We start from the raw sequence: 110,612 nt of genomic DNA, 5'->3' as shown, positions 1-110,612 counted from the left end.
TGGAACGCGAACTCGCGGATCCCGCCGAAGCAGTGGAACGGGTGGACGAGCTCCTCAACCGTGTCCTGATGGAGGAGGCTTTGCTCCGCCTCAGCGCCGAACACCGCGACGTTCTCGTGGCATTGCATTACCGCCGGTTCACCGTCAACGAGGCGTCCGTGCAGCTGAATATCCCCAGCGGAACCGTCAAATCCCGGGCGTTCTACGCGGTCCGTGCCCTGCGGACCATCCTGGATGAAATGGGGGTGGAGCGATGAACGCCTCCGGTCCGCACCAGTTGCTGGGCGCCTACCTGCTCGGCGGCCTGGACGCCGCCGATTCGAAGCGCTTTGAGGACCATCTTGAGGGCTGCGCGGACTGCCGGGCTGAACTGTCCGAGCTGGAAAGCCTGCCGGCGTTGCTGGATGCGGTCCCTGTGCCGGACGCCGTGGCACTCGCCGCAGCCCACCGCATCCCTGTGCCGGCGGAACCGGCTGGATCCCCGCCCCGTGCCGTTCTTGACGAGCTGGTTTCCCGCCGTCGGACATCACGACGGCGGCGGGCGGGGCTGGTGGGCGCCGTGGCCGCTGCTGGCCTCGCCCTGGGCCTGGCCGCCGGGCCGGCCATCAACCGGCCGCCGCAGCCGGACGCCAGCTATTCGGTGCAGTCCGGCGACGGCCTGCGCTTCAGCGTGGACCTGGCCCGGAAGACCTGGGGAACCGAACTCGCCGTGAACGGCAGCAGCATGCCGCTGGACGGGACGCTCTCGCTGTGGATCAGGGACCGCGACGGCGGCGAGGACCGGGCGTGCGCCTGGACGGCCACCCCGAGCGGCAGGATCCGGGTCACCGGCGCCACCCCGGTCCAGCTTGCGAGCATCGCCAGCGTGGAACTGCGCGACGAAACGCAGCATACCGTCGCCGTGATCACGGTCCCGTAAGTGGCTGCCGCGCCGAAAGGGCCCTGAACTCGGCCACCAGCTCCGGGTCCTCGCAGGCACGGGCGAACGCTTCAATCCGCTTGTTGATCTCCTTGCCCAGCAGCCAGGTGCCGATCCGCTCGGCCGCCGGTCGCAGCCACGCCGGGCGGCACGAGAAGGTGTACTTCCAGACGGCCCGGGTGCCGCCGTCGTCCGGGGTGAAACGCCAGCCGCCGCCGAAATTTTCAAAGAACCACGGGCCGGACACCATGGTCATCCCCACGTTTTTGGGCGGGGCGAAGGAGACGTATTCGCTCACCATGACCAGGCCCATCCGGGAAACCGTGCGCGTCCGGACCCCTTTTCCGGCTGCGGAGGCGCCATCGAGCCATCCCTGGGCGGAGATGAATGGATCCCATTTGAGCCGGAAGTCGCCCGTGGTCTGGGAGAAGGCGAAGGCGGTCTCCGGATCGAGGCGGATGAGTCGTTCGGCGCGTACCTGGGGCATGCCCCCACCCTAGCCCGGCCGGACTGGGCCTTACAGGTTCATTTTGGCCAGCCGCGCCCGCACCACCATGTAGATTCCGTAACAGATCAGGCCGGCGCCCACCGCGGCGAGCAGGTAAACGCCGAAGGGCTGGTCCCGCAGCGCCTTGAGGCCGCCGTCGAGCCCCGTCGATTCCTCCGGGTGCGCACGCAGGGTGGCGATCGCGATCAGGAGGCCCGTCAGGAACAGGACAATGCCCTTGGCAACGTAGCCAGTCACGCCAAGCACGGTGACCGCGGTGCGGGCCCTGGGATCAGACGGCATCATGAGGTGCTTTTCGAAGGACTTTTTAATACCGCGGATGCCGTAGATCACCCCGGTGACCGCAATTCCAACCCCCACCAGGACGAGGAGGGCTACGCCTCCGGGTGCCTTCATCAGGCTGATGGTGAGGTCGCTCGCGGACTTCTGGTTGTCGGCTCCGGAGCCGGTTCCCATGGCAAAGGAGGCAAGCGTCAGTGCCAGGCCGGCGAAGACCAAAGCCTGTGCGGCCGCCTTGAGTTTTTTGCCCACCTTTTCCTTCGTGGGGAGGTGGCCGTAGTCGAAGATCGCGTCGCTGGCCTGCCAGATGGCCAAAGCCGCGCACGCCGCGAAGCTGCCCCACAACAGGAAGGGGCCGGCGGGCTGGCTGGCGAGCTCTGACACGGCGCCGCTGAAATCGGCACTTCCGCTGCCGCCCGTGGCCAGCCGGATGGCTATAAGCCCAACCAGGAAGTGCAGGACACCGCTGGCTGCGAACCCTGCCCTCGCAAACAGCTCCAACGCGCGTGAATTTGTGGCATCCTCCGCCGCATCCGCGGCCTGCCTGAGTTCTCTTTTGATGGTGGTTCCTTTGTGCAAGCGCCCAGGGAGCGCAAATGTGTGTGCCCCCCACCACAAGGCCAATCGTGCCACGGGAAGCCGTTCCCGAACAGCCCGCCGGCCGATGGGGAGTGATGCCCATCGCCGCATCAGGGATGCTGTGGAACGATATGGTCAAACGGCGGCCTCGGGCCGCAAACTTCTGCTGGGGAGACACCATGACCATGTACGGCGCTGACGTCAGCCAGTTGCGCGAGTTGGCTAAAGCCGTGGACAGGGCAGCCTCGCTTCTCAGCTCCAGGGCAACGTCGCTGCAGGGCCAGATCCAGGCTGCGCCGTGGAAAGGCCACGACGGCGAGCGTTTCCGCCAGGACTGGACCGGCAGCCACCGCCCCAGCCTGGAACGCGTTGTGTCCAGCCTGCGGGAGAACTCCAAAATCCTGCTGAAGCACGCCGACGAGCAGGAAAAAGCGTCACACGCCTCATCGGGCGGCGGCTCCGGCAGCAGCGTCTGGGACAAGCTCCAAACTTTGGCCGGCCAGGCCAAGGAATGGCTGCGGGAGCAGGCGGAGAAGGCCGCCGAAGCTGCTGCCCACCGTGAGGAACTCGAGCAGGGCATGGCCAGGATGCTGGACGCGAGCCCGGAGGAGCAGGCGAAATGGTGGGACAGCCTCTCCGCCAAGGACCGCCAGTACCTGATCGAAGGTGAAGGGGAAGACGGTCCCTTCGCCGAGGACCTCATGAGGATGGACGGCGGCATCCCGGAATCCGCCCAGGAGCAGGCCAAACAGCACCTCCAGGAGCTCGCCAAGTCAGACATCCCCGTCTACACCGAATCCGGCAAGGCCTCCATCGAAGCCAGGGTTGCGTGGGTCCACGGCGGTGCGGAGGTGGGCACTCAGGTGGTGGAGAACGCTGACGGTTCGGCCACCATGAAGGTCTACGGAAACATGGGCCTTGGCGTCAACGACACCAGCGGGACGGCCGGCGTAACACTCAGTGGAGAGGTATCCCGCGAGTACACCTTCGGCAGCGTCGAAGAGGCCAGGGCCGCCCGGGAACAGATGTACAGGGACCTCCCGCCGGACAGTGTGGGTGAAATCAAGGACGTGGCCGGTAACCCGCCGGGCTACATCCTGGACACCATCAATGAGGCAGCCGACGACAACGGATCAACCGGCCAGACTGATAAGGCCAAGGGAACCCTGTCGCTGGAAGCCGAGGCCGAGTCGGGCCCCGCGTCCGGTTCAGCCAAGCTGGACCTTGCCTACGAGCGGAACCTGACGGACGGGACGGCCACGGCCAGCGGTGAGGTGTCCGCGCAAGGCAAACTGGACCTGGACGGGCGGGTCTTTGAAGCCTCCGGAAAGGGCGGCCTGGAAGTGAACATGGACAAGGGCAACAACATTGAGTCGGTCTCCGTTTCCCTCGAAGGCACGGTGGCTGAAGGCGCCACCGCAGGCACCGATGTGAAGGCTGCCAAGGTGGAGTCCACCGTGACTGCCGGCACCCAGGGCACGGTGAAGATCAACGTTGACTACTCGCCGGAGAACAAGGCCGTGATCGACAGCTACATGCGGAATGTGGCGCTGGGCAATGACGCCGGGGCGGCTTCCGATGCCGCCAGACTCTACGAGGCAGGCTCCGCCACCGTGCAGGTCAACACCGTAGTGACGGCGTCCAACCAGGCCGGGTTCGACGTCAAGCTGGGCGAGGTGGAGGTCAAGACCGAGAACCAGGCCACCACCAACGTGTCCACGTACTATAAGGTCCCGAACGACACGAAGCTCGAAAGGCTCTGACGTGCACATCGAATCCCCGCTCGGCTTCATTGCCGACTTCCCCGAACACACCCAGGTCCTGGAAGATTCGTCGGCCGGACCCAACACCGAGCAGTACGGCCTGCTGGGCGATGTCCTGGTCACGGTCATCAAGGACGACACGTCCGTCCAGGGCGCTCCGCAGGCCAACGGCTGGGCACACCTGATGTCCGAGTTCTACCTCGAGGAGCGCAAGGGGACCCTGCTTACCGAAGGCGAACTGAACATTCCCGGCAGGTCCGCGTACGCCGTCCTGGTGGGCTATACGGACGCCGAGGGGGCGGCGATGGTGGCGGCGAGCGTGGGCGTCTGGGAAAGCGGCAGGTTTATCGGCGTTATGGTCATCTGGCCCTACGCCAACCCGGAGATCGAGCCGCGGGTGGACCTCCTGAAGGAGATCGTGTCCTCCATCAGGACCGCCTAGGCTGCCATCCGTCAGGCGGTACCTGCCGCCAGTCAGGCGTCTCGCGCTGAGTGCTGCCGGCTACAGGCGGCGGTAGCAGAGGTCGAAGATCAGTCGGCCGGCTTCGTGTGCCTTGGCTTCGAAGCTGGTGCGGATCCTGCCCTCGAAACGCGGGGCCCAGCCGCCGGTTTCATCGATGCCCTCGTTGGGCCCGGTGTGCGCGGTGCTCACCGGGGCACGGCCCTCACGGACCGGTGCGCCGCCCACCAGGGACTCGACGCCGGACTGCCACACCTGGGTCAGGGGACTCTCCGGGCCGCGGCGCTGGCCGGTGTGCAGGTTCTCGAAATCCGCCGAACCGGCCAGGACGTCGCGGACGTGGACGGCGTAGTTGGACCAGTCCGTGGCGATCCGCCAGAGCCCGTCCGGTTTGATGGCCCGCGCCGCGAGGTCGGCGAACTCAGGCTGGATGAGGCGGCGTTTGTGGTGCCGGGACTTGTGCCACGGGTCCGGGAAGAAGACCCACAGTTCCGTGACGGAACCGGCGGGAAGCATGGTGGCCAGGACTTCCGGGGCGTTGGCCTCGACCACGCGCACGTTCTTGAGTCCGCGGCTGTTGATCTTGATGATGGTGTTGGCCAGACCGGGTGTGTAGACCTCGACGGCCAGGAAATCCGTGTCCGGGCTCTGCTCGGCGGCGTGGCAGATGGCATCGCCCAGGCCGGACCCGATCTCCACGATCAGGGGCGCGGTGCGTCCGAACTCCGCTTCGGCGTCGAACGTGTAGTCCGGATGGACCGACGTGTTCGCGACGTGCCGGGGGACGTCCACTGCCCACCGTTCGGCGTGCTCTTCCCAGGCCGTCTGGCGGCGGCCCTGCAGCCGGGTTCCGCGGCGCACGAAGCTGACCGGCCTGCCGCCGTAGGTGCCGAAGGACGCCTGGGTACCGGGTGTGACCGGCCGCGGGACATGCGGAGGCTGGGGGGTTTCTGGGGTTTCGCTCATCCCTTCCAGAATAGAGGAATCAGCCCCGGCTGGTTTGGCTGGCCGCCAGGGCGCGAAGTTCGCGGAGGATTTCCAGTTGTTCGAAGTTGATGGTGGTGAGCCGTTCGATCTCGGGCTTGGCCTGCAGATTGGTGTCGTAGTCGTGCTGGGCCATGGCCGCGGCGATGGCATCCTGCCGTTTTGCTGCGATGAGCAGGATGGCTCCCTGGAGGCCGGCCAGCATGGACAGGAACAGGTTGAGGAGGATGTACGGATACGGGTCCCATGCCTGTGTCGCGAGGACCCAGGAGTTCAGTGCCGCCCACAACAGCATGAAGGCGATGAATCCCGCGACGAACCGCCAACTGCCCATGCTGTTGCGCATGACATCCGCGGCCCTTTCACCTGCGGTCAGCGTGGCTTTGTGTGCGTCATGCCAGGTTGTTTGCTGTTCGCTCATGCCTCAGCGTAATCCTGCGGGTTCCCACGGTCCGCCAGGCGCCGGGCGGGCGGACAGCCTGCGAGAATAGGCCCGTGACTGCCCCCAAGCCTGCCGACGGGCCGGACCTCCTGGTCGACGCCGAAATAGACGAGGTTCCCGCCGCTTCCCCCACCGCGCTTCCGGGCGGCCCGGGCAGCCGACGCGCGCTGGTGTACCTGGGCCTGTGCCTGGTGCTGATCGGCCTGAACCTGCGCACGGTGTTCTCCAGTTTCGCCGCGGTGCTGCCCGAGATCAGGTCCGACGCCGGCCTGCCGGGCTGGGCCGTCGTTGTCCTGACCACCGTGCCCGTCACGCTCCTGGGCGTCTTTGCTCCGCTCGCGCCGGTCCTGGCACGGCGGTTTGGGGCCGAACGGGTCCTGCTGGGCGCCATGGCGGTGCTCACGGCCGGGCTGCTGCTGCGGCCGCTGGATACCGGCGGCCTGATCCCGGGGACAGGCCACCTGCCCGCGCTCCTGGCCGGGACGGCCGCGTGCGGTGCCGCCATAGCGCTCTGCAACGTCCTGCTGCCAGGGCTGGTGAAACGCGATTTTCCGCACCGCCTAGGGCTCATGGGCGGGCTGTACACCACGGCTATCTGTGCTTCGGCCGCGCTGGGAGCCGGCTTTACCTACCCTGTCTTCGCGGCGACGGGGGAGTGGACGTCGGCGCTGTGGTCCTGGGCGGTGCCTGCCGCCGTCGTACTTTTGCTGTTCCTCCCCGTAGCGCTGCGGCAGCGCCCGGTCCGGCACCAGGCCGTCTCCGACGGCGTTAACGTGTGGCGCTCGGCGGTGGCCTGGCAGGTAACGGCCTTTATGGTGCTGCAGGCCATGATGTCCTTCAGCGTGTTCGCCTGGCTGGCGCCGATCCTGCGGGAGCGTGGTGTGGACGGCGGGACGGCCGGGCTGATGGTGTCCGTGTCGATCGGGCTGCAGATGCTCGGTTCCCTGTTCGCGCCCGCGCTAGCCGCGAGGTTCCGTGACCAGAGGGCCATCAACACGGTGGTGGCGCTCATGACCGGCGGCGGGTTCGCGCTGAGCATCTTCGGCCCGCTCGACGTCATCTGGGTGTGGACCGGGCTGCTGGGGCTGGGGCAGGGGAGCCTCACCGCCGTGGCGCTGACCATGATCATGCTGCGGACCCGGGACGGCCACACCGCCGCGCACCTGTCCGGGATGATGCAGGGCGTCGGCTACGGGCTGGGGTCCACGGGGACCCTGATGGTGGGCCAGTTGCACCAGGCCACCGGATCCTTCACGGCCGCGGGAGTGCTTTTCCTGGTGATCGGCGTGCTGGCTGCGGTGTTTGGCTACCGTGCGGGCCGGAGCCGTTTTATCGGCGGCTGAGCCGCCAGTTGGGCCCTAGTGCGTCAGGTCCTTGCCTTTCGTCTCGGGGAGTGTGAAGACGAACGCCGCGCTGATGGCCAGGAGCAGGACGGCATAGATGTTGAACAGGCCGGGCATCTGCAGTGACGTGCCCAGCCACTGCTGCAGATACGGAGCGGTACCGCCAAACACCGCGACGCAGATGGAGTACGGAACGCCCACGCCCACGGTCCGGATGCTGGTGGGGAACAGTTCGGCGTAGACGGCCGGCACAATCGCGGCGCTGGCGGCGATGAAGATGAGCATCACGGACATGGCCACCGCAAGCTGCCAGGCCGAATCCTTCAACAGCCAGGTCATGGGGAAGTGCATCACGGCGGATCCAATAGCCCCGGCCCACAGCACCTTCTTGCGGCCGATCCGGTCCGAGAGCTTGCCCCAGAACGGCAGCGCGGCGATGAACACAATGTTCCCGATGACGCCTGCCCACAGGGCTTCGCCGCGGTCGATTTTCAGCGCGGTGGTGGCGTAGCTGGGGGCCACCACGCCCCAGATGTAGTAGATCACCGTGAGCCCGACGGTCAGGCCGATGACCTGGAGGGCCTGCTTGCGGTGCCGGACAATCTGAGGCCAGATCGGGGCGCGCTTCTCGGCGGCAGCCTCGCCTTCAAAGGCTTCCGTCTCGTGCAGTCGGGACCGCATGATCAGGGCGTACAGCCCCAGGGCCGCGCCGATCAGGAACGGGATGCGCCAGCCCCAGGCGTTCATCACCTCGGTGCTGAGGACCATGTTCAGGACCGCGCCCAGCAGCGTGCCGAAGAGGATGCCCACAGTGCCGGAGGTGTAGATCAGGGTGGCCCAGAAGCCGCGCTTTTCCTTCGGTGCCATCTCGGAAAGGTACGTCTGCGACGACGGGAGTTCCCCGCCGTGGGCCAGGCCCTGGACCAGCCGTGCCACGAGCAGCATGAGTGAAGCCCAGGCGCCGACGCTGGCAAAAGTGGGCGCGATGCCGATCATGAGGCTGCCCAGCGATGCCAGCCCCACGGCCAGCGTCATGGAGGTCTTCCGGCCCACGCGGTCGCCGATCCAGCCGAACAGGAAGCCGCCGAACGGGCGGGCAACGAAGCCGACGGCGAAGATCGCCAGGGTGGACAGGACGGCCGACGCCGGATCCGCCTTGCTGAAGAGCTGGCTGGCGATGAAGGGCGTGAACGTTGCGTAGATGGCCCAGTCGTACCATTCCACGGCGTTGCCGATGCCGGTGCCGACAATGGTTTTCCGCATGGACCTGGAGTCTGCGCGGTGGAGGTTAGCTGTTGTGGTCATGGTTCTCTTCCTGGAAAGGGCGGGTCAGGAGGTGCGCTTGGGCAGTGCCGGTCAGGAGGCGGCCGACGGCGGTGCTGCCGCCAGCGCCGCGATGCGGGCTATGGCGAGTTCCGCGTAGAGGGCGGCCCCGTCAGCCAGCACGCCGTCGTCGAACGATGCGTACGGGGAGTGGTTGAACGGTGACGTGGCGTGGTCGGTGCCGCGGGGGACGGCGCTCAGCCCGACAAACGTTCCCGGGACCTCGGCCAGGACGCGGGAGAAGTCCTCCGAGCCGCTCAGCGGTGTGGCCCAGCGGGAGAGCCGAGATTCGCCGAACAGGCCGGCGATGACGTTTTCGGCGGTGTGGGTCTCGTCCTCGTCGGTGATGGTCAGCGGGTACTCCTCGAGGTATTCGACGTCGACCTCCAGCCCGTGCGCCGAGGCGATGCCGCGCAGCAACTGGGGGATGGCGGCCATCATTTTCTGCCGGGACGCTTCGGAGAAGGTACGGATGGTGGCTTCGATCCGGGCCGTCTCCGGGATGACGTTGCGCTTGGTGCCGGCCTGCAGGACGCCGACGGAGAGGACCACCGGATCGAACATGTTGAACTGGCGCGTGACCATCACCTGCAGCGCAGTGACCATCTCGGCGGCGGCGGTTACCGGGTCCTTGGCCGAATGCGGGGCCGAGCCGTGCCCGCCGGCGCCGAGGACGGTGACCACGAGGCCGTCGGAGGAACTGAGCATGACGCCGGGCTTGGTGCAGAAGGTGCCGTGGGGTTCGAGCGCGGAGAACACGTGCATCCCGTAGGCGGCGTCAACGCGGCGGCCCGGGGCATCCAGCACGCCTTCGCGGATCATGTAGCTGGCGCCGTCGAAGCCCTCTTCGCCGGGCTGGAACATCAGGACGACGTCCCCGGCCAACTGGTGCCGGCGTTCGGCCAGCAGGGTAGCAGCGCCGGTGAGCATGGCGGTGTGGAGGTCGTGGCCGCAGGCGTGCATGGCGCCGTCGATCCTGGAGGTGTAGTCGACGCCGGTCTTCTCCTGCACCGGAAGACCGTCCATGTCGGCGCGGAGCAGGACGGCGGGCCGGTCTGCCGAAGCGGGAGTGCGGGTGCCGCGGAGTACCGCCGTGACCGACGTGGTGTCCTTGCCCAGGGTGATTTCGTAGGGCAGGCCGTCCAGGGCCTGGAGCACCTTCTCCTGCGTACGGGGCAGGTCCAGCCCGATTTCGGGTTCCTGGTGCATGGAATGGCGGAAACGGGCAAGGTCAGGCTGGAGTTCGCGGGCGTCGGTGGCGATCGGCATCTGTTCTCCTTGTGCAGGGGTCGTGTTGCTGCCACCAGTCTGGCGTGACTTGCTTCACACCGAGGAAAACCGCTGGAAAAATGCATAACGAAGCTATATTTAGCTGGATTCGTGCATTCTAGGAGAGGGGCTGACGTGGAGCTGACTGAAGAGGATCTTGCCCTCATCAACGCGCTGCAGATTGCGCCGCGGCTGAGCTGGGCGGATGCCGCCGAGGTGCTGGGCGTCCACGCCACCACGCTCGCGGCCCGCTGGGAGCGGCTGCGGGCTGCCGGGGCCTCCTGGGTCACGGCGCACCTCATGGGCGATCCGCAGCAGATGTGCCTGGCGTTCGTGGACGTGGAATGCGAGATGCACCGCCGTGATGATGTGACGGAGGCGCTGGCGGCCGTCCCGGAAATCGTCACGGTGGACGAGGCGGCCAGCAACCGCGACCTGATGCTGACGGCGATTACGGCCTCCCTGGAGGAATTCGGCACCGCCGTCGCATCAAAGCTCAAGGACATCGACGGGCTGGTGAAATACCAGACAGCGCTGTGCACCCGGCTGCACACCGGGGCGTACTCCTGGCGGCTCAACGTGCTGGACCGCGGCCAGGTCGCCGCGCTGCGCGCCAAGGCCGGCCCGGAGGCGGCCGGCTCCGCACCGCCGTCGTCATCGCACGAGCCGCTGCCCGCCAGCCACCGTGACCTGTTGCCGTTCCTGGCCCGGGACGGCAGGGCGACGGCGGCGGACATCGCCCGCGCCCTGGGCCGGCACCCCGCCACCGTGCAGCGGCAGCTGAACCGGGTGCTGGCCAGCCACGTGCTGTCGTTCCGCTGCGAGGTGGCACAGAAGTTCTCCGGCTATCCGGTCACCTGCCAGTGGTTCGCCAATGTTCCGGCCGGCCAGCACGATGCCGCGGCCGCCGAGATCCGCGGGTTCCGCAACGTCCGCCTTGCCGCCTCCACCACCGGGCGGACCAACTTCGTGATCATCATGTGGCTGCAGTCCGTGGCCGACGTCCTCACCCAGGAGCTCGCGCTGCAGCAGCGTATCCCCGGGATCGAGCTGGTGGAGAGCGTGGTGATGCTCAGCAGCGTCAAGCGCGTGGGCTGGATGCTGAATCCGGACTCGACCACCACCGGCGCCGTTGTGCCTGCGGTGGGCCTGCAGCTCGGCGGTTAGCTGCCGCTTTGGTCGCCGGGGCCTGCCGCCCGGCTGCCTCCGGCTTCCCAGCGGCGGGCGCCAGTGCCGCCGTCGCCCAAGGCATCCTCCGGGTTCTGCAGCCGGCAGGCCTTCAGGCTCAGGCAGCCGCAGCCGATGCAGCCGTCGAGGTCGCGCCGGAGGTGCTCCAATGCCTCGATCCGGGCGTCCAGTTCGCTGCGCCACAGCCGGGACAGCCGCGACCAGTCCCGCTTGGTGGGGGTGCGCCCTTCCGGCAGGGACTCGAGGGCTGCGCGGATGTCCTTCAGCGGAATGCCCACACGCTGCGACACCCGGATGAACGCCACACGCCGCAGCGCATCCCGGCGGTAGCGTCGCTGGTTGCCGGAGGTGCGCCCGGAGGAGATGAGCCCGTTGCGTTCGTAGAAATGAAGGGCCGACGGCGCCACCCCACTGCGGTCGGATAACTCGCCGATGCTCAGGACATGGTGCGTCCCGCCTGCTACCTGTGGCATGCTTCCCCCTGTTGGATCAGCGGCGTTCCGGGCCGGGGGTCCTGTCCGCTCCGCCAGCCGGCCGCACGCCTTGACCTCAACCTTAGTTGAGGTCCTAGGTTAGCGTCCATGACATCTGACCAGGCCGTTACCGTGCGCGATTCAACCCTCCCAGCCACCCACCCCGCCGCAGGGATCCTGCAGCGGCCCTACCTGTGGGTGACCATCGGCGCGTGCGCCCTGGTGTTCCTGGCAGCGTTCGAGTCGCTGGCGGTGACCACCATCATGCCGGTGGTCAGCCGGGACCTGGACGGGGCAAGCCTGTATGCGCTGGCCTTCGCCGGGCCGCTGGCCACTGGGGTGATCGGCATGGTGGCGGCGGGGAACTGGTCCGACCGGCGCGGCCCGGCCGCCCCGCTCTACGCTTCCGTTGCACTGTTCGTCCTGGGCCTGCTGATTGCCGGGACCGCGGCGTCGATGCCCGCGCTCGTGGCCGGGCGCCTGGTGCAGGGGCTCGGCGGCGGCGCCATGACTGTGGCGCTCTACGTGGTGGTCGCCCGGGTCTACCCGGGGGTCCTGCACCCCAAGATCTTCGCCGCGTTCGCCGCCGCCTGGGTGATCCCGTCCCTGGTGGGCCCGTTCGCGGCCGGCCTCGTGGCCCAGGTCCTGAGCTGGCACTGGGTGTTCCTGGGCGTCGTGGGCCTGGTGGTGCCCGCCCTGGTGATGATCGTTCCGGTACTCCGCGGCGTGGACCGGCAGCCCCAGGAGACGGCACTCCCTCCTTGGGCCGTGGGCCGCCTGGCCTGGGCCGCGCTCGCCGCCCTGGCTGTGCTGGCACTTAACCTGTCCGCGGAAGTCCGGATCGGCGGCATCCCGGCGGCCCCTGCCCTTCTAGCGGTCGCCGCCGTCGCGGTTGCTTTGCTGGCTGTCCGGCCGCTGGTGCCGCGGGGAACCCTGACCGCCAGGCGCGGCCTTCCCAGCGTGATCCTGACGCGCGGCCTGGCCTCGGCGGCGTTCTTCGGTGCCGAGGTGTACCTGCCCTACCTGCTGATCGAGCAGTACGCGTTCTCGCCCACCTTCGCCGGCCTCACCCTCACGGGCGGCGCGCTGGCGTGGGCCGGTGCATCGGCCATCCAGGGCCGGCTCGGCGCCCGGCTCGACCACCGTGCGGCGGTGCGCATCGGCTCGGTGCTGGTGTTTGCCGCCATCGCCCTCGCGTTGGCCACCACGGCACTGAACTGGCCTGCCGCCGTCGCCATTGCCGGCTGGATCTTCGCCGGCGGCGGCATGGGGCTGCTGTACCCGCGGCTCAGCGTCATGACGCTGGCGCTGTCCACCAAGGACAACGAGGGCTTCAACAGCTCCGCGATGTCCATCTCCGACTCGCTGGGCGGCGCGCTGGCGCTGGCCTCCACGGCCATCGTGTTCGCGGCATTTACGACGACGGCGGGATCCTTCAGCGGCGTCTTCGCCCTCGCCGCGGTGGTCGCGGCAGCCGCGGTCGCCGTGGCGCCGCGGGTTACGCGCTAACTCACGCCAGCCGGGTGGCCCGGAGAACGGTATCGCCGATCATGGCTTCCCGGCCGTCGGGTCCTGCGGTCACCCGCTCGCGCGTGGTTTTGACCTCCACCTGCCATTCCGGCGAGTCCAGGCCGAGTTCCTGTACCAGCTGCGCCGGGGTGTAGAACATCTCCGCCGCTGTGTGGTTGCCCCACGGCGGCAGCCGGTCAGGGTGATGGCCCACAATCAGCAGCGTTCCGCCCGGCTTGACGGCGCCGGCCGCAGCCCGCAGCGGCCCCTGCCACGCAAACTGCGGCGAATGCAGGAACTGGGAGGACACGAGGTCGTACGTTCCCTCCGGCTGCCATTCCGCCAGGTCGCACTGTTCCCAGTGGATGCGGCTGGGAATTTCGCCGGGTCCTTCGGCGTGCACGCTTTCGCGTTCCAGGGCGTCTTTTTCGTGCGTGGCGGCACGTTCGAGTGCGACGGCGGAAACGTCGACGGCGGTGACGGTCCAGCCCTGCTGGGCGAGCCAGATGGCGTCGGCACCTTCGCCGCAGCCCAGGTCCAGGGCCTTGCCCGGCCGAAGCCCGCCACCTTCGCGGACGAGTTGCTGGTTGGGTTTGCCGCTCCAGAGCTTGGGCTTGCTGCGGTACCTTTCGTCCCAGGCGTCAGCGGCACTTTGGCGGGGTCCGTCCGTGAGCCGGGTGCCGCCGTCGTCCGTTATGTGGTGGTGGTCCTCACCCTGTTGCGTCATGCCTCAAGCCTGCTCCTGGAGGGCACCCGCTGGCAACGTCTTCGCCGCACCGCCGGGGGCTCAAGGCGGGGCCCGACGCGCGGGGATGCTAGACTGGTGGAACTTGATGTGCAGTGATGCCCGCTTGTCCCTTTATTTGGGAAGCGGGTTTTTTCATGTGAGAGGCACATCCTGCGTCGATGAACGCGTTCCATTTGGTCCCAGCCGCCGCCCTGAATTGGGCAGCAGCACGGTTGATCACCTGACTTTTCTTCGGCGAAACCCTTGAGCCAACCGGCATCGGGGGCCGATATCCGCACGGATACCGCCTGAAAGACCTTTGACTACATGACTACTTTTGCTGCCCTCGGCACGCCCAAAGCACTTGCCGACACCCTCACCGCGCAGGGAATCGTTGAACCGTTCCCCATCCAGGTGAAGACCCTCCCGGACACCCTGGCCGGACGCGACGTCCTGGGCCGCGGCCGCACCGGCTCCGGCAAGACCATCGCCTTCGCCATCCCGCTTGTAGCACGACTCGCTGAGCGGGAAGCCAAGCACTTCCGCAAGCCGGGCCGCCCCATGGGCCTGGTCCTCGCACCGACCCGCGAGCTGGCCACTCAGATCAACGCCACCATCGAGCCGATGGCCAAGGCCATGGGCCTGAACACCACCGTGATCTACGGCGGCATCTCCCAGGCCCGCCAGGAAAAGGCCCTGCGCGCCGGCGTCGACATTGTCATCGCCTGCCCGGGCCGACTGGAGGACCTGATCCGCCAGCGCATCCTGACCCTCGAAGCCGTGGAGGTCACCGTCCTGGACGAGGCCGACCACATGGCCGACCTCGGCTTCCTGCCGGTGGTGAAGAAGCTCATGGACATGACCCCCAGCCAGGGCCAGCGCCTGCTCTTCTCCGCCACCCTGGACAACGGCGTGGACAAGATCGTCCAGCGCTACCTGTCCAACCCGCTGACCCACTCCGTGGACGACCCGCAGGCCGCGGTGACCACCATGGAGCACCACGTGCTGGTGGTCAACGACCAGACCGTCAAGAAGCAGCTGATCGTTGAGCTCGCCTCCGGCGCCGGCCGCCGCGTCCTCTTCATGCGGACCAAGCACCACGCCCGCAAGCTCGCCAAGACCCTGACCGACGCCGGGATCCCCGCCGTCGATCTCCACGGCAACCTTTCGCAGAATGCCCGTGACCGCAACCTCGCCGAGTTCTCCTCGGGTGAAGTCCGCGTCCTGGTGGCCACCGACGTCGCAGCCCGCGGCGTCCATGTGGACGACGTCGAACTGGTGATCCACGTGGATCCGCCCACCGAGCACAAGGCATACCTCCACCGCTCAGGCCGTACGGCACGTGCGGGTTCGGACGGCACCGTTGTCACGCTGACCCTTCCGGAGCAGCAGTCCGACGTCAAGAAGCTGATGAAGGCTGCCGGCGTCGAGGTCAACTTCGAGCGCGTTACTGCGAACTCCCCGCTGGTTGCTGAGCTCGTAGGCGAAATGGCCGACAAGATTGATCCGCGCACCCGCACCGCACTGCTGGCCGCCAAGGCCAAGCAGCAGGGCGGCGGCACCTCCACCGGTGCCAACGCCGAGCGTAAGCGCGCACGCCGCACCACCCAGGCGGCACCCACCGCCGGCGGCCGTGGCGGACGTGGCGGACGCGGACGGGTCTCGGCTGAGGCCCCCCGCACCGACCTGCCCCGTGCAGAGCGCCGCGCCGTGGCCTACGAAGGCCGCACTGAAGCCCGCGCCGCCGCAGACCGCGTCATCGAGCAGAACGAAGACCGCGCCATCGCCGCGGCGGCCGCACGCCGCAACGCCCGTGGCCGTGGCACCGCAGCTTCGACGCATCGTAACGACGTCCCCGCAGCAGGTGGCCGTGCATCGGCCGGCCGCGGTTCGGACGGACGTTCCGCTGAAGGCCGCACGGACTCACGCGTTACCCGCAGCGACGCTCCCCGCGGCGGTACCGGACGCCCGGCTACCACCGGCGGACAGCGTGGCGGACGCCCGGCAACGGGCCAGCGTGCAGCAGCCGGTGCAGGTGCCCGCACGGGTGGCGGACAGCGCTCCGCAGGTGCCGGTGCAGCCGGTGGCGGCAACGGCGGCAACAAGGCAGTCTGGTCCTCCAACACTGGTGGAACGTCCGGCGGATCCTACGCAGGCAACGGCGGCGGCAACGGCCGTCCGGCCCGCAGCGGCCCGCGCCGCGCGTCAGCTCCGGCGTCGAACGAACGCCGCAGCCGCTAATCCCCAACCGCTCCCTAACCTCGCAAGCTCGGTCAGGGAACCCGGCGGTCGTGGCCCCAGCTCGACCAGCGATGGTCGAGGTGGGGCCTCAACGGGGTTAAGCGCTACCAGCCGCGGGCGCGCCACTCCTCCAGATGGGGGCGTTCCGCGCCCAGGGTGGTGGGTTTGCCGTGGCCTGGATGCACCACGGTGTCGTCCGGATAGACGTCAAACAGCCGTTCGCTGACATCGCTGATCAGCTGGTTGAACCGCCCGGGATTCCTCTGGGTGTTGCCCACGCCGCCGGGAAAGAGCGAATCCCCGGAGAAGATGTGGGCAGGCCCTGCCGGGTCCTTGTACACCAAAGCCACCGACCCGGGAGTGTGCCCGCGCAGGTGCACTGCTGTCACATCGAAGCCGTCGAAGTTGCCGACGTCACCGTGGTCCAGCAGTACCTCCACTTTCACCGGGAGCTCCGGGGCGTCGTCCGTTCCGGCCGCCGTCCTGGCACCGGTCGCCTCCACCAGGGCGGGCAGTGCGCGGACATGGTCCCAGTGCTGGTGCGTGGTGGCGATCAGTTCCAGCTTGGGCGTTGCAGCGGTGTCCGCGGCGGCGTCCTGCAGCAATCCCTGGATGGCCGGAAGGTTGTCCGCGGCATCAATCAGCAGTTGCGCGCCGGACGCCTTGGCGGTCAGCAGATACACGTTGTTGTCCATCTCGCTGACCGAAATCCGGCGGATGGTGATGTCCTGTAAGTCGTGAATGAGCGTGTCCATGGGCTTCAGTTTATTCACGGCCCTGGGACACCCAGCTGGGGTCCGCCGAGCGGGAGCCGACGACGGCGTCCGCAGCCTGCTCCAGCGCGTCCAGTTGCGCCGGGGTCAGGTCCAGGGACAGGGCGCCCAGGTTTTCGTCGATCCGGTGCGTTTTGCGCGTGCCGGGGATGGGGGCCACCGCCAGTCCCAGCCGTTTGCCCTGCTCCAGCAGCCACGCGAGTGCCACCTGGGCAGGGGTCGCGGAAAGCTCGGCAGCCACTGCCCGCACTGCCTCCACGACTCCCTGGTTCGCGCCGGCCACATCCTCCGCGAAACGGGGGATCCGGCGTCGGAAGTCATTGGCTCCGAGGCTGGAGGCGTCCACGGTGCCGGTGAGGAATCCCCGGCCCAGCGGCGAATACGGCACAAAACCGACGCCCAGCCCGGCCGCGGCCGGAACTACGTTGCGTTCCACGTCGCGGCTCCAGATGGACCATTCGCTCTGGACTGCGGCGATCGGATGGACGGCGTGGGCTTCGGCCAGTTCCGTCGCGGTCACCTCTGACAGGCCAAGGTGTTTGACCTTGCCCTGCTGCACCAGCCCCGCCATGGCCTCCACGGTTTCCACAATCGGAACGCGGAGGTCACGGCGGTGCATGTAGTAGAGGTCGATCACGTCCGTGCCCAGGCGTTTCAGGCTGGCGTCGACGGCCTGCCGGACGTAGGCGGCGTCGCCCCGGATGTCCGTGTAGCCGTCCGCCGGGTTGCCCACCAGAGAAAACTTGGTGGCGAGCTGCACTTCACTGCGGCGGTCCTTCAGCAGTTGGGCGATGAGTTCCTCGTTGCTGCCTCCGCCGTAGATGTCCGCGGTGTCGATAAAGCTGACGCCGGCGTCCACGGCATGGTGCAGGGTTTTGAGGGCCTCGTGCGGGTCAACCTCGCCATACACCGGCGTGAGGGCCATTCCGCCGAAGCCCAGGGGACTGACCTTGAGGCCGTCACCGAGGTGAATCAGTGGTGCAGTCATGGGTGCGCGCTCCGTTCCTTGTGGACTTGTGTCCCAGCCAAGAACCCCGGCCGCGGGCGGAGTATTCCGGTGCGGTGTCCTAGCCCCAGGGGATGATCCGGTCCGCTCCCTGGCGCGTGGACTCGATCATCACGGCGTTTGTCTCGTCCGGGCCCATCGCCCAGGCTTCCGCCGCCGTCCGTTCCATGCCGAACTCCACGTGCCGGTCCACCAGCCGGCCCAGCCGAAGCGCGGGTGGGGTGTCCATGAACCAGACCTCATCCAGCTGCGCCCGGACGTTCTTCCACTCCGGCGTCTCCGCGAGCAGGTAGTTGCCTTCGGTGATCACCAGCGGCACGGACACCGGGACCGCGATGGACGCCGCCACCGGCTCGTCCAAGGTGCGCCGGAATTCCGGGGCGTACACCACTGCCTCATCGCGCCGCACCAGCCGCTGCAACAAGGAGAGGTACCCGCCGACGTCGAACGTGTCCGTGGCCCCTTTGCGCTGCCGCAGCGGGGTGCCGTCAATGATCGCGTTGCCCAGGTGGAAACCGTCCATGGGCACCACGACGGCGAGGTCCGCACCGAATTGCTGCTGGAGCCAGGATGCGAAGGTCGATTTTCCCGAGCCGGGCGCCCCGGCAATGCCCAGCAGCGTCCGCCGGCCGCCGTCGAGCCTGTGCCGAAGGGCGTCCAGCGCCTGCCGTATCTCGGGGGAGTCCATGGCAAAAGCCTAAACCGGCCGCTGGTGCCTCCTGGCGTCAAGTCACAGGATGCCACTTTTATCAATCGTTTTTAGTGATACCTTCAACGGGGCCATAGGGGATGCGCCCACGGATACTGAGGGGATTGTCCATTGGGGTTAGCGTCGGAGGCCGTTGCGGGGATTTCGTTCGCGGGAGTCACCAAGGCATATGCCGGGCGGAACGTGGTGGACTCCGTCAGCTTCGATTGCCCGCCAGGATCCATCACCGGTTTCCTCGGGCCGAACGGCGCGGGCAAGTCCACAACGCTGCGGATTGCCGCCGGCCTGACGCGTGCCGATGCCGGCGAAGTCCTTTTCGACGGACGCCGGCGGGAGGACCTTGAAAGCCCGGGGCGCACCATCGGCTTCGTCCTGGACCCGACGGCGCTGCACCCCGGCCGCTCGCTGCAGGAGACCCTGAAGCTGAACGCGATGCTGCTGGATCTGCCGCATTCCGCCGTCGCGGAGGCGCTCAGCCTTGCGGGCCTCGAAACGGTGCGGAAAAAGCGTGTGGGATCGCTGTCCCTGGGGATGCGGCAGCGATTGGTCCTGGGCATGGCACTCCTCGCCGGGCCGCAGTTCCTGGTCATGGATGAGCCAACCAATGGACTCGACGCCGACGGCGCACTCTGGGTCCGGAACTACCTAAAGCACTTCAGCGCCCAGGGCGGCACTGTGCTGCTTTCGAGCCACCTCCTCCGTGACATGCAGGCCGTGGCCGACAACATCGTGATGATCGACCGGGGGCGGATCGTCGCCGCGGGCACCGCCAGGGAGTTCAGCGTCAGCACCAGCACCAAGGCTGCCGCCGTCGAACCGGACCGCCTTGCGGACGTCTGCACCCGGCGGGGGTGGACCTTCCACCTGTCCGGCAGGGAGCTTTACATTGACGCCGCCCCCGAGGACATCAGCCGGGCCTGCCTTGAGCACATGGTCGTGCTGACGCACCTGTCCAACGTCACGGAATCAGCGCTGGAGGAGAAGTTCCTTGCTTTGACCTCCGGCGAATTCAGCAGCCGCAACAACACTCTGGAGCAGATCCGATGAGCCAGTCCACTCTCCGGTCAGCACCTGTCCGTGACGGCAACAGCCGGCAGGTCGGTTTTATGCGCCTGGTTGCCGTCGAAATCCGCAAGCTGGTGGACACGCGCAGCTCCCTGGCGATCTTCGCAGTGCTCGCGGTCATCGCTGTGGCGTTGGTGGTTGGGTTGGCGGTTTTCAGCACGGGACAAGGCACCCCCGTCACGTTCACCAGCCTGGCAGGGAGCATCGGTCTTTTTACGTCCCTGGCGATGCCGCTCATCGGCATATTAGGCATGACCTCCGACATGGCGCACCGCACCACGCTGGTCTACTACCCGCTGCTGCGGGGCCGGGCCGGACAGTTCTGGGCCAAGGTTCTGGCTGCTGCCCTCCTGGCAGTGGCCCTTCAGCTCTTCGTGTTTGTGTTGTCGGCTGTTGTGGCTGCCGCCCTGGGCGGCAGCGCGGCCGGACAGTTCGAGGGTGCAGGGCAGGAACTGTGGGACGGGCTGGCCGCGTGCCTCCTGAGCACCATGTTCGGCGTTGCCCTGGCCGCAGCGATCCGCCGGACTGCCTTGGCCATCATCACCGTCATCCTGGTCAGCCTCGTCGGAAATGGCCTCATCCTTACGCTCCTCCCGGATGCCAGCGGCTACCTCAGCACCATTACCGCGCTCGGTGCACTGATGGGCGGACCGGGAGCACCGACGGCCCTGGAAGTGGTTTCGTCCCTGACCCTCTGGTACCTGGTTCCCCTCGGCATCGGCTGGTGGATCACCGAGAAGAGCGAGGCGTAACCTTCGCAGATTTCCCGGCAGGCAGGGACTTCAGCCCCGCCGCGCAACCAACAATCCCGGCGATGAACAGCACCTTCAAAATGCTGAAAGGTTCGACGCCGGTGGCCATCGCCCAGCCGACCGTCAGGGCAGCCCCGATCCCCACCCAGACGGCGTAGGCCGTGCCGAGCGGGATACTGCGGATGGCGAGCCCCAGGCCAACCATGCTGAGCGTGGCCGTCACGGCGAAGACAACGGTGGGGAGCGGGCGGGTGAAGCCGTCGGACAGGCCAAGGGCCGTAGCCCAGACGGCTTCCAGCACGGCGGAGGCGAGCAGCAACAGCCACGCGGTGGAGCGCTTGTTCATCACGCCACCACCTTCAGGCCAACCACGCACGCGGCGATGCCGGTGAGCAGCAGCAGGCGCGCCGCCGTCGGACGTTCCGCCCGGGTGATGATCGCGTAGGCGGACGTCAGCACCACTCCCACGCCCACCCACACGGCGTACGCGGTGCCGGTGGGGATGGCCTGCATGGCGATGGCGAGGCCGGCCATACTTGCGAGGACGGCGAGCAGGAAGAGGAACGCGGGCGCAACGCGGCGGCGGCCGGAAGCCTGGAAGGTCCGGTGCAGCGCAGCGGCCCAGACGGCCTCCAGCGCCCCGGAAAGAATGAGGATTAACCACGACATGACAGATCCTTTGGCCAGTCTTGTCGCGTGCCGGGTACTGAACCGTCGTCCGGAGGATCCGTTGCGGAGCCTTGGTTCCAGCGTAGCAACGCCCGACGGCGGCTGGCCACGTTGGTGGCCAACCTCACCGAGGGCGGGGCAGCGCTTAGAGGGCGCCGCCTGCCACCTCGGGGCCGCCGCCGCCGCGGCCGCCGTCGCCGATGGTTTCGCGGGCGATGAAGTTCTCGATGTCGAACAGGTTATCCGCTCGCTCGGCGATGTTCAGCAGCGTGGTCATGGCGGCGACTTCCTCCACCTGCTCCTTGAGGAACCACAGCATAAACTGCTCGCCCAGGGCGTCGTCCTCCGCCCGGGCGGCCCGGAAGAGGGCCTCGATGCTGGCTGTCACTTCCTTCTCCTGCTGCAGCGCCAGGGCCAGCGGCTCCGTTACTTTGGAGAAATCGTTGCGCACGGCAGGGACGCCCGGGATGGTGAAGGCGATGTCGCGGTCCAGCATGTACTGCACCATCATCAGGGCGTGGTTCCGTTCCTCCACCGACTGCCGGAAGAAGTAACGGGCCAGCTGCGGGAGGTCCTGGTTGGCGAACCAGGTGGCCACGGCAATGTACTGCTGCGAGGCCGCAAACTCGTTGCCGATCTGGGTGGACAGAAGCGCATTAAAAGGTGTGGAGGTCATAGCCCGAGTCTAGGAGCGGCGCCCGAGCGTGACCAGTGTGGAAAGGCTCAGATAACGAAGGCGAGGCTAGCCTGCCACGCGTTGCCTAGGCCAGGACGCGGTCGATCGACACGACGGCCAGGAAGCCGCGGCCCAGGATCTCCGGGGAACGGGTCTCGGAGCCCACGACGGCGTCGTAGCGGCCCAGTGCCTCAGGCTCGGCTGCCGGGGCTGCTTCGGGTACGCCATCCGTTCCGTCGTCGGCCTCCGGCGCGGCGCCCGGGCTGACGGTGGCCTGGCCCTGGAGCAGCACGGCAAGCTGGCCTTCGAAGACAGGGTGCGCGCGCTTCTTGGACAGTTCGATGATGGACGTGAAGCCCTTGAAGGAGCCCGTCCGGGTGATGACGTTGAGGTTCCGGATATCTCCGGTGGGCAGTGCGCCGTTGGCAGCGGCCTCCCCGGAGAACCTGAATGGGCGGTACTTTTCGAGGGGATGCTCTTCGCCGTCCACGGTCAGCAGGAGCAGCTCGCCCTCGACCACCGTCAGGACGCGCTCCATACCGGGGAACGGCGAAAAGTCGCCGGCCTTGGTGAGCTCGGCAATGCTGACCCGCCAGTCCCACGCCCCGTCCTGTGCTGAGGCGGCCTGGGGATGGCTGGCCAGCTCACGGGTCACCCCGCCGCCGTTGCGCCACGGTTCGGACCTAAGTTCTGCAAAGCGGATGATCTCCATTCGTCCAGCCTAGTTTGTCGGGTCTGCCGGGCGGCGTAGTTCACCGGGCCGCGTTGCCACGCGTGGCATGCTGGATGGATGCGCCAGGGGATCACCGACGAACAGAACCGGCTTCTGGCGTCCTGGCTTGGTCGTTTCACGGTGGTCCGGGACTACTCCTGGCCCCTGCAGGACACCAATGTCCTCCACGTGGTCACGCCGTCGGGAGCGGACTTCATCATCAAGGCGAGCACCACCAGCCACCACATCCATCGCGAAATCGCAGCGCACGCCGCGGGCTTCGAAGGGCTCGACGGCCGGGTCCCAGCCTTACGGCATGCCTCAGCCCGGGCCGGAATCCTGGTGACGGAGTTCCTGCCGGGGACGCTGGTCGAGGGGACGCCCGCCGAGGACGAGCCTGAAACGTACCGCCAGGCGGGAGCGCTGCTGGGGAGCATCCACCGGCCAGCCGGGTCCTCACCCCACTACGCCAACGCCCTGGCCATCAAGACCAGCGCGTGGATGGACCGCGCACACGGGCTGCTGCCGGAAACCCAGCTGACCAGCCTTGCCCGGAACCTGGATGCCTTGAACCCGGGCACCGTGGAGCTGGTGGCCACGCACGGCGACTACCAACCGCGGAACTGGCTGCAGGACAACGGGCAGATCAAGGTCATCGACTTTGGCCGGGCGGAACGGCGTCCCTGGGTGCACGACCTCGTGCGGCTCAGCCACCAGCAATTCGTTCACAGGCCAGAACTTGCCGAGGCTTTCCATGCCGGCCTGGGCAGGACCGTCGGGCCGGCGGAAGCGGATCTGTGGCGGCTGGAGAACCTGAACCAGGCCATCGGCACGGTGGTGTGGGCCCACCAGATGGGGGACACTGCCTTTGAACAGGCCGGGCGGGACATGGTGGAGCGGGTGCTGGCCGCCCGCTGAAAGACCGGCGTCACATCGGCGCACGGGGCTCTTCCCTGCTAATGTCCTCCCGGGGGACGTCACGAAGACAGCCTGAAGGAGCCGGAAATGTTCGTCAAAGTCTGTGGTCTCAGTACGCCCGAATCAGTCCGTGAGGCCGTGCAGGCCGGGGCGGACGCCGTCGGCTTTGTCCTGACGGCCAGCCCGCGGGTGGTCACGCCGTCGCAGGTTTCCACTCTTCTGGCCGATGTGCCGGACGGCGTGGTCGCCGTCGGCGTTTTCCGGCACGAACCTGTCGCCGATGCCATTGCCATCGCCCGTGCCGCCGGACTCGAATGGGTCCAGCTCCACGCGGACCTCACCCCCGAAGACGTCACAACAGTGCACGACGCCGGCATGAAGCTGATCAGGGCGGTCACCATGGCAGCCACTGCGGACGCTTTCGCCGACTGGGGCGAGGAACTCCTGCTGATTGACGCCGCCGTGCCCGGGTCCGGCGAGGCCTGGGACTACGCCTCCATGGTGGACGTGACCGCACTCGAGGACCGCAAGTGGCTGCTGGCCGGCGGACTGGATCCGGACACCGTGGCGCACGCCGCCGCAGCCTCGGGCGCGTGGGGCGTGGACGTCTCCTCCGGCGTCGAAATCTCCCGCGGGGTGAAGGATTTGGCCAAGATCCGCGCGTTCGTCACTGCCGCCAAGGGCTGACCGCAGGTCCTTCGCGGGTCCGGGCCGCGGCCAGGACTCAGGGGTGACTCAGGGCAGTCCCGGAGGTTTTTGCCGGACCCGCCGGGGCACAATGGACAGATGAAGACACTGCTCAACATCATCTGGCTGGTTTTCGGCGGGTTCTGGCTTGCCCTGGGCTACTTCGTGGCCGGCATCATCTGCTGCCTGCTGATCGTCACGATTCCGTGGGGCATCGCGTCCTTCCGGATTGCCGCCTACACGCTGTGGCCGTTCGGGCGCATGGTGGTGGACAAGCCGGGCGGCACGGGCGTGTTTTCACTGCTCGGCAACGTGATCTGGCTGCTGGTCGCGGGCATCTGGATTGCGATCGGCCACGTGGCAACAGCCATTGCCATGGCCATCACCATCATCGGCATTCCGCTCGCCATCGCCAACCTGAAGCTCATCCCGGTGAGCCTGATGCCGCTCGGCAAGCAGATTGTGCCCACCGACCGCCCGTTCATCACCGCCTACCGCTAGGCCGTGCCGGTGACCAGGCCCTGGGCTTCCAGTTCGTCGGAGCGCAGCGCCCGCAGCACGCAGAATTCGTTGCCGTCCGGGTCCGCCATCACCACCCAGGTCACCTCCGGCCCCTGCCCGACGTCGACGCGGGTGGCGCCCAGGGCCTCCAGCCGCTTGACCTCCGCGGCCTGGTCTTCCGGACGGAGGTCCAGGTGCAGCCTGTTCTTGAGTTCCTTCCGCTCGGGCACCTTCAGGAACAGCAGGTCCGGGCAGACACCGTCGGCAGGGCTGCCTGCCGGCGGCTCCAGCACGATTTCGTCCTCCGCCTCATACGTGCGGCGCCACTCGAGGGCCTTCTCCCAAAAATCCGCGGGTACTTTCGGGTCGGTGGAGTCGATGCTGAGGGCTTGGATGCGCAGGTTCATCCGTGCAGTCTTCCACCGGCTGCCGGCGCCGTAAAGGCTCGTCCCGGTGCTGGGCGCGCGGGTGCGGGGTCAGGCCAGTTCGCCCCGGAGGTTCCGGCGTGCGGCATCGAGCCACAGTTCCCGCGCCCGCGCGCTGTGGAAGAGCGGGTCCAGTTCCAGCAGATGGCGTACGACGGCGGCACGCCCGGCCGCGAAGTCGGCGTCGCCGATGTGCGCGTAGTCTTCCCGGACGGCGGCCACATACCTCGCGTAGGGCTCCGGTTCGCCGCCGAGCACTGACAGGTCCGCGTCACAGAGGAGTGCGCCGTCGTCGTCCCCCGGCTCCGGGCGGTGCTCCGAGGTGAGCCGGACCAGCCGCGCCACTTCCTCGACGTCCGCGTCGGGGAGCCCGGCGTGGGCCAGACGTTCCTCGGCGAGCCGGGCGGAGTCCTCCTCGTCCTGGCCGGCGGCTCCGCGGTACACGGCGTCGTGGAACCAGGCGGCCAGCTGGACGATGCGGGGAGGGGCAGCGGGTTCGGCGAGCAGGTCCAGGGCCTCCAGCACCGCGAGGAGGTGCGTGCGTCCGTGGTACTTGCGGTGCTCCTCGCCCCACCGGTCCAACAGGTCCAGGAAGAGGGCGTCATGGCCGGGCATGATGCTTTCCCAGCGGTTCAGGAGCGGAACTTTCAGCGACTTGCTGCGCTGCCGTGCCGGGATCCGGAGCCCACTGGCGATGAGTTTGCGCACCAGGATCCGTGCCTCCACCGGGATGGCCCCGGCGGCCACCAGGTCCCCGAACCGGCGCTCCGGCACGTCGTAGTGGTCGCCGTCGAAGGCCCGCTCCGGGATCCCGGCCGCAGCGGCGAAGGCGTGGAGTTCCTCGAGCGAGGCGTCCGAAATGAGGTGCGAGAAGTGCGTGCCGTGCGCAGGCCAGAGGGGCGGATCAAGGTAGATGGCCATGCTGGAAGTCTAATCCCGGCTGCTCCTTAGCCTGGGCACGCGGAACCGGATCAGGAGCCGGCCGGCAGGATGTTCTGGTTGCCGCGGAAGACGTTCTGCGGATCGAAGTCGCGCTTGACCCTGGCCAGCCGCGCGTAGTTCCCGTTGCCGAAGGCGGCGCGGATCCGGTCCTGCCCTTCGTTACCAATGAAGTTCAGCCATACGCCGCCGTTGGCGTACGGCGCGATCTTGGCGCGGAAGTCCTTGACCCAGGCCTTGGCCAGTTGCCCTTCTTCGGGTGTGGGGGAGATGCCGTACGGGTGGCTGACCCAGGCCGCGTTCCGGTTAATCAGCGGGGTGGCCGATCCAGCGTTCCCTCCGACGGCGCCGCCCCAGCGCGCGATGAGCTGCTGGGACGTGGCATCGGGGAGGTTCCGGGCCGATTCCACAAAGATGTCCAGGGCTGCATCGGGAAGTTCGTCGTGGTAGTCGGCGCTCCAGTAGTTGTAGTGGTCCGGCGGATCGTCCAGGGAGCCGTTGAACTCTGCATAGCCTGTGTCGCCCACCAAGTCGACGGCGGGCCCGAGTTCGCGGAACGGCCTCGCATGTTCGGAGCCTTCCTCGGCGTCACCCGCGAAGACGTAGCCAACGGCGACTGCCAACTTTCCCACCAGATGCTCAGGCACGAACGGCTCCGGCGGCGCGGTCAGGTACAGCAGTCCCACCCCGACGCCATCGGGGGCCGCCAAGGCCAGGTCCCGGTACGCGCGGGAGACGTCCAGGGCCTCTTCGCCCGGCCACAGCCATAACCCGGCATGGACCACGGGGCCCAGCCGGTGCGCCTGGAACGTAAAGGAAGTGGCCACGCCGAAGTTCCCGCCTCCGCCATGGAGCGCCCAGAAGAGTTCGGGATTCTCGGTGGCGCTCGCGGTAACGCGCTCGCCGTCGACCGTCACCAGGTTCACCGAGACCAGGCTGTCGCACGCGAACCCGTAGGACCTTTCCAGCCAGCCGGACCCGCCGCCGAGGGTGAAGCCGGCGATGCCGGTAGTGGAGGCGCGGCCGCCGGTCACCGCCAGGGCATGCTCCTGGGTGGCGTGGTCGAACTCGCCCCAGGTGACGCCTGCCCCCGCGGTGACGATGCCGGATTCGGGGTCCACGTCGATCGACTTCATGGGCCGCACATCGATCACCAGGCCGCCGTCGTTCATGGACATTCCGGCCACTGAATGGCCGCCGGCGCGGACGGCGATGGCGAGGGAATTCTGACGCCCGTAGCGGAGGGCCTCGGCCACGTCCGCGTCGTTGGAGCACTGGGCGATGACGGCCGGACGCCGGTCAATCATGGCGTTGAAGACCTTGCGGGCCTGGTCGAAGTCGGGGCTGTCAGGTTTGATCCACTTCATCACAACGCTCCTCAACGGGTGCGGCTCTTCCCCTCCACATAGCGTAGGACTCCCGGCTCCGGCGTTCCATAGCCGGTTCGCAGCAGGAATCCGCGCGCGGCAGTCCACGACCAGGGTCATAATTCGCTTCAGCGGAGCAAAGTAGCAAAAAGAGCCGCAAATGCGGTCTAGAATGGCAAAATGCCCACGATCCGCGTTTCAGAAGCCGCCCGTTTCCTTGGTGTCAGTGACGACACCATCCGCCGCTGGACGGAGAACGGCAGCCTGACTCCGGTTAAGGACGACGCCGGCCGGCTGGCCGTTGACGGGCTGGAACTGGCCCGCCATGCGCAAAAGCTCGCTCAGCTGCCCGAGGACCCGCACCGGACCGGAAGCTCGGCCCGCAACCGGTTCGTTGGCCTGGTCACCGGCATCACCGCCGACAAAGTCATGGCGCAGGTGGAGCTCCAGTGTGGACCGTTCCGGGTGGTGTCGCTCATGAGCAGCGAAGCCGTCCGCGAGCTGGGGCTGGAACTCGGCTCCGTGGCGACCGCCGTGGTCAAAGCCACCACCGTCATCATCGAAACACCGCAGGGAAAGAGCGTCGTATGAGGAACATCCGTGGAAAATCGCGCACCGTGGCGGCTGTGGTCGCCCTTGGACTGGCCGGTGCCCTCAGCGCGTGTGGCTCGGCCGCCCCTGCGGGAAACTCCACATCAGCGGGCACTTCACAGCTGTCCGGAACTGTGACTGTCTTTGCCGCCGCATCCCTGAAAGCCACGTTCACCCAACTGGCCGCAGACTTCGAAGCCAGGAACCCCGGCACCAAGGTCACGCTGAGCTTCGCCGGCTCCTCGGACCTGGTCACGCAGATCACCCAGGGGGCGCCGGCTGACGTCTTTGCCTCCGCCGACACCAAGAACATGGCCAAACTGGCCGACGCCAAACTCCTCGACGGAACCGCGAGGAACTTCGCCACCAACGTCCTGGAGATTGCCGTCCCTCCGTCCAACCCGGCGTCGATCACCACCTTTGCCGACCTGGCCAAACCCGGAATCAAGGTGGTTGTCTGTGCCAGCCAGGTTCCGTGCGGCGCCGCCGCGGACACCGTGGAAAAGGCCGCCGGCGTCACGCTGTCCCCGGTCAGCGAGGAATCCTCCGTCACCGATGTCCTGGGCAAAGTAACCTCCGGCGAGGCCGACGCGGGCCTCGTCTACGTCACCGACGTCAAAGGCGCCGGCAGCAAGGTCAAGGGCATCCCGTTTGACCAGTCCGGCGAGGCCGTCAACACCTATCCCATCGCCACAGTAGGCTCGAGCCGGAACAAGGAACTGGCGGACGCCTTCATCACCATGGTCACCGGCGCCGAGGGCAGGAAAACCCTCAGCGAGGCCGGCTTCGGCGCACCGTAAGCAGTCCGTACCGTCAGGGCACCGCCCAGACCCAAGGAGACCATGAAGCAGGCCAGGAACGGCGGGTACGGCGGCATCCCGCGCTGGATCTACGCCATCGCCGCCGCCGGCGGCCTGTTCGTGCTGCTCCCGCTCGCCGCCATGGTGGCCAAGGTCAACTGGCCGCAGTTCATCCCGCTCATCACCTCGGAATCGTCGTTGACCGCCCTCGGCCTGAGCCTCCGCACCTCCGCGGCCAGCACTTTCCTGTGCCTGGTGCTGGGCGTTCCGCTGGCGCTGGTCCTGGCCCGCGGGCGCTTCCCCGGGCAGGGCCTGCTCCGTTCCTTCGTCCTGCTCCCGCTGGTCCTTCCGCCCGTGGTGGGCGGCATCGCCCTCCTGTACACCTTCGGCCGGCAGGGGCTCCTGGGCAGGACGCTGGAGGTGGCCGGACTCCAGATCGCGTTCTCGACGACGGCGGTGGTCCTCGCCCAGACGTTTGTAGCCCTGCCTTTCCTCGTAGTCAGCCTCGAGGGCGCCCTGCGCACGGCCGGGAACCGCTACGAGGCGGTGGCTGCAACCCTCGGCGCCAGGCCCACCACGGTGCTGCGCCGGGTCACGATTCCGCTGGTCCTGCCGGGCCTGGCCTCCGGGGCGGTGCTGTCGTTCGCCCGCAGCCTGGGCGAGTTCGGCGCCACCCTCACCTTCGCCGGAAGCCTGGAGGGGGTGACCCGGACGCTGCCACTGGAAATCTACCTGCAGCGGGAGACGGACGCCGATGCCGCCGTCGCGCTTTCCCTGGTCCTGGTGGCAGTGGCGGCGGCCGTGGTGGCGCTTGCCTACCGCAGGCCGCGCACCTCCGGCGGCCTCCAGGACAGCGCGCCGGGCCAACGGGAAAGCCCGACGCCGGCGCCCTCCGCGGGGAGCGCAGTCCGGTGACGTTTACGGTCCAGGCCGCCGTGGGCGCCCGGGATTTCGACGTGTCCCTGGCCGTGGGGCCGGGCGAAACCGTGGCCGTCATGGGCCCCAACGGCGCGGGCAAATCCACCCTCCTCAACGTTGTCGCCGGTCTGCTGCACCCGGATTCAGGCAAGGCCGAACTGGACGGCAGGATCTTGTTCAACCTCGTCGCCGGCCGCGGTGAATGGACTGCGCCGCACCGCCGCGGCACCGCGCTCCTGGCGCAGGAACCGCTACTTTTTCCGCACCTCAGCGTCCTGGAAAATGTTGCGTTCGGCCCCCGCAGCGCCGGCGTTTCGAAGCATGCGGCACGCGCGTCCGCCCTGCGCTGGCTGGCCGAGGTGGAGGCTGCGGAGCTGCAGGGCCGCCGGCCTGCGCAGCTGTCCGGCGGGCAGGCCCAGCGCGTGGCGGTGGCCCGGGCCCTCGCTGCTGACCCGGGCCTGCTGCTCCTGGACGAACCGATGGCAGCTCTGGACATCCACACCGCCCCGCTGCTCCGGCGGCTGCTCAAGCGGGTGCTCGCGGGCCGCCGCGCCATCATCATCACGCACGACGTCCTGGACGCCCTGATGCTCGCAGACCGGGTGGTCATCCTCGAAAACGGCCGGATCGCTGAGCAGGGTCCCACCCGCGAGGTCCTGCAGGTGCCGAGGAGCCGGTTCGCAGCAGGGCTCGCCGGCCTGAACCTCGTCACCGGCACCATCGCCGGCCATGGGCTGCTTGCCGGCGACCTGGCGATTTATGGCCAGCACGACGAACTGCCCGGGGACCTGCCGGCAGGCCAGCCCGGCGTAGCGGTCTTCCCGCCGTCGGCCGTTTCCGTTTTCCTCACCGAGGCGCACGGCAGCCCGCGGAACTCCTTCGCCGTCACGGTGACCGACCTCGAACCCTATGGCGACCGGATCAGGGTCCGCGCCGGAGCCGGCGGGCAGCTCAGCGCCGACGTCACGCCGGAGGCCGCTGCCGACCTGGGACTTGTCCCCGGCCTGCAGGTGTACTTCGTGGTCAAGGCCGCAGTGGTCTCCATCTATCCGGCCTGAGATCATCCCCTGGGCTGAACCCGCGCGCGGCGGCCTTGGCTAGGCTGGTCAGCGCCGGCCCAACCGCGCCGGCACTGATGTGGGGGAGTGCAGTGAAGCTACGGAACAGGAAAATTACGACGGCGGCCGCCGGGTTGGTGCTCGCGGCCGGACTGGCAGGGTGCAGCCTCTTCCCGTCACCCCGGCCGCCTGTTCCGTTGCCGGCCACACCCACCTCAATGCTTCCGGCCAGCTGCCCGTTCCTGGCGCCGGAGGAAGTCCGCCCGGTCCGGATTCCCCAGGGGACTCCCAAGGAAGCCATCGGCGGAGTGCTGAATTCCTACGGGGCCTGGCTCAACGCAGGGTCAGAGACCCTATCGACGTGGCAGGCCGGCGGCACGGTCCCGCGGGAATGTGTGGACAGCCTGGCCGCGGCAAACGCCGAGGCGTACTCCACCACCATTTTCACCAGCCACAGTGACGTGGCCTGGCAGCAGTACTTCAGCGCGGTCGAACGGATGAACGCCCAAACGCTGCAGGGCGTCCGCGATGCCACGGAAGGCCAGGGCAGCCGGGGCACCTTCGAGCTGCTGAAGGAGATCGACTCAAGCTCCACGGAGAACGGCACCTTCCTGAAGTTTGATGCCGTGTACAAGCCGTCAGCCGGAACGCCGGCAGGAGCCACCTGGGAGGAATGGGACAAGCCCACACGCTGGTACGTGGAGCTCATCCCTGACGGGGACTTCCTGGTCATCAACTACGTGGAGCAGACGCTGGCCGCCGGCTATCCCTGAGCTGGCGGGCCTGCTCCGGAAATGTAGTTGACTGACTTTGTCATTTTTCGTGACACGGTTCACGCCGGCGAGTAATATCTCTTGTGGATCGCCGAGTACCCATGGTTGATCCATCCACTCAGCTGCGCCGATCGGCGCACGCAGGCCCTCGGGCGGGTGGCTCCTTGGGGGAGTCACCCGCCCGGGATGTTTAAGCCGGGGATACAGTGCAGGGGTAACCACTTGTGGAACCCTGGGCGTCGCCTGGTGCGGGGTTCGCTGTGGGCAAAAAATCGCGGTGGAGCAGGTTCCGTCAAAGTTGAGCGTAGTAGACTCAACTTAGCGAAAATGCGCATCCCCGGAAGGAGCTCTCTTTGGACGTCAAATTCACCACCAAGAGCCAGGAGGCTCTTTCGGCAGCAGCCATGAACGCCTCCACGGCCGGAAACCCCCAGGTGGAACCGGCCCACCTGCTCAAGGCGCTGATGGATCAGCGGGAGGGCGTCGCCGTCGCGCTCCTCCGCGCCACCGGCGCTGATCCGGACGCCGTCAGCGTCCAGGCGAGCAGCGCCATCAAGGCGCTGCCGGCAACCTCCGGAGGCTCCACGCAGCAGGCGCAGCTGTCCCGGCCCGCGCTGCAGGCCATCCAGAACGCCAAGAACGAAGCCGACCGGCTGGGCGACTCGTTTGTCTCCACCGAAGTCCTGCTGCTGGGCCTCTCCGCGGGGAGTGACGCCGTCGGGCGGTTAATGCGCGACGCCGGTGCCTCCCACGAGGCACTGCTCGCCGCCCTGCCGGGTGTCCGCGGGGACCGGAAGGTGACCAGCCCGGACCCGGAGAACACTTTCCAGTCGCTGGAGAAGTTCGGCACAGACCTGACGGCGATGGCGCGCTCCGGGAAGCTGGACCCGGTCATCGGCCGCGATACCGAGATCCGGCGCATCATCCAGGTGCTGAGCCGCCGCACCAAGAACAACCCTGTCATCATCGGCGAACCCGGCGTGGGCAAGACCGCCGTCGTCGAAGGCCTGGCCCAGCGGATCGTGGCCGGTGACGTCCCGGAAAGCCTGCGCGGCAAGACGCTGATCGCGCTGGATCTCGCGTCCATGGTGGCCGGCGCCAAGTACCGCGGCGAGTTCGAGGAGCGGCTCAAGGCTGTGCTGGAGGAGATCAAGAACTCGGGCGGCCAGATCGTCACGTTCATCGACGAGATCCACACGGTGGTGGGCGCCGGTGCCACGGGGGAGTCCTCGATGGATGCCGGCAACATGCTCAAGCCCATGCTGGCCCGCGGCGAGCTGCGGCTGATCGGCGCCACAACGCTGGACGAGTACCGCGAGAACATCGAGAAGGACCCCGCCCTGGAACGCAGGTTCCAGCAGGTTTACGTGGGCGAACCCAGCGTGGAGGACACCATCGGCATCCTCCGCGGCCTGAAGGAACGCTACGAGGCACACCACAAGGTCACCATCGCAGACTCCGCGCTGGTGGCTGCGGCGACGCTGTCCAACCGCTACATTTCCGGCCGCCAGCTTCCGGACAAGGCCATCGACCTGGTGGATGAGGCCGCCTCCCGGCTCCGGATGGAGATCGACTCCGCGCCGGAGGAGATCGACCAGCTGCGGCGGTCCGTGGACCGGCTCACCATGGAGGAACTGGCCCTCGCCAACGAGAAGGATCCGGCGTCGGTGGAACGCCTGGCCGCGATCCGGGCTGACAAGGCCGACAAGAACGAGGAGCTGTCCGCGCTCAACGCCCGCTGGGAGGCCGAGAAGGCCGGGCTCAACCGTGTCGGTGACCTGAAGGCCAAGCTGGACGAGCTCCGCTCCACCGCGGACAAGGCGCAGCGCGAGGGCGACCTGGAGACGGCGTCGCGTGTTCTGTACGGTGAGATTCCGGCCCTGGAGCGTGAACTGAGCGCCGCCGCCGAGGCTGAGGCCGAGGTGAAGGACAAGCCTGCCCAGATGGTGGCGGAGCAGGTCACTGCGGACGACATTGCCGAGGTCATCTCGGCCTGGACCGGCATTCCCGCCGGGCGCATGCTGCAGGGCGAAAGCCAGAAGCTGCTGCATATGGAGGAGGAGCTCGGCAGGCGCCTGATCGGTCAGGCCAAGGCCGTGGCTGCGGTCTCCGACGCCGTCCGCCGTGCCCGCGCGGGCATCAGCGACCCCAACCGCCCGACCGGATCCTTCCTGTTCCTGGGTCCCACCGGCGTAGGCAAGACGGAGCTCGCCAAGGCACTGGCGGATTTCCTGTTCGACGACGAACGCGCCATGGTGCGGCTCGACATGTCCGAGTACGGCGAGAAGCACTCGGTGGCGCGGCTCGTGGGCGCGCCTCCGGGGTACGTGGGCTACGAGGAAGGCGGCCAGCTGACCGAGGCCGTCCGCCGCCGGCCGTACTCGGTGATCCTGCTGGACGAGGTGGAAAAGGCCCATCCGGAAGTCTTCGACATCCTGCTGCAGGTACTCGACGACGGCCGCCTCACCGACGGCCAGGGCCGCACCGTGGACTTCCGCAACGCCATCCTGGTCCTGACCTCGAACCTGGGCAGCCAGTTCCTGGTGGACCAGAACCTGGACGCCACGGCCAAACGGACCGCCGTGATGGCCACCGTCAATGCCTCCTTCAAGCCGGAGTTCCTGAACCGGCTGGACGAAGTGGTGCTGTTCGACGCCCTGACAGTGGATGAGCTGGCGGAGATCGTCGAGCTGCAGGTGGCAGAGCTTGGCAGGCGGCTGTACGAGCGCCGCCTGACCCTTGAGGTGACCGACGGCGCCCGGGCCTGGCTGGCCATGTCCGGCTTCGACTCCGCCTACGGCGCCAGGCCGCTGCGCCGGCTCGTGCAGAAGGAGATCGGCGACCGCCTGGCCAGGGCCATCCTGTCCGGCGACATCACGGACGGTGACACCGTGCTGGTGGACACGGCTGCCGACGTCGATGAACTCACCATTGAGGGCTTCGAGGCCCTCTCCGGGCCCGGCGGCGGCGCTCCCGCCGGCACGGGCCTGGTGGTCCGGCGGAAGGACTAGGCACCTGGGTTAGCCCGCGGTATGTGCCTGGGAGGGCACTGCGGTCAGTTGCTGCTTGATGTCCTCCCAGTTTGTCGCCACCCGGCGTTCCACGATGAGGCCGTCCACCACGCGCTCGAGAGTGAGGCTTTCGCTGGTGATGGGAGCGCCGGCCGGGGCGATTCCTTCGAATTCGCCGCCGCTGTGCACCGCGTGCATGGTCACCCGGCACGCCACCAGGTCACCTTCGGCGACCTGGTCCTCAAGGGTGAAGCTGGTGCCGCTGAACATGGCGTTCCAGCCTTTGATGGCCTGCAGCATGGTGCCGCGGTCCACCGGTTCCGTGTTCCCGTGCACGTACGCCTGGAGGTTGGGCGACAGGACGCTGATGAGCCCTGCTTCGTCCTGGTCTTCAAAGGCCCGGAAGAACCTGCGCACCACTTCTTTGTTCTGGTCAGTAGTCATTGGACTGTCCCTTTCGATTCCTATCCGGGATGCTCCGGATAAGCACAGACTAGGAGCCTGCAGGACGTTCCAACTCCGTGTATGTACCCAGTCGGCAGGGGGAATCAGCGGCGCAGGGGAGGGTTTTTGTGGGGGACTGCCAAGGTGTCCTGTTCTGGCCCCAGGCCGTGGCGGAACGCGTAATTGGCTGCAGCCGTTCGGGCCGCCGGGCCGTCCACTCCAATCTTCAGGTAGAGGTTGGAAATATGCCTTTCAACCGTCCGCACACTCAGTCCCAGACCGGCCGCGATGGATTGGTTGCTCTCGCCGCCGGCAATGAGGTGGAGCACCTGGGCCTCGCGTGGTGTGAGGCGCATGGCAGCTGAAACGGGGGATCCTGCGTCGGATGCCGGAGGCTGCGGTTCCCGAAGTTCCTTCACCAGGGCGTCGATCTCCTCCGGCGTCAGTGCCCGGCCGGCCGCCAGGCATTCGCGGAAGGCGTCCTCTCCGACGAGGGCGGTGGCGGCGGCGGCAGTGCGGTCGAATTCGGACCGGTCAAGCGCCCAGAGCACTGCTCCGTACTGGTCGAGCCGCCCTTGTGCTGCGCCCAGCAGCATCGCCGACGCCCTGGGCGACCCACCAGATACGGCCACCGAAGCCCAGGCGGCCAGGGCCATCGTGACGCCCCAGTCATCGTTGCCGTCCCGTGCCACGCGCAGTGATTCGCCAAGATGATGACGGGCTCCTTCGAGGTTCCCGCGGGTCCTGGCTACCTGGCCCAGCCTGACGCACCGCCGCGCAATGGCGAACGCGTGGCCGAGCCGGCGGGCGAGCACCTGGCTCTTCCCGTAGCATTCTGCCGCCTTGTCGACGTCGCCCTGCAGGAAGGAGGCGTCTCCCAACGCGAACAGGCAGGCAGAGGTCCACCACTGGTCCCCCGCCTCCTCTTCCAGCGCCAGCCCCCTGGCGGCAAGGGCCGCTGCCCCAAGAGCGTCTGTGCCCATGGTTGCATGGGCCAGAAAATGCAGTTGCCGTCCCACAGCGGCAGGATCCTGAAGCTCCGCGAAGATGGCGGCAGCTTCCTCCCAATGGCTTCGCGCCTCTGCCCCGAGCCCTGCGTGGACGGCGAGGAAACCCGTCGATTCGTGGAGATCCGCCTGGAGCCGGCGCGGAATGGCATGGCTGCTGGCAAGGTAGCGCCGGTGCCACAGCAGCCCTTCGGCGAATTCACCACGCAACTGCCACACCTGCGAAAGGGCGCCCGCGATCTCGGCTCCGGTCTCCAGCCCATCGGGCTCGTCGAGGCCCCAGGCCATGGCCGCCCTCAGGTTGCCCCTGTCCTGCTCCAGCCGCCGGGTCCAGGCGGGCTGCTTTGGACCGTTCAGTTCCCCGCGCGCCTCCATGGCAAGGGCAGCAAACCGGGCCGCATGGGAGCTGCGCAGCAAGGACCTTTCTTCCGCCGCCCTCAATTGCTCGTCGGCGTACTGGCGGACAACTTCGAGCAACCGGAATCGCCGGGTCCCGCCGCTTGGCCGTTCCACCACCACCAGGGACTGGTCCACCAGTCCGGAGAGCGCAGGGAGGATGTCCGCCGGCTCCAGAATTCCTCCGGGACAAACAGTCTCTGCGTCTTCGAGGGCCCAGCCGCCCGCAAAGACGGAAAGCCGCCTGAACAGTGCCTGCTCAGGCGGTGGGAGGAGCCCGTGGCTCCAGTCCAGGGCCGCGCGGAGTGTGGCATGTCGTTGTGCGCCGACTGGCCCGCCTCCAGCCAGGAGTCCCAAGGCGCCCTCCAGGCGCTCAGCAAGTTGCGCCGTGGTCAGTATCCTCACCCGGCTGGCCGCAAGTTCGATGGCAAGCGGCAGGCCGTCCAGCCGGCGGCAGACGCGTGCCACGGAGACGGCGTTTTGCCGTGTGACGGCAAATTCCGGAAGCACCATGGAGGCACGTTCGGTGAAGAGCCTTACGGACTCAGATGCGGCGATCTCCTCGGCCGGAACATCTTCGGCAGCCGGGACTGGCAGCGGGTCAAGCAGCCAGGTCCCTGATGCCTCTGCAGGCAATGGCACCCTGCTGGTGGCAAGGATGCGCAGACCCGCACAGCCAGCCAGCAGCTCCATGCTGGCTTTGGCGCAGTCCCGGGCGAGGTGCTCACAGTTGTCCAGCACCAGCAGTGCCGGCGTATCTCCTAAATGTTCAGCAATTGCCGGGATCTCGCCCTGGCCAGGCTTGATGAAGACGCCAAGGGATGATGCGATGGTTGATCCGATCAGCTGCGGGTTGGCAGTGGCAGTGAGATCGGTCCAGTAGACCTGCCGTTGCGAGGCTTGGCCGGCCCGTGCCGCCACAGTGAGCGCCAGCCGTGTCTTCCCGGATCCTGCGGCGCCGGTGATCGTGAGCAGGCCGCTCGTCCCCGAGTCCAGCCAGCTCAAGAGTGCGGCAGTCTCCCGTTCCCGACCGATAAAGCTGGTCACGGGCCGGGGAATGGCGCCGAGGGGACGGACCTCAGGCCCGGCAGCGGCGTTTACCGGGACCGACAGCGCCAACTGACGTGCCCGAAGCGCTGCATCCGCGCGCGTGTGGACGCCGAGCTTAAGGAAAACCTGCCGCAGATACCACTTCGCCGAACTTGGTGCGATGCTGAGCCGAGTCGCAATTTCGGCGCTGCCCAGGCCCTCGGCAAGGAGAAGTGCCACCTCGGTTTCCCTCGCGGTCAGAGGCTGAGGCGCCGCCGGAATCTGGGCATTGACTTGCGACATCTCCTCCACCGTTGAAAGAAGTATTCGGCGAGGCCCGGCATTGGATGTGCATTCCTGGCCAAGCCCACCAGTACCCTCATTCTCCTCCTGGCTGTCCATTTGTGGTGAGCCGTTTGGGGTATCGGCCCGTCCCGTGCGGCAGGCGGGCTTAGGGACCCGCCGGGAGAACGCTCGCGGTGATGACGTTCCCGCCGGGCGCGGTGACGTAGCAGTCCACACGGCGGTCACCGGATTCCCAGCTGGTGCTGCTGGGGTAGGCCCGCTGAAAGTTCAAGGTGAAGTCGTTGGCCGGGGGCGCAAGCTTCGCGGCCTGGCATGCCTCCAGGGCTTTGGCTTTGAGCGCTTCGCCGCCCGGGTAGGAATCATTGGCGGGGTAGCGGTAAGTGGCCACAAGCTGGGCCGAATGGCCGGCATCACAGGCTACAACGGTCGACTTCAGTGCCTCTGGATCAAAATCCTTGAAGCAATCCCCAAGTTTGAAGTCCGCCGGCGCCACCCCATCACGGGGCAACGGCAAGGCGCTGGCCGGTGCGGTCGGCGAAATTTCTATGATCCCCGAGCCGTCGGCGCCGGAATTTCCGTTGTTCTGTCCGTTGTCGCTGAGCCACAACGCCAACCAGATGAGGGACCCCACCACGCCGGCGAGCACCAGCACAAAGACCGTTATCAGGACGATTTGCCCGGTCCGCCGTGGATTGCGTGAAGGGGGCGCCGGCGGGAGTCCCGGAGCCTGCACAAGGGGCAGTCCCGCAGTGGGCGGCCCAGCGGGTTTGGGCGGGCGTTCCGTTCGGCCGGCAGCGAAATCCTGCCCTCCGCCCGAATGTCCTGTGGCGGTGTCCTCTTGGTTCACGGGAGTGTGCCCTCCTGCGTTGCCGTGGCTGATAACCCCGGTCCGTGGCCGGTGTTCAGCAGTTGATGAAGCGACTCTACCGAACAAAAAACCCGGGAACCCTGTTGTTCGGCGCTAGTGGGCTGCCCGACATGCCATCCGGGGGTGGCTGCTGGCAAGCAGGGGCCGCCGAAAGCATGTAATCTAGGTGTACGACAAATTGACCAAACATTCCGGGGCCTCACCGATAGCCAAGGTGACCACCTCCGGTCCGAGTACAAAAGGGGGTCACGCCATGGGGCGCGGCCGTCAAAAGGCAAAAGCTACCAAGCAGGCTCGGGATATTAAGTACTATTCCCCGAACACTGACTATTCGGCACTTCAGCGCGAGCTCAAGGGTCCAGAAGGTCGTGCCACGAACCACTTCGCGAATGAGCCGGTTGAGCCGGACTATTCGGCTTATGTGGATAAGTACGCGGACGATTTGGAAGAAGACGACGACGACGTAGACAGCCGTCGGATCGGCTAGTTGTCGCAAGCCGGTGTTTCCGCAAGGCACCGGCCTCGTGACGCCGCAGTACGATCGGATGCCGCATCTTATCCGTCAGTACAGCGCTTCTTTTGCAGCACCCGGAATCCGGGCGGACCCCGGTGCTGACTTTAGTCATACGCATTGACCTCAGCCACTTGTGCTGACCTTAGTTATTAAGCCCGTTGCCTTCACTGGATACCCGGTGCAGGCAGCGGGCTTTTTGGTGTTGACTGGTGGTGTTGAGGCGCGAACGTACACTTGGGGCCCTGTCCCAAGGGGCCCCAACTGTACGTTCGCGCGTTGTCACCGCGAAAGGACCTCCATTGCCCGGAAACTCCAGTTCACCCACGTACCGGCACGGCGAGCCTTGCTGGGCAGATGTCCAGACCCGCGATGTGGCGGCAGCCAAAGACTTCTACGGTGCGGTTTTCGGCTGGCGGTTCGAGGACCTGCCCACGTCGGACGGCCGGAGCTATGCCAAGGCGTTCCTGGGCGGGGACCTCGTGGCCACCATCGCGCCGCAGAACCCGCACCAGGAATCCCTCGGCACGCAGGCGAAGTGGAACATCTACCTGGCGGCCGAGGACGCGAAGGCGATAGCTGAGGAGGCCGCGCAGCTTGGCGGCACCGTCCAATTCGGCCCGGAGCAGGTGGAGGACACCGGCGTGATGGTCTTCCTTGACCCGCCGGGCGGCGGCACCACGGGCGTCTGGCAGCCCGGAACACACATCGGCTCCGGACGATACAACGAGGCCGGTGCGTTGTCGTGGGCGGAACTGCTCACGCCCGAGCCGCAGGCCGCCGTCGGATTCTTCCAGCAGCTTTTCGGCCACGAGGTCACCGAGTATCCCCAGGACGACGGCGGAACGTACACCACGCTGATGGTGGGCAGTGCGGAGGTGGCCGGGATAGCCGCAACTGAGGATGAGCCCGGCTGGCATATCTACTTCGGCGCCACGGACGTTGCCGAGACTGTACGGAAGGCGGTGGCAGCCGGGGCGGAAGTGCTGATCGAGCCTGATGTTTCAGACCCCGATGCTCCCGGCGCCACGGCAACCCTCAAGGATCCGCAGGGCGGCGTGTTCAGCCTGCTGGAGGTTTAAGCACGGATGCCCGCGCAGCCGCAGGTAGCGGCCGCGCGGGCATCCTGAGACTTGCCTAGGCGTAGGCGTTGACCAGGCGGACAGCGCCGCCGTCGACGCCCTTGGCGCCCTGGACGTAGTCGGGGCCGGACTTGAGGATGGAGTCCGAGTCGGCCGTGACGGTGCCCATGATCCAGGACGGCAGGCCGCGGTCGTTGAGGCGGGCCACGGCGGCGTCGGCAGCTTCGGCGGACACAATGGCCACCATGCCCACGCCCAGGTTGAGGGTGCGCTCGAGGTCAGCCAGCGGGACGTTGCCCAGCTCGGAGACCAGCTTGAAGATGGCGGGCAGTTCCCAGGTGGCGCGGTCCACCGTGGCCACGAGGCCCTGCGGCAGCACGCGGGCCAGGTTGGCTGCGAGGCCGCCGCCGGTGACGTGGCTGAAGCCGTGCACGGCGTTGGCCGTGTTCACCGGGAAGGCGCGGGCCAGGTCCAGGCAGTCGGCGGCGTAGACGCGGGTGGGCTCCAGCAGTTCCTCGCCCAGCGTGCGGCCGAGTTCGGAGACCTGGCGGTCCAGTGCCCAGCCGGCGTGGTTGATCACGCGGCGGACCAGGGAGTAGCCGTTGGAGTGCAGGCCGGAGGAAGCCATGCCGATCACCACGTCGCCGGCGCGGACGCGGTCCGGGCCCAGCAGTTCGGAGGCTTCGACGACGCCGGTGGCTGCACCTGCGACGTCGTATTCGTGCTCGCCCAGCAGGCCGGGGTGCTCGGCGGTTTCGCCGCCCACCAGGGCGGTGCCGGCCACGGAGCAGGCCGCGGCGATGCCGCGGACGATGTCCGCGATGCGCTCGGGGACAACCTTGCCGCAGGCGATGTAGTCGGTCATGTAGAGCGGTTCGGCGCCAACCACCACGATGTCGTCCACCACCATGCCCACCAGGTCAAAGCCGATGGTGTCGTGGATGTCCATGGCCTGGGCGATGGCAACCTTGGTGCCCACACCGTCCGTGGAGGTCGCCAGCAGCGGGCGCTTGTAGGTCAGCAGCCTGGAGACGTCGTACAGTCCGGCGAACCCGCCGACGCCGCCGATCACGGAGGAGTTGTGGGTGGCCTTGACGGCACCCTTCATCAGCTCGACGGCGCGGTCGCCGGCTTCGACGTCAACACCGGCGGAGGCATAGGTAATGCCCGCAGGACTGTTCGAAGCGTTGCCGGCGGCGGGGGTTGCGGAAGTCATACGGACTCTTTCTTGTCAGCGCCAGTGGTGGCGGCGTGCACGTCTGGCACAAGGTCGGCTTCGGTCAGCAGGTTCTCGAACTCGGCATCGGGTCCCGGGTCGCAGCCCGTGGCGCCGGCTTTCTCTGCCGGGTCCTCGTCGGCGTCGATCGCCAGGGCGGCCGTGGAGCCGGGGAGGGCGGAGGGCGACGGCGTGAGGCCGCCGAGGTCGGTGCGCTCCAGCAGGTTCTTGCCCAGTTTGTCCGCGCCCGGAAGCTCGATCGGGTACTTGCCCGTGAAGCAGGCCGTGCAGAGGCGTTCGCGGGGCTGGCGGGTGGCGTTGATCATGCCGTCTTCGGAGATGTAGGCAAGGGAGTCGGCGCCGATGGCCTGGGTGATTTCCTCGATGGTGGCGCCGTTGGCGATCAGCTCGGCCCGGGAGGCGAAGTCGATGCCGTAGAAGCAGGGCCATTTGACCGGCGGGGAGGAGATCTTGATGTGGACGCTCGCGGCGCCCGCTTCCCGGAGCATCCGCACGATGGCGCGCTGGGTGTTGCCGCGCACGATCGAGTCGTCGACGACCACCACGCGCTTGCCGCGGATCACGGACTCAAGGGCGTTCAGCTTGAGCCGGATGCCGAGCTGGCGGAGGGTCTGTGAGGGCTGGATGAACGTGCGGCCCACGTAGGAGTTCTTGACGAAGCCGTGCGCGAAGGGGATGCCGGATTCCTCGGCGTAACCCACGGCGGCGGGGGTGCCCGACTCGGGGACCGGGATGACGATGTCCGCTTCCTGGGTGTTTTCGCGGGCCAGCTGGCGGCCCATTTCCACCCGGGATTCGTATACGGAGCGGCCTGCGATGGCGGCGTCAGGGCGGGCGAGGTAGACGTATTCGAAAACGCAGCCGGCCGGCGTCGCCTCGGCGAAGCGCTGGGAGCGGACGCCATCCTCGTCGATGGCGATGAACTCGCCGGGCTCGATTTCGCGGATGAAACTGGCGCCCACGGTGGCCAGTGCGGACTGCTCGGAAGCGACCACCCAGCCGCGGTCCAGCCGGCCCAGCACCAGCGGACGGATGCCGTAGGTGTCGCGGGCGGCGTAGAGGGTGCCTTCGTCCATAAAGACGAAGCAGAAGCCGCCCTTGATCTTGGGCAGGAGCTCGATGGCGGTCTGTTCGAGGGTCTTGCCCTCTTCGCCTTCAAGGAGCGCCGTCACCAGCGCAGTGTCCGAGGTGTTGCCCTGCTTCATTTCGCCGCTGAGCTGGCCGCCGTTGCGCTCCAGGATCATGGCGTTGAGCTCGGCGGTGTTGGTCAGGTTGCCGTTGTGCGCCAGTGCCACGGTGCCGGTGCTGGTGGCACCGAGGGTGGGCTGGGCGTTGGCCCAGTGGCTGGCTCCGGTGGTGGAGTAGCGGCAGTGTCCCACCGCCAGGTGCCCGGTCAGGGTATTCAGCGTGGTCTCGTCGAAGACCTGGGAAACGAGGCCCATGTCCTTGTAGACGTTGATCCGCTTGCCGTCGCTGGTGGCTATACCAGCCGACTCCTGACCGCGGTGCTGTAGTGCATACAGCCCGTAATAGGTGAGTTTTGCTACTTCTTCACCTGGTGCCCAGACCCCGAAGACGCCACAAGCGTCCTGAGGGCCTTTTTCGCCAGGGAGAAGATCATGAGAAAGTTTTCCATCGCCGCGTGCCACTGGTCGATTATCTCACGACATGGGGTAAGACTTTTCCGCCGCGGCGTTTGTGACTGGCTACGCGCCTGTGCGTGTGCTTGTGCCGGCGTTGCGCTTAGGGCTGGGTGCCGTCGTCCGGTTCCGAGTCCGGAACGGCTTCGACGATGGCGCGCTGCTGGCGCTTGACGCTCCGCCGGTCCAGCAGGAGGGCCGCTATGGCGCCCAGAATCGCCCCGCCGGCGCCGAACATGACCAGGAAAAACCCGAACACCGATCCGCGGTCAAAGCTCTCGTCGCCGGGGAGTCCGTACGCCACGGCGGCAGCCACCGCGACGCCCACGAGGCCACCGAGGATGAGGAAGGGCACATATTTGGGTGCCCGGCGGACGGTGACCTCGCGGCGTTCGGCGGGGGTTTCTTCAAAAGCCATGCCATCAAGCCTACTGCCGGCGGGGCAACGAGGGTGTTTAGCTGCCGCGGTAGGTGGAGTACGCGAACGGGCTCAGCAGTAGCGGCACGTGGTAGTGCTCCGCGCCGGTCACTTCGAAGACCAGGTCAACCTCGGGGAAGAACGTGGCGGTGCCCAGGGCTGCGTAGTAGTCGCCGGTACCAAAGTTGAGACGGTACCGCCCGGGCGCCAGCTCCTCGGGGCCCAGGTCCTTCGCGCGGCCGTCGGCATCGGTGGTGGACGTGGCGAGCTGGTGCCAGGTGCCGCCGTGGTGCTGGAAGAGGACGACGGCGACTCCCGCAGCCGGGCGGCCGGCGCCGGTGTCCAGGATGTGGGTGGTGACATGGGAAACGCTCATTCGCTGATCACTCCTTCAAGCCGCAGCAGGGCGATTTCGCGCAGCTGCTGGGCGACGATGGCGTCTTCTTCCGCCGGCGAGTTGCTGAGCCGGGTGTTGAGCGCAGCCAGGATTTCCGGGGCCGTCCGTCCGGCGGCGCGGATGAGGAAAACCCGGCCGAACTTCTCCTCGTAGGCGAGGTTGCCGGCGGCCAGCGCTGCGGCGGTGCCGTTGTCCGACGGGTCCACGCCGGACTGTTCCGAGCGGGACATGGAGGCCTCGGCTGTGCTGGCCGTGGGCCGCTCGCCGATCCGGGGGTGGTGCGCCATAGCTGCTTCAACCTCGGCGGCTGTGAACGGCGACGCCGCTGCTGCGGCAAAGTCCAGGAGTGCTGCCCGGGAGGCGAAAGGCCGGGTGGCGGTGATGGCCTCCACCCAGCGCCGGACGTCGATGCAGGGTTTCAGCGCGTCGGCGGCCGCAGCCGTGTCCGCGGTGTTGAATTCGGCAAGCTTCATGCTGGCTGGTTCCTCGTTGCAGGTGCTGGCATCCATGGTGACGGCTATGCGGAGGGCCGGGTTTCGGCGGCTTCCTGTTCGAAGCTTCCGCATCATGGAACTGTTATTTCAGCATACGTAATAGTGAAGCCGATGACGCTGGCAAGTGTCAAGAGACTACAGCAGCGTTGCGATAGCCCGATATCATCAGCCGAGGGCTGGAATTCGCTGCTGGGGACATTGGGGGACATGACTGTATGAACGGCACCGTCACGCACGAGTCGGCAGTTGCGGAATCAGGGCGGACGGCTGGCCTGCGGGAGTATGGCCTGGTGCCCACGGACGCCGGCGGAGCCCCTTCACTTGCAGACGCGGAGGCCGCCGGTGCGTTGAACAACCTGGTTCGGTTGGCCGCCCGGCTGTGCGCCGTTCCCTACAGCGTGGTCAACATCATCACCGAGGACCAGCAACTTCAGATTGCGGCGTCGGGCGTGGATCCCGGAGTCTGCACGCGCGAGGACTCGATGTGCGCAAAAGTCTTCCTCAGTGGTGAGACCACGGTGGTGCACGATGCGTCGCTGGACCCCAGATTTGCCACGAATCCCTTTGTCACGGGCGAGATCGCCAAGGTCCGCTTTTATGCCTCCATTCCGCTACAGACCGCCGCGGGGTTCACACTGGGATCGCTCTGTGTTTTCTCCGACGGTCCGGACACCCTCGAAGCGGAGCAGATCGCAATGCTGGAGGTGCTGGCCCACCAGGTAGTGGAGCTGCTGGAGCTCCAGCACCGCAGCCTTCAGCTCAGCGACGCGCTGGCGGAACTGCGCCGCAGCAACACCGTGCTGGGGGAGTTTGCGGGGCGCGTCAGCCACGACCTTCGAATCCCGCTGACCACCATTTTGGGGTACGTGGAACTTGCCGAGGACGACCCGGACATCCCGCCGGGCAACCCGGCCGCCGAATATCTGGCGCTGATCGGCGGAAGCGGGCGCCGCATGCTGGGAACCCTTGAGGACGTCCTGGACTATTCAAAAGTGGGTGGAACGCTGCGCCGTGAGCGGCTCTCGCTGCTGGCTGTCACGGCCGAGGCCGCACGCGACCTTGGCCTGGACCTGGGGGACGCCAGCGGCATTTACTGCAACGACGCCGGCCTCGTGGCGGACCGGGCGCAGTTGCGGGCGCTGCTGCAGAATCTCCTGGCAAACTCGCTGAACTATCGGAGCCCCGAGCGGGCGCTGCAGGTCAGTGTCGGCGCGGTGGCCGGGGACAACGGAACCACGGTGACCGTCACGGACAACGGCAGGGGGATCGACGCCGGGGACAGACAGCGTGCGATGGAGCCGCTGGTCCGGCTGAACCGGGCCGGGGACGGTCCCGGGTCCGGGCTGGGCCTGGCCACGTGCCGGCGTATCGCGAAGGCCCACGGCGGCGAGCTGCAGATCACCGAAACGCCAGGCGGCGGCACCACGATTTCGGTGCTGATCGCCGCTTAAGGACATTTCCAGCCCAGGAGGTGCCCGGGCGCAACAACAGTATGGGGGTACTGGTACATGGCACAGGTTAAATCCGGCGGGTACCGCCGGTGGTGGATCGTCGGTGCCGTTCTCGCCGTTGCAGCGCTGGCTGCAGTTCCTGTTGGAGGCGTCGCCCATTACATGATCAGCAATGCGGTCGGGCGGACTACCACGGCAACAAATGCGGACGGTACTGAACGCACCGTCTACTGGCGGGACTACCCGGGTGTCGCCGGAGTGGATCCGCAGGAAATCATGGAGGGCCCAACGCCCGAAGAAGGGTCCACGGCCGGGCAGGCCATGGTTGCCGAGATCAAGGCGGCGCTGTCGGCGGAGTTCCAGCTCGCCTGGGCACCAGAGGACGCCCAGGCCCGCACCAGCCCGTTCCACGGGCCAGTCGAGAACGGCTACGGAGGCGAGTCGCTCCTGACCGTGGTCAACAGTCCCGAATCCCAGAGCACGTCGGTGCCCGAAGCATGGGCCGATAAGCAGCGGGCGATCAGCCTGATAGGCGGAATCGCCCGCAAGTATGGCTTCGGGGCCCCGACGATCGACACCTCGGAAACCTGGCCTGCAGAAGACCGGATCCGAAACTTGGGCGGGCTGACGCCGGACAAACAGGTCATTGTGTACGGGATGGCCTTCGGACCGGCAGGCCAGTGGCTTTCCTTCAGGTTCCAGGATCTTTCAAAGGACTCTGACGGCGCCTTCGAGGGAAGGCTTCACCCGCCGGAAGGATCGCAGTGGCAGATGAACACGCTGGCGCTCAGCTACGGGGCGAACGGTCTCCTGCCTGCTGAAAACCGCAAGGAATTCGAGGCCCGCTTCGAACCCTTCCACGGGCTCACTCCGCCGGAGCCACTGGAGAGCTAAGGAATTCGAAGCGGGGCGTCGTCAGTCCTGGGACGTCCTGGTGAGGACCCACGTATTGGTGCCGTCCTGCCGTTCGAACGTCACGGTGGTGACCAGCGCCTGGATGAGGGCCAGCCCGCGGCCTGACTCGGAGTCGTCGTCGGGCGTTCCCGGTTCCATCGTGCCGAATGGCGGCTTCGCGTAGAAAGCGCTGACCCTGGCACGCAGGAGGGTGGGCTGGACGCTGATGTCCACGCCCAGTTCCACGGGCTTCTGCGCCTTGGCCGGCTGCGCGTGCTGGACGATGTTGGATGCTGATTCGATGACTGCCGTAGTGAATGTCATCTGGTCCACGGCCTGGACCAGGGGGGCATCCTCCCAGAGGCCGTCCAGCTCGTTGTGGACGGAATCGATGGCCTCGGCGTCGGCCAACCCACGGAAGCTCCGCTGGGCCAGGACCTCAGTCATTGCTGAACGCCTCTTCGGCTGAGGCGTATGAGGTGAGCACCCGGTCCATGCTGGTCAGCTCCAGCACCATCTTCACCTGGGGCTGCACGGCCGCGATCCGGAGGTCGCCGCCCGCCTGCCGGGCCGCTTTGAGGCAGCCGATCAGGGCGCCGAGTCCGGAGGAATCCATAAAGGCTGTGTTCTCCAGGTTCACCACGATCCGGGAGGAACCGCCTGCGATCACGTCGGTGACGAATTCGCGGAGCTTGGGCGCGGACACCATGTTCAGCCGCCCGTCCGCTTTGACCTCCGCGTACGAATCCTTGACCTCGTAACTAAACTCCATCGGGTTTCCTCTCTCCAGCCTCTACGTCCACAGCGGGTTCGTAGCCCTTGTACAGCACGGCGCGAACCAGGATGCTCATGACCACCAGGTCAAAAATAACCCAGGCCACGTTCACCAGGGTGCCAAGCGGCTCGGCCAGTCCGGTGGCGAGCCGGATGATGCCCACGACGGCGGCAATCGCCAGCAGCGCTGCCACCACGATCTGCGGGCGGATCAGGCTCCAGCTGGGTCCGCCGGTCTGGCGGGACTTCGGGGTGACGGCGAACCCCAGGGGACGGCCGAACCAGACGTTCCGCGCCGCCGTCGAACACGCCTTGATCCAGGTGGGGAACAGCGCCAGGCTGTACTGCTGGCCGCGCCAGGTGGGGATGCCCCGGCCGGCCACGGCGAACAGCAACTGGTTGGCGATCATGAACGGAATGAACCGGATGAAGAAGTCCCAGCTGAGGCTGGTGACAGGCAGGATGCCCAGCAGCAGGTAGATGATGGGGGCGGCGAAGTAGATGACCGCCGCGTAGCCGCTCAGGTAGGTCCACATGGTGGCGAAGTACATCAGCCGCTGGCCGATCTTCAGGCCCTTCTGCACCAGCGGGTTTTCGCGGAGCAGTACCTGGATAGTCCCCTGCGCCCACCGGAGTCGCTGGGTGAGCATAGTCTTGATGTCTTCGGGCGCGAGGCCGTAGGCCAGGATTTCGTGGTGGTAGACACTTTCCCAGCCCATGGCGTGCATGCGCATGGCGGTGGCCATGTCCTCGGTGACGGAGATGGTGGCCAGCGGCATGACCGGCTGCGCCTCGTCGTTGCGCTCAACGTTCAGGGCATCCAGGACGGCCTGCACGGACTCCAGCGCGCCCAGCGGCGACCAGTCCCGGGCCGACATCCGCTGGACGGCGTCATCGGCAACGACCGGGACCCCGGCGTCGCCCACGTGCGCCAGTTCCATGGCGGCGATCTCCTCGAGGTCAGCCTGCAGCGCGGAGACGTCGGCCAGGACCAGGGTCTGCACGGCGGCGTCCACGCGGCGGCGGACCCGGTAGGTGATCTCGCTCAGCGGTTCCCCGGCCTCCAGCTGTTCCTGGGCGTGCCGGGTGGCGGCCTCCACCTCGTCGAGGACGTCGGCAACCAGGGGAGTGCCGACGTCGGCCGATTTCCGGGCCTTGCTGATGGCAGACCGTGAGGCGGCCAGCGCACGGCGGATGCTCTTTTCGGTTTCCTTGACGTAGCCCACCAGGCCCAGCTGCATGAGGGCCTCACGGCGCAGAATGGCGTTGGAGCCGCAGAAGAACGCGGCGTTCCAGCCGTCCTTGCCCTGCTGGATGGGGCCGTAGAACAGCGGCGCCTGGCTGCCCAGGGGATCGGATGGGGGCACGTTGGTGAAGTACTGCGGGGTCTGGACCAGGGCCACGCGGTCATTGGTGAAGTAGCCCAGGGTCTTTTCCAGGATGTCCGGTTCCGGGATCTGGTCCGCGTCCAGGATGAGGAGGAATTCGCCGTGCGTGACCATCAGGGCGTTGTTCAGGTTGCCGGCCTTCGCGTGCCGCGGCACGTTGGCTGTCCAGTCCTCGCTGCGCGTCACGTAACCCAGGCCGTGCTCCTCGGCGAGGGCCTTGAGCCCGGGCCGGGCGCCGTCGTCGAGGATCCACGTGCTGTGCGGGTGCCGGATCCTCTGGGCCGCCAGGGCCGTGGTCATGACCATGTCCAGGTCTTCGTTGTAGGTGGTGATGAAGACGTCAACGGTGGCGTCGGCGGGCGGTGCCGGGGCTGCCTCGCGGATCTTCAGCTTCCACACCGTCATGCCGAACAGCATCACGTCGATCAGGCTGTACGTCTCGGCCACCACCAGGGGAACGGCGATCCACCACGCGTCCCAGTTCAGCGACGCCGCCCAGCGCCAGGCCACGTAATTCAGGCCGAAGATGACGGTCAGGACCACCACCAGGCGGGTCCAGAAACGGGTCATGCTGCGGCTCCTTCCAGCAGGCGGCGCACCACCACTACAGTGACATCGTCCTCGGCGGACTCCGCCGGGGCGAGGGCCAGGATGGCGTCGGACGCGGACTGGGCGGAGTCCTGTCCATGTGCCGCCGTGAGTACGGCCTCGGTGAAGGCCTCGACGGAATCGAAAACGTCCAGCACGCCGTCGCTGACCACCACCAGGGAATCCCCCGGTGCCAGGTCCATGGAGGACTGCGGCCAGGAACTGCCGGCCCAGGCCCCTACGGGCGGTCCTCCGGAAGGGAGCCGGTGGACGTCGCCGCCTGCCGTGACGTGCAGCGCGAGCCCGTGGCCGGCGTCGACATAACTGACCGTGCCTGACGCGGCGTCCAGGCGGGCATGGAACAGGGTGACAAACGAGTTGGAGGAATCCAGGTCGGTGGCGATGGCCTGGCTGGCCGAGGCGAACGCCCCGTCCAGGTCCTGCCGGTGGCCCATGGACCGCATCACGGCGCGGACCGTGGCGGCGATGAGCGCCGCGCCCATGCCCTTGCCCATGGCATCGGCGAATGTCAGGTGCAGCCCGTCCGGGGTCCGGTACCAGTCGTAGAAGTCGCCGCCCACGCTGCGGGAGGGGCGGAAGACGCCGGCGAGGTCGTAGCCCTCCACCCGGACGTCCTCCTTGGGCAGGAGGCTTTGCTGGACTTCGGTGGCGCGCTCCAGCTCGCTGCGGGCGGCGGTGTCGACGGCGGGGGACTGGCGGCGGCGGAACAGGGCGTTGATCCTGGACTGGAGCTCGCGGGGGCTGAACGGCTTGCTGATGTAGTCATCGGCGCCGTTGTCCAGGCCCGTGAGCTTGTCCAGCTCGTCGGCGCGGGCGGTCAGCATCACGATGAAGGCATCAGAAAACTCGCGCAGGAGCTTGCAGACCTCGAGGCCGTCCAGGTCCGGGAGGTTCAGGTCCAGGGTGACCAGGTCCGGCTTGACGCTGCGGACCAGTTCCACGCCCGGAAGGCCGGAATCGGCTTCGGAGACCTCGAAGCCCTGTTTGACCAGGACCCGTACCAGCAGCCCACGGATGTCCGGGTCGTCCTCTATTACAACGGCGCGGCGAATATCGGGCGTGGAAGACATAGCTCTACTTCTACCGTATTAAGGCGCGCCAGGCATTGTCACGTGGGTCACAGCCGCAGTTATTCCGTGCTGGCTTCCTGTTGACCTGCCTTGCCCCGCCCCGCCCCGCCGATCTTGAGCAAATCTTGGCATTGGCTTGGGCAGACGTTGAGGAATGCCCGCGACACTCGAAACAGGCAGCAATATCCCGGCCGGGGCACCTCCCGGATCCGGCCCGGACCTTGGACGGCTTGCGGAAGGCGGGGAAGCCACATGGGACAGATCAACAGCGGGCGCGAACCGGCAGACCACCAGTCACGGACGCGTGAGCTGTTCCGCGCGGGCACGGATAAGAGCCGCGCACTTCTACGGCTGTACTTCCACTCGCTCAAGGTCAGGGCCGCAGCCAAGGCCCTGGCGGACGCTCTGGCCGACTCCAAGGAGTCCTCCAGCTGGCCCGGAGACCGCCTGCCGGTAGGCGCCGAACTCTCCGAGAGGGTCGAAAAGCTCACGCATCGGCTCTCCCTGGAAACCAAGGCACACGGCCGCCTGGCAGCACTTTTTAGGGCAGCCGGAAGCGGCGCACTGCGACCCGCCTGACTGCGCCGGGGGCGGCGCTCCCGGCTGCTCCGCGGCAGCCGTTCCATCCTGGCTCTTTCCGTGCCACACTTGAGCTCAATCGAGTGGCTGGGGCTAACCAGGTCAGGAGATTGCCGTGCATTGGTACACAGGGTGGGCTTACCTCTTATCGGGCCTCATCGTCATGGACACGCTGCTGGTGGTCTTGTGGCTAATGGACAAAGACTGGCCCAAATACTGGTGGAAGAAGCGCTGATCAGCGCAGGTCACCGGATCAACGCAGATCCAGGCGCATCAGGACGCGCGGGAATCCGTTGAGCACCGAGTCTGTATCGGCCACCTTGGTGAATCCAGCTTTCTCGAAGAGCTTGCGGGTGCCTACGTAGGCCATGGTGAGGTCCACTTTGCTACCGCGGTTGTCCACCGGATACCCCTCGATGGCCGGTGCCCCGTAGCTGCGCGCGAGGTCCACGGCGCCCTTGAGGAGATGGTGGGAGATTCCCCCGCCGCGGTGCCCGGGGCGGACCCGGATACACCACACGGACCACACCTCCAGGTCATCGACGTGCGGAATCCGGCGGTTGCGGGCGAAACTGGTGTCCGCGCGCGGGTGGACCGCTGCCCACCCCACCACATCGTCGCCGTCGTACGCGAGGACTCCCGGCGGGGGATCCTGCCCTACGAGTTTCTTGACCAGGTCGCCGCGCGCCGTCCCGCGCAGCTCAAGGTTCTGCTTTGACGGGATGCGGTAGCTCAGGCACCAGCACACGTTGGCGTCGGGCCGCTTCGGCCCCACCATCGTCCTGACGTCCTCGAACTGCGTTGCCGGCCGGACTTCGATGCCCATGCCGCCATCCTGTCACCGGCCGCGCGGAACCGGCAACGGCGTCGGGTGGGGGAAGGGCTAGACGCCCAGTGCTTCCTTGAGGGCTGCGACGTGGCCCTTGGCCTTGACCTGGTACTGGGCCAGCGTGACCTTGCCTTCGGTGTCCAGGACAACGGTGGAGCGGACGATGCCTTCGGTGATTTCGCCGTCCACCAGTTTTTCACCCCAGGCGCCGTAAGCGAGGGCCACATTGTGGTCCTCATCGGAAAGCAGCGGGAAGGTCAGTGCGAAGTCGCCCGTGAAGGCGGCCAGCTTTTCGGGGGCGTCGGGGGAGACGCCCAGGACGTCGTAGCCCTTGCCCTGCAGTGATTCCAGGCTGTCGCGGAAGTCGCAGGCCTCGGTGGTGCAGCCCGGGGTGGCAGCCTCCGGGTAGAAGTAGACAATGACATTCTTGCCGCGGTAGTCGGCCAGGGCTGTCTCGCGGCCGGCGGCGTCCTTGAGCGTGAAGTCAGGGGCCTGGGTTCCGGGCTGAAGCTTGGTGGTCAGGGTGTGGCTCATGGCATTCCTTTGGCAGACTCTGTCAGTTACAGGCAAACATCAAGTGAAGCGGCTTTCCCGCACTAGCAACAACTCCGGCGTCACATGCTGTATTCCGGCCGCCGCCGGTGTAGAGCCTAAACCTGGTCCTTGAGGGCTTCGCTCGGGAATGGTTTCATTCGACAGGTCCGGGCGTCACGCAGTGCACGCATTCGAGAAGCGAACGACTGCGGCGGCCCGGTTTGGCGGGGGAGCGGCACCTGCAGTGAGCCAAAAAGCTGTCTGGCGTGACGCCGTCGTACGTCCGGTCTGGATGCCCCGGCCGGCGCGGCATTAAGTGCGAGAGCGTCGGTCAAAAAGCTGCGTCAAGTAACGAGCGTCCGGGGTTGGGTCAGAGTCCCAGCTCCTGGCGGAGGGCGGCGACGTGGCCCTGCGCGTCCACCTGGTACCGGGCCAGCACGATCGCGCCGTCAGCGTCAATGACCACGGTGGAACGCAGGACGCCTTCAACAATTTCGCCGTTGATGACCTTTTCGCCCCAGGCGCCATAGGCCAGCGCGACGGCGTTGTCCTGGTCGGAGAGCAGCGGGAAGTTCAGCCCGAAATCCCCCGTAAAGCCGGCCAGGGCCGCGGGCCCGTCGGGGGAGATGCCGATGACCTCGTAGCCGGAGCCCTGCAGTGAGGCGAGGCTGTCGCGGAAGTCGCAGGCTTCGGTGGTGCAGCCTGGCGTGGCCGCTTTGGGATAGAAGTACACGATCACGTTCCTGCCGCGGTAGTCCGCGAGGGACACGGACTGCCCGGAGGCGTCGGGCAGGGTGAAGTCCGGTGCGGTGGCCCCGGCCTGCAGCCTGCCGGGAAGAGCGGTGATGATCTGGTTGGTGGCGGTCATGGTGCTCCTTGTAGTGGTATCAGATGGAGTATTCGGCAGGCCCGCGTACGGTGGCACAGGAGCCGGGGACGAACTGGTAGCCGCCGCCACGGACGGTGGCCACTGCGTGCCGGGCATTTCCCAGCTTCCGCCGCACGCGCCCCACATAAACGTCGATGGCCCTGGTGGAAGCCCCCGGACTCTCAAAGGAATCGAGGAAGTGCTGCAGCTCCTCGCGGCCGATGGCCCGCGAACAGTTCTCCACGAGATAGCGGAGGACCTTATATTCCACGCCGGTGAGGTTCACCCGGCTGCCGTCCAGCAGCACTTGGTTCGCGGCGAGGTCAACAGCCACATGGCTGACCGGTCCGGCAGCGGGTGGGAGCCCAGCGGGTGGGAGCCCAGCCGGCGGGAGGCCGGCCGGCCGCGGGAAGGGGGAGGCGCCGTCGTCATCCGTGTGCGGGGAGTCCTCCGCGGTGGACGACGACGGCGCGGGAGCGCCGCCGCCGGATCCGGCCGGTGCCCCCTCCCCAGGGGGCGTTCCGGCCGGGGAAGTCCCGACAGCGGACGTGGCAGCCCCGGCGGCAGGCCAGTGGACTTCCGCCTCCGGAGCAAACTTGAGTGCCCGTTCCAGCAGCAAACGCGCTGCGCGGACAAGGACGTCAGGGTCGATCTCGCTGCCCGGCTCCGGGGTGACCCAGACGGCCAGTCCCCTGGCGGCCAGCGCGGACGGGCCGCGCTCTTCCGACGGGCCGCGTTCTTGGGCCCGGCTCGCCGAAAGGGGCGGCCGCGCACATATGCCCCGCGGGGAATGTACCTGCACAGCCATGGCTGCGTGCCTCAGACCCCGCCGCGGCGGATGAGCTTGCCGGTGGGGGTTTGGCCGTCCACCACGCTGCCGCGCAGGAAGGTCTTCCGGACCACGCCGGAGAGCGCCTTGCCGTCGTAAGGGGTGATCGGATTCTTGTGCTTGAGCTTGGAGACGTCCACCACGAAGGCCTCGTCCTGGGCGAAGACGGCAAAGTCGGCGTCGTACCCGAGGGCGAGCTGGCCCTTGGTGGTCAGGCGCGCCAGGGCGGCGGGCTTCTCGGCCATCCAGGACACCACCTGTTCCAGCGGGATGCCGCGGTGCCGGGCTTCGGTCCAGATCAGCGACAAGCCCAGCTGCAGGGAGGAAACTCCGCCCCAAGCCACCGCGAAATCGCCGTTTTCCAGGTCCTTGAGGTCAAGGGTGGAGGGGGAGTGGTCCGAAACGATGCAGTCGATGGTGCCGTCCTGCAGGCCCTTCCACAGAAGCTCCCGGTTGGAGGCCTCGCGGATGGGCGGGCAGCACTTGTACGCGGTGGCGCCGTTGGGGATCTCCTCGGCCATCAGGGTCAGGTAGTGCGGGCAGGTTTCCACGGTGAGGTGGACGCCGTCGCGCTTTGCCGTGGCAATCATGGGCAGCGCGTCGGAGGAGGACAGGTGCAGGATGTGCGCGCGGGCGCCGGTCCAGCGGGCCCGCTCGATGACCTCGGCGATGGCCTTGTTCTCGGCGCCGCGTGGGCGGGACGCGAGGAACGTGGAGTACTGGTCCCCGCCCGGGTGCGGTGCGTGGTCGATCGCATGGGAGTCCTCGGCGTGCACGATCATCAGCGAGTCGAAGGACTTGAGCTCGGCCATGTCCTCCTCCATCTCGTCCGCTTCCAGGTGCGGGAACTCGTCCACGCCGGAATGCAGCAGGAAGCACTTGAAGCCGAACACACCCTCGTCGTGCAGCGGGCGGAGGTCTGCCTTGTTGCCGGGGATGGCGCCGCCCCAGAATCCGACGTCCACAAACGCCTGGTCCTCGGCGACTTCGCGCTTGAGCTTAAGGCCGTCCACGTTGGTGGTGGGCGGGATGGAGTTCAGCGGCATGTCGATGATGGTGGTGACGCCGCCGGCCGCGGCTGCGCGGGTGGCGGACGCGAAACCCTCCCACTCGGTGCGGCCGGGCTCGTTGACGTGGACGTGGGTGTCAACGAGTCCGGGGAGCAGGGTCTCGTCGTCGGCGAGTTCGATCACTTCGATGCCGGCGAGGCCGTTGCCGAGCGGTTCGATGGCAACGATCTTGCCGCCGCGCACACCTACTTCACGCGGTGCGATGCCGGCGGTGGTGAGGATGCGCTGGCCCCGGATCACCAGGTCAAAGTGTTCTTCAGACATTCAGGGGCTCCTTTGTGCCGGTGGCATCCGCCGCGGCCGGGTTGGCCAGCTCGTGGAGGATGTTCTTTCCCAATTGTTCAAGCAGGGAACCTGCTTCAGCTATACATATATCTACCTTGGGTTCCAGGGCGGTCAGTGCGTAGACCTGCCGGAAACCCGAATCCTGCTGCTGCTCCGGGCTCAGCGTGGTGCGCCCGCAGACGGCCACCACCGGAATCCCGGCCGCAGCGGCTGCCCGGGCCACGCCCATGGGCGTCTTGCCCAGCAGGCTTTGCTCGTCAAGGCTGCCTTCGCCGGTGATCACCAGGTCTGCGCCCGCCAGGCGGTGGGCCAGCTGGGTGAATTCAAGCACGACGTCGATGCCCGGCCGCCGCGTGGCGGCCAGGACCGCGATGGCCGCATAGCCCACCCCGCCGGCTGCCCCGGCTCCCGGTGCTTCCGCCGCGCGCTCGGCGCGGAATCCGATTTCCCTGGCCAGGACTTCGACAAACCTGGCCAGGGCGGTGTCGAGCAGATCGACATCCTGGGGTGTGGCGCCCTTTTGCGGGCCGAAAACCGCCGCGGCGCCCTGGGGGCCCAGCAGGCGGTTGTCGACGTCGGACGCCAGCACAAAGCGTGTTTCCACGAGACGGGGTTCAAAGTCTGTGAAGTCGATGCGGTGCAGGTTGGCCAGGGCGGCCCCTCCCGCGGGAAGTTCGTTGCCTGTGGCGTCCAGGAACCTGGCGCCGAGTCCCTGCAGCAGCCCGGCGCCGCCGTCGGTGTTCGCGCTGCCGCCCACGCCCAGCACGATGCGCCGGCAGCCGGCATCCAGCGCCGCCCGGATCAGCTGCCCGGTGCCCAGGCTGGTGGCCGTGGTGGCGGTGGCAGAATCCGGCTGGCCGCCGCTGAGTACCTGCGGGAGCAGGGCCAGGCCCGATGCCGCCGCCATCTCGATGACTGCCTCGTGGCCGCGGACGGCAAAGTCCGCCCGGACGGGTTCGCCGGTGGGGCCGCTGACCGTGGCGCTCCGGCGGGCGAAGCCGGAGCCGACGGCGGCATCGAGGGTGCCTTCGCCGCCGTCGGCCACGGGGATCCGGAGGATGTCCAGGTTCCCGCCGGCGGCCGCCTGCAGGCCCTTTTCGAGGTGCCTGCAGACGTCCGGGGCGGACAGCGATCCCTTGAACTTGTCCGGTGCGATCACGATCCGCATGTTAGGCCTGCAGGGCCAGGATGGCGGTGGGGGCGTCGGCGGCGGTCTCGGCCAGTTCCTCGAACTCGTTGATGGCGTTGATTTCCACACCCATGGAGATGTTGGTGATCTTTTCCAGGATCACTTCCACCACCACCGGCACCTGGAATTCGCCCATGAGGGCCTTGGCCTTGTCGAACGCGGCGGCGAGGTCGTTGGGGTCCTCCACCCGGACGGCCTTGCAGCCCAGGCCCTCGGCAACCTTGAGGTGGTCCACGCCGTAGCCGTTGGTTTCGGGGGAGTTGATGTTGTCGAACGCCAGGGACACGTTCTGTTCCATACTGAAGCCTCGCTGCGACTGCCGGATCAGGCCCAGGTAGGAGTTGTTCACCACCACGTGGATGTAGGGCAGGTTGAACTGCGCGCCCACGGCCAGTTCCTCGATCATGAACTGGAAGTCGTAGTCGCCGGACAGGGCAACCACGGTCTCGTCAGGCTTGCCGCGAACGACGCCGAGGGCGGCCGGTGCGGTCCAGCCCAGCGGACCTGCCTGGCCGGCGTTGATCCACTTGCGCGGGCCGAAAACGTGCAGCATCTGGGCGCCGGCGATCTGGGACAGGCCGATGGTGGACACGTAGATGGTGTCGCGGCCGAAGGCCCGGTTCATCTCCTCGTACACGCGCTGCGGCTTGATCGGGATGTTCTCGAAGTGCGTCTTGCGGTGCAGGCTGGCCTTGCGCTCGGCGCATTCGGCGACCCAGGCTGAGTAGTCCGGCAGGGACTTGGCTGCCCGGCGCTCACGGGCCAGCTCAATGAGCCCGGCCAGCGCCGCACCGGCGTCGGACGCGATGCCCAGGTCCGGGGAGAACACACGGCCGATCTGCGTGGGTTCGATGTCGATGTGCACGAACTTGCGTCCGGCCGTGTACGTGTCCAGCCCGCCCGTGTGGCGGTTGGCCCAGCGGTTGCCGATGCCGATCACGAAGTCGCTGCGCAGGTAGTTCTCGTTGCCGTAGCGGTGCGAGGTCTGCAGGCCCACCATGCCGGCCATCAGCGGGTGGTCATCCGCGATGGAGCCCCAGCCCATCAGGGTGGGGATCACGGGAACGCCCAGGATCTCGGCCAGTTCCACCAGCTGCTCGGACGCACCGGCGTTGATGATGCCGCCGCCGGCCACGATCAGCGGACGCTCGCCGGCGGTCAGCATGTCCAGGGCCTTTTCCAGCTGCTTGCGGCTGGCCTTGGGCTTCTCGACGGGCAGCGGCTCGTAGGTGTCGATGTCGAATTCGATCTCGGCCATCTGCACGTCGATGGGCAGGTCCAGCAGGACCGGGCCCGGACGGCCGGAGCGCATCAGCTGGAAGGCCTTCTGGAAGGCGCCCGGAACCTGGCCCGGCTCAAGCACGGTCATGGCCATCTTGGTGACCGGCTTGGCGATGGACTCGATGTCCACGGCCTGGAAGTCTTCCTTGTGCAGCTTGGCCACAGGGGCCTGGCCGGTGATGCAGAGCATCGGGATGGAATCGGCCCAGGCCGCGTACAGCCCCGTGATCATGTCGGTGCCGGCGGGGCCGGACGTGCCAATGCAGATGCCGATGTTGCCGTCCTTGGCGCGGGAGTACCCGTCGGCCATGTGGCTGGCGCCTTCAACGTGGCGGGCCAGCGTGTGGCGGATGCCGCCGTGGGCCCGCATGGCGGAGTAGAAGGGATTGATTGCCGCGCCTGGCAGGCCGAACGCCTCGATGGCGCCTTCCTTTTCCAGGATGGCAACCGCTGCATCAACGGTACGCATCTTGCTCATGGTGTGCTCCTTGAAAGTCTTTGGGGTGCCCGCTGGGGGCGGAATTTGGGTGTGCTGGGGGAGCCGCCGTCGTAGATGTACGACGGCGGATCGCCGGTTTGCTTGTTGTCCGGCTACTGCCGGAGGTGCCTACTCGCGGCCGCTGAGCTTGAGGACCTGCTTGAAGAGTCCCGAGTGGTCGAGGCCGCCGTCGCCCTGGTTGACGGTGGCGGCGACGAGCTGTGCGACGACGGCGCCGAGGGGGACGGCGACGTTGGCTTCGCGGGCGGCGGAGGTGACGATGCCGAGGTCCTTGTGGTGGAGGGCGAGGCGGAAGCCGGGGTCGAAGTTGCGGTCGAGCATCTTCTGGCCCTTCTGGTCCAGGACCTTGGAGCCGGCCAGGCCGCCGCCGAGGACCTTGAGGGCGGCGTCGGTGTCCACGCCGTAGGCCTCGAGGAAAGCGATGGCCTCGCCGAGGACCTGGATGTTGACGGCGACGATCAGCTGGTTGGCTGCCTTGACGGTCTGGCCGGAGCCGGACGGGCCGACGTGCACGATGGTCTTGCCAACGGCGTTCAGGACATCCTGTGCCGCCTCGAAGTCTGCCTTTTCGCCGCCGACCATGATGGACAGGACGGCGTCAATGGCGCCCTGCTCGCCGCCGGAAACCGGCGCATCCAGCGGGCGGATGCCCGCTGCGGTGGCTTCCTCGGAGAGGCGCTTGGCGACGTCCGGACGGATGCTGGAGGCGTCAATCCACAGGGTGCCCTTCGTGGCGTTGGCGAAGACCCCGTCCGGGCCGCTGACAACACCCTCCACATCGGGGGAGTCCGGCACCATGGTGATAACGACGTCGGCATCCTTCACGGCGTCAGCGATGCTCGAGGCACCCTTGCCGCCTTCGGAGACGAGCTTGTCGATCTTGTCCTGGCTGCGGTTGAAGCCGGTGACCGTGTGGCCGGCCTTGACGAGGTTGATGGCCATGGGCAGGCCCATGATTCCGAGTCCGATGACTGCAACGTTGCTCATGATGGTTCTCTTTTCTGAAGTCTTGGTGGTTAGCGCGAGACGCGCTGGCGGATGGCCCAGCTGAAGGCCGTTTCCTGCGGTTCCTTGTATTCGAGGCCGATGTAGCCCTCGTAGCCGAGTTCGCGGCTGCGGGCGATCCATTCGCCGAGGGGAAGCTCTCCGGTTCCGGGAGCCCCGCGGCCGGGGTTGTCGGCGATCTGGATGTGGCCGAAGTCCTTGGCGTGGTTTTCGATGACGGCGGCGACGTCGTCCCCGTTGACTGCCAGGTGGTAGAAGTCGGCGAGGAGCTTGACGTTGTCGACGCCGGACTCCGCCTTCACCCGGGCGATGACCTTGAGTGCGTCTTTGGCCGCGAGGAGCGGGTACCTGGGTGCGCCGCTGACCGGTTCGAGGAGGACGGTGCCGCCGATGCGCGCGACACCGGCAGCCGCCGTCGCGAGGTTTTCGGCGCCGATGGCGTCCTGCTTCTCAGCCGATTCGCCGTCGATGCGGTTTCCGTAGAGGGCATTGAAGGCCTTGCAGCCCAGGCGCTCGCCGATGCCGGCGACAACGTCGATGTTGTCCTGGAATTCGGTGGAGCGTGCGGGCCAGGACACCAGGCCGCGGTCACCGCCCGGCATGTTGCCGGCGTTGAAGTTCAGGCCGGTGAGCTGAACGCCGGCGTCCTTGATGGCGTTCTCGAATCCGGTGACCTGGGCGTCGGTGGGGACTGAAGTTTCGAAGGGCCACCAGAACTCGACGGCGTCAAAGCCGGCTGCCTTCGCGGCTGCGGGGCGCTCGAGCAACGGCAGCTCCGTCAGGAGGATGGAGCAGTTCACTGTGTACGTCATCGTAGGTCCTTCCGGGGAGGGGCTTTGATCTATCCTCCAGCCGCTTCACTCTGTGTTGAGTTTCCGCTTTGTGGAATTTAGATTCTGCTTTATGAAAAGTGTAGGGAAGGGAGGGTGGGTGAGTCAAGGGGGGTGCAGGGTCGTACAATAGGTGCATATACGCGCACGCATGCACTTGAGGGGCTTTGATGTTGTCGGTTCTGAAGAACGTGACGTACCGGCGGCTGTTCGCCGCCCAGGCCGTGGCCCTGGTCGGCACCGGCCTGCTGACGGTGGCGCTGGGACTGTTGGCCTACGATCTGGCCGGGAGTAGCGCCGGCGCGGTGCTCGGCACGGCGCTCACGATCAAGATGCTGGCCTATGTGGGACTGGCCCCGGTGATTAACGCGCTGGTGGTGCGGTGGCCTAAGAAGACGGTCCTGATCGGGGCGGACCTGATCAGGGCAGCCATGGCTTTGTCCCTGCCGTTCATCACCGACGTCTGGCAGATCTACGTCGTGATCTTCGTGCTTCAGTCAGCGTCAGCGACGTTCACCCCGGCGTTCCAGTCGCTGATCCCCACCATCGTGACCCGGGAGAAGGATTACACCCGGGCTTTGTCCCTGTCCCGGCTGGCCTATGACCTGGAAGCCCTCGTCAGCCCGGCGGTGGCCGCCCTGCTGCTGACGGTGTTCAGCTACAACAACCTCTTCCTCGGCACCGTAGGCGGGTTCCTGTTCTCGGCGTTGATGGTCGGGATCACCGTCCTGCCAAAGGTTCCGGTGGCGGCCGGCCCGCAGGCCCCGCTGTGGCACCGGACCACCCTGGGCACCCGGATTTTCTGGCGGAACCGGCGGCTGCGGTCCCTGCTGGCGCTGAATCTGGTGGTCGCGGCACCCACGGCCCTGGTGCTGGTCAACACGGTGGTCTACGTCCGTGACGTCCTGCACCGGCCGGACACAGACCTGGCCCTCGCGCTGGCATGCTTCGGCGTCGGTTCCATGGTCGTGGCGCTGTCGGCGCCGAGGGTCCTGGACCGGTTCGGGGAGCGGGCCGTGATGCTCACCGGCGCCGCCGTCATTCCGGTTGTCCTGGCTGGCGCGGCGGCGCTCACGCTGCTCAGTATCCCGGGCGGTGGCTGGTGGCCGCTGCTGGGGTTGTGGTTCCTGCTCGGCGCCGCGAACTCAACGATTCTCACGCCGTCGTCGCGGCTGTTGCGGAACGCATCAACGGAGGAGACGCGGCCGTACGTGTTTACGGCCCAGTTCTCCCTCTCGCATGCCTGCTACATCCTGACCTATCCGCTGGCCGGGTGGGTCGGGGCCGTGGCCGGTTTGGGCTGGGCGGCCGCGACGTTGACAATTATTGCGATGATAGGAAGCGCAGGCGCGTTCCTGTCCTGGCCGCGGCACCACGCCGGAGCAGCCTTGGAACCGTCGGAGAAGGAGCAGAGCCTTGAGCACCCAACCCGGCACGCCAGGGGTCTTCGCACCTGAGACGCCTTCGCTGGTCCATCCGGTCACGCCGGGTCCGGAGCTGCTGGAAACCGCTGCCGGAACGCTGCGGATGCTCGCCGAGCCGACCCGTCTGCATCTGCTCTGGCAGCTCGCCGAAGGTCCGAAGACCGTCACCGAACTCACCGTTGCGGCCGGCGTGCCCCGGACTGTGGCGAGCCAGCACTTGGCCAAGCTCCGGCTCAGCGGCCTGGTGGACACGCGCAAAGACGGCCGCCACGTCATCTACTCCCTCCGTGACGGACACCTTGTCCGGCTGATCCGCGAGACGTTCAACCACGCCGACCACCGGATCACCGGCGAACCCGCCCACGACTGATCAGGGCGGTGTCCGCCGGTTAGCGGAACCCATTGACTTCAGGTGCCACAGGGATACCTTTAGAGATACACCAGCAGGGGTCTGCTGGTTGAGTGTGCGCCGGGGCTAGAAGCGCACGCGACTCCTTGGTCTCCGTATAACTTCACCGCACGTCGGTATCCGAACCCATTGTCTGGTTCGCCGCCAGGCACCCCACAAATAGATCCGTAGGCAGTGTCCTCATGACCGCAAATTTCATCAGAGCTTTGGCAGTTAAGTCCTTTGATATTCCGGACAGGAAGCGGTGCCCGGACAAGGCGGAGTTCGACCTTGTCACCGTTGACGACTACTCCGTTGCCCGGCTGATCCTGGCGCCAGGCTGGCGCTGGTCCGAGTCCGCCAAACCCGCGGAGTTGACCGCTTTCTGCGAGCACAACCATCTCGGCTACTGCGTCTCCGGCTCGCTCCAGATTGAAACGGCCGACGGCGTCCGCTCCACGATCCACGCGAACGACACCTATGCGCTGCCGCCCGGGCATGACGAGTGGGTGGTAGGGGACGAGCCGTTCGTCGCCATCGAATTCCTGGGTGCCGCTTCGTTTGGCCGCCCCCGCAGCCATGGGATGCATGCGCTGACCTGAGGCCGGATTCAGGCCAGCCCGGCCAACGCCGCAGCGGCTGCCTCCTGGTCCACGATGCGGGCGAGCCGGGCCACCACTTCAGCCGGCTGGCAGTCGGCGTCGAGCAGGACGAAGCCCGGATACTCGGGCATGGCGCGGTAGGCGTCCCGCAGGGCCATCAGGTCTGCCAGCGTTTCGTCGTCGGTGCCGCGGGCCACGATGCGCTGATGCGCCAGCGCGGGTTCCACGTCCAGGTGCACGACGGCGTCGGCTGCGGGCAGGGCGGACAGGAGCCATGGGAGGAACCGGCCGCGCGGCAGGCCCTTGGCGGCGCGCAGTGCCAGCTGGCAGTGGAGGTGGCGGTCCATGACCACCAGGCCGTCGAACCGGCTGGCCTTGGCATGGGAGGCGAGCACGTTGATGACGCGGAGCGTGGTTTCCGCGGCGTCGGCAAGGCGGCGTGGCCACTGGATGCCGAGCCGCTGGGCCAGCACGGACATGCTGCGCCGGCCGGCGTGGTTGCTGAGCAGCAGGGCATTCCTGCCCTCGGCCCGGGCCTCGGACACCAAGGCGGCGGCGGCCGTGGATTTTCCCGAGCCGTCGATTCCGGTTAAGACAATAAGCACGTAGCCTCCTTTCGCCAATGGTTTAACGGTAGGGACCGCGTGATCGTCCCGCCATGCGTCGGAGGTCACACTAAGCTGAAGGCCGACGGTTGCCTGCAACGGTATGCCATTGACACCAGGAGCGTGCGTCCCGATGCCCATTGTCCAGGTTGCCGCCATTGCCGCGAGTGCCCTTCTGGCCGCCCTGGCCGTCTTCCAGGCGGCACTCATTGCCGGGGCGCCGCTGGGCAGGTTCGCCTGGGGCGGCCAGCATGACGTGCTTCCCGCCAAGCTGCGGATCGGCAGCGCCACGTCCATTGCCCTGTACGTCCTGATCGCCTACGTGGCGCTGGCCAAGGCCGGCGTGGCCCCGCCGCTTGTCAGTGAGGGTTTTACCGATGTCGCCTGCTGGGTCCTGACCGGCTACTTCGCGCTCGGCATCGTGCTGAACGGCATATCCCGCAGCAAACCCGAGCGCCTGGTCATGACACCCACAGTCGCGGTCCTCACGGCCCTCTACCTGGTCCTTTCCCTGAACTAGGACTGCCTGCTTTTCCATTTTGCGGTTAAACATTTCCGCAGTATGGATTTATCCTGCGCGAAACACTGCGTCCCTAGCGTTGCCTGTGACCCGAACGGCTCCAGCCGTTTCCTTCGTTGATAGGCAACGCCATGATCCTCCCCTCCGCCCCTGCGGCCTCCGCTTCCGGCGCCCCGGCTCCCGCGGCTCCGGCCCGGACGAAGAAGCCGTTCTACGCATCCCTGTTCTTCCAGATCCTCATCGCCGTGTGTTTGGGAATCGGGATAGGACACTTCTGGCCGGACATCGGTTCCGGCCTGCGTCCCCTGGGTGACGGTTTCATCCAGCTCATCAAGATGATCATCGCCCCCTTGATTTTCCTGGTAATCGTCACAGGCATCTCGGCGGTGGGCGACGTCAAGGCGGTCGGCAGGGTCGGGGTCAAGGCACTCGTCTACTTCACGGGAGCAACCCTGTTCGCCCTGGTGTTCGGGCTGATCGTCGGCAACATCATCCAGCCCGGCGCAGGACTCAACATCGACCCCAGCACGCTTTCGCAGGACGCCGTCAACGCCAAAACGGGCACAGCACCGCCCAAGGACGCCGGACAGTTCCTGCTGGGCGTCATCCCGACCAGCGTGGTGGGAGCCTTCGCCAACAACAGCCTGCTGCAGGTGCTCTGCTTCTCGGTGTTCTTCGGAGCAGCGATCGTGGTGGTGGGCCGTGAACGGTGCATGCCCGTGATCAGCCTGCTGGAGACCGTCCTGGAGCTCTTCTTCAAGATCATGGCGTGGGTCATGCGGGTGGCTCCCATCGGGGCCTTCGGTGCCATGGCGTTCATCATCGGCCAGTACGGACTGGGTTCCCTGAGCACCTACGCGCTCCTGATCGCCGCCTGCTACGGCGCCGCCATCGTCTTTATCGGCCTGCTGTTCGTGGTGGCCTGGGTTTATCCGCGCGTTCCCCTCTGGCAGTTCATCAAGTACTCCCGCGAGGAATTCCTGCTGGCACTGGGCACGGCCTCCACCGAATCGGTGCTGCCCCGCATCATGACCAAGCTGACCAACGCCGGCTGCTCCCGCGCCACCACCGGACTGGTGGTTCCCACGGGATACTCCTTCAACCTCGACGGCGCCGCGCTCTACCTTTCCATCTCCCTGCTCTTCCTGGCCCAGGCGTTCGGCCACCACCTGGACCTCGGCCAGCAGCTTGCCGCCCTGGGCATCCTGATGCTCACTTCCAAAGGCATGGCCGGTGTCCCCGGCTCCGCCTTCCTGGCCCTCTCCGCCACCGCCGCCGCCCTCGGCATCTTCCCGGTGGCCGGCGTCGCCCTGCTGCTCGGCGCGGACCGGCTCATGGATTCGATGCGGGTTTCCGTCAATCTCCTGGGGAACTGTGTGGCCACCTTCGTGGTGGCCAAATGGGAAGGCCAGTTCGACCGCGAAGCCATGCTCCGCGCCTTCCGCGGCGAGCTGGCGGAAGGGGAACCCGGGGCGGCGACGTCCGTCGATAGCTCCAACAACGCCCTTTTGGGAGCTCAAAACGGCGTTGCTGGAGCAGTCGATGGTGTTTCGACGGCGGCTGGTCCGACGGCGGGCACGGAACCGGGGAGCGGGGCGCCGGCCCTCCCCGAACCTGCCGCCGGGGTTCGTTAGGCTGGAGCGTCAGGGCGGCGGGCCAGCCTCCTGGCTTGCCGCCCCATCAGCCACACCCAGGAGCCCTTCATGATTACCCGCGCCGACGTCGACCAGGCCGCTGCCCGGATCAAAGGCCTCACCCGGCTGACGCCGGTCCTCGAAGCCGACCCGGGCACGTTCCCGGGGCCGGTCTGGTTCAAGTGCGAGTTCATGCAGCACACCGGAACCTTCAAGGCCCGCGGTGCCCTCAACCGGATCCTCGCCAGCAAGGAACGGGGCGAGCTGCGCCCCGAGGTGGGCGTGGTGGTGGCCTCCGGCGGAAACGCCGGGCTGGCCAACGCCTATGCCGCCGCCCAGCTGGGTGTTCCGGCAACCGTGTTTGTGCCGGATTCCGCCCCCGCCTTCAAGGTCCGGAAGCTCGAGGCTATCGGCGCCACGGTTGTCCAGGGCGGTGCCGAATACGCCGTGGCCTACGAGGCCGCCATTGCCCACGCAGCGCAGACCGGCGCCGTGTACTGCCACGCCTACGACCAGCCCGAGATCGCGGCAGGCGCCGGCACCGTAGGCTCTGAACTCCTGGACCAGCTGGGCGAGGTGGATACTGTGCTGGTGGCAGTGGGCGGCGGCGGGCTGATGGCCGGAATCGCGGCCGCCGTCGAAGGACACGCCAAGGTGGTGGCCGTCGAACCGGAGACCGCACCTACGCTCCACGCCGCCCTCGCGGCGGGGCATCCCGTTGATGTGTCGGTATCCGGCGTCGCCGCCGACTCGCTGGGAGCCCGCAGCATCGGCGGGATCGGCTTCGCAGTGGCGGTCAGGACCGGCGTCGAAAGTGTCCTGGTGTCCGACGCCGACATCGTCGCCGCGCGCAGCCGGCTCTGGGATGAGTACCGTCTGGTGGTGGAACACGGTGCCGCGGCGGCGTTTGCCGCCCTGCATGCCGGCGCCTATGTGCCGGCGGCGGGGGAGCGCGTAGCGGTCATCCTCTGCGGCGCCAATACCGATCCGGCCACGCTGTAGACGGCCCTGGTGGCGGGGCTGCAGCCCTGGAGCGAAGGCGGCAGGCTACCACCACTTCGTCAGCGCCCAGCCGTTATTGGCGCCGTCCCCGTCGTAGCCATCCTTACCGCAGCGCAGGCAACGCTTGTACAAGCCACCGTCTTCGGCATGTTCAACGTGCCACTCGTGGCGGACATTCAATTTGCACAACAATGCCTGGATCATGGCCAACTCCGATCTGAAGCGCAGCGCTCGATGACTCCAATGATGGCCTTCACACCATCACAATTGAAGAGGGAATCAGAGTTCGACGGCGCAGCCCGGACACCCGTTTGGTCAGGTCACCTTCAGCTCGCTCACCGTCAGCGGGCCGGCCAGGACAATCCGCACCGACTCCAGTCCGCCGCTCCCGCCGTCCAGCCCCGGGGCGTCCAGTTCCAGCAGCAGTTCGTCGTCGAACCCGGGACCAACTGCAGCCTCCGCGGCGTCAGTCCAGGTGCCGCCGCGTCCTGGCAGCTGCACCACAACCCTGCCGGCGCCGGCGCCTGCCGTGAGCCGGATCGCCACGCGCCCAGGCCTGCCGCCCTCCCAGCCGCGGTAGACCGCCGTCGCGCTTTGCTGCGCTGAAAAGGGCGCGACGGCGGTACCCGCCAACGGCGTTTCCGGCACCAGCGCGAGGTTGGAGCATTCGTCGAACAGCTCGGCGCGGATCCAGGCGCCGCGGGGGCGAGGGCCGCTTCCCTCACCAGTAACAGACAGCTCGACGCCCAGCGGCAGGCTGTTTGCCGAGGGACCCACCATCAGCTCGTACGTTCCCGGTTCCACCAGCATCCGTCCGGCCGTGACGCTGAACGTGGCCAGCCGGTCCAGCGGCACCGGAATGCGTACGGTCCTGCGCTCGCCGGGTGCCAGCTCGAGCCGGCGGTGCGCCACCAGGAGCCGCCGCGGGAACTCGAAACGGTGGCCGGGGGATGCCGCGTAGACCTGGACCAGCTCGTGCGCGGTCCTGGTGCCGGTGTTGCGCACCACTACGTCGATCCCGGTCTCCGCTGTCCCTTCGCCAGCCAGCGTCACGGATTCGTAGCTGACAGTGCTGTAGCCGAGGCCGTGCCCCAGTGCGTAGAGCGGCTCGGCGGTGCTGTACAGGTACGTGCCCCGCGAGGCGATGAGGTCGTAGTCCAGGATGTCGGGCAGGTCGGCGTCCCGCTGCCACCAGGTCTGGGCCAGCCGTCCGGTGGGTTCAAAGTCGCCGCTGAGGATGTCCGCCAGGCCGCTGCCCAGCGCCTGGCCGGCATGCGAAGTCCACACAATTGCGGGAGTGTCCGCCAGGGATCCCAGGGCGTAAGGGTAGGACGAAACAATCACCAGGACGGTCCGCGGGTTCGCTTCCCGGACCAGGCGAATCAGCTCCTGCTCGGGCTCGGGGAGGGCAAGGGTGGACCGGTCGATGGTTTCCCGGCCGCCCAGGTGCGGATCGTTTCCCACCACGACGACGGCGACATCGGCCGCGGCGGCGGCATCCCGGGCGGCCTGCTGGCCGGACCGGACGGTCCGTAAAACGAAGCGGTCCGCCGCTTCTTCGGTTGCTGCGGACAGCGCGGCGCTTCCGGTGTGCGCTTCAATCCGCACCCACTTCCCGGTGCCGATGTGCTGGAGGGACACCGTCCCGCCCACTGCGGGGTGCAGCCGGAACGTCTCCTGCACCACCCAGCCGCCCACCCTGTCCGCCGACGCTTTAAGGTAGTAGCCATCGGCGGCCACGAACTTGCCAGTGCCGGGGGACTGCAGCGTGCATTCGCCGCCGCCCCAGTCCTTGAGGATGAACGTCTCTGCCAGCCCGGGCGCGGCAGTACCGGCGGTAAGGGCCGTGTCAGGGTCCCCGGCGCCGAGGTACGTGCCGGTCCGGACACACCGGAGAGAGACCACGTCCACGCCGACCTCCGCCACCACGTCGCCGTAGCGTGCCGACAGGCCTTCGACAATGCTGACCTCGTCCTGCAGTGTGCCGCTGTACCAGTCGCTCAGTACCGTGGAGCCCAGGGCGCCGATCACCGCCACCTTTCCGGGCGCCGATCCCAGCGGAAGCACGGGAGCCGCCTCATCGGCCACCGGTCCGTTCCGAAGCAGCACCACCGACTTCCGGGCCGCTTCCCGGGCCAGCGCCACATGGGCCGGATCGCCCACGAGCTCAGGCCCGAGCGAGCCGTACGGGCCGCCGTCGGGCTCGAATTCGCCGGTCCGCTCGCGGAGAGTGAGCAGCCGGAGCACCGCGCGATCGATGTCCGCGTCCGTGATCAGCCCGCGGTCCAGGGCCTCGTGCAGATGCCTGAGCGACGGCTCGGGGTTGTCGCTGTCTTCGGTGAAACTGTCCACTCCGGCGCGGAGGGCAGCCGCGTAGGCGGACGGGCCGTCGTCGAAATACTTCTCCGCGGTGTACAGCGAAGACGGCGCGCCGGCGTCGGTGACGATGGTGATGTCCTCCCCGTTCCGCCACTGCCGCAGCTCGCGGGCCACGAGGTCCGAGACGTGGGCCGGCCGGCCGTTGACCAGGTTGTAGGACAGCATCACCGCGCCGGCAGCGCCGTCCTCGATGGGGCCGCGATAGGCCGGAAGCTCGTATTCGTGGAGCACACGGGCCCGCAGCTGGCTGCTGGACACGTTCCGGTCGGCCTCGTTGTTGTAGGCCAGGAAGTGCTTCAGCGTGGGCACCGTCAGCCAGAACATTTCGTGGTCGCCTTTGAGTCCGGCGCAATAGGCCCCGGCCAGGGCGGCGGTGAGGTGCGGATCCTCGGAGAAACCTTCCTCGTTGCGCCCCCACAGCGGATGCCGCAGCGGATTCACCACCGGTGCCCAGGCGTTGGTGCCCACGCTGGCGTCATCCGCCTTCTTGCCGCGGAGTTCACGGCCGACGGCGGTACCCACCCGGCGGATCAGGTCCTCATCCCAGCTGGCAGCCAGGCCCACCGGCTGCGGAAAGACGGTGGCCGGGCCCAGCCACGCCACACCGTGGGCAGCCTCCGCCCCGGTATGGAACGGTGCCAGGCCCAGGGATTCGACCGCGGGCGCGTGCTGGTGGAGCATGGCGATCTTCTGGTCGCGGGAGAGGCAGTCCAGGAGGCCTTGCGCCTTTGAGGGGGTGGCGATGGCTGGGGAGGCAGGGGGCACGGAGGGTCCAATCGGCTGTGATTGTACGGCGGGATTGTTTAAGCGCTTCTACAAATGTATCGAAGTCCAGTGTGGCATCGCTCTTTGTGACACGCAACACGTTGGAGTCTTGCGGGCGAAATGGTGATGCTCTACTCTGATCCTAATCGAAGCGGTTCGACAAACCTTCGAAATCACTGATGCAAGATCCACCACAAAGGAGTGCTGATTATGCTTGGTCACCATGCGGACCCGTCACGCGGCCGCCGTCCCCAGAAAACAGGTTCCACCCTGCTCGCCGAGGCCGGATCCGCCGGCGTCGGCCGGCGTTCCTTCCTGGGAATCCTCAGCGGCGCCGTGTTCCTGGCTGCCGCGCCGGCCGCCCTCACCGCCTGCGGCACCGGCGCCGCCGCCCCGCAGGCCACCACCTCCGGGGGCCTCGCCGAGACCGTGGCCAAACTGGTCCCGTCCTACCTCCCGCTGGACCTGGTCAAGCCGGACATCCCCTCCGTCAACGGTTCGACGCCGGGCTTCACCTCCATCCCGAAGTCCCTGGTCAAGTCAGTGGCCACCGCCCCCGGCTCCGGCGGAACATACACCGTGATGACCCCGGCATGGTGGGCTGTCCCGCCCGCCCTGCCGGACAACGGTTACTACAAGGCCGTCAACGAAAAGCTCGGCGCCACCATCAACTTCCAGGTCAACGACGGCAACACCTACGCCGACAAGGTCCAGACGGTCCTCGCTTCGCCGAAGGACGTTCCGGACTGGATGGTGATCCCCGCCTGGAACATGCCGCCACGCTTCGGCCAGGCCGCCACCAGCATCTTCACCGATCTCTCGCCGTTCCTGGCCGGCGACAAGGTCAAGAAGTACCCCAACCTGGCCAACATCCCCACGGCGGCCTGGAAGATGGGCTGTTTCGAGGGCGGACTGTATGGACTGCCCTACCCCGGCGCGCTGATCTCCGACGCCATCTTCTACCGCGCGGACCTCTTCGAGTCCCTTGGCGTCGAACCGCCCGCGTCCGCTGACGAATACCGCAGCGTGGCGAAGGAACTCACGGACGCTTCCAAGAACCGCTGGGGTTCCGAGGACGTCTGGACGGGTGCGCAGATCATGCACGGGGTGGTCCCCAAGTGGAAGAAGGTGGACGGCAAGCTCCAGAACAAGTTCGAAACCGACGAGTACCGCGCCGCCATGGAATGGACCGCCAAGCTGTTCGCCGACGGCTCCGTCCACCCGGACGCAGTTGCCGGAAACTCGCAGCAAGCCAAGCAGCGCTTCGAATCCGGCGCCACCCTGATGACCTCGGACGGCATGGGCGGCTGGCACGAGGCCTTGGCACGCGTCCTGCCGTCCAATCCCAAGTTCAACATGCAGCCCATGGACTACTTCGCCCCGGACGGCGGCAAACCCACCCTGTTCCGGGCCCAGCCTGCGGCGATCTTCAGCTTTATCAAGAAGACAGACCCGGCCAAGGTGGAGGAGATGCTCGCTTTGGCGAACTTCATGGCCGCCCCCTTCGGAACGGAGGAAAACGTCATGATCAACAGCGGGGTTGAAGGCGTGCACTTCACCCGCGACGGGCAGGGCATCCCCCAGGCCACCGAGAAGGGAACGCAGGAAGTCACCAGCACCTACGCGTTCCTGGTCAACGCCCCGATCGTGAACTCCATGGTCCAGTACCCCGGCCTGGTCCAGTCCCAGTCCGAGTGGGAAGCCCGACAGGCCCCCAACGTCAAGGAGGACATCTTCTTCGGCATGCAGATCCAGGAACCTGCCAAGTTCGGCTCCCTCGGCAAGCCGTTCGAGGACCTGGCCAAGGACATCATCCGCGGCCGCAAGGGCATGTCCGACCTGGACAGCGCCATCGCCACCTGGAAGAGCAAGGGCGGCGACGAACTCCGCGAGTTCTACGCCGGATTCCTGGCCTAGGGATGGCGGCGAACATGACCACCGGAACTGAGCGCAGGGACTCCGCCCCGGCGCCAACGAATCCCGACGCCGGGACCTCCTCACGGAGCGCAACACCGGCAACGCGTCCGGCGTCGAAAAATCATCAGGCGTCCGGCGGAGGCGGCAGCGTCCGCCAGCGGGCCAGCCTGAAGGTCCGGTTCAACCGCGACCGTTCGCTGGTATTCATGGCCCTTCCTGCGGTGATTCTGCTGGGCGTTTTCGCCTACCTGCCCATGCTGGGCAACATGGTGGCCTTCCAGGACTACTCGCCCTACGTGGGCATCCCGGACAGCCCCTGGGTGGGCATGGAGAACTTCAGCAGGGTGATCGCCGATCCGGAGTTCTGGCTCGCCGTCAAGAACACACTGGTGATCACCGCGTTCCAGCTGGTGTTCTTCTTCCCCATTCCCATCGCCCTGGCCATGCTGCTGAACTCGCTGGTCAACCCCCGGCTGCGGGCAGGAATCCAGGCCGTCGTCTACTTGCCGCACTTCTTTTCCTGGGTGCTGGTGGTGTCCGTCTTCCAGCAGATCTTTGGCGGCGCCGGCCTGCTCAACCAGTCGCTGCGCGCCAACGGCTGGCAGGCCGTGGACGTGATGACCAATCCGGACACCTTCCTGTTCCTCATCACGTCCCAGGCCATCTGGAAGGACGCCGGCTGGGGCATCATCGTTTTCCTTGCGGCACTGAGCGCAATCGACCCCGCCCAGTACGAGGCGGCGGCGGTGGACGGTGCCGGCCGCTGGAAGCGGATGTGGCACGTGACCCTCCCCGGGCTGCGCAGTGTCATTGTGCTGCTGCTGATCCTGCGCCTGGGCGACTCGCTGACAGTGGGTTTCGAGCAGATGATCCTGCAGCGTGACGCCGTGGGTGCGGACGCCTCCGAGGTCCTGGACACGTTTGTCTACTACACGGGCGTGCAGAACGGCGACTGGAGCTACGCGGCTGCGGCCGGACTGATTAAGGGCCTGGTCAGCCTGGCGCTGATCCTGGCGGCGAACAAGGTGGCCCACATATTCGGCGAAAGCGGAGTGTATTCCAAATGAGCGCAACAACAACCAAACCGCGGCTCCGGCCGGAACGGCCGGCCTGGTACGAAGAACCCGGGCGTATGGCGAAGACGGTCAAGGTGGTGGTGCTCGCCGCCGTCGTCCTTGCTGTCCTGGGGCCGCTGTACACGATCGTGCTGACCAGCATCTCCTCGCAGGCCACCATCACCCGTGCCGGCGGGCTGGTGCTGATTCCCGGCGAGATCACGCTGGCCGCGTACCAGCAGATCCTCAGTGGCGGCGTGGTCACTCGGGCCGTCCTGGTATCCGTGGGCGTGACCGCCACCGGCACGCTGCTGAGCATGGTGGTGTCCGTGCTCTGCGCGTACGGGCTGTCGCGGCCGGGCTCATTCGCCCACACGCCCATCCTCTTCACCCTGCTGATCACCATGTTCTTCAGCGCGGGCATCATTCCGGCCTACCTGCTGGTGTCCAGCCTGGGCCTGATCAACACCTACTGGGCGCTGATTTTGCCCAGCTGCATCTCGGTGTTCAACATCATCATCCTGCGCGGGTTCTTTATGGGGATTGACCGGGGCATCCTGGACAGCGCCCGGATCGACGGTGCCAGTGAATGGCGCACGCTGACCCAGATCGTGCTGCCCATGTCCAAGGCCGTGACGGCCGTGATCGCCCTGTTCTACGGCGTGGGCTACTGGAACGCGTTCTTCAACGCTGTCCTCTACATCAACGACAGCGCCATGAACCCGCTCCAGGTGGTGCTGCGGTCCTATGTGCTGCAGGGCGTGTCGGTGCCCGGGCAGATCGACGTCGGCGACGGCGCCGCGGCTTCCCCCGCGCTGCAGATGGCCGTGATCGTCCTGGCCATGGTGCCGATCCTGTTGGTGTACCCGTTTGTGCAGAAGCACTTCACCAAGGGCGTGATGATCGGAGCGGTGAAGGGATGACCGGCGTGCCGTTACCGCTTGGCGTGCTGCTACCCGTTGGCGGCGGGACGTCCGACGGCGGCGCGGGCAGGGGCGGTGGTCTCGCCGTCCGTCAGTGTGGGCGCGATGAGCCGCAGCTCGGCCGGCTTGTCCAGGCTAAGCCGGTCCATCACCATCTCCACGGCCGCCCGGCCGATGTCCATGGCGGGAATGGAGACGGCGGTCCAGGGGTGGGCGGTGGCCATGGCAACGTCCGCCGGGGCAATCACGGCCACCGAGACGTCCTCCGGGATGGCCAGGCCGCGGACGGCCAGGTTCTCCCGCAGCATCGGCAGCAGGCCTTCATTGTGGACCAGCAGCGCCGTGATGGGCTCCGGCCCGGAGAGCACCTTGTCCAGGGCCTTCGCCAGGTCCGGGGAGTTCGCCTCACAGGACACGGACACCTGGGCGATGCTGTCCGCGGCGCAGGCATCCTGGAATCCCTTCAGGGCCCGGTCCGCGTAGGTGGCGTGCCGGCGCAGGGACGCCGGCGGGGAGCCGATGAACGCGACGCCGCGATGGCCGAGCCCGGCCAGGTGCCGGACGGCGGTCCGGGACGCGGCGGCGAAGTCGAAGTCCACGCAGCTCAGGCCGCGCGGATCATCCGGCATCCCGATCAGCACCGCCGGTTTCTGCAGCTTCGCCAGCACAGGGATGCGGGGATCGCGGGCCTCGATGTCCATCATGAGCAGCCCGTCCACCATGGACTGGGACGTCACGCGTTCGATGCTGCCGGCGTCGTCCTGGGTCAGCAGCAGGACATCCTGGTTGAACGTCCGGGCCGTGGTGACAACTGCCGTGACGAACTGCATCACCACACCGACGTTCACGTCCGCGCGCAGGGGCACCACCAGCCCCAGCACGTTGGACCGGCTCGAGGCCAGCGCCCGGGCGCTGGATCGCGGGCTGTAGTTCAGCCGCCGCATGGCCGCTTCGACAATTTCGCGGGTTTCCTTCGATATGGTCCGCTTCCCGCTCATCACGTAGGACACGGTGCTGGTGGAAACTCCGGCCTCGCGGGCCACGTCATTGATGGTCGCCGCTGTTGAAGGCCTTCGATTGTCCATACCTCCCATTTAACCAAGGATTTCCATGTATTCCAGCAGCCACAGCCTGACCAGCCTGACGGATCGTTCCGGGCTCCTTTTCGGCGCCGACTACAACCCCGAGCAGTGGCCTGCCGAAACCTGGCCGGAGGACATCCGGCTCATGCAGGAAGCCGGCATCAACCTGGTCACCGTGGGCGTCTTCAGCTGGGCCCTGCTGGAGCCCCGGGAAGGTGCCCGGAACTTCGGCTGGCTGGACCAGGTCCTGGACCTCCTGCACCGGGGCGGGATCCGGGTGTGCCTGGCCACGCCCACCGCGTCGCCGCCGGCCTGGCTGGGGCACGAATACCCCGAAACGCTGCCGGTTGACGCGGACGGCCGCACGCTTTGGTACGGCTCCCGCAACCAGTTCAACCCGTCGTCGGCCAAGTACCGGCAGGCCGCCGCGGCCATCACGGAGTCGCTGGCCAGGCGGTACGCGGGCCACCCCGCCGTGGCGATGTGGCACGTGGGCAACGAGCTGGGACAGGTCAGCTACGACGACGAAACCGCGCTCGCCTTCCGCGGCTGGCTGACCCGGCGCTACACCACTCTGGACGGGCTCAACCGTGCCTGGGGCACGTCCTTCTGGAGCCAGCGGTATGGCAGCTGGGACGAGATCATGCCGCCGCGGAAGGCTCCTTATCTCATCAACCCGAGCCAGGCCCTGGACTTCCAGCGCTTCACCTCCGACCAGCTGCTTTCCCTCTACCGTGCGGAACGGGACATCATCCGCCGCTACGACACCGCCAGCCCGGTCACCACCAACCTGATGGGCTTCTTCCGCGGGGCCGACTACTTCGCCTTCGCTCGGGAAACGGACGTCGTGGCGAACGACTGGTACACCGACCCGGCCGACCCGGACTCGCACCGGTTCGGCTCGCTGACCCACGACCTCTGCCGCGGACTCTCCGGCGGCACCCCGTGGCTTCTCATCGAGTCCGCGACCTCGGGGGTGAACTGGCGGGAGCACAACGTGCCCAAGCAGCCCGGGGAACTCCGGATCGACGCCTTCTCGGCGATCGCGCGCGGCGCGGACGGCGTCTGCTTCTTCCAGTTCCGCCAGTCCCGTTTCGGCGCCGAACGCTTCCACTCCGCCGTGGTGCCGCTGGCCGGCGAACACACGCGGGTTTTCCGCGAGGTGGCGGACCTGGGCAAGGACCTGCAGACGCTTCGGGAACTGGCCGGCACCCCGTGCGCCGCCACTATCGCGGTCCTCTTCGACTGGGACAGCTGGTGGGCCGCCGAATCACCGGACACCCCCACCAACCGGCTTCAGGTCCTGGACCAGCTGCAGGCGTATTGCGCGCCGCTGCACAGGAGCGGCCTTGCCGTCGAAGTGGTCCACCCCTCCGCGGACCTGGGCCGGTTTGACCTGGTCCTGGCACCGGGCCTGTTCCTGCTGTCCAAGGAGCACGCGGACGGGCTGGGCGCGTACGTCCGCGGCGGCGGCCACCTGGTGGTGGGCCCCTTCAGCGCAGTGGCGGACAGCAACGGCCACCTCGCACCCGGCCGCTTCCCCGGGGTGCTCGCGGACCTGCTGGGGGTCGACGGCGAAGAGTGGGTTCCACTCGCCTCCCCGGTGGGCCTCGTCTTCGGGGAAGCACCGGCCGGGCAGGCGCGGATCTGGGCGGAAGACCTGGCACTGAACTCCGGCACGGCGGAGGTGGTGGCCCACTTTGTCGGGGGCAGGCTGGAAGGCCGTCCCGCCGTCGTACGCAACCGCTCCGGGGCTGGGCACTCCTGGTATGTGGGCGCAGACCTTCCCCCGGAGGCACTGGAACAGGTCGTGGCGGACGCGCTGGAGTCGGCGGGAATCCCTTATCCCCTTGCCGCGCCGCTGCCGGACCACGTGGAGGCGGCCAGCCGCGGCGGCCACCTGTTCCTGCTCAACCACTCCGGCGAACCGCAGCAGGTACAGCTGGGCTGGGCGTCGGTGGACCTGCTCACCGGCGAAGCCAATGGTGAACGGCTGACCCTGCCACCCTTCGGTGCGCTGGTGCTCAAGGAACCGGTGCCCACAGAACTTTCCAACTTGAAGAACGACCGAAACAGAGGAACGGCATGAAATTCACGGACGGCTACTGGCTCCACAAAAAGGGCCTCTCCGCCCTTCACCCGCGGGACGTTTCCGATGTGGAATCCACCGGGGACAGGCTCACGGTCTACGCGCCCACGCAGAAGATCAGGTCCCGCGGCGACGCGCTGAACTGCCCGCAGTTGACCATCAGTTTCGAGTCGCCGCTGCCGGATGTCATCGGCGTGACCATCGAGCATTTCCAAGGCGGAGTGCGGAAGGGCCCGCACTTCGGGCTGAAGGAGGGCAGCGCGGACGTCAGCATCACGGACGACGGCGGCACGGCCTCGTTCACGTCCGGCGGCCTCACCGCACGCATCAGCACAACGGGCGACTGGAACGTGGACTTTCTGGGGGACGGCAAACTGCTGACCAGCTCGGTGCCGCGGAGCATCGGCTTCATCACAGACGGGGACGGCCGGCATTTTGTCCACGAACAGCTGACGCTCGGCGTGGGGACCAACGTGTACGGACTGGGGGAGCGGTTTGGCCCGCTGGTGAAGAACGGGCAGTCCATCGACATCTGGAACGAGGACGGCGGCACCTCCAGCGACCTCGCCTACAAGAACGTGCCGTTCTTCATCACCAACGCGGGCTACGGCGTGTTTGTGAACCACCCGGAGCGGGTGTCGTATGAGATCGGCTCCGAGGCGGTGTCCCGCACGCAGTTCAGCGTGGAGGGCCAGCGGCTCCAGTACTTCGTGATCCACGGGCCCACCCCCAAGGACATCCTGCGCCGTTACACCGAACTGACGGGCCGGCCCGCCCGGGTTCCGGCGTGGTCGTACGGGTTGTGGCTGTCCACGTCCTTCACCACGGACTACGACGAGAAGACCGTGATGTCCTTCATCGACGGCATGGCCGAGCGCAAGCTTCCGCTGTCCGTGTTCCACTTCGACTGCCACTGGATGCGGGCGTTCCACTGGAGCGACTTCGTCTGGGATCCGGCCACGTTCCCGGACCCGGAGGGGATGCTTCGGCGCCTGCACGATCGCGGCCTGAAGGTGTGCGTCTGGATCAATCCGTACATCGCCCAGCGCTCGCACCTCTTCCGTGAAGGCGAAGAGCTGGGCTTCCTGGTCAAGCGGGCGGACGGTTCGGTGTGGCAGTGGGACATGTGGCAGGCCGGCATGGGGCTGGTGGACTTCACCAACCCCGACGCCGTGTCCTGGTACCAGGACAAGCTGCGCATCCTGCTGAACCAGGGCGTGGACTCCTTCAAGACAGACTTCGGCGAGCGGATCCCCACGGACGTGGCATGGCACGACGGGTCCGATCCGCAGAAGATGCACAACTACTACGCGCAGCTCTACAACCGGACAGTGTTCGACCTGCTCACCAAGGAGCTCGGCGAGGGCCAGGCCGTGCTGTTTGCCCGCTCCGCCACCGCCGGCGGGCAGCAGCTCCCGGTCCACTGGGGCGGGGACTGCGAGTCCACGTTCTCCGCGATGTCCGAATCCCTCCGCGGCGGCCTGTCCCTTGCATCCTCCGGCTTCGCCTTCTGGAGCCACGACATCGGCGGCTTCGAGGGGACGCCGGATCCGGAGCTGTTCAAACGGTGGATCGCGTTCGGGCTGCTGTCCTCGCACTCCCGGCTGCACGGCTCCAACTCCTACCGCGTGCCGTGGCTGGTGGACGACGAATCCACCGACGTGCTCCGGCACTTCACCGGGCTGAAGATGCGGCTCATGCCGTACCTGCTGGCCTCGGCCGAGGACGCGCACCAGACCGGTTCGCCCTTGATGCGGCCCATGTTCCTCGAGTTCCCGGAGGACCCCGCCTGCGCGTATCTGGACCGGCAGTACATGCTCGGACCGGAGCTGCTGGTGGCTCCGGTGATGGGCGCTGGCGGGTCGGTGGACTTCTACCTTCCGGCCGGAACCTGGACCCACCTGGAAAGCGGCGAGCAGCTGGCCGGACCGCGATGGCACCGCAAGGAATTCTCGGTGCTGGAAGCCGCCCTCTACGTCCGGCAGGGTGCGGTCCTGCCGTTGGGAACCGTGACGGACCGGCCCGAGTACGACTGGGCCACGGACATGGTGTTCCATGCCTTCGCCGCCGGGGAAGGGCAGCAGAGGACGGTTGCAGTTCCCACGCCCGACGGCGGTTTTGCCCGGTTCGAGGTGACGGTGTCAGGCGGGCAGGCGGTCGCCGTCGCGCTCTGAAAACGGGGTGCCCGGGCCGCCGTTTGCGCCGTGGCCCGGGCGCCGTTCTGCGTGTTTCAGGTGCCTCTGGTCAGCGCACCGGGCGGTGCTTAAACTGGCAGGACCATCGTGCGGAGCCTCCCGCCAGTAGCTGCCGCCTGTTGCCCCGCGCGGACCAGTCCAATTGAGGAAGCATCATGCGCCGAACCGTACAACGCCGTACCGCCATCGCGTTTTTCGCTCTCATGGCACTGCTCGTCCCGTGCCTTCCAGCGGCCGCCGTGCCGCCGTCGGGCACTGTTGTCCTCGACGGTGCCAACTCTGCCGAGGGGATCGCCGCCGGCAGGGGAACCACTTTCTACGCCGGTGAGCTGGCCACCGGCGACATCTTCCAGGGCGACATCCGCACGGGAACCGCGGCGCAGATTATTGAGGCTCCTGCTGGCAGGATGGCCGTGGGCATGAAGTTCGATCCCGGGACCAACCTGCTGTTCGTGGCAGGCGGCGGCACCGGGAAGGCCTATGTCTACAACACCGCGACGGGGCAGCCTGTCGCTGAGCGGACGTTGGCTCCTGGCTTCATCAACGACGTCGCGCTGACGCCGCAGGGTGCCTGGTTCACGAACTCCGCCGCGGGCGAGCTCTACTTCGTTCCGGTGACACTTGGCGGCGGGGTTGGTGCTGTGCAGACTCTTCCGCTAAGTGGGCCCGCGGCCGATACGAGCAGCCAATTCAACCTCAACGGCATTGCGTCGGCCAAGGGCGGACGGGTGCTCTTTGTCGCCCACTCCGGTAACGGCGAGATCTACACGGTCAACCCCGATACCGGCGCCAGTGCCCTTGTGGAGGGCGTGAGCGTTCCAAACGTTGACGGCATCGTGGTCCAGGGCCAGCGGCTCTGGGCTGTCCAAAACTTCTCCAACCAGATCAGCCGGATAGATCTCTCCAACAACTTCTCGTCGGGTGTCGTAGAGGATGTCATCACGAGTCCTCTGTTCAACATCCCGGCCACTGCCGCCCTTTTCGGCAACACCCTCGCAGCGGTCAACGCACAGTTCATGAATCCGGACACCGACTACGAGGTGGTCCTGGTCCCGGCCCGCCTGTAGGTCCTCAACCCCACTGACCGGCAGCAGACGTCGTCAAAAGCCGATTTCGGGACGTCTGCTGCCAGCCAGATTCGGGGTTAGATGGTGCGCTGCGCGTTGGCCAGGTTTTCCTTCAGCTCGGCCTCGTTCTGCCGGATCACGTAGGCCGGGCGGTCCCGCTCCACGCGCCAGCTCTCGTCCAGCAGCCCGATGTTGACGGTATCGAAGCCGAACTCGTCGTACAGCCGGGCCACCAGCTCCGCGGCTTCGGGGTAGTCGCTGGCCGTGGCGAGGGCGCGGCGGTTTTCGGTTCCGGTCGGGGTGCCGTCGGTGGTGATTTCGCTGGCCATGATGTGATTGAAGCCCTTGGCCACCTTGGACTCTGGCAGGTGTTCCTGCAGCAGGCCGGAGGTGGTGGCGTCGCCGTTATCCAGGGCGGGGATGCGCCCGTCCCGTTCCCAGTAGTAGTTGTTGGTGTCGATGACCACCTTGCCGGCAAGCGGCTTCACGGGAATGTCCCGGTAGTTCTTGAGCGGCACGGTGACGACGGCGAAATCGCCTGCCGCCGCTGCCTCGGCCGAGGTGGCGGCCCGGGCTCTCGGGCCCAGTTCCGTTACCAGCTCCGTGAGGGTCTCCGGTCCGCGTGAGTTGCTGATGACCACGTCATAGCCGAGCTCCACCGCCTTCCGTGCAACCTGGCTTCCAATGTGTCCTGCACCGATGATTCCAATTGTTGTCATGTCCGGGCCAACAGCCGTGCCACCGAAGATATTTCAGGCCTTCGGCGGGAATAATCCGGCGATATCCTGAAACCTCAGACGAGGTCCGGGGCGCTGGAAATGATGTAATCCGCGGCGGCAGGCCCGGTCATGTTCAGGTTGTTGTGCTCGGCAGCAATCCCATGCTTTTTCAGCGCCTTCCACAGGGACGCCGGCTCCTCAGGTTCCACGTTGTTGATCAGGCACCAGCTTGTGTAGAGGCCGTAGAGCCCATCTCGCCCCAGTCCCGTTCCCGAGTCCCGCTGCGGCGTCACGGATTCAGCCAGGAAACGGTCAAAATGGGTGGCAGGCACGGTTGCTCACTTTCAGCGTTTGCGCGGGCGCCGGACTGCTTCAGCGCTGGAGTCCGCCGGCGGGACGGGCCGTTCCTTGACGCTAGGGCAGCCCTGGCCGCGCTGTCCAGTCATGTCAGCCGGAATTGTGGAATGTATGTGGACCGCAGTCAGCCGGCCATGGGCTGGAGCACCCCGGCGGCGGCCAGCCGTGCAGCGAAACCCGGCGCGGCGGCGTCGAGCCCTGACACGACCAAAACTCGCCCGGATGCGCTGGACGCCCTAACGAAACGGAACAATTTCTCCCACTTTGAACCGTGGAGGCCTTGACCGATCTTGTCATGTCCTGATAAACCTAAGGGCGGAAAGCGCTTTCTAACCCCACGCCGGATGTCCGGAAATCCCGGAGGGCCCCGACCGGCATTGAAATGAAACGTTACAAAAACGCATTGTGCGGCAAACTCAGCTGCCGCCAGCATCAAAGGAGATGTTCTTTTGGCATACCCCGTGAAATGTTCCCCTCACACCAAACCCCGGAAGGCCGCGCCCTTGGCAGCCGCGGCAACCCTGGCGGCAGCGGCCCTGGCTTTCACCGGCCTCCCGCTGGCCCAGGCGGCCCCGACTCTCCCGCCCCTGCCCGAACAATCGGGCCTGAATGTGCAGAAACGCCAGGTCGAAAGCCTGGACCGTGCCCCGGTGGCAGTCCTCACGGACCAGGGCGTCACTCTCGGCTGGCGGATGCTGGGCCTGGACCCGGACAGTATCGGCTTCCACGTAATCCGCGACGGCGTCCAGCTCACTGTGGATCCTGTCCGCAACAGCACGACGTTCGTCGACCCCTCCGGAACGGCAAACTCGAAGTATGTCATCCGGGCAGTGGGCAACGGTGCTGGGCTGGACCAGGTCGTCACGGAGGAATTCACGCCACTGGCCCAGAACTACCTCGCCATCAAACTGGACAAGCCCGCGGACGGAGTCACCCCCGCGGGGCAGGCCTACACCTACACCGCGAACGACGCCAGCGTGGCGGACCTGGACGGTGACGGCAAATACGAGATCATCCAGCTGTGGAACCCCTCCAACGCCAAGGACAACTCGCAGTCCGGCTACACCGGCAACGTGTACGTGGACGCCTACAGGATGGACGGCACCAAGCTGTGGCGGATCGACCTCGGCCGCAACATCCGTGCCGGCGCGCACTACACGCAGGTGCTGGCCTACGACTTCGACGGCGACGGCAAGGCTGAAGTGTCGTTGAAGACGGCGGACGGCACCACAGATGCCGCCGGCACGGTCATCGGCGACCCGGCAGCGGATTACCGGAACAGTGCGGGCTACGTGCTCTCCGGACCCGAGTTCCTCACCGTCTTCAAAGGCGAGACCGGCACCATCATGGACACCGTCGCGTACGACCCGCCGCGCGGCTCGGTGGCCGCCTGGGGTGACAGCTACGGCAACCGCGTGGACCGTTTCCTCGCCGGCGTGGCCTACCTCGACGGCGAACACCCCTCCATGATGTTCAGCCGCGGCTACTACACCCGCACCGTCCTGGTCACCTATGACCTCGTGGGCGGCAAGCTGGTGCAGCGCTGGAAGTTCGATTCCGACGTCGCCGGCGCCGAATACAAGGGCCAGGGCAACCACAACCTGTCCGTGGCCGACGTCGACCAGGACGGCAAGGATGAGTTCGTCTTCGGCTCCATGACCATCGACGACAACGGCACGCCCCTGTACAACACCAAGCTCGGCCACGGCGATGCCATCCACACGTCCGACCTGGATCCGTCCCGGCCCGGACTGGAAACCTTCGCCGTGCACGAAAGCATGAGCCAGAGCGGCAACCGCGGAGCCACCTTCCGCGACGCCGCCACCGGCGAAGTCCTCTGGAGCATTCCGGCCATCAAGGACACGGGCCGCGGAGCGGCGGGCGACATCGATCCGCGGTACGCCGGGGCCGAAGGCTGGGCTGTGGGCGGCGACGCCTCCTGGAACTCCCCGCGCGGACAGCTGATGTCCGCCAAGGGCGAGCTGATCGCCGAGAAGATCCCGGCGGCCAACTTCCTGGCCTGGTGGGACGGCGACCTGCTGCGCGAGATCGTGGACCACGACTACGACGCCACCACGTCTGTGGGCGTTCCCACCGTCTCGAAATGGAACTGGGAGACGGAAGCCAGCGACAGGCTCCTGACCGCCACGGGGGCCAGGACCAACAACACCACCAAGGGCAACCCGTCCCTGCAGGCTGACCTGCTCGGTGACTGGCGCGAGGAGCTTGCCTTCCCGTCTTCGGACAGCACGGAACTGCGGATCTACACCACCACCTCACCCACCGAGGTGCGGCTCCGCACGCTGATGCATGACCCGATGTACCGGACCGGAGTGGCCCGCGAGAATGTGGCGTACAACCAGCCGCCGCACCCGAACTTCTTCATCGGCGAAGGCATGGAAACCCCGGCCATGCCCGCCGTCACGTACGTCGGCGCCGGCAACTAACGCCTAAGCCCGGCAGCAAGAACGGTCCTGCCCCGCACGAACGGTGCGGGGCAGGACCGTCTATGCGGGCCCGGGCCGTCGATGCAACGCCCGACGGCGGGTGGAGGCTTGCGCGCTAAGGCCTGGTCAGCGCGGGCCCAGGTTGCCGCCCATCGGCGGGATATAGCCCTCGTTGCGGCCCTCCTGGTTTTTACGTTCGGCTGCACTGTAGTTCTCGCCCTCGGCGGTTCCGCCCGACTCGCCCTCGCTGTCCACCAGGCCGTTGGTCTGGTCAAACGGGTGCTCGAACCTGTTGAATCCAGGTCCTTCCGCGCGGGCCTCACCTGTGACCGGTTCCTCAGCGGCAGGAGCTCCGGCCGCAGTTCCGGGGACCGACTTCCGCCAGGCGCCGGTGGCATGGCCTTCATGTTCAATGAACTCCTTGAACTTCTTCAGGTCATGCTCCGCCTGCCGGGCCACCACGTGCAGCAGGTCGCCGACCTTCTCCACCATGCCCTCTGGCTGGTATTCCAAGGTGAGCGCCAGCTCGGTCTTGTTCCCGCCGGCGTCAGAGAAGTCCACGGTGCCGGAGTTGGTGGCGCCTTCGGTGGACGCCCACGCCACTCTTTGGTCCGGGACCTGTTCGACGATCCTGGCTTCCCAGTGCCGGTGGACCCCGGCAATGCGCGCCACCCACTTCAGCCGGTCATCGCTCAGTTGGGTCACACTTTCCACGCCACCCATAAAATGCGGGAAGTCCTCGAACTGGGTCCACTGGTTGTACGCAGTACTCACCGGTACATCGACAACAATCCGTTTCTCCACTTTCGTGCTCACAACGTCTCCTTCGACTGGAACCGAATCTGATGAAGTGCCGTCCGTCCATCAGTAGGCTTACCATACCGCCGTCGGGAGGCGCCGAGCCAGAGTCAGGGATTGCCCCGTTAATGTTCCGTCAGTGCTGGCCGAGGCCTCCGCCGACCGGCGGAAGGCCGCCCGGGCGGTTGTCGTCTTCGCGGCGTTCGCCGGCGCTGTATTGCTCGCCTTCGGCGGTTTCGTCCGACTCGCCCTCGGTGTCCACCAGTCCGTTGTTCTGATCGAACGCATGTCCGATCCTGTCGTCACCGAGATCGGCCAGCGAGCCTCCTGACGCATCCGCCGCCGTCGTGCCCGTTGAAACCGGTTCTGCCGGTATGGGTGTCACAGTGACGGGCTCGACCGGGACAGCGTCCGGTGCGGTGACGTCGCGGGTCTCATCTTTGTTCGTGCCCGCGCCCATGGCCGCAGCTGCGCCTGCAGCCGCGGCGACGCCCGCCGCTGCCGCCATCTTGCCGGAGAAGCCCGCCTTGCCGGAATCGCCCCGGGACGCAGCGGCGTCCTCAACGCCCGGCGTGCCGACGGGCGCGTCTTCGTTGACAGACCCGCGCCAGGTGCCGCTTGCGTAGCCTTCGGCCTCAACGAATTCCTTGAACCTCTTCAGGTCGGCTTCTGCCTGGCGGTCTACGACGTGGAGCTTGTCGCCCACCTTCTCGATAAAACCTTCGGGATCGTACTCCAGGGTCAGCTGGAGCGAAGTCTGGCCGCCGCCCACGTCCTCGAATTCCACGGCGCCGGCGTTGGTGGCTCCCTCCGTGGCAGCCCACGCAACCCGGCGGTCCGGGACCTGTTCAAGGATTGTGGCAGTCCACTGCCGGCGGACGCCCGCAATCTCGGCCACCCATTCCAGACGGTCATCGCTGAGCTGCTTGACACTCTTGACGCCGCCCATGAAGTGGGGGAACTCTTCGAACTGGGTCCACTGGTTGTAGGCCGTGCTCACCGGTACGTTCACCAGAATGCGCTTTTCCACTTTCGTGCTCACAACGTCTCCTTCGATTGGAACCGATGCTGACGAACATCCACAATTCATCAGCATGCTTACCATACCGTCCGGGGCGGCCCACGGCCAGAGCCTTAACAGCTCGGGGTGCGTCGCTCAGCGGGGGAGGTGGTCGCCGATCAGCGCCAGGTTCTGGATCACCGCCAGGCCGAACTGGGACGCGTCGTTCGTGGACACGGTCGGGGCTTCATCCACCGGGAGCAGCACGTGCGGCGGCTCGATGGTGCGCAGCGTGAAGGCCGCCTCGTGGTTCAGATGCTCGCCGCCCTCGGCAAAGCTCTCCCAGGCGCGGGCCGCTAAGTCAGCGTCACCGAGCCGGGCGGCGGCATATGCGCTGAGCCTGCTGTGGGCCTGCGTGAGGTAGATCCCCGGCAGCGGCTGGCCCACGGCGTCGGTCTGTTCCTCCTCCGTGGCCAGGAACAGCCGGCAGTACTGCAGCCATGCGGCCTCGAAGCCCTTGTCCGGGACGAGATCCACCAGCTCGCTGCAGATTTCCACCAGGCCGAACACCGCCGAAAGGTGCGAGACCTGGATCCGTTCCCGCCCGGCGTCGAACCTTCCCTTGTCCAGGTCGTACAGAGCCTCGCCCGTGAGGAAGCCGTACTTCAGGGCGCCGATGTCCGCCATGGTGCCCAGCAGCCGGTCGCGGGAGCGCGGATTTCCGGTGCGTTCCCAGTCCGTCAGCCAGGTGGCCGCCAGCGAGCCCCAGTCAGTACCCAGCCCCACGCCCAGGGCGTTCCGGTCCGGCCGGTAGGTGTCGGCGTCGGGCCTGACTTTGCGGACCGGGTCCAGGCCCAGGAAGTTCTGGTCGCTGTCCACCAGTTCGGTCAGCAGGTCCCCGGTCCGCTCGTCCGCCGTCAGGTAGTAGTAGAACCGGCGGTAGGCGGGGGTGCTGATGCGCAGCTGCTTGGCGCTGCAGCCCCAGTGCTGGACGTTGTGGCGGGAACCCAGGCCCTTCCAGGGACCCACGTGGTAGACGTCCACCTCGCCGGTGTGCCGCGTCATGGCCTCGGCAAACCGGAAGATGTCCGCCCGGCCGGAGCGCAGGTACGAATACCAGAGCCACAGGTCGGGGGAAAGCTCGGAGTTGTCCCAGGCGTAACCGCCCACGTCATACCGCCACACATGCCGGTCGAAGTCGTAGGTGTGCATCACGTCGCCGTAGTTCCAGAAGCCATACCAGCGGCGCTGCTCCACCTGGCCGGCGTAGAAGTCGAAGAGGAAATCCAGCCGGTCCTCGAGTTCGGCCCGCGCCGGGGAGCTGCGGTCCACCGGAGCCCAGTCGCCGAACACCCGTGCCGAGTGGAGGTACTCCGGGCAAGCCTGCAGCAGGGCGGGTGTGGACGCCGAACGCGCATCGGCGGCGAGGCTTTCCGTGGCCGGCGTGGAACCGTAGGCGAACAGAGTTAACTCATGTGTGCGGGCAATGCCCGTAGGGTTGCCGAACCCGGGCTCGTAGTCCTCGTAGGTGATCTCCAGGCCTTCGAGCTGCTCCTCGAACGTGTCCTGGCCCAGGCCGTCGTGGTAGAACCGCAGGTCCATGGGCTGGGCTTCCGGCGAGTAGAGCCACGCCGTCAGGGAAGCCTCATCGGTGGCGGCATCCCGGATGTCCAGCTGCCCCGGGTGCGACTGCCAGAAGTCGCGGATGCCCACGCCCAGCCCGCCGCGGGTATCGCTCAGGGAACAGAATCCGGCCGCCCGGGTCCCGCCGGAGATGCCCACCCAGGCGTGGTCCGCCGCGGTGCGTTTGCGCAGTTCAAAGCCGTCGGCATTCAGCTGGCTCAGCGTGTAGTCGTTCCAGGCAGGGATGAGGTGCAGGCGGCGGGAAACCTCGTCATTCCATTCCGCCAGGGGAGGGGTGGGTTCGCCGGCCAGCTGCGCCCGGCGGACCTCCTCGCCCGGGTCCCGGCGGAGCCCGGTCAGCCCGCGCACGGCTTCGGCCAGGAAGCCGCCGTCCGCGCCCGCGATCCGAATGTGCCGGTCGTGCAGCCCGCTTTCGAGGGGCACGGTGAAGCGCACGCCCAGCCCGGCCAGGAAATCCTGTTCGGCGTCCCCGTCCCAGATAAAGGAGTGGACCATCCGCACGCTGCGCGCGCCCGCGTAGAAGTAGAACCGGACCACAAAGGGCAGCCAGTTCCGCTTACCGCTCGTCGGTGAGTCCGGCCGGTGGGCTCCTTCCAGCCGTACCACCGCGCGGACAGGTCCGCTTTGTTCAAGCACGACGGCGGCCACCTCGCCGGTGAAGGCCTCCCGGCGGACAGTGCCGGCGCCGTCCTCGATGCCGTCCTGGAGCAGGCTGACCAGGCGGCCGTCGCGGGCCACAGTGGTGCCGTTCCGGGAGAGGGTGGTGAACAGCGTGGAACCGCTGCGGCTGATGACCATCTCCAGCGCGCCCGTGGACACTTTGACGCTGTCGGCGTCCTCCGTGGCCGTCACCCCCGGCGGGATGTCCGCAGCGGGTGCCGCGCCGCCGTCGGACGTCACCTGGTACTCAAGGGAAGAGGCATCCGTGGCCGGCAGGGCGATGCCCGCCCATTTCAGTGAGCCGTCCGGCCAGGTGGCCAGTGGCCAGGCTTGGCTGGCCACCCGTCGCCCGGCGGAGTCACGGACGGCGAGGGCATCCGTGCCGGCCACCGTTCCGCGGGCGAACGGCATGCCCCAGGTGGTTCCGCCGCTGAGTTCCGAAGGTGCGTCGCCGTCGATCCACCTGACAGTGGTGTTTACAGTCATCGTGTCCAATTCCGCTGTGAACCGCTGCCGGGCACGCGCCTGTGGCCGGCGCGGGAAAGCGGTTTCTTGTATCGATTCAACCTAGCCGGGTTGAACACGCTACCGCAAGACCCGCCCCGGAGTTTTGTCCACGTATCGCGAAATGGGAGGGCCCGAACTTGCGATAAGCGGACAAAAACTCCGGCGGTGGGCGGAGTTGGTGATGGGGTCCCTACGCGCCGGCCTCGGGCTCGGTGTCCGCGCCCTCGGCGGGCTCCTGGGAATGCATCCGGATGTCCGTGGGGTCCGCCAATTCGTCCCCTTCGGCCGGTGCTTCACTGTGGATGCGCTGCGCCGCTACCAATTTGTCGTTCATGTCTGCTGCTCCTGTGCTGCCGTTTTCCTGCTGTGGATCCGCCCTTATTCATCATTCAGCGCCTGCCCGGACGGGCTGTCAAGAACCTTCCGGAGGCTCTGGCCGCGGTGGCTGTTCTGTGCTGGACTGGGGGACGCGCTGTGCTTTCAGAACGTGCTTGACCCACCGCAGCACCGTCGGCCAGCCGGTTCCCGCCGGCTGTTAGGAAGGATGTTTGTTATGGCAACCCACAAGATCGGCTACTTCGTTGGCAGCCTGGCCCGCGGCTCCATCAACCGCACGCTCGCAAAGGCACTGGTCAGCCTGGCGCCGGCGGACCTGGAGTTCACCGAAATCCCCATCAAGGACCTGCCTCTCTACAGCTACGATTACGACGCCGATTTCCCGCCGGCCGGATGGGCGCTGAAGGAAGCGGTGGAGGCCTCGGACGGCATCCTTTTTGTGTCCCCCGAATACAACCGTTCCATCCCCGGTGCCCTGAAGAACGCCATCGACTGGGGGTCGCGGCCGTGGGGGACCAACTCGTTCGCGCGCAAGCCCACCGGCATCATCGGCGCCTCGCCCGGCAGTATCGGGACGGCGGTGATGCAGTCCTCCATGCGTAGTGTGCTGAGCTTCCTTGATGCTCCGCAGCTCAACGCGCCGGAGGCCTACGTCAAGTACAACCCTGCGGCGTTCGGTGAGGACGGCGAGGTTACAGACGACGCCACGGCCAAGTTCCTGCGCCACTACATGGAGGAGTACTGCGCGTTCGTCCAGCGGGTCACGGCGGCCAACGCGCCCGGCCACATCGGCGATCTCGAACCTGACGCCGAGAAGCTGTCGCGGTAGTCCGCGGTTTCGCGGGTGCCCCGGCCGGGGCGCTGAGCCTGTGCCACACGGCACACCAGGCGGGAGCCGGTTCGACGCCGGGACGGGTACGGAAGTCCGCCGCCCCCCAAAGCGCGGCGGGCTTCCGTGCTAGTCCAGTGGCAGGGTGACCGTCACGCAGGTGCCGCGGCCCGGGCTTGAGCAGATGTCCACGGAGCCGCCGGCCTCGTGGACTGCCACCGACATCAGCCGCAGGCCATAGCCGTGGTGCCGGCCGCTGATGGCGAGTTGGCTGTCAAAGCCCGCGCCGTCGTCGGACACCACCAGGCGGATGCCATGGTCCACGGCGGCGAGCTGGACCGTGAGCGCGGACGCGTCCGAGTACTTGAGGGCGTTGCTCAGCGCTTCGCGGGCCGCCTGGTACAGCAGGGACGCGCAGTCCGCCGGGATCTCGATGCCCCAGTGCGGAGTATCCCAGCGGACTGCCGTCCCTTGCTGACGGAGGGGCGCGGTGAGCCGGTCGATGCAGCCGGCGAGCCCCAGGGTGTGGAAGTCGAGCGGATGCTGGTCTGTGATCACGCCTCCCACGGCCGTGACCTCATCCAGAGCTGATTCGTTCCCCATGACTCTTCCTGCTTCCCCTGCAGATGGTGGTCTGATGCTTATAGCGTGGACCGTCAACTGCAGGGGATCCGAAGGGATGCCTCAAGATAGGCTCAAATTTCGCGGAAGATTCGGGGCCTTTCCGCCGGGGTCAGAGGCCTTGGCGGCCCAGATCTTCTGCCACCAGCCGGGCCAGTTCGCCCGCGCCGGCACGGTTGGGATGCAGCGTGTCGCCCGTCATAAAGAGCGCCAGGGTGGCTTCCGGGCCTATTTCGGTGAAGTAGGCGGACGCCAGGACGTTCAGGTCCACCAGGGGCACGTTCTCCTCGCCGGCCAGGGCCACGGTGGAGTTCCGGTACCAGCGGTTCACCGAGATGTGCACGCCGTCCACGAAGTCCGTGGCACGGCCCTGCGGCGTGACGAGCACGGGCGTGGCGCCGGTGGCCGCGACCTGCCGGACCATGTCCCGCATGATCTCCTTGAACTCGGCCTCCGTGGTTGCGTTCTTGGCGGCGGTGTCGTTGATGCCCATCTCCAGCAGGAAGAGATCCCCGGGCTTGATGTACTGCAGGATGGCTTCCAGCTGGCCGTCGTTGCGGAAGCCGCGCGCGATCTGCCCGCCGGTGGCCATGTTACGGACGTCGAAGACTTCCGGATCCACGTACTGGGGCAGCATTTGGCCCCAGCCGCCCTGGACGCTGGACTCGAGCGGGTAGTAGCTGGCCACGGTGGAGTCCCCGCCCACCCAGATCGTGGGGTCCATCGCGGGATCGCGGTCCACCTTCTCGATCTCCAGGGCACTGAGGGTGAAGGCGGTGCCAACCTTCCCTTCGGTCACCAGCAGGTTCAGCTGCCCGTCGGTCACGGGAATCTCGAAGGAGTCCCTGGCACCGTTGCCGGTGAGGTTCATGGCCTGGAAGACGCCTTCGGCGGCGATGCTCGCCCGTGCGGTGTCGCCCAGGGTGACAGACACCTTGTACAGGCCCTCCTTCAGGTCCACGTTGAAGGTGTTGGGGCTCTTGGTGCCGAACTGCAGGAAGCGCACGGCGTCGCTGGCCACGCCGCTGCCGGAGGTGCCCACGTTGGCCATGTTCTCCGGCGTGTTGAAGCCGTACCGGGTTTCCGGGCTGTAAGCGTCGGCAGCACTCACGCCGATGAAGCCGTCCTCCACCGGCCCGCTGCCGAAATCGAAGCGGTAGCTGCTGGGCTCGGCGTTGGCGGCGGGTGCAGCCAGGCTCACCCCCGCGCAGCTCACCAGCACGGCGGCTGCCAGGCCGGCGGCCAGAGTCCTGGGGTGTTTGCGGGACGTCCTGGGTGACATGGGACTGCCGATCACGTTCATCTCCTTTGATGACGCGTGGAACTGTGGCCACGGCGTCGTGGTTTGTATCGTTTCAAAAACGCGGCGCAGTAAAGGTTGTGTTTTTGGCGGGGTGCGCGGCCCCGAGTGGGTAGGTCCGGCCGCGTTACAACATTTGTAACAGGGCGCAACTGGTGCGGTCAAGCACTTTTGGTAGTTTTCTGTGCGCTTTTGATGCGCAATGTTGTGGTTTGGGGTGGAGTGCGACGGCGGTGTGGCACCTCAGCGCGCCCTGCGGCATCTCAGCGGCAGGCTGATTGAGGCCGGGCTGAGTTGAGTTCATCTTTACGAAAGCTTGTGCCTTCGCTGCCAGTTCTCTGCCGATGGATTGAGTTGCCGCTGGAAGGCTCAAAGGAAATAAGAATTCGATGACTATTCCTGTGGGGACCATTTAGTTAATGCGCGCTGCGTCACAATTCCATGTAATTATTCACGCGTTGGGCCGGAATTTTCAGGCATCCGCTGCGGCTGCCTCCGCACCTGCGTTCCTGTGATCACGGTCCTAATTCCCGCGCATAATGAGGCCGCGGGCATTGGCGAAACCCTGATGTCGCTGAAATCGCAGAGCCGCCGGCCGGACCGGGTGATTGTGGTGGCCGACAATTGCACCGACACCACCGAAGAAATCGCCCGCTCGGAGGGCGCGGAAGTCCTCCGGACCGAGGGCAATTCCGACAAGAAGGCCGGCGCCCTGAACTTCGCCCTCAGCGGTCTCCTGCCTGACGCCGAGCCGGAGGACATGATCCTCATCCAGGACGCTGACTCCCAGCTGTCCCACGACTTCATCGAGCGGGCCGTTGCCCACCTCCAGCGCGATTCCCGGCTCGGCGCCGTCGGCGGTGTTTTCCGCGGCGGCCACGGCGGCGGGTTTGTGGGGCACCTGCAGCGCAACGAATACGCCAGATATGCCCGCGACGTGAAGCGGCTCAAGGGCAAGTGCCTGGTGGTGACGGGCACCGCGGCGCTGTTCCGGGCCCGGACGCTGCGCGACGTCATCGCGGCCAGGCTGGACGGGTCGCTGCCGCCCGGTAATGGCCGCGGCGGGGTCTATGACACCTCCGTCCTGACCGAGGACAACGAGCTGTCGTTTGCCCTGCTGACCTTGCGGTACCGGATCAAATCGCCGCCGGACTGCACGCTGGTGACGGAGGTGATGCCCACCTGGCGCGAACTGTGGGCGCAGCGGCTCCGTTGGAAGCGCGGGGCGGTGGAGAACTGCGTGCAGTATGGCTGGACCCGCGTCACCCGTCCGTACTGGGGCCGGCAGGTGCTGGCGATGGTGGGTGTCCTGGTGACGCTCGCCTACTTCGGCACGGTGGCGTTTGCACTGGGCACGGGGGCCGGGCTGAATATTCAGCCGTTCTGGCTGGCCGTGACCGGTGTCTTCGTGATCGAACGTGTGGTCACGGTGCGGTTGCGGGGATGGAGATACATGCTCGCCGCCGCCACCATGTACGAGCTGGTGATTGACCTGTTTCTGCAGGTGGTCCATGGCAAGGCGTACCTGGACGCAGCCCTCAACAAGAAGAAAGCCTGGTAACAACTATGTATGACAATCCAGCAGCTCCGGCCGCGGCCGGAATTGGTTCCGGAACCCTCGCCATGACCGGTGCGGGTGACCTGTTCTGGCTGGCCCTTGCCGCCTTCGCGCTCCTGGCGCTGGGCCTTGCCGTCAAGCGGATCGTTCCGGTCCGGGGCGACAAGTCCTAAGCGGCGCTGCCGCCAAAGCTGATCGGAGTACAGTGCAGGGCGCCGGGGGATCCGGACGCCCTGCACCTGTGTTCGGGTCCGCAGGCGTCAGGTGACCACGCTGAGGACGCTGGAGCATCCGGCGGTGTCGCACACCTTGTAGGCGGTGGCGGCACCGCCCTTTGATTTGTTCACGTACGCGCCGGTGTTGGGCACGGTCTTCTGGACCCCGTTGATCCATAGCGTCACGCTGGTGCCCGTGGCGCCGGACCATTTCAGGGTGGTGGTGTTCACGCCCTTGGCCTTGGTGGTGGTGGCGGACAGTTTGATGGCCGACACGGGTGCGGGCGGCGGTGCGGCGGCCGCGGGGACGAACGAGAAGTCCCGGACCACCACGGATTCAGGCTTTACATGGGCGGGGTCACCGCCTCCGCCGCCGGTGACCCACAGGTTGAAGTGGACCTGCTCTTTTGCCGGCACGGGAACGGTGGCTCCCTGCAGGACGGTCCGTTTCAGGAGGGTGCCGGCGAAGCCCTCGCCGGCGAAGGTTTCGAAGGTCAGCTTGCCTGGCTCCCACACCATCCGGTGTGTGGTGATGGGGCTGGCGGTGACATCGAAATTCACTGTGTTGTTGCCCTGGCCGGGCGGTTTGGTGGCGTCGAACCAGTACCCGTGGCCCTGGCTGACGGGCCAGGACTCACCGTACGCGGCGCCGCCGCCCCAGGCCGAAGCCTCGCAAAGGTCGATCTCGTTGTAGCCGGGCTCGGCCAGGGGGTCGTAGGTGAACAGGCAGCCCCAGACCACTTCCTTCTGCAGGATGCTGAGGTTCTTCGCCACGATGGTGCTGTAGGTTCCGTAGCCGAACCCGTGGCGGGTGGACTGGAATTCTGCGGCCACCGGGGCCTGGCCCGTGGGGTTGGTCAGCTTCAGGGTGACGTGGCCGTTCGCGTCGGGGTTACTGACGTTGGCTGAGTCAAACAGCCTGTTGTACTGCGGGGCCCCGCCCCAGAAGCGCTTCTCCCAGTTGAAGCCCTTCCAGGCGAAGCTCCCGGCCGGGCCGGGGTCCGGCGGTGTGGTTTCGGCGGCTTGTGCGGACGGCATGCAGGCCAGCATAGCCAGGCCCGCCGCCGCCAGCATGGCCAGCGGTCTTAGCGGGCGGGTGGAATGTGAGACAGGTAACCGAAAAGAAGCCATGCAACGCCCCTTATGTCTTGCTCCCCAGCGAGCATCTTTGCGCCCCCATTGAGCACACGATGATCATCAGTCACTTCAGTCACAGAACGCAATAGCCCAAATGCGATTAATTTGAGCGGAGCAAAACCTCAAGAAATACGCAATATTTTCCCAACCTCAAGAATTACTCAACTTACGGCCAATTTGGAATCGAGGGCAATATGGGTGTGTAGGCTAAATAATTAGAAGTTTCACCCCTGAGCCCTTGAAAAACCCATCCGCGTGGTTTATGTCACCGAATAAAAGATGAAATAGCTTGGATGGTGAGCTTGCGGCAGCAGGCAATAGAGACTTAATGGGGGCATGGATGGTGGAGCGGGGCGTTGCTGTTGTTGTCGAAGACGACGACGACATCAGGACATCTCTGAAGGAGGTGCTCCAGCAGTCCGGATTTGCCGTGTTTGAGACGGCCTCAGGCATGGAAGGCGTGCAGGCCGTGCGGGAACACAACCCCGTTATTGTCACCATGGACGTGGGCCTGCCGGACTTTGACGGCATCGAGGCCTCGCGCCGGATCCGCACGTTCAGCGATGCCTACCTGATCATCGTCACCGGCCGGGTGGAAGAAGCCGATGCTCTGATGGGCTTCGAAGCCGGCGCTGACGACTACATGACCAAGCCGTTCCGGCCCCGGGAACTGCGTGCCCGGATCGCCGCCATGCTGAGGCGTCCGCGGTCGCTGAACTCCGCTTCCGGGGAAAGAATGCAGGCGCCGCCCCAACCCCGGGCCGGGCAGCACCCTGCGCCTCCTGCTGCGCTGGCCCCCGCCGGCGACACTCCGCCGAGGAACGCCGGGACCGCCGTGCTGTGCGATTTTGAGCACAAAGGCCTGACGCTGCACGAAGGATCCCGCTCCGCCGCCATCCAAGGCGTCCCGCTGGACCTGACCCGCACCCAGTTTGACCTGCTCCTGGTCCTCATGGAGAACGGCCGGGTGGTGCAGACAAAAGCTGACCTGGTCCGCCGGCTGCGGAACGAGCCGTACAGCACCGGCTCGTTCGTCACCGCGGGCGAGGAGCGCGCCGTCGAGGTCCACTTGGGCAACCTGCGCAAGCGCCTGGGCGACAGCTCCCGGTCGCCGCATTGGATTGAAACGGTGCGCGGCGTGGGGTACCGGCTGGCACCCTAGCCGCGGCCGTACCGGTTGTCCGGGGCTTAGCCCAGCTCGCCGGTTCCGGCCGCCGCGAGCGGCAGGATCCGTGTCCAGAAGTCCTCCGGAATGTCCCATTCGGCGAGCCGGACGGTTTCCTCAACGCGGCCGGGTTCTGACATGCCCACGATGGTGGAGCTGACCCGCGGATCCCGGGTGGAGAACTGCAGCGCGGCGGCGGCCAGCGGCACGCCGTACTCGTTGCAGATGGCTTCCATTTCCTTGACCCGCGCGATGATGGCCTCGCTGGCCGGGCGGTAGCAGTAGTTGGGGGCCGCGTCCGGGCCCTTCACCAGCATGCCGCCGCCGAACGGCGCCGCGTTGACATACGCCACCCCGCGCTCCATCGCGTCCTGGATCAGCGGCTCGGCCGTCTGGTCCACCAGGGTGTACCGGTTGTGGCTGATGACGACGTCGAACACGTCCGTGGCCAGGTACTTCAGTTCCAGGTCGATCGGTCCGCCGGCCACACCCAGGTGCCCGATGACTCCTTGGTCGCGCAGTTCGATCAGGGCTTCAAGCGGGCCGCCCGCCGCGGTGCCCTCCTCGAAAGTGATCTTCTCCGGATCGTGGAGGTACACCAGCTGGAGCCGGTCCAGGCCGAGGCGTTCGAGGGATTCCTCCACGGAGCGGCGGACGCGGTCCCCGGAGAAGTCGCTGATGCCGCGGATGGGGTCCACCTTGGTGGCCACCACCACGTCTTCGGGCAGGCCGCCGGCCTCGGCCAGGGCCTGGCCAATGCGGCGCTCACTGTTCGTCTGTCCGTACTCGTTGGACGTGTCGATGAAGTTGAACGGGCCTTCGAAGACCCGGCGGATGGTGGCGACGGCGGTGTCGGTCCCGCGCGGTGCCGGGTGGCTGCCCAGGGAGCTGGTGCCGACGCAGACGGCAGAGACGGACAGGCCGGTGCGGCCAAGGGTGCGGTATTCCATGGTGGGTTCCTTCGGGTACGAGATCCAGAAAAGGCTTTCTCACATGTATTCTGCCTGCTTTGCTGGCTTGATCGTGTGATTGCCCCCACATCCGATGCCCGGGCCATCAACTCACCCCGAACATTGCCCGACGACGACTGGAGATGAGACGGTCCCCGCCAGATGGCGGTTTGGACACTCCGGTTTGCGTGTTGCTGGCGGTTAGAATCGCGGTAGGGAATACCTAGGCTGAATTCAGGTCACAACGCGGTGGCCAGCCACCCCAGGAGTACACGATGCCAACCCCCAAAGCCCCACCTTTTGATGCTGAACTTGGTGCAACACTTGCCGCGCTGGGGGATCTGCTCAACCCCACGTTGACACCTGACATGATCTCCGGGATGCGCAGCGCACCACTTACCTCGTCCATTGAAGAGCAGCTTGCCGGGCACGCCGTACGTCACGTAGAGCGGACGATCCCCGGCCCGGATGGCGCCCCCGACCTCATTGTTTCCATCTTCTCCAGGATCGACCATGTCCCCGGCGGCCCAGGGATTTATCACACCCACGGCGGCGGCATGGTCATTGGCGACCGCTTCCTTGGTGCGGACATGCTCATCGAATGGGTGGAACTGATGGACGCCGTCGCGGTATCTGTTGAGTACCGCCTCGCACCTGAAAACCCGGACCCGGCACCCGTGGAGGACTGCTATGCAGGCCTGGTCTGGACAGCCGCGCATGCCGAGGAGCTCGGCTTCGACCCGGAGCGCCTCATCATCGCCGGCACGAGTGCCGGCGGCGGGCTGGCCGCAGGCGTGGCCCTGATGGCGCGGGACCGGGGAGGTCCGGCCTTGGCCGCGCAGGTGCTGATCTGCCCCATGCTGGACGACCGCAACGAAACAGTTTCCAGCTACCAGATCGACGGCTTCGGGCTGTGGGACCGCACCAGCAACGACACCGGCTGGGATGCGTTGCTCGGTGACCGGCGCAGGACGGCGGAGGTCTCCATCTACGCCGCCCCGGCCCGGGCGACTGACCTGTCCAACCTGCCGCCCGCCTTCGTCGATGTAGCCACCGCCGAGGTGTTCCGGGACGAGGTTGTGGCCTATGCCTCGGCAATCTGGGCTGTAGGAGGCGTAGCCGAACTGCATGTCTGGGCGGGCGGATTCCATGGCTTTGACATGATCGTGCCCCAGGCCGCCTTGTCGGTCCAGGCCCGCGACGTTCGGACGAGGTGGGTACGCCGCATCCTCGGCGCCTGACGCGGTGCGAGGCGCCTGGCACATGCCGGCGGAGTAAAATTCGCACCAAAAGCTAACTCTACGAGCGGCAGATATGCAGGGACTGGTTTGGCGACTCAAGGCGCTCGACCCTGAGGCCTCCGAAAGCCTTAAGGTGATCGCGTACTTTGACGCGCTCGTCGACGGCCATGCCAGCGCCCAGGTCCTGCTGAGCGGGGCCGCCGTGCTGAGCGGTTGCGCAGCGGGATTCAGCGCGGACGGCAGTTCCGTGCGCGTCGACGCCTCCGGCATGAAAACCACTTCCGGCGAACCTGGCGCCTGGCCCGGCCACGATTTCGGTGACGGCGGACGGGTGTGGATTGAGCGCACGGGCCAGGCTTTCGCGAACGATGAGATGATCCTTGAGCGTGTGGCCATCGCGCTCGGCATCTCCTTCGACCGCACCAGCCCGGTGGCCGCTTCCCGCCGGGCTGTCGAGACTGTCATTGACGGCGCCGCCCCGCTCGACAGGCGGATGGATGCCGCCGCAATGCTGCATCTGGAACGGGAGTCAAGCTACAGGGTGGTTGCCGTTCCGGCCTCTGTGGCGCTGCCGGGGCCAAGCTCAGTGATCTACACCGGAGTCGGGCCGGTGCGGGCAGCAATCCGCCGGCCTTCGGACGCCCAACCGCCGGATGGCCAGCCCGGCGTCCGGTCGGGCGTTGGCCTGGCCATGGTTCCAAGCGCGCTCGATCAGTCATGGGCATCGGCCCTCCTCGCACTGCGGCTGACCAGTCCCCAGCATCCGCGGCACCTTGCCGATGACTTGGGCAGCCTGCTCGTCTTCGCTGAGTTGGCAGATTCCGCCCGCTTCGAACCCCCGGACCTTACGGCGCTGAAACTGCTTCTTCAGTCGCAGCCCAAGGCGCTGGTGCTCCTCGAGTCCCTTGCGACGGCCAGCAGCCTGCGGGCCGTCGCAGAGGAAGTGGGCCTGCACCACTCCAGTGTTCAAAGCCGGGCGGCGGACTACTCGACGGCGCTCGGGTTCGACATCCGCACGGCGCCGGGACGTGTGCGATTGTCACTCGTGCTCACGCTCTACAGGCTGGCCACGACGACGTTCGGCCAGTAGTCAGGCACGCCGTCCGGGGCTTGTTCGCGAAACCTTGCCTTCAAGGTTCGGTTTCGCGAACAAGCCCCGGATTTGCTGCCTGGTCCGGCTCAGCGGCTGCGGCGCCGCAGCAGCGGATCAAGCAGCGACGGCGGCTGGTAGCCGCTGTCCGCTGCGTTCAGCGTGGTGCCGGGCGGGACGATCTCGTCGATCCGGTCCAGGACATCCGCGGACAGGCTCACCTTGTCCGCGCCCAGCGCACCTTCCAGCTGCTCCAGCGTCCGCGGGCCGATGATCGCCGAGCTGATTGCCGGGTGTTCGAGGACGAACCCCAGCGCCAGATGGATCAGCGACAGCCCGGCCTGGTCCGCGAGCTCGGTCAGTTCCAGCACAGCCTGGGTCTTGCGGGCGTTCTCCGCCGTCGACGGATCATGCCGGGCAGGCTGGCGGGCAGCCCGGCTGGACGGGACATGGCCGCCGTCGGGCCTGATGCGGCCGGACAGCCAGCCGCCGGCCAGCGGGCTCCACGGCAGCACACCCAGCCTGTGCCGCTGGGCCAGCGGGAGGACTTCACGCTCCACGCCGCGCGCCAGGATGGAGTACGGCGGCTGCTCCGCCACCGGACGCTCCCGGTGGCGTTCGCGGGCCACATACTGGGCCTCCACAATCTGCCCCGGCTCGAACGTGGACGTTCCGATATAGCGGATCTTGCCCTGCCGGACGAGGTCGGACAATGCCCCGAGCGTCTCGTCAATGTCTGTGTCGGGCTCCGGCCGGTGCACCTGGTAGAGGTCGATCCAGTCCGTCTGCAGCCGGCGCAGGCTGTCCTCTACGGCGCGGATGATCCAGCGGCGCGAGTTGCCGGCCTGGTTCACGTCCTCGCCGAGCCGCCCGTGGACCTTGGTGGCCAGCACCACGTCGTCGCGGCGGCCTTTCAGGGCCTTGCCCACGATGGTTTCGGACTCGCCCTGGGAGTAGACATCGGCGGTGTCCACCACGTTGATGCCGGAATCGAGCGCCCGGTGGATGACGCGGATGGAGTCGTTGTGGTCCGGGTTGCCGATGGCCCCGAACATCATGGTGCCCAGGGTGAGCGGGCTGACCTTGAGGCCGGTGGCGCCGAGGCTGCGGTATTCGGTCATGCGTGTGCTCCTTGTAGTTGCCGGGTGTGCTGGAGTTGCGGGGTGTACTGGCTTTCGGGACGGTCCAGCCCGAAGTGTTCGCGGAGGGTCCGGCCCGAGTATTCGGTGCGGAACAGGCCGCGGGACTGCAGGATGGGGACCACCTCGTCGGCGAAGGCTTCGAACCCGCCGGGCAGCCATGGCGGCATGATGTTGAACCCGTCGGCGGCACCGTTTTCGAACCAGCGCTGGATCTCGTCCGCCACCTGAACGGGTGTCCCGGCCACGGCGTAGTGGCCGCGGGCCCCGGCGAAGCGGCGCAGTGTCTGGCGCACGGTGAGGCGTTCCCGGCGGATGACGTCCAGGAGGAGCTGGGTGCGGCTGCCCTCCCGGCCCTCGGCGGCCAGCAGCTCCTCCGGGAACGTCTCATCCAGCGTGAGCCCGTCGAGGTCCACACCCAGCAGCTTGCGGAGGATGCCGAGCCCGTACTCGGGCTGGGTCAGCTCGTCGAATTCCTGCCGCAACGCACGTGCCTCCGCCTCCGTGGAACCCAGGTAGGGGCTGATGCCCGGGAGCACGAGCAGCTGCTCCGGATCGCGTCCGGCCGCGGCCGCCCGGGCCTTGATGTCGGCATAGAAGCCCTGGGCGCTCTGCAGGGTCTGGTGGGCGGTGAACACGGCTTCCGCATGCTGCGCCGCAAAGGCTTTGCCGTCGGCGGAGGAGCCGGCCTGCACGTAGACCGGCCGGCCCTGCGGTGACCGCGGCGTGTTCAGCGGACCTTCCACCCGGAAGTGTTCGCCCTCGTGCCCGATCGCGTGGATCCGTGAGGTGTCGGCGAAAACCCCCGTGCCGGCGTCGGACACCACCGCCCCGTCCTCCCAGCTGTCCCAGAGCTTGCCCACCACGCGGACGAATTCGTCCGCCCGGGAGTAGCGCTCGGCGTGCGGCGGGTGCTCGTCCAGGCCGAAGTTCCGGGCTGCCCGTTCGGCGCCGGTGGTGACGATGTTCCAGCCGGCGCGGCCGCCGCTCAGGTGGTCCAGCGACGCGAACAGCCGGGCCGCGTTGTACGGCTCCAGGTACGTGGTGCTGGCCGTGCCGATCAGGCCGATCCGTTCGGTGGCGACGGCTATCGCGGACAGCCAGGTGAACGGCTCCAGCCGGAACCTGGTGGCGTACTGCACGTTACTCTCCAGCGCGGGCCCGTCCGCGAAAAAGACGGCGTCCAGCTTCGCCGCCTCCGCCCGCTGCGCCAGCTCCTGGTAGAACCGGATGTCCAGGACCCGGTCGGTCCGGGATGCAGGGTGCCGCCAGGCGGCTTCGTGGTGGCCGCCGGGGTAGATGAACAGGTTGAGCTTTAGCTGCCGGCCCACTAGAACGCCGATCCGATGGACGACAGTTCCGCCGCGGTCGCACCGGCAAAACGGTTGTCGGGACGCTCCAGGCCGTAGTGCTCGCGCAGCGTCCGGCCGGTGTATTCGGTGCGGAACAGGCCGCGCTCCTGCAGGATGGGCACCACCTGGTCTACGAAGGTCGCGAGCCCGGAGGGCAGCACCGGCGGCATGATGTTGAAGCCGTCCGCTGCACCGCCGTCGAACCATTCCTGGATGGCGTCCGCCACCTGGACCGGGGTGCCGGTGAAGGTCCGGTGGCCGCGGCCGCCGCCCAGGCGCCCGATCAGTTCCCGGACTGTGAGCTTCTCCCGGCGGGCGAGCTGGACGATCAGCGTGTAGCGGCTCTTGGCGCCCTCGATCTCGTCCTCGCTGGGCAGGTTGTCCGGCAGCTGGCGGTCCAGGGGCAGGTCCTCGGGGGCGACGCGCAGCGTCTTGGCCAGCTGGATCCGCGCGTATTCGGGCTTGATCAGCCGGTCCAGCTCACGCTCCAGCGCCTGGGCTTCCTCCTCGGTGGCCCCGATGACCGGGACAATGCCGGGCAGGATCTTGATGGTCTCCGGATCACGGCCGACGGCGGCGGTCCGGGCTTTGAGGTCCCGGTAGAACTCCTGCGCGTCCGCGAGGGTCTGGTGCGCGGTGAAGACGGCGTCCGCGTACCGGGCGGCGAGGTCCTTTCCGTCCTCCGAGGAACCGGCCTGGACAATCAGCGGGTGCCCTTGAGGGGAGCGGGGAACGTTGAGCGGGCCGCGGACCTTGAAGTGCTTGCCTTCGTGGTCGACGGTGCGGATCTTCTCCGAGTCGCCCCAGACGCCGTCGGCCTTGTCCGCGAGCACGGCGTCGTCCTCCCAGCTGTCCCACAGCTTCTGGGCGACCTCGATGAACTCGGCGGCACGTTCGTACCGGACGGCGTGGGCGGGCTGGTCGTCCACGCCGAAGTTGCGGGCGGCGTCGGGACCGGCGGTGGTAACCACGTTCCACCCGGCGCGGCCGCCGCTGACCCAGTCCACGGATGCAAAGCGGCGGGCCAGGTTGTACGGCTCGTTGTAGGTGGTGGACGCGGTGGCGATCAGCCCGATGCGTTCGGTGGCGCCGGCGATGGCGGTCAGCAGCACGGTGGGCTCAAGCTTCCCGGCCGGGCGGCGGCCCACCTCGCCGAAGAGCACGGGCGAATCGGCGAAGAAGATGGAGTCCAGCTTGCCGCGCTCGGCGGTGCGGGCCAGCTGCTTGTAGTGCTCCACATTGGTGCTGGAACGCGGATCGCTCTCGGGCAGCCGCCACGATGCCTCGTGGTGGCCGGTGCTCATCAGGAAGGCATTGAGGTGGAGTTTGCGCTGGGTGGAACCGGATGTCGTGGAATCAGGATTCTGGGAACTCATGGGGGTGCTCCTAAGGGATGAAGTGATTTAGTGGCTGGCGGCGTTGACGTCGACGCCGAGGGCTGTGAGGAGGTCGCGGCGCAGGGCTTCGTGCCCGGCGGCGTCCACGGCGGAGCCGATCTCCGGCGCCACGGTGCGGACGGTGGCCACGAGGCCGCTGTCCAGGACCACGATCCGGTCGGACAGGGCGATGGCCTCGTCCACGTCGTGGGTGACCAGCAGGACGGCTGGCCGGTGAGCGGACACAAGCTCGCGGAGCAGGCCATGCATCTTGATGCGGGTCAGCGCGTCGAGGGCGCCGAACGGTTCGTCGGCCAGCAGCAACTGCGGTTCGCGAACCAGGGAACGTGCCAGTGCAACCCGCTGCTGCTCACCGCCGGACAGCTCGTGCGGCCAGGACTTTTCCCGGCCGGCGAGCCCCACTTCGGCGAGGGCCCTGCGGGCCTTGGTGTCGGCGTCGTGATCCCGCAGCCCAAGGGTGACGTTGCCCAGGACGGTGTCCCAAGGCAGGAGCCGGGAGTCCTGGAAGACCACCGAGACCCGGTCCGGGACGTTGATGACGCCGCTGCCTTTGACATCGTGGTCCAGCCCGGCGAGCGCCCGCAGGAGGGTGCTTTTGCCGCAGCCGCTGGGACCCAGCAGCGCCACGAACTCGCCGGGGGCGATGTCCAGATCCACGCCGTTCAGGACGCCTTTCGGTCCGAAGCCGCGGATCAGGCCGCGAACGGACACAGTGGGTGCCCCCGGGCCGGTGCGGGCGCCCGTACGTGTACGGACGGAAGGTTCGACGGCGGTCAGCCCGCCAGGGTGCGCTGCCATGAGAGTGCCTTTCGTTCGATGAGACGGACAATGCCGTCGGAGAGCAGGCCGAGAATGCCGTAGACGGCGAGCCCCAGGACGATGATGTTGGTCTGGCCATAGGTGCGGGCGAGCTCCATCATGTAGCCGATGCCGCTGGTGGAGTTGATCTGTTCCACCACCACCAGCGACACCCAGGCACCGGTGACCGCGAACCGCAGGCCCAGGAAGAAGCCGGGCAGGGCGCCGGGGAGGACCACTTTGCGGATGAAGCCGGCCCGGCCCAGTCCCACGGTCTGCGCCAGTTCGACGTAGCGCAGGTCGATGCCCCGCAGCCCGGCGTGGGTCTGCAGGTAGATCGGGACGAAGACGCCGAGGGTGATGGTGAGGACCTTCATGGTCTCGTCGATCCCGAACCACAGGATCAGGAGCGGAATCAGGGCCAGGCCCGGGATGGCGCGTTTGATCTGCACGGGTCCGTCGATGAAAGCTTCGCCTGCCCGGCTAAGCCCGGACACCAGGGCCAGCAGCGCTCCGACGACAATGCCGAAGAACAGCCCCAGGCCGGCGCGCTGGGCGGAGATGGCGAGGTTTTCCTGGAGCCGGCCGTCGGCGATCAGCTCGCCGGCGGTGGCCACGACCGTCCAGGGCTCCGAGAGGATGCGGGGGTCCAGCAGCCCTGTCGCCGAGGCGGCTGTCCAGAGCAGCAGCAGTGCCGAGGGGCCCAGCAGCCAGGCGAGCCGCCGTCGTCGTCCGGGTCCCAGCCGGCGGCCGGTGGGCCGAACGTCGTCACGGCCGGCGAGTGCCGGGTCCTGGTGGGGTGCGACGGCGGGACGCTCCACGGTTGGGGCGCTCACGCAGCACCGGCCTTTCCGGCGGCGGCGAAGGCCGTGCCCGCGATGGTTTCGTAGCGGGTGTCGTAGAGGTCCGCCGCCACCAGCTCGGGCTTCTTCTGTTCCTTGGCCAGGAGGTCGATGGTTTTCTGGTGCCGTTCGATGGCTTCGGTCCAGGACAGCGGAAGGTCAGCCTTGCCCGCGGCGTCGATGAGGTACTGGCCATCCTCGCGGGAGAGGCCCTGGTCCTTGACGTAGTAGCCCTCGAGCCATTCCTCGGGGTGGTCCTCGATCCAGCGCTTGGCCTTGCCCCATACCTCGACGTACGCGGCGAGTGCCGCGGCCTTGGCGGGGTCGTCCAGGACCTTGGCGGGGGAGTACAGGTGGCCCGGATCGTCCCGCAGGCCGTGCCGGAGGGTCGATGCGCCGTCGGCCTTGTACTTGGAGAGGTAGCGCTTGATCTGGACGCCGCCGATGGGTGCGGCGTCCACCTGCTTGCTGGCGAGGGCGGTGGAGTAGACGTCGCCGGTGCTGGGCAGTTCCACCAGCTTCACGTCGTCCTGGCCGAGGCCGGCCTTTTCCAGGATCCGCAGCACCAGGGCGCCCTGGGCCTGGCCCGGGCTGTACGCGATTTTCTTGCCGCGCAGGTCCTGCAGGGAGGAGATTCCTGCCCCGGGGGCGATGCCCAGTTCGTAGAGCGGGTGGTTCACGGCGTCCTGCCGGAAGACGCTGGCGATGATCCGCACGTCCAATCCCGTCCAAGTGGCGTGGATCGGCGGGATATCGGCGACGGAGCCGACGTCCAGGGCGTTGGCCCGGAACGCTTCAGTAGTCTGCGGGCCGCCGGAGATGTTGGCGAACTCCACCTTGAAGTCCAGTTCCTTGATCAGGCCTGACAGTTCCAGGGCCACCTTCACGCTGGGATCGCCCACAGTGATGGTGGTGCCGGCGGGAACGGTGGTGGCCAGCGGGGAAGTTGCCTGGGTTGGCTGGGCGTTGCCGGCGGTGGCGCTCCCGCCGCAGGCAGTCAGGACGCCGAGGACGGGCAGCGCCAGCAGGGCACCCAGGGCACGGCGCCGGGAAAAAGTGGAAGGCCCTTTGGTGGAGGGAGGCGCGGACGATGCAGCGAAGGACATGATGGCCTTTCTTCGGTGTTGGGAGCGGCGTGGGGGAATAGAGGGCACGGCGGTGCTGGCCCCCGGGGTGTGCCCGGGAACGGAGTGAGGGGGGAAAGACGAGGCGCTGACGCCCGTCAGCGAAGGCGGATCAGTGCCGGCGGCAACAGCAGGAACATGAGGTGTGGGTGCCAGTAGTGCGGGTGGTTGTGTACGGCATCGGAGTCCTCCTGTTCGTGATGCGTTTGTTGCGGGACCGGCCAGGCCTGCGCCGTGGAACCACCTAAACACGGCCTCCACCGCCTTGGCCAGCACCCCGCAACGGAAGCTCAACGGGACGAAACGGGGCTACTTATGACGCCACGGAACACGCAGTAAAAGGCCAAACCGGGCAACCCGGCGCCATGTTTCGCAACGCGGCTTCATCGGAACTTCATCTGGCGGAAGGTCTGCCAGCGACGCACGAGCCTTTCGTTACCGCCGCAACAGTTCGGCGCCAATCGGGCCGCCGCTGGATCCTGCTGCGCCCTGCGGTTCCACAATTTAAGGACCAATCTCAGGCCCAAAGGAGGGTGTGATGCGCAGTCCCGCCGCGTCGGGCGCGGTCTTTTCTACAGCCATTCTGATGGCTTTACTGTTCACGGGCTGCGGCCCGCAGGCGGGTCCGACGACGACGTCGAGTCCCGGCCCCACCGTCACTTCCGCGACGGGAACAACCACGGCGACGCCGACGGGGAGCGGCTCGCCGAGTGCCACCGCAACGCCGTCGGCCGCCTGGACCAGCTTCACGACGGCGGACGGCCAACTGACGTTCGACCACCCGGCCGCCTGGAGCGTCAAGGACCCGGCGGGGGAGCTTCCCGAGGGCGGCGGTGCCTTCGCGGCGGTGACCAATGGGGCCGGCAAGCCGCTGGCGATGCTTCGGACCAACATGGCCGTCGGGTCCACGTGCCTGGACCGGTATCCGTACTCCGTGCTGGATTCTAAAGAGTTGCCGGTGCTGATGCAGGGTGAGGGGGCTCCGCGGTTCGTCTATGAGACCCGCGGGAATGTCGCCACACCTGGACCGGCGGACACACCGGCGGCGGCCTACGGCATCACCTCGGTCCCGGCACCGACCGGCGACTCTGCCTCGTGCATCTTCCACTTCTTCAACTGGCCGCCCACTGCTGCCATGTTCGGCGCGTTCTACAATCCGGAGAACAACGTGACACCGGGCGCCGCATCCCTGCCGTACCTGGAGCAGGCCAAGAAATACATGGAGTCTGCGGAGTACAGGGACATCCGGCGGATGATCACGTCACTGCGGCCGGCGTGATGCACGCTCGCGGCTTTGCGTGACGGCCGTCCGCTCAAGGTTCCGTCAAGATTTCGCGGATCCGGCCCGTATTGGTCAAGGCGGTTCCTGAGGGCCAGTACATTGAATTCGGCTTCGAAAGTTCCCCAAACCCGAAGCCTGGAAGCCCCCGCGCTGGAGTTCAACTCGCGCGGGGGCTTCCTATCAGGTCACTGCTGGACGACGGCGGGCCGGCCTCCTCCGGCGCCCGGCAGCCTGCCCGCCTAGAGGTTGGTCATCCGTTCCCCGGCTTCGTTGTACCGGCCGCCCTGGACCTGGATCCTGGCGGCGGCGTCCTCGATCCCGGTGAGCTCATCCACGGACAGGGTCACGTCGGCGGCGGCGAGGTTTTCGTCCAGCCGATGCAGCTTGCGGGTTCCAGGGATCGGGACGATCCACGGCTTCCGGGCCAGGAGCCAGGCCAAGGCAATCTGGGCCGGAGTGGCGCCCTTGCGCTTCGCGATCCCGGTAAGCAGGTCCACCACGGCACGGTTGCTCTCCCTGGCCTCCGGAGTGAACCGGGGGATGGTGGCGCGGATGTCGTTGCCGGCCTCGAAGCTGGTGGACGTGTCGATGGTCCCCGTGAGGAAGCCTTTGCCGAGGGGGCTGAAAGGCACAAAACCGATGCCGAGTTCCTCGCACGTGGCCAGGACGTCCTCTTCAGGGCGCCGCCACCACAGCGAGTATTCGCTTTGGACCGCCGTCACAGGCTGGACCGCGTGGGCCCGGCGGATGGTCCCCGCAGCGGCCTCGGACATGCCGAAATGCTTAACCTTGCCGGCGTCGATCAGTTCCTTGACCGCGCCCGCCACGTCCTCAATGGGGACATCGGGGTCCACCCGGTGCTGGTAGTAGAGGTCGATGGCGTCGACCCCGAGCCGCTGGAGTGACCCGTCCACCACGTGCTTGATGACGTCAGGGCGGCTGGTGACTTTCCCGCTCGCTTTGCGTTGGGCAGGGTCGATGTCCCAACCGAACTTGGTGGCAATCACCACGTCGTTCCGGTACGGCGCGAGCGCCTCGCCCACCAGCTCCTCGTTGGCGTAGGGACCGTAGATCTCGGCAGTATCGAAAAAGGTGACACCGCGGTCCACGGCGCCGCGGATCAGCGAAATCATCTCCAGCCGGTCAGGGCTGTCGCTGTAGCCGCCGCTCATGCTCATGCAGCCCAGTCCGATGGCGGAGACTTCCAGGCCGCTGGTGCCCAGGGTGCGCTTATCCATGTGTCATGCTCCTGTGTCGAAAGAACGGAGGGGCGGTGAGCCCTTCAAAGGAGTTGCCCCGTCCCAGCAACGCTAACGGCGCAGGAAGACCGGCGGGAGGGCCTGTCAGTACACCCTTCGTGCCGGCTCTGGCATCCATACAGGGCCATACATCCCGCAGGCTTGGTCAGCGAACCGAAAACCTGCCACTGCGTTTAGATTCGCTTCCATATTTTGGAGTCGCCTGCCTCGATAGCATGAGGTGACCGGACAGAGCCGTCCGGCCACATCGACGCAGAAGGAAGCCCATGGCAGCGGTTACGGTGGACGATATCCTCTCGGATCTCCCCTTGGGTTTCGCCAGCCTCATCCTCCGGCCTGCCCCGGCCGGCGCTGCGATCGAACGGTTTTTGATAGTAGATGCGGATGATGAAACGTCCGACGGCGGCGCAGCCTTTGTCCTGCTGATCGGCGTCCGCGGCCGCTCGGCTTTGCCCGCTTTGCGGCGGCTCCTGAAGAACCCTCCGCCGGTGGTCGCCGTCAAGGGAAGGCGGGAGGAGTTCTCCGAGGCTGAAGAGCTGCTCCGCGATGCCGGCACGGGCCTGCTCCTGGTGGATCCGGGGGCTGACTGGGACCGGCTGCTGTCCATCGCCAAGGACCGCATCCAGCCGCGCACCTACCAGAGCGAAGTGCTGACGCTGCTGGAAGAGGACCTGTTTGCCATCGCCCAGACCACCGCCCGGCTCACCTCCAGCCACGTGCTCATCGAAGACGCCGCCAATAAAGTGCTGGCATACTCCACCGTTTCGAATGACATCGACGAGCTGCGCAAGGCCTCCATCCTGGCCCGGCGCGGTCCGCGTAAATACGAGCTGCTACTCAAGGACCTGGGCGCCTACCGTGAACTGCACAGGACACGGCTGCCGGTGCGGGTACCGGCCCGGCCCCAGGACGGGCTGCGGGAACGGGTGGCCATCACCCTGTTCGCCGGGGACCGGATCATGGGCTACATCTGGCTGCAGGAAACCGGGGCGGGCTTCGGCCCGGACGTTGATTATGTGCTGAACGGATCTGCTGCGCGGGCTTCCGCCGAGCTGATCCGTTACCGCAACCAGCAGTCCGTGCACATGCGTGAGGACCGCATTGTGCGGATCCTGTCAGGTTCCGCGGAAGCCGCGGCCAGTGCACACAGTGAGAAGATCCCTGCCGAGCGCCCGGCCGCACTGATCCTGATAGGAATGTCCGCTGCCGACGCCCAGGCCGACGACGCAGCACTGAAGCACGGCGAACTCGCCAACCTGGCGTCCATCCACGCGGCCGCCTACAAGGCGTCCGCCGTCGTGGGCCAGTTCAAGGGTGACACCGCCGTGATTGTCCCGGGCCTGCAGTCAACGTCTGCGGAACCGGGGCTGCGGAGCCTGGCCGAGTCGATCGTCCGGGATGCCGGCAAGCACCTCAGCATCAGCCCCTTCGCCGCCGTCGGTCCGGTAGTACCGGACCTGCTGTCCCTGCACTCAACCACCCGTATCACCGAGGCCCTGTTGAGGTGTGTGGGCACGTCTCCAAACAGGGGCGTCGCCACAGTGGACGACTTCGAAGGAGAGATCCTCTTCCGCGAGGCGGTCCAGAATTTCACGTCCTCCACGTTCCGCCACCGCAGTCTTTCCGCCCTGCTGCGGCAGGACACCGAACTCGCGGAAACCCTGCACGCATACTTCGAAGCCTCACTCGATGTCGCCGAGTGCGCCGGCAGGATGGGGCTGCACAAGAACACCGTCTATTACCGGATCAGCAAGGCGTCCCGCGCGACTGGGCTGGACTTCGGCAACCCGAGGGACTCGCTGGTGGCCCTGCTCCACATCCAGGAATGGGCCAGCACACCTAAAGAACAACTGGGCAGGAAATGACCACAACACTCAAAGCACCGCCGCTGGACCGGATACTGGACGACGTCGTCCGCAACCACAGGCCGCAGCGGGAAACCGGGTCTGTCCCGGCCAACATCCCCGTCCTGGCAGCGGTACCCTTCGACAGCTTCGGAATCGCCGTCGCCACTACTTCCGGCGAGGTGTTCAGTTCCGGCGATGCCGACGTCCCGTTTTCCATCCAGAGCATCTCCAAGGTGTTCACGCTGGCAATGGCACTTCGAGGCGACAGCTCAGGAACGCTGTGGTCCCGGGTGCTGCGCGAACCGTCCGGCACATCGTTCAACTCCCTGGTCCAGCTGGAGGTGGAGCATGGCATCCCGCGGAACCCGTTCATCAACGCCGGCGCCCTGGTGGTCACCGATCACCTGATGGAAGAAACGTCCGACGCCGCCACCCGGCTGTTGCGGTTCCTCACCACCCAGGCGGCCAGCACCGGGCCCTTCATCGATGAGGCCGCCGCAGCCAGCGAGCTCGCCGGCAGCAGCCGCAACCTGGCCCTGGCGCACTTCCTGAAGGGCTTCGGCAACCTGAGGCAGGCCGCCGAATCTGTGGTGGAAAACTACGTCCGCCAATGTTCCATCATGATGTCCTGCGTGGAACTCGCCAAGGCCGGCCTCTTCCTCGCCCGGGACGGCCAGGGAGCGCTCGGAACCGTGGTGTCCCGAAGCGACGCGAAACGCATCGGCTCCATCATGCTGACGTGCGGGATGTACGACGCCGCGGGCGAGTTCGCCTACCGCGTGGGCCTTCCCGGGAAAAGCGGTGTGGGCGGCGGGATCCTGGTGATCGTTCCAGGTGTTGGTGCCATTTGCGTCTGGAGCCCGCGGCTGGACGCCAAAGGAAACTCCCTTGCCGGCACGGCGGCGCTCGCCGACCTTACCGACCGCACGGGCTGGTCTGTTTTCTAGTCCTAGACGCCTTCTAAGCCCGGACGCCTCGCCAACCTCAGCAAGTAGTCGCTGGTGGTTGAGCTTGTCGAAACCCGGGTTTCGACAAGCTCAACCACCGATCCCCAAAGGACACCCCCATGACGAATTCCCCCATACCCGACCACCTCATCGATGGCGGCCATGCGCACGCCAGCGAGTCGGCGCTGCATGCGGAGGACAAGGGCTATCACAAGAACCTGAAGCCGCGGCAGA

General features: G+C 67.0%; 106 protein-coding genes and 1 riboswitch (1 of these 107 running past the window's edge). Of the genes, 46 read left to right on the top strand and 60 right to left on the bottom strand.

Annotation, left to right across the window (positions count from 1 at the left end; translation table 11 throughout):
* Nucleotides 1-257, top strand: partial view of a sigma-70 family RNA polymerase sigma factor gene (locus EYS21_RS17525; RefSeq protein ID WP_131134520.1) — the 3' portion only. 244 nt of this gene lie to the left of the window's left edge; the window shows 257 of its 501 coding nt (coding positions 245-501); its start codon lies off the left edge, out of view; its stop codon occupies nucleotides 255-257.
* Nucleotides 254-919, top strand: a complete 666-nt coding sequence (locus tag EYS21_RS17520; protein WP_131134519.1) for a zf-HC2 domain-containing protein — start codon at nucleotides 254-256, stop codon at nucleotides 917-919. The genes EYS21_RS17525 and EYS21_RS17520 overlap by 4 nt, the downstream gene beginning before the upstream one ends.
* On the opposite strand, the gene EYS21_RS17515 is transcribed toward EYS21_RS17520, so the two are convergent.
* Together EYS21_RS17515 and EYS21_RS17510 are read right to left on the bottom strand one after the other, a co-directional pair.
* Complete coding sequence (locus EYS21_RS17515) at nucleotides 906-1,406, bottom strand: SRPBCC family protein (protein ID WP_131134518.1); 501 nt, start codon at nucleotides 1,404-1,406, stop codon at nucleotides 906-908. The genes EYS21_RS17520 and EYS21_RS17515 overlap by 14 nt on opposite strands.
* A 30-nt stretch (nucleotides 1,407-1,436) precedes the next feature.
* On the bottom strand, nucleotides 1,437-2,285 hold the full coding sequence (locus tag EYS21_RS17510; protein ID WP_242633479.1) for a DUF1206 domain-containing protein: 849 nt from the start codon (nucleotides 2,283-2,285) through the stop codon (nucleotides 1,437-1,439).
* Between the two features lie 179 nt (nucleotides 2,286-2,464).
* Between EYS21_RS17510 and EYS21_RS17505 the strand changes: the two genes are divergently transcribed.
* Together EYS21_RS17505 and EYS21_RS17500 are read left to right on the top strand one after the other, a co-directional pair.
* A complete protein-coding gene (locus EYS21_RS17505) occupies nucleotides 2,465-4,048 on the top strand; it encodes a hypothetical protein (RefSeq protein ID WP_131134516.1) in 1,584 nt (527 codons plus the stop codon).
* Nucleotide 4,049: 1 nt separating this feature from the next.
* Nucleotides 4,050-4,490, top strand: a complete 441-nt coding sequence (locus EYS21_RS17500) for a hypothetical protein (protein ID WP_131134515.1) — start codon at nucleotides 4,050-4,052, stop codon at nucleotides 4,488-4,490.
* Nucleotides 4,491-4,550: 60 nt separating this feature from the next.
* On the opposite strand, the gene trmB is transcribed toward EYS21_RS17500, so the two are convergent.
* A complete protein-coding gene (gene trmB, locus EYS21_RS17495; RefSeq protein WP_131134514.1) occupies nucleotides 4,551-5,474 on the bottom strand; it encodes a tRNA (guanosine(46)-N7)-methyltransferase TrmB in 924 nt (307 codons plus the stop codon).
* A gap of 19 nt (nucleotides 5,475-5,493) precedes the next feature.
* Nucleotides 5,494-5,913, bottom strand: a complete 420-nt coding sequence (locus EYS21_RS17490) for a DUF1003 domain-containing protein (protein WP_131134513.1) — start codon at nucleotides 5,911-5,913, stop codon at nucleotides 5,494-5,496.
* Nucleotides 5,914-5,987: 74 nt separating this feature from the next.
* Here EYS21_RS17490 and EYS21_RS17485 point away from each other — a divergent pair, with 74 nt between their 5' ends.
* Nucleotides 5,988-7,277 (top strand): MFS transporter, encoded by a 1,290-nt coding sequence (locus EYS21_RS17485; protein WP_131134512.1) that lies wholly within the window; start codon nucleotides 5,988-5,990, stop codon nucleotides 7,275-7,277.
* A gap of 15 nt (nucleotides 7,278-7,292) precedes the next feature.
* Here the strand turns inward: EYS21_RS17485 and EYS21_RS17480 are convergent, their stop codons facing one another.
* Nucleotides 7,293-8,582, bottom strand: a complete 1,290-nt coding sequence (locus tag EYS21_RS17480; RefSeq protein ID WP_131134511.1) for an MFS transporter — start codon at nucleotides 8,580-8,582, stop codon at nucleotides 7,293-7,295.
* A 51-nt stretch (nucleotides 8,583-8,633) separates the two neighbouring features.
* Entirely contained in the window at nucleotides 8,634-9,869 is a 1,236-nt protein-coding gene (locus EYS21_RS17475) for a M20 family metallopeptidase (RefSeq protein ID WP_131134510.1), read from the bottom strand.
* Between the two features lie 135 nt (nucleotides 9,870-10,004).
* Between EYS21_RS17475 and EYS21_RS17470 the strand changes: the two genes are divergently transcribed.
* Nucleotides 10,005-11,036: an Lrp/AsnC family transcriptional regulator gene (locus tag EYS21_RS17470; RefSeq protein WP_131134509.1), complete on the top strand. Its 1,032-nt coding sequence runs from the start codon at nucleotides 10,005-10,007 to the stop codon at nucleotides 11,034-11,036.
* On the opposite strand, the gene soxR is transcribed toward EYS21_RS17470, so the two are convergent.
* On the bottom strand, nucleotides 11,033-11,530 hold the full coding sequence (gene soxR, locus EYS21_RS17465; protein ID WP_131134508.1) for a redox-sensitive transcriptional activator SoxR: 498 nt from the start codon (nucleotides 11,528-11,530) through the stop codon (nucleotides 11,033-11,035). The genes EYS21_RS17470 and soxR overlap by 4 nt on opposite strands.
* A 108-nt stretch (nucleotides 11,531-11,638) precedes the next feature.
* Between soxR and EYS21_RS17460 the strand changes: the two genes are divergently transcribed.
* Nucleotides 11,639-13,039 (top strand): MFS transporter, encoded by a 1,401-nt coding sequence (locus EYS21_RS17460; RefSeq protein WP_131134507.1) that lies wholly within the window; start codon nucleotides 11,639-11,641, stop codon nucleotides 13,037-13,039.
* A 1-nt stretch (nucleotide 13,040) separates the two neighbouring features.
* Here the strand turns inward: EYS21_RS17460 and EYS21_RS17455 are convergent, their stop codons facing one another.
* Nucleotides 13,041-13,766, bottom strand: a complete 726-nt coding sequence (locus EYS21_RS17455) for a class I SAM-dependent methyltransferase (protein ID WP_131134506.1) — start codon at nucleotides 13,764-13,766, stop codon at nucleotides 13,041-13,043.
* 327 nt (nucleotides 13,767-14,093) lie between these two features.
* Here EYS21_RS17455 and EYS21_RS17450 point away from each other — a divergent pair, with 327 nt between their 5' ends.
* On the top strand, nucleotides 14,094-16,007 hold the full coding sequence (locus tag EYS21_RS17450) for a DEAD/DEAH box helicase (protein ID WP_131134505.1): 1,914 nt from the start codon (nucleotides 14,094-14,096) through the stop codon (nucleotides 16,005-16,007).
* Between the two features lie 104 nt (nucleotides 16,008-16,111).
* On the opposite strand, the gene EYS21_RS17445 is transcribed toward EYS21_RS17450, so the two are convergent.
* From EYS21_RS17445 to EYS21_RS17435, 3 genes are all read right to left on the bottom strand, one after another.
* A complete protein-coding gene (locus EYS21_RS17445; RefSeq protein WP_131134504.1) occupies nucleotides 16,112-16,762 on the bottom strand; it encodes an MBL fold metallo-hydrolase in 651 nt (216 codons plus the stop codon).
* A gap of 10 nt (nucleotides 16,763-16,772) precedes the next feature.
* The gene (locus tag EYS21_RS17440; RefSeq protein WP_131134503.1) at nucleotides 16,773-17,768 is read right to left on the bottom strand and encodes an aldo/keto reductase; all 996 of its coding nucleotides are present in this window, start codon (nucleotides 17,766-17,768) and stop codon (nucleotides 16,773-16,775) included.
* A 79-nt stretch (nucleotides 17,769-17,847) separates the two neighbouring features.
* Nucleotides 17,848-18,474 (bottom strand): nucleoside/nucleotide kinase family protein, encoded by a 627-nt coding sequence (locus tag EYS21_RS17435; protein WP_131134502.1) that lies wholly within the window; start codon nucleotides 18,472-18,474, stop codon nucleotides 17,848-17,850.
* A 132-nt stretch (nucleotides 18,475-18,606) separates the two neighbouring features.
* Between EYS21_RS17435 and EYS21_RS17430 the strand changes: the two genes are divergently transcribed.
* Nucleotides 18,607-19,542 (top strand): ATP-binding cassette domain-containing protein, encoded by a 936-nt coding sequence (locus tag EYS21_RS17430; RefSeq protein ID WP_131134501.1) that lies wholly within the window; start codon nucleotides 18,607-18,609, stop codon nucleotides 19,540-19,542.
* The gene (locus tag EYS21_RS17425; protein WP_131134500.1) at nucleotides 19,539-20,312 is read left to right on the top strand and encodes a hypothetical protein; all 774 of its coding nucleotides are present in this window, start codon (nucleotides 19,539-19,541) and stop codon (nucleotides 20,310-20,312) included. Before EYS21_RS17430 ends, EYS21_RS17425 begins: the two co-directional genes overlap by 4 nt.
* Here the strand turns inward: EYS21_RS17425 and EYS21_RS17420 are convergent.
* From EYS21_RS17420 to EYS21_RS17405, 4 genes are all read right to left on the bottom strand, one after another.
* The gene (locus tag EYS21_RS17420; protein WP_131134628.1) at nucleotides 20,290-20,658 is read right to left on the bottom strand and encodes a multidrug efflux SMR transporter; all 369 of its coding nucleotides are present in this window, start codon (nucleotides 20,656-20,658) and stop codon (nucleotides 20,290-20,292) included. The genes EYS21_RS17425 and EYS21_RS17420 overlap by 23 nt on opposite strands.
* Complete coding sequence (locus EYS21_RS17415) at nucleotides 20,658-20,981, bottom strand: SMR family transporter (protein WP_131134499.1); 324 nt, start codon at nucleotides 20,979-20,981, stop codon at nucleotides 20,658-20,660. Before EYS21_RS17415 ends, EYS21_RS17420 begins: the two co-directional genes overlap by 1 nt.
* Before the next feature lie 9 nt (nucleotides 20,982-20,990).
* Nucleotides 20,991-21,056: riboswitch (guanidine-III (ykkC-III) riboswitch) on the bottom strand.
* A 70-nt stretch (nucleotides 21,057-21,126) separates the two neighbouring features.
* A complete protein-coding gene (locus EYS21_RS17410) occupies nucleotides 21,127-21,657 on the bottom strand; it encodes a ferritin (RefSeq protein ID WP_131134498.1) in 531 nt (176 codons plus the stop codon).
* 85 nt (nucleotides 21,658-21,742) lie between these two features.
* Nucleotides 21,743-22,369: a HutD family protein gene (locus tag EYS21_RS17405; RefSeq protein ID WP_131134497.1), complete on the bottom strand. Its 627-nt coding sequence runs from the start codon at nucleotides 22,367-22,369 to the stop codon at nucleotides 21,743-21,745.
* Nucleotides 22,370-22,447: 78 nt separating this feature from the next.
* Between EYS21_RS17405 and EYS21_RS17400 the strand changes: the two genes are divergently transcribed.
* The 3 genes from EYS21_RS17400 to EYS21_RS17390 all read left to right on the top strand — a co-directional run bounded on the left by EYS21_RS17400 (nucleotide 22,448) and on the right by EYS21_RS17390 (nucleotide 24,475).
* Nucleotides 22,448-23,287 carry an aminoglycoside phosphotransferase family protein gene (locus EYS21_RS17400; protein WP_131134496.1) on the top strand — a complete coding sequence of 280 codons (840 nt, stop codon included), beginning with the start codon at nucleotides 22,448-22,450 and terminating at the stop codon, nucleotides 23,285-23,287.
* An 87-nt stretch (nucleotides 23,288-23,374) separates the two neighbouring features.
* Nucleotides 23,375-23,974: a phosphoribosylanthranilate isomerase gene (locus EYS21_RS17395; protein WP_131134495.1), complete on the top strand. Its 600-nt coding sequence runs from the start codon at nucleotides 23,375-23,377 to the stop codon at nucleotides 23,972-23,974.
* A gap of 99 nt (nucleotides 23,975-24,073) precedes the next feature.
* On the top strand, nucleotides 24,074-24,475 hold the full coding sequence (locus EYS21_RS17390) for a YccF domain-containing protein (RefSeq protein WP_131134494.1): 402 nt from the start codon (nucleotides 24,074-24,076) through the stop codon (nucleotides 24,473-24,475).
* Here the strand turns inward: EYS21_RS17390 and EYS21_RS17385 are convergent.
* The 3 genes from EYS21_RS17385 to EYS21_RS17375 all read right to left on the bottom strand — a co-directional run bounded on the left by EYS21_RS17385 (nucleotide 24,472) and on the right by EYS21_RS17375 (nucleotide 27,206).
* Nucleotides 24,472-24,882 carry a VOC family protein gene (locus EYS21_RS17385; protein WP_131134493.1) on the bottom strand — a complete coding sequence of 137 codons (411 nt, stop codon included), beginning with the start codon at nucleotides 24,880-24,882 and terminating at the stop codon, nucleotides 24,472-24,474. The genes EYS21_RS17390 and EYS21_RS17385 overlap by 4 nt on opposite strands.
* Before the next feature lie 69 nt (nucleotides 24,883-24,951).
* On the bottom strand, nucleotides 24,952-25,821 hold the full coding sequence (locus EYS21_RS17380) for a DUF4031 domain-containing protein (RefSeq protein ID WP_131134492.1): 870 nt from the start codon (nucleotides 25,819-25,821) through the stop codon (nucleotides 24,952-24,954).
* A gap of 50 nt (nucleotides 25,822-25,871) precedes the next feature.
* A complete protein-coding gene (locus EYS21_RS17375) occupies nucleotides 25,872-27,206 on the bottom strand; it encodes an FAD-binding oxidoreductase (RefSeq protein WP_131134491.1) in 1,335 nt (444 codons plus the stop codon).
* 180 nt (nucleotides 27,207-27,386) lie between these two features.
* On the opposite strand from EYS21_RS17375, the gene EYS21_RS17370 reads away from it, so the two are divergent.
* The 6 genes from EYS21_RS17370 (at nucleotide 27,387) to clpB (ending at nucleotide 34,357) form a co-directional block, all read left to right on the top strand.
* On the top strand, nucleotides 27,387-27,797 hold the full coding sequence (locus EYS21_RS17370) for a TOBE domain-containing protein (RefSeq protein ID WP_131134490.1): 411 nt from the start codon (nucleotides 27,387-27,389) through the stop codon (nucleotides 27,795-27,797).
* A complete protein-coding gene (modA, locus tag EYS21_RS17365; protein WP_131134489.1) occupies nucleotides 27,794-28,597 on the top strand; it encodes a molybdate ABC transporter substrate-binding protein in 804 nt (267 codons plus the stop codon). The genes EYS21_RS17370 and modA overlap by 4 nt, the downstream gene beginning before the upstream one ends.
* A 42-nt stretch (nucleotides 28,598-28,639) precedes the next feature.
* Nucleotides 28,640-29,512, top strand: a complete 873-nt coding sequence (locus EYS21_RS17360; RefSeq protein ID WP_131134488.1) for an ABC transporter permease — start codon at nucleotides 28,640-28,642, stop codon at nucleotides 29,510-29,512.
* Nucleotides 29,509-30,573, top strand: coding sequence for an ABC transporter ATP-binding protein (locus EYS21_RS17355; protein WP_131134487.1), 1,065 nt, complete (start codon nucleotides 29,509-29,511; stop codon nucleotides 30,571-30,573). Before EYS21_RS17360 ends, EYS21_RS17355 begins: the two co-directional genes overlap by 4 nt.
* Before the next feature lie 92 nt (nucleotides 30,574-30,665).
* A complete protein-coding gene (locus tag EYS21_RS17350) occupies nucleotides 30,666-31,346 on the top strand; it encodes a hypothetical protein (RefSeq protein ID WP_131134486.1) in 681 nt (226 codons plus the stop codon).
* 353 nt (nucleotides 31,347-31,699) lie between these two features.
* Nucleotides 31,700-34,357, top strand: a complete 2,658-nt coding sequence (gene clpB, locus EYS21_RS17345; RefSeq protein ID WP_131134485.1) for an ATP-dependent chaperone ClpB — start codon at nucleotides 31,700-31,702, stop codon at nucleotides 34,355-34,357.
* A 9-nt stretch (nucleotides 34,358-34,366) separates the two neighbouring features.
* On the opposite strand, the gene EYS21_RS17340 is transcribed toward clpB, so the two are convergent.
* From EYS21_RS17340 to EYS21_RS17330, 3 genes are all read right to left on the bottom strand, one after another.
* Complete coding sequence (locus EYS21_RS17340) at nucleotides 34,367-34,801, bottom strand: ester cyclase (protein ID WP_131134484.1); 435 nt, start codon at nucleotides 34,799-34,801, stop codon at nucleotides 34,367-34,369.
* A gap of 104 nt (nucleotides 34,802-34,905) precedes the next feature.
* Nucleotides 34,906-37,536 carry a LuxR C-terminal-related transcriptional regulator gene (locus EYS21_RS17335; RefSeq protein ID WP_278184753.1) on the bottom strand — a complete coding sequence of 877 codons (2,631 nt, stop codon included), beginning with the start codon at nucleotides 37,534-37,536 and terminating at the stop codon, nucleotides 34,906-34,908.
* A 148-nt stretch (nucleotides 37,537-37,684) separates the two neighbouring features.
* Nucleotides 37,685-38,386 (bottom strand): septum formation family protein, encoded by a 702-nt coding sequence (locus EYS21_RS17330; RefSeq protein ID WP_131134482.1) that lies wholly within the window; start codon nucleotides 38,384-38,386, stop codon nucleotides 37,685-37,687.
* Between the two features lie 274 nt (nucleotides 38,387-38,660).
* Between EYS21_RS17330 and EYS21_RS17325 the strand changes: the two genes are divergently transcribed.
* Nucleotides 38,661-38,894 (top strand): DUF3073 domain-containing protein, encoded by a 234-nt coding sequence (locus EYS21_RS17325; protein WP_131134627.1) that lies wholly within the window; start codon nucleotides 38,661-38,663, stop codon nucleotides 38,892-38,894.
* Between the two features lie 326 nt (nucleotides 38,895-39,220).
* Nucleotides 39,221-40,000, top strand: coding sequence for a VOC family protein (locus tag EYS21_RS17320; RefSeq protein ID WP_131134481.1), 780 nt, complete (start codon nucleotides 39,221-39,223; stop codon nucleotides 39,998-40,000).
* A 55-nt stretch (nucleotides 40,001-40,055) separates the two neighbouring features.
* Here EYS21_RS17320 and purM read toward each other — a convergent pair whose 3' ends face one another.
* The 5 genes from purM to uraD all read right to left on the bottom strand — a co-directional run bounded on the left by purM (nucleotide 40,056) and on the right by uraD (nucleotide 44,165).
* Nucleotides 40,056-41,216: a phosphoribosylformylglycinamidine cyclo-ligase gene (purM, locus tag EYS21_RS17315; RefSeq protein ID WP_131134480.1), complete on the bottom strand. Its 1,161-nt coding sequence runs from the start codon at nucleotides 41,214-41,216 to the stop codon at nucleotides 40,056-40,058.
* Nucleotides 41,213-42,886: an amidophosphoribosyltransferase gene (gene purF, locus EYS21_RS17310; protein WP_131134479.1), complete on the bottom strand. Its 1,674-nt coding sequence runs from the start codon at nucleotides 42,884-42,886 to the stop codon at nucleotides 41,213-41,215. Before purF ends, purM begins: the two co-directional genes overlap by 4 nt.
* A gap of 94 nt (nucleotides 42,887-42,980) precedes the next feature.
* Nucleotides 42,981-43,295, bottom strand: a complete 315-nt coding sequence (locus tag EYS21_RS17305; RefSeq protein ID WP_131134478.1) for a hypothetical protein — start codon at nucleotides 43,293-43,295, stop codon at nucleotides 42,981-42,983.
* 37 nt (nucleotides 43,296-43,332) lie between these two features.
* On the bottom strand, nucleotides 43,333-43,671 hold the full coding sequence (gene uraH / locus EYS21_RS17300; protein ID WP_131134477.1) for a hydroxyisourate hydrolase: 339 nt from the start codon (nucleotides 43,669-43,671) through the stop codon (nucleotides 43,333-43,335).
* Nucleotides 43,668-44,165, bottom strand: coding sequence for a 2-oxo-4-hydroxy-4-carboxy-5-ureidoimidazoline decarboxylase (gene uraD / locus EYS21_RS17295; RefSeq protein WP_131134476.1), 498 nt, complete (start codon nucleotides 44,163-44,165; stop codon nucleotides 43,668-43,670). Before uraD ends, uraH begins: the two co-directional genes overlap by 4 nt.
* Nucleotides 44,166-44,401: 236 nt before the next feature.
* Here uraD and EYS21_RS17290 point away from each other — a divergent pair, with 236 nt between their 5' ends.
* Nucleotides 44,402-45,637: a GAF domain-containing sensor histidine kinase gene (locus tag EYS21_RS17290; protein ID WP_131134475.1), complete on the top strand. Its 1,236-nt coding sequence runs from the start codon at nucleotides 44,402-44,404 to the stop codon at nucleotides 45,635-45,637.
* 57 nt (nucleotides 45,638-45,694) lie between these two features.
* Nucleotides 45,695-46,531: a hypothetical protein gene (locus EYS21_RS17285; protein WP_131134474.1), complete on the top strand. Its 837-nt coding sequence runs from the start codon at nucleotides 45,695-45,697 to the stop codon at nucleotides 46,529-46,531.
* A gap of 21 nt (nucleotides 46,532-46,552) precedes the next feature.
* Here EYS21_RS17285 and EYS21_RS17280 read toward each other — a convergent pair whose 3' ends face one another.
* The 4 genes from EYS21_RS17280 to EYS21_RS17265 are packed head-to-tail and all read right to left on the bottom strand — an operon-like array spanning nucleotide 46,553 to nucleotide 50,372.
* On the bottom strand, nucleotides 46,553-46,978 hold the full coding sequence (locus tag EYS21_RS17280; RefSeq protein WP_131134473.1) for an ATP-binding protein: 426 nt from the start codon (nucleotides 46,976-46,978) through the stop codon (nucleotides 46,553-46,555).
* Complete coding sequence (locus EYS21_RS17275) at nucleotides 46,971-47,303, bottom strand: STAS domain-containing protein (RefSeq protein WP_111909217.1); 333 nt, start codon at nucleotides 47,301-47,303, stop codon at nucleotides 46,971-46,973. Before EYS21_RS17275 ends, EYS21_RS17280 begins: the two co-directional genes overlap by 8 nt.
* A complete protein-coding gene (locus EYS21_RS17270) occupies nucleotides 47,293-49,263 on the bottom strand; it encodes a glycosyltransferase family 2 protein (RefSeq protein ID WP_131134472.1) in 1,971 nt (656 codons plus the stop codon). The genes EYS21_RS17275 and EYS21_RS17270 overlap by 11 nt, the downstream gene beginning before the upstream one ends.
* Nucleotides 49,260-50,372, bottom strand: coding sequence for a SpoIIE family protein phosphatase (locus EYS21_RS17265; protein WP_131134471.1), 1,113 nt, complete (start codon nucleotides 50,370-50,372; stop codon nucleotides 49,260-49,262). Before EYS21_RS17265 ends, EYS21_RS17270 begins: the two co-directional genes overlap by 4 nt.
* A gap of 252 nt (nucleotides 50,373-50,624) precedes the next feature.
* Here EYS21_RS17265 and EYS21_RS17260 point away from each other — a divergent pair, with 252 nt between their 5' ends.
* Nucleotides 50,625-50,951: a hypothetical protein gene (locus EYS21_RS17260; protein ID WP_242633478.1), complete on the top strand. Its 327-nt coding sequence runs from the start codon at nucleotides 50,625-50,627 to the stop codon at nucleotides 50,949-50,951.
* A 253-nt stretch (nucleotides 50,952-51,204) separates the two neighbouring features.
* Here the strand turns inward: EYS21_RS17260 and EYS21_RS17255 are convergent, their stop codons facing one another.
* From EYS21_RS17255 to EYS21_RS17215, 9 genes are all read right to left on the bottom strand, one after another.
* Entirely contained in the window at nucleotides 51,205-51,777 is a 573-nt protein-coding gene (locus tag EYS21_RS17255) for a GNAT family N-acetyltransferase (RefSeq protein ID WP_131134470.1), read from the bottom strand.
* A gap of 57 nt (nucleotides 51,778-51,834) precedes the next feature.
* On the bottom strand, nucleotides 51,835-52,314 hold the full coding sequence (gene bcp, locus EYS21_RS17250) for a thioredoxin-dependent thiol peroxidase (protein ID WP_131134469.1): 480 nt from the start codon (nucleotides 52,312-52,314) through the stop codon (nucleotides 51,835-51,837).
* A 370-nt stretch (nucleotides 52,315-52,684) separates the two neighbouring features.
* Complete coding sequence (gene bcp / locus EYS21_RS17245; RefSeq protein WP_131134468.1) at nucleotides 52,685-53,182, bottom strand: thioredoxin-dependent thiol peroxidase; 498 nt, start codon at nucleotides 53,180-53,182, stop codon at nucleotides 52,685-52,687.
* A 19-nt stretch (nucleotides 53,183-53,201) separates the two neighbouring features.
* Nucleotides 53,202-53,990: a winged helix-turn-helix domain-containing protein gene (locus tag EYS21_RS17240; RefSeq protein ID WP_131134467.1), complete on the bottom strand. Its 789-nt coding sequence runs from the start codon at nucleotides 53,988-53,990 to the stop codon at nucleotides 53,202-53,204.
* Between the two features lie 11 nt (nucleotides 53,991-54,001).
* Nucleotides 54,002-55,345: an allantoinase AllB gene (gene allB, locus EYS21_RS17235; RefSeq protein ID WP_131134466.1), complete on the bottom strand. Its 1,344-nt coding sequence runs from the start codon at nucleotides 55,343-55,345 to the stop codon at nucleotides 54,002-54,004.
* Complete coding sequence (locus EYS21_RS17230) at nucleotides 55,338-56,534, bottom strand: glycerate kinase (RefSeq protein WP_131134465.1); 1,197 nt, start codon at nucleotides 56,532-56,534, stop codon at nucleotides 55,338-55,340. The genes allB and EYS21_RS17230 overlap by 8 nt, the downstream gene beginning before the upstream one ends.
* A 1-nt stretch (nucleotide 56,535) precedes the next feature.
* A complete protein-coding gene (gene gcl / locus EYS21_RS17225; protein ID WP_131134464.1) occupies nucleotides 56,536-58,314 on the bottom strand; it encodes a glyoxylate carboligase in 1,779 nt (592 codons plus the stop codon).
* A gap of 129 nt (nucleotides 58,315-58,443) precedes the next feature.
* Nucleotides 58,444-59,322, bottom strand: a complete 879-nt coding sequence (locus tag EYS21_RS17220) for a 2-hydroxy-3-oxopropionate reductase (RefSeq protein WP_131134463.1) — start codon at nucleotides 59,320-59,322, stop codon at nucleotides 58,444-58,446.
* A 29-nt stretch (nucleotides 59,323-59,351) separates the two neighbouring features.
* Nucleotides 59,352-60,152, bottom strand: coding sequence for a TIM barrel protein (locus EYS21_RS17215; protein WP_131134462.1), 801 nt, complete (start codon nucleotides 60,150-60,152; stop codon nucleotides 59,352-59,354).
* 188 nt (nucleotides 60,153-60,340) lie between these two features.
* Here EYS21_RS17215 and EYS21_RS17210 point away from each other — a divergent pair, with 188 nt between their 5' ends.
* From EYS21_RS17210 to EYS21_RS17200, 3 genes are all read left to right on the top strand, one after another.
* Entirely contained in the window at nucleotides 60,341-61,627 is a 1,287-nt protein-coding gene (locus tag EYS21_RS17210) for an MFS transporter (protein WP_131134461.1), read from the top strand.
* A complete protein-coding gene (locus EYS21_RS17205; protein WP_131134460.1) occupies nucleotides 61,587-61,964 on the top strand; it encodes a metalloregulator ArsR/SmtB family transcription factor in 378 nt (125 codons plus the stop codon). The genes EYS21_RS17210 and EYS21_RS17205 overlap by 41 nt, the downstream gene beginning before the upstream one ends.
* A gap of 221 nt (nucleotides 61,965-62,185) precedes the next feature.
* Nucleotides 62,186-62,584, top strand: a complete 399-nt coding sequence (locus EYS21_RS17200) for a cupin domain-containing protein (RefSeq protein ID WP_131134459.1) — start codon at nucleotides 62,186-62,188, stop codon at nucleotides 62,582-62,584.
* A gap of 8 nt (nucleotides 62,585-62,592) precedes the next feature.
* Here EYS21_RS17200 and EYS21_RS17195 read toward each other — a convergent pair whose 3' ends face one another.
* Entirely contained in the window at nucleotides 62,593-63,189 is a 597-nt protein-coding gene (locus tag EYS21_RS17195; RefSeq protein WP_131134458.1) for an AAA family ATPase, read from the bottom strand.
* Between the two features lie 133 nt (nucleotides 63,190-63,322).
* On the opposite strand from EYS21_RS17195, the gene EYS21_RS17190 reads away from it, so the two are divergent.
* The 3 genes from EYS21_RS17190 (at nucleotide 63,323) to EYS21_RS17180 (ending at nucleotide 66,345) form a co-directional block, all read left to right on the top strand.
* Nucleotides 63,323-63,709 (top strand): hypothetical protein, encoded by a 387-nt coding sequence (locus EYS21_RS17190; protein ID WP_242633477.1) that lies wholly within the window; start codon nucleotides 63,323-63,325, stop codon nucleotides 63,707-63,709.
* Between the two features lie 131 nt (nucleotides 63,710-63,840).
* Entirely contained in the window at nucleotides 63,841-65,343 is a 1,503-nt protein-coding gene (locus EYS21_RS17185) for a cation:dicarboxylase symporter family transporter (RefSeq protein ID WP_242633476.1), read from the top strand.
* A 69-nt stretch (nucleotides 65,344-65,412) separates the two neighbouring features.
* On the top strand, nucleotides 65,413-66,345 hold the full coding sequence (locus tag EYS21_RS17180) for a threonine/serine dehydratase (RefSeq protein WP_131134457.1): 933 nt from the start codon (nucleotides 65,413-65,415) through the stop codon (nucleotides 66,343-66,345).
* 45 nt (nucleotides 66,346-66,390) lie between these two features.
* Here the strand turns inward: EYS21_RS17180 and EYS21_RS23465 are convergent, their stop codons facing one another.
* Nucleotides 66,391-66,549 (bottom strand): hypothetical protein, encoded by a 159-nt coding sequence (locus EYS21_RS23465; protein ID WP_165478346.1) that lies wholly within the window; start codon nucleotides 66,547-66,549, stop codon nucleotides 66,391-66,393.
* A gap of 111 nt (nucleotides 66,550-66,660) precedes the next feature.
* Complete coding sequence (locus tag EYS21_RS17175) at nucleotides 66,661-69,489, bottom strand: glycoside hydrolase family 3 C-terminal domain-containing protein (RefSeq protein ID WP_242633475.1); 2,829 nt, start codon at nucleotides 69,487-69,489, stop codon at nucleotides 66,661-66,663.
* Between the two features lie 210 nt (nucleotides 69,490-69,699).
* On the opposite strand from EYS21_RS17175, the gene EYS21_RS17170 reads away from it, so the two are divergent.
* The 3 genes from EYS21_RS17170 to EYS21_RS17160 are packed head-to-tail and all read left to right on the top strand — an operon-like array spanning nucleotide 69,700 to nucleotide 73,384.
* The gene (locus tag EYS21_RS17170; protein ID WP_131134456.1) at nucleotides 69,700-71,406 is read left to right on the top strand and encodes an extracellular solute-binding protein; all 1,707 of its coding nucleotides are present in this window, start codon (nucleotides 69,700-69,702) and stop codon (nucleotides 71,404-71,406) included.
* Nucleotides 71,407-71,420: 14 nt separating this feature from the next.
* The gene (locus EYS21_RS17165) at nucleotides 71,421-72,473 is read left to right on the top strand and encodes an ABC transporter permease subunit (protein WP_131134455.1); all 1,053 of its coding nucleotides are present in this window, start codon (nucleotides 71,421-71,423) and stop codon (nucleotides 72,471-72,473) included.
* Entirely contained in the window at nucleotides 72,470-73,384 is a 915-nt protein-coding gene (locus EYS21_RS17160) for a carbohydrate ABC transporter permease (RefSeq protein WP_242633474.1), read from the top strand. The genes EYS21_RS17165 and EYS21_RS17160 overlap by 4 nt, the downstream gene beginning before the upstream one ends.
* Before the next feature lie 29 nt (nucleotides 73,385-73,413).
* Here EYS21_RS17160 and EYS21_RS17155 read toward each other — a convergent pair whose 3' ends face one another.
* Nucleotides 73,414-74,469: a LacI family DNA-binding transcriptional regulator gene (locus EYS21_RS17155; RefSeq protein ID WP_131134454.1), complete on the bottom strand. Its 1,056-nt coding sequence runs from the start codon at nucleotides 74,467-74,469 to the stop codon at nucleotides 73,414-73,416.
* Nucleotides 74,470-74,494: 25 nt separating this feature from the next.
* Between EYS21_RS17155 and EYS21_RS17150 the strand changes: the two genes are divergently transcribed.
* The 3 genes from EYS21_RS17150 to EYS21_RS17140 all read left to right on the top strand — a co-directional run bounded on the left by EYS21_RS17150 (nucleotide 74,495) and on the right by EYS21_RS17140 (nucleotide 79,817).
* Nucleotides 74,495-76,555: a beta-galactosidase gene (locus EYS21_RS17150; protein ID WP_131134453.1), complete on the top strand. Its 2,061-nt coding sequence runs from the start codon at nucleotides 74,495-74,497 to the stop codon at nucleotides 76,553-76,555.
* Nucleotides 76,552-78,729 carry an alpha-xylosidase gene (gene yicI, locus EYS21_RS17145; protein ID WP_131134452.1) on the top strand — a complete coding sequence of 726 codons (2,178 nt, stop codon included), beginning with the start codon at nucleotides 76,552-76,554 and terminating at the stop codon, nucleotides 78,727-78,729. The genes EYS21_RS17150 and yicI overlap by 4 nt, the downstream gene beginning before the upstream one ends.
* A 176-nt stretch (nucleotides 78,730-78,905) precedes the next feature.
* Nucleotides 78,906-79,817, top strand: coding sequence for a hypothetical protein (locus EYS21_RS17140; protein ID WP_131134451.1), 912 nt, complete (start codon nucleotides 78,906-78,908; stop codon nucleotides 79,815-79,817).
* A gap of 77 nt (nucleotides 79,818-79,894) precedes the next feature.
* Here EYS21_RS17140 and EYS21_RS17135 read toward each other — a convergent pair whose 3' ends face one another.
* Both EYS21_RS17135 and EYS21_RS17130 read right to left on the bottom strand, forming a co-directional pair.
* The gene (locus tag EYS21_RS17135; RefSeq protein WP_131134450.1) at nucleotides 79,895-80,536 is read right to left on the bottom strand and encodes an NAD(P)-binding domain-containing protein; all 642 of its coding nucleotides are present in this window, start codon (nucleotides 80,534-80,536) and stop codon (nucleotides 79,895-79,897) included.
* Between the two features lie 74 nt (nucleotides 80,537-80,610).
* A complete protein-coding gene (locus EYS21_RS17130) occupies nucleotides 80,611-80,868 on the bottom strand; it encodes a hypothetical protein (protein WP_131134449.1) in 258 nt (85 codons plus the stop codon).
* A gap of 474 nt (nucleotides 80,869-81,342) precedes the next feature.
* Between EYS21_RS17130 and EYS21_RS17125 the strand changes: the two genes are divergently transcribed.
* Nucleotides 81,343-83,340: a rhamnogalacturonan lyase gene (locus tag EYS21_RS17125; RefSeq protein ID WP_131134448.1), complete on the top strand. Its 1,998-nt coding sequence runs from the start codon at nucleotides 81,343-81,345 to the stop codon at nucleotides 83,338-83,340.
* A 126-nt stretch (nucleotides 83,341-83,466) separates the two neighbouring features.
* On the opposite strand, the gene EYS21_RS17120 is transcribed toward EYS21_RS17125, so the two are convergent.
* The 4 genes from EYS21_RS17120 to EYS21_RS23460 all read right to left on the bottom strand — a co-directional run bounded on the left by EYS21_RS17120 (nucleotide 83,467) and on the right by EYS21_RS23460 (nucleotide 88,283).
* A complete protein-coding gene (locus EYS21_RS17120; RefSeq protein ID WP_131134447.1) occupies nucleotides 83,467-84,156 on the bottom strand; it encodes an SRPBCC family protein in 690 nt (229 codons plus the stop codon).
* A 118-nt stretch (nucleotides 84,157-84,274) separates the two neighbouring features.
* Nucleotides 84,275-85,180, bottom strand: a complete 906-nt coding sequence (locus EYS21_RS17115) for an SRPBCC family protein (protein ID WP_131134446.1) — start codon at nucleotides 85,178-85,180, stop codon at nucleotides 84,275-84,277.
* Nucleotides 85,181-85,294: 114 nt separating this feature from the next.
* Nucleotides 85,295-87,928 carry a Tat pathway signal sequence domain protein gene (locus tag EYS21_RS17110; protein WP_131134445.1) on the bottom strand — a complete coding sequence of 878 codons (2,634 nt, stop codon included), beginning with the start codon at nucleotides 87,926-87,928 and terminating at the stop codon, nucleotides 85,295-85,297.
* Nucleotides 87,929-88,139: 211 nt separating this feature from the next.
* Entirely contained in the window at nucleotides 88,140-88,283 is a 144-nt protein-coding gene (locus tag EYS21_RS23460; RefSeq protein ID WP_165478345.1) for a hypothetical protein, read from the bottom strand.
* Nucleotides 88,284-88,502: 219 nt separating this feature from the next.
* On the opposite strand from EYS21_RS23460, the gene EYS21_RS17105 reads away from it, so the two are divergent.
* Nucleotides 88,503-89,114, top strand: coding sequence for an NADPH-dependent FMN reductase (locus tag EYS21_RS17105; RefSeq protein WP_131134444.1), 612 nt, complete (start codon nucleotides 88,503-88,505; stop codon nucleotides 89,112-89,114).
* A gap of 129 nt (nucleotides 89,115-89,243) precedes the next feature.
* Here EYS21_RS17105 and EYS21_RS17100 read toward each other — a convergent pair whose 3' ends face one another.
* Both EYS21_RS17100 and EYS21_RS17095 read right to left on the bottom strand, forming a co-directional pair.
* A complete protein-coding gene (locus tag EYS21_RS17100) occupies nucleotides 89,244-89,717 on the bottom strand; it encodes an ATP-binding protein (RefSeq protein WP_131134443.1) in 474 nt (157 codons plus the stop codon).
* Between the two features lie 130 nt (nucleotides 89,718-89,847).
* Nucleotides 89,848-91,032: a GDSL-type esterase/lipase family protein gene (locus EYS21_RS17095; RefSeq protein WP_242633473.1), complete on the bottom strand. Its 1,185-nt coding sequence runs from the start codon at nucleotides 91,030-91,032 to the stop codon at nucleotides 89,848-89,850.
* Between the two features lie 514 nt (nucleotides 91,033-91,546).
* Here EYS21_RS17095 and EYS21_RS17090 point away from each other — a divergent pair.
* Complete coding sequence (locus tag EYS21_RS17090) at nucleotides 91,547-92,596, top strand: glycosyltransferase family 2 protein (protein WP_131134442.1); 1,050 nt, start codon at nucleotides 91,547-91,549, stop codon at nucleotides 92,594-92,596.
* Nucleotides 92,597-92,601: 5 nt separating this feature from the next.
* The gene (locus EYS21_RS23455; protein WP_165478344.1) at nucleotides 92,602-92,766 is read left to right on the top strand and encodes a hypothetical protein; all 165 of its coding nucleotides are present in this window, start codon (nucleotides 92,602-92,604) and stop codon (nucleotides 92,764-92,766) included.
* An 87-nt stretch (nucleotides 92,767-92,853) separates the two neighbouring features.
* Here the strand turns inward: EYS21_RS23455 and EYS21_RS17085 are convergent, their stop codons facing one another.
* A complete protein-coding gene (locus tag EYS21_RS17085) occupies nucleotides 92,854-93,846 on the bottom strand; it encodes a hypothetical protein (protein ID WP_242633471.1) in 993 nt (330 codons plus the stop codon).
* A 439-nt stretch (nucleotides 93,847-94,285) separates the two neighbouring features.
* On the opposite strand from EYS21_RS17085, the gene EYS21_RS17080 reads away from it, so the two are divergent.
* Entirely contained in the window at nucleotides 94,286-95,107 is an 822-nt protein-coding gene (locus EYS21_RS17080) for a response regulator transcription factor (protein WP_131134621.1), read from the top strand.
* A 26-nt stretch (nucleotides 95,108-95,133) separates the two neighbouring features.
* Here EYS21_RS17080 and EYS21_RS17075 read toward each other — a convergent pair whose 3' ends face one another.
* Nucleotides 95,134-96,060, bottom strand: a complete 927-nt coding sequence (locus EYS21_RS17075) for an aldo/keto reductase (RefSeq protein ID WP_131134441.1) — start codon at nucleotides 96,058-96,060, stop codon at nucleotides 95,134-95,136.
* A gap of 275 nt (nucleotides 96,061-96,335) precedes the next feature.
* Here EYS21_RS17075 and EYS21_RS17070 point away from each other — a divergent pair, with 275 nt between their 5' ends.
* Together EYS21_RS17070 and EYS21_RS17065 are read left to right on the top strand one after the other, a co-directional pair.
* Nucleotides 96,336-97,301: an alpha/beta hydrolase gene (locus EYS21_RS17070; protein WP_131134440.1), complete on the top strand. Its 966-nt coding sequence runs from the start codon at nucleotides 96,336-96,338 to the stop codon at nucleotides 97,299-97,301.
* Nucleotides 97,302-97,374: 73 nt separating this feature from the next.
* Complete coding sequence (locus EYS21_RS17065) at nucleotides 97,375-98,391, top strand: hypothetical protein (RefSeq protein WP_131134439.1); 1,017 nt, start codon at nucleotides 97,375-97,377, stop codon at nucleotides 98,389-98,391.
* 89 nt (nucleotides 98,392-98,480) lie between these two features.
* Here the strand turns inward: EYS21_RS17065 and EYS21_RS17060 are convergent, their stop codons facing one another.
* Genes EYS21_RS17060 through EYS21_RS17035 form a run of 6 tightly spaced genes read right to left on the bottom strand, consistent with a single transcriptional unit; the run spans nucleotide 98,481 to nucleotide 105,025 of the window.
* Nucleotides 98,481-99,512 carry an aldo/keto reductase gene (locus tag EYS21_RS17060; RefSeq protein WP_131134438.1) on the bottom strand — a complete coding sequence of 344 codons (1,032 nt, stop codon included), beginning with the start codon at nucleotides 99,510-99,512 and terminating at the stop codon, nucleotides 98,481-98,483.
* On the bottom strand, nucleotides 99,509-100,861 hold the full coding sequence (locus EYS21_RS17055; RefSeq protein ID WP_131134437.1) for an LLM class flavin-dependent oxidoreductase: 1,353 nt from the start codon (nucleotides 100,859-100,861) through the stop codon (nucleotides 99,509-99,511). The genes EYS21_RS17060 and EYS21_RS17055 overlap by 4 nt, the downstream gene beginning before the upstream one ends.
* The gene (locus EYS21_RS17050; protein ID WP_131134436.1) at nucleotides 100,861-102,258 is read right to left on the bottom strand and encodes an LLM class flavin-dependent oxidoreductase; all 1,398 of its coding nucleotides are present in this window, start codon (nucleotides 102,256-102,258) and stop codon (nucleotides 100,861-100,863) included. Before EYS21_RS17050 ends, EYS21_RS17055 begins: the two co-directional genes overlap by 1 nt.
* A gap of 27 nt (nucleotides 102,259-102,285) precedes the next feature.
* Entirely contained in the window at nucleotides 102,286-103,077 is a 792-nt protein-coding gene (locus EYS21_RS17045; RefSeq protein ID WP_131134435.1) for an ABC transporter ATP-binding protein, read from the bottom strand.
* Entirely contained in the window at nucleotides 103,053-103,913 is an 861-nt protein-coding gene (locus EYS21_RS17040; RefSeq protein ID WP_131134434.1) for an ABC transporter permease, read from the bottom strand. Before EYS21_RS17040 ends, EYS21_RS17045 begins: the two co-directional genes overlap by 25 nt.
* Entirely contained in the window at nucleotides 103,910-105,025 is a 1,116-nt protein-coding gene (locus tag EYS21_RS17035; RefSeq protein ID WP_131134433.1) for an ABC transporter substrate-binding protein, read from the bottom strand. Before EYS21_RS17035 ends, EYS21_RS17040 begins: the two co-directional genes overlap by 4 nt.
* A gap of 604 nt (nucleotides 105,026-105,629) precedes the next feature.
* Between EYS21_RS17035 and EYS21_RS17030 the strand changes: the two genes are divergently transcribed.
* Nucleotides 105,630-106,322 carry a hypothetical protein gene (locus tag EYS21_RS17030; protein ID WP_131134620.1) on the top strand — a complete coding sequence of 231 codons (693 nt, stop codon included), beginning with the start codon at nucleotides 105,630-105,632 and terminating at the stop codon, nucleotides 106,320-106,322.
* Nucleotides 106,323-106,564: 242 nt separating this feature from the next.
* Here the strand turns inward: EYS21_RS17030 and EYS21_RS17025 are convergent, their stop codons facing one another.
* Nucleotides 106,565-107,563 (bottom strand): aldo/keto reductase, encoded by a 999-nt coding sequence (locus EYS21_RS17025; RefSeq protein ID WP_131134432.1) that lies wholly within the window; start codon nucleotides 107,561-107,563, stop codon nucleotides 106,565-106,567.
* A 287-nt stretch (nucleotides 107,564-107,850) separates the two neighbouring features.
* On the opposite strand from EYS21_RS17025, the gene EYS21_RS17020 reads away from it, so the two are divergent.
* Both EYS21_RS17020 and EYS21_RS17015 read left to right on the top strand, forming a co-directional pair.
* Complete coding sequence (locus tag EYS21_RS17020; protein ID WP_131134431.1) at nucleotides 107,851-109,449, top strand: helix-turn-helix domain-containing protein; 1,599 nt, start codon at nucleotides 107,851-107,853, stop codon at nucleotides 109,447-109,449.
* Nucleotides 109,446-110,378: a glutaminase gene (locus tag EYS21_RS17015; protein WP_131134430.1), complete on the top strand. Its 933-nt coding sequence runs from the start codon at nucleotides 109,446-109,448 to the stop codon at nucleotides 110,376-110,378. The genes EYS21_RS17020 and EYS21_RS17015 overlap by 4 nt, the downstream gene beginning before the upstream one ends.
* Nucleotides 110,379-110,612: the final 234 nt, after the last annotated feature.

The organism is Arthrobacter sp. S39 (genome assembly GCF_004320525.1).
Lineage (GTDB): Bacteria > Actinomycetota > Actinomycetes > Actinomycetales > Micrococcaceae > Arthrobacter.
The sequence above is the reverse complement of the archived record's forward strand: the minus strand, read 5'-3'. Positions and strand labels throughout refer to the sequence as shown.

Bases quoted from the DNA above. Each gene is read 5' to 3' on its own strand.
- EYS21_RS17385 (WP_131134493.1), bottom strand. From the start codon at position 24,882: ATGAACCTGCGCATCCAAGCCCTCAGCATCGACTCCACCGACCCGAAA.
- EYS21_RS17085 (WP_242633471.1), bottom strand. From the start codon at position 93,846: ATGCCGTCCGCACAAGCCGCCGAAACCACACCGCCGGACCCCGGCCCG.
- EYS21_RS17230 (WP_131134465.1), bottom strand. From the start codon at position 56,534: ATGCGGATCGTGATCGCACCGGACAAGTTCAAGGGATCGCTGTCCGCC.
- EYS21_RS17105 (WP_131134444.1), top strand. From the start codon at position 88,503: ATGGCAACCCACAAGATCGGCTACTTCGTTGGCAGCCTGGCCCGCGGC.
- EYS21_RS17375 (WP_131134491.1), bottom strand. From the start codon at position 27,206: ATGAAGTGGATCAAACCTGACAGCCCCGACTTCGACCAGGCCCGCAAG.
- uraD (WP_131134476.1), bottom strand. From the start codon at position 44,165: ATGAAGCTTGCCGAATTCAACACCGCGGACACGGCTGCGGCCGCCGAC.
- EYS21_RS23460 (WP_165478345.1), bottom strand. From the start codon at position 88,283: ATGAACGACAAATTGGTAGCGGCGCAGCGCATCCACAGTGAAGCACCG.
- EYS21_RS17260 (WP_242633478.1), top strand. From the start codon at position 50,625: ATGGGACAGATCAACAGCGGGCGCGAACCGGCAGACCACCAGTCACGG.
- EYS21_RS17325 (WP_131134627.1), top strand. From the start codon at position 38,661: ATGGGGCGCGGCCGTCAAAAGGCAAAAGCTACCAAGCAGGCTCGGGAT.
- EYS21_RS17200 (WP_131134459.1), top strand. From the start codon at position 62,186: ATGACCGCAAATTTCATCAGAGCTTTGGCAGTTAAGTCCTTTGATATT.
- EYS21_RS17520 (WP_131134519.1), top strand. From the start codon at position 254: ATGAACGCCTCCGGTCCGCACCAGTTGCTGGGCGCCTACCTGCTCGGC.
- EYS21_RS23455 (WP_165478344.1), top strand. From the start codon at position 92,602: ATGTATGACAATCCAGCAGCTCCGGCCGCGGCCGGAATTGGTTCCGGA.
- EYS21_RS17265 (WP_131134471.1), bottom strand. From the start codon at position 50,372: ATGTCTTCCACGCCCGATATTCGCCGCGCCGTTGTAATAGAGGACGAC.
- EYS21_RS17425 (WP_131134500.1), top strand. From the start codon at position 19,539: ATGAGCCAGTCCACTCTCCGGTCAGCACCTGTCCGTGACGGCAACAGC.
- EYS21_RS17445 (WP_131134504.1), bottom strand. From the start codon at position 16,762: ATGGACACGCTCATTCACGACTTACAGGACATCACCATCCGCCGGATT.
- EYS21_RS17360 (WP_131134488.1), top strand. From the start codon at position 28,640: ATGAAGCAGGCCAGGAACGGCGGGTACGGCGGCATCCCGCGCTGGATC.
- EYS21_RS17380 (WP_131134492.1), bottom strand. From the start codon at position 25,821: ATGGCCATCTACCTTGATCCGCCCCTCTGGCCTGCGCACGGCACGCAC.
- modA (WP_131134489.1), top strand. From the start codon at position 27,794: ATGAGGAACATCCGTGGAAAATCGCGCACCGTGGCGGCTGTGGTCGCC.
- EYS21_RS17075 (WP_131134441.1), bottom strand. From the start codon at position 96,060: ATGGAATACCGCACCCTTGGCCGCACCGGCCTGTCCGTCTCTGCCGTC.
- EYS21_RS17460 (WP_131134507.1), top strand. From the start codon at position 11,639: ATGACATCTGACCAGGCCGTTACCGTGCGCGATTCAACCCTCCCAGCC.
- EYS21_RS17165 (WP_131134455.1), top strand. From the start codon at position 71,421: ATGACCACCGGAACTGAGCGCAGGGACTCCGCCCCGGCGCCAACGAAT.
- EYS21_RS17435 (WP_131134502.1), bottom strand. From the start codon at position 18,474: ATGGACTCCCCCGAGATACGGCAGGCGCTGGACGCCCTTCGGCACAGG.
- EYS21_RS17280 (WP_131134473.1), bottom strand. From the start codon at position 46,978: ATGACTGAGGTCCTGGCCCAGCGGAGCTTCCGTGGGTTGGCCGACGCC.
- bcp (WP_131134469.1), bottom strand. From the start codon at position 52,314: ATGAGCCACACCCTGACCACCAAGCTTCAGCCCGGAACCCAGGCCCCT.
- EYS21_RS17290 (WP_131134475.1), top strand. From the start codon at position 44,402: ATGAACGGCACCGTCACGCACGAGTCGGCAGTTGCGGAATCAGGGCGG.
- allB (WP_131134466.1), bottom strand. From the start codon at position 55,345: ATGTCTGAAGAACACTTTGACCTGGTGATCCGGGGCCAGCGCATCCTC.
- EYS21_RS17015 (WP_131134430.1), top strand. From the start codon at position 109,446: ATGACCACAACACTCAAAGCACCGCCGCTGGACCGGATACTGGACGAC.
- EYS21_RS17215 (WP_131134462.1), bottom strand. From the start codon at position 60,152: ATGACGTACACAGTGAACTGCTCCATCCTCCTGACGGAGCTGCCGTTG.
- EYS21_RS17505 (WP_131134516.1), top strand. From the start codon at position 2,465: ATGACCATGTACGGCGCTGACGTCAGCCAGTTGCGCGAGTTGGCTAAA.
- EYS21_RS17020 (WP_131134431.1), top strand. From the start codon at position 107,851: ATGGCAGCGGTTACGGTGGACGATATCCTCTCGGATCTCCCCTTGGGT.
- soxR (WP_131134508.1), bottom strand. From the start codon at position 11,530: ATGCCACAGGTAGCAGGCGGGACGCACCATGTCCTGAGCATCGGCGAG.
- gcl (WP_131134464.1), bottom strand. From the start codon at position 58,314: ATGAGCAAGATGCGTACCGTTGATGCAGCGGTTGCCATCCTGGAAAAG.
- EYS21_RS17405 (WP_131134497.1), bottom strand. From the start codon at position 22,369: ATGGAGATCATCCGCTTTGCAGAACTTAGGTCCGAACCGTGGCGCAAC.
- EYS21_RS17450 (WP_131134505.1), top strand. From the start codon at position 14,094: ATGACTACTTTTGCTGCCCTCGGCACGCCCAAAGCACTTGCCGACACC.
- EYS21_RS17275 (WP_111909217.1), bottom strand. From the start codon at position 47,303: ATGGAGTTTAGTTACGAGGTCAAGGATTCGTACGCGGAGGTCAAAGCG.
- EYS21_RS17045 (WP_131134435.1), bottom strand. From the start codon at position 103,077: ATGGCAGCGCACCCTGGCGGGCTGACCGCCGTCGAACCTTCCGTCCGT.
- EYS21_RS17080 (WP_131134621.1), top strand. From the start codon at position 94,286: ATGGTGGAGCGGGGCGTTGCTGTTGTTGTCGAAGACGACGACGACATC.
- EYS21_RS17100 (WP_131134443.1), bottom strand. From the start codon at position 89,717: ATGGGGAACGAATCAGCTCTGGATGAGGTCACGGCCGTGGGAGGCGTG.
- EYS21_RS17240 (WP_131134467.1), bottom strand. From the start codon at position 53,990: ATGGCTGTGCAGGTACATTCCCCGCGGGGCATATGTGCGCGGCCGCCC.
- EYS21_RS17515 (WP_131134518.1), bottom strand. From the start codon at position 1,406: ATGCCCCAGGTACGCGCCGAACGACTCATCCGCCTCGATCCGGAGACC.
- EYS21_RS17395 (WP_131134495.1), top strand. From the start codon at position 23,375: ATGTTCGTCAAAGTCTGTGGTCTCAGTACGCCCGAATCAGTCCGTGAG.
- EYS21_RS17305 (WP_131134478.1), bottom strand. From the start codon at position 43,295: ATGGCTTTTGAAGAAACCCCCGCCGAACGCCGCGAGGTCACCGTCCGC.
- EYS21_RS17140 (WP_131134451.1), top strand. From the start codon at position 78,906: ATGCGCCGAACCGTACAACGCCGTACCGCCATCGCGTTTTTCGCTCTC.
- EYS21_RS17220 (WP_131134463.1), bottom strand. From the start codon at position 59,322: ATGAGCAACGTTGCAGTCATCGGACTCGGAATCATGGGCCTGCCCATG.
- EYS21_RS17415 (WP_131134499.1), bottom strand. From the start codon at position 20,981: ATGTCGTGGTTAATCCTCATTCTTTCCGGGGCGCTGGAGGCCGTCTGG.
- EYS21_RS17150 (WP_131134453.1), top strand. From the start codon at position 74,495: ATGTATTCCAGCAGCCACAGCCTGACCAGCCTGACGGATCGTTCCGGG.
- EYS21_RS17490 (WP_131134513.1), bottom strand. From the start codon at position 5,913: ATGAGCGAACAGCAAACAACCTGGCATGACGCACACAAAGCCACGCTG.
- EYS21_RS17025 (WP_131134432.1), bottom strand. From the start codon at position 107,563: ATGGATAAGCGCACCCTGGGCACCAGCGGCCTGGAAGTCTCCGCCATC.
- EYS21_RS17285 (WP_131134474.1), top strand. From the start codon at position 45,695: ATGGCACAGGTTAAATCCGGCGGGTACCGCCGGTGGTGGATCGTCGGT.
- purM (WP_131134480.1), bottom strand. From the start codon at position 41,216: ATGACTTCCGCAACCCCCGCCGCCGGCAACGCTTCGAACAGTCCTGCG.
- EYS21_RS23465 (WP_165478346.1), bottom strand. From the start codon at position 66,549: ATGATCCAGGCATTGTTGTGCAAATTGAATGTCCGCCACGAGTGGCAC.
- uraH (WP_131134477.1), bottom strand. From the start codon at position 43,671: ATGAGCGTTTCCCATGTCACCACCCACATCCTGGACACCGGCGCCGGC.
- EYS21_RS17475 (WP_131134510.1), bottom strand. From the start codon at position 9,869: ATGCCGATCGCCACCGACGCCCGCGAACTCCAGCCTGACCTTGCCCGT.
- EYS21_RS17135 (WP_131134450.1), bottom strand. From the start codon at position 80,536: ATGACAACAATTGGAATCATCGGTGCAGGACACATTGGAAGCCAGGTT.
- EYS21_RS17400 (WP_131134496.1), top strand. From the start codon at position 22,448: ATGCGCCAGGGGATCACCGACGAACAGAACCGGCTTCTGGCGTCCTGG.
- bcp (WP_131134468.1), bottom strand. From the start codon at position 53,182: ATGACCGCCACCAACCAGATCATCACCGCTCTTCCCGGCAGGCTGCAG.
- EYS21_RS17335 (WP_278184753.1), bottom strand. From the start codon at position 37,536: ATGTCGCAAGTCAATGCCCAGATTCCGGCGGCGCCTCAGCCTCTGACC.
- EYS21_RS17030 (WP_131134620.1), top strand. From the start codon at position 105,630: ATGGCTTTACTGTTCACGGGCTGCGGCCCGCAGGCGGGTCCGACGACG.
- yicI (WP_131134452.1), top strand. From the start codon at position 76,552: ATGAAATTCACGGACGGCTACTGGCTCCACAAAAAGGGCCTCTCCGCC.
- EYS21_RS17110 (WP_131134445.1), bottom strand. From the start codon at position 87,928: ATGACTGTAAACACCACTGTCAGGTGGATCGACGGCGACGCACCTTCG.
- EYS21_RS17410 (WP_131134498.1), bottom strand. From the start codon at position 21,657: ATGACCTCCACACCTTTTAATGCGCTTCTGTCCACCCAGATCGGCAAC.
- EYS21_RS17255 (WP_131134470.1), bottom strand. From the start codon at position 51,777: ATGGGCATCGAAGTCCGGCCGGCAACGCAGTTCGAGGACGTCAGGACG.
- EYS21_RS17070 (WP_131134440.1), top strand. From the start codon at position 96,336: ATGCCAACCCCCAAAGCCCCACCTTTTGATGCTGAACTTGGTGCAACA.
- EYS21_RS17065 (WP_131134439.1), top strand. From the start codon at position 97,375: ATGCAGGGACTGGTTTGGCGACTCAAGGCGCTCGACCCTGAGGCCTCC.
- EYS21_RS17035 (WP_131134433.1), bottom strand. From the start codon at position 105,025: ATGTCCTTCGCTGCATCGTCCGCGCCTCCCTCCACCAAAGGGCCTTCC.
- EYS21_RS17340 (WP_131134484.1), bottom strand. From the start codon at position 34,801: ATGACTACTGACCAGAACAAAGAAGTGGTGCGCAGGTTCTTCCGGGCC.
- EYS21_RS17390 (WP_131134494.1), top strand. From the start codon at position 24,074: ATGAAGACACTGCTCAACATCATCTGGCTGGTTTTCGGCGGGTTCTGG.
- EYS21_RS17210 (WP_131134461.1), top strand. From the start codon at position 60,341: ATGTTGTCGGTTCTGAAGAACGTGACGTACCGGCGGCTGTTCGCCGCC.
- EYS21_RS17270 (WP_131134472.1), bottom strand. From the start codon at position 49,263: ATGACCCGTTTCTGGACCCGCCTGGTGGTGGTCCTGACCGTCATCTTC.
- EYS21_RS17370 (WP_131134490.1), top strand. From the start codon at position 27,387: ATGCCCACGATCCGCGTTTCAGAAGCCGCCCGTTTCCTTGGTGTCAGT.
- EYS21_RS17060 (WP_131134438.1), bottom strand. From the start codon at position 99,512: ATGACCGAATACCGCAGCCTCGGCGCCACCGGCCTCAAGGTCAGCCCG.
- EYS21_RS17440 (WP_131134503.1), bottom strand. From the start codon at position 17,768: ATGACTGCACCACTGATTCACCTCGGTGACGGCCTCAAGGTCAGTCCC.
- EYS21_RS17455 (WP_131134506.1), bottom strand. From the start codon at position 13,766: ATGACGCAACAGGGTGAGGACCACCACCACATAACGGACGACGGCGGC.
- EYS21_RS17180 (WP_131134457.1), top strand. From the start codon at position 65,413: ATGATTACCCGCGCCGACGTCGACCAGGCCGCTGCCCGGATCAAAGGC.
- EYS21_RS17480 (WP_131134511.1), bottom strand. From the start codon at position 8,582: ATGACCACAACAGCTAACCTCCACCGCGCAGACTCCAGGTCCATGCGG.
- EYS21_RS17170 (WP_131134456.1), top strand. From the start codon at position 69,700: ATGCTTGGTCACCATGCGGACCCGTCACGCGGCCGCCGTCCCCAGAAA.
- EYS21_RS17050 (WP_131134436.1), bottom strand. From the start codon at position 102,258: ATGAGTTCCCAGAATCCTGATTCCACGACATCCGGTTCCACCCAGCGC.
- trmB (WP_131134514.1), bottom strand. From the start codon at position 5,474: ATGAGCGAAACCCCAGAAACCCCCCAGCCTCCGCATGTCCCGCGGCCG.
- EYS21_RS17160 (WP_242633474.1), top strand. From the start codon at position 72,470: ATGAGCGCAACAACAACCAAACCGCGGCTCCGGCCGGAACGGCCGGCC.
- EYS21_RS17420 (WP_131134628.1), bottom strand. From the start codon at position 20,658: ATGAACAAGCGCTCCACCGCGTGGCTGTTGCTGCTCGCCTCCGCCGTG.
- EYS21_RS17185 (WP_242633476.1), top strand. From the start codon at position 63,841: ATGATCCTCCCCTCCGCCCCTGCGGCCTCCGCTTCCGGCGCCCCGGCT.
- EYS21_RS17190 (WP_242633477.1), top strand. From the start codon at position 63,323: ATGCCCATTGTCCAGGTTGCCGCCATTGCCGCGAGTGCCCTTCTGGCC.
- EYS21_RS17155 (WP_131134454.1), bottom strand. From the start codon at position 74,469: ATGGACAATCGAAGGCCTTCAACAGCGGCGACCATCAATGACGTGGCC.